99 protein-coding genes, 2 tRNA genes and 1 pseudogene (2 of these 102 running past the window's edge) are annotated in these 114,545 nt (G+C 65.5%); 58 read left to right on the forward strand and 44 right to left on the reverse strand.

The window, feature by feature from the left end:
* Nucleotides 1-966: the 5' portion of a sterol desaturase family protein gene (locus tag CSC74_RS04890; RefSeq protein ID WP_343037876.1), read on the reverse strand. The gene continues 315 nt to the left of window position 1, outside the view; the window shows 966 of its 1,281 coding nt (coding positions 1-966); the start codon lies at nucleotides 964-966; the stop codon falls past the left edge of the window.
* Between the two features lie 2 nt (nucleotides 967-968).
* Nucleotides 969-1,652, reverse strand: coding sequence for a lysoplasmalogenase (locus CSC74_RS04895; protein ID WP_162313264.1), 684 nt, complete (start codon nucleotides 1,650-1,652; stop codon nucleotides 969-971).
* A 324-nt stretch (nucleotides 1,653-1,976) separates the two neighbouring features.
* On the opposite strand from CSC74_RS04895, the gene CSC74_RS04900 reads away from it, so the two are divergent.
* The 4 genes from CSC74_RS04900 to arsH are packed head-to-tail and all read left to right on the forward strand — an operon-like array spanning nucleotide 1,977 to nucleotide 4,206.
* Nucleotides 1,977-2,297: an ArsR/SmtB family transcription factor gene (locus CSC74_RS04900; RefSeq protein ID WP_162313265.1), complete on the forward strand. Its 321-nt coding sequence runs from the start codon at nucleotides 1,977-1,979 to the stop codon at nucleotides 2,295-2,297.
* Nucleotides 2,298-2,325: 28 nt separating this feature from the next.
* On the forward strand, nucleotides 2,326-2,829 hold the full coding sequence (locus CSC74_RS04905) for an arsenate reductase ArsC (RefSeq protein WP_162313266.1): 504 nt from the start codon (nucleotides 2,326-2,328) through the stop codon (nucleotides 2,827-2,829).
* Nucleotides 2,826-3,479, forward strand: coding sequence for an aquaporin (locus CSC74_RS04910; protein ID WP_162313267.1), 654 nt, complete (start codon nucleotides 2,826-2,828; stop codon nucleotides 3,477-3,479). The genes CSC74_RS04905 and CSC74_RS04910 overlap by 4 nt, the downstream gene beginning before the upstream one ends.
* Nucleotides 3,480-3,513: 34 nt before the next feature.
* Entirely contained in the window at nucleotides 3,514-4,206 is a 693-nt protein-coding gene (arsH, locus tag CSC74_RS04915) for an arsenical resistance protein ArsH (protein ID WP_162313719.1), read from the forward strand.
* Nucleotides 4,207-4,465: 259 nt separating this feature from the next.
* Here the strand turns inward: arsH and CSC74_RS04920 are convergent, their stop codons facing one another.
* Nucleotides 4,466-5,821 carry an alpha/beta hydrolase family protein gene (locus CSC74_RS04920; protein WP_246192944.1) on the reverse strand — a complete coding sequence of 452 codons (1,356 nt, stop codon included), beginning with the start codon at nucleotides 5,819-5,821 and terminating at the stop codon, nucleotides 4,466-4,468.
* Nucleotides 5,822-5,938: 117 nt separating this feature from the next.
* On the opposite strand from CSC74_RS04920, the gene CSC74_RS04925 reads away from it, so the two are divergent.
* Nucleotides 5,939-6,424 (forward strand): MarR family winged helix-turn-helix transcriptional regulator, encoded by a 486-nt coding sequence (locus CSC74_RS04925; protein ID WP_162313268.1) that lies wholly within the window; start codon nucleotides 5,939-5,941, stop codon nucleotides 6,422-6,424.
* A 138-nt stretch (nucleotides 6,425-6,562) separates the two neighbouring features.
* Here the strand turns inward: CSC74_RS04925 and CSC74_RS04930 are convergent.
* The 6 genes from CSC74_RS04930 to murJ form a co-directional block, all read right to left on the reverse strand.
* A tRNA-Thr gene (locus CSC74_RS04930) sits at nucleotides 6,563-6,638 on the reverse strand.
* Between the two features lie 36 nt (nucleotides 6,639-6,674).
* Nucleotides 6,675-7,625 carry a 4-hydroxy-3-methylbut-2-enyl diphosphate reductase gene (gene ispH, locus CSC74_RS04935; RefSeq protein WP_162313269.1) on the reverse strand — a complete coding sequence of 317 codons (951 nt, stop codon included), beginning with the start codon at nucleotides 7,623-7,625 and terminating at the stop codon, nucleotides 6,675-6,677.
* Between the two features lie 69 nt (nucleotides 7,626-7,694).
* Nucleotides 7,695-8,207 carry a signal peptidase II gene (lspA, locus tag CSC74_RS04940; protein ID WP_162313270.1) on the reverse strand — a complete coding sequence of 171 codons (513 nt, stop codon included), beginning with the start codon at nucleotides 8,205-8,207 and terminating at the stop codon, nucleotides 7,695-7,697.
* A gap of 162 nt (nucleotides 8,208-8,369) precedes the next feature.
* The gene (ileS, locus tag CSC74_RS04945; RefSeq protein WP_162313271.1) at nucleotides 8,370-11,210 is read right to left on the reverse strand and encodes an isoleucine--tRNA ligase; all 2,841 of its coding nucleotides are present in this window, start codon (nucleotides 11,208-11,210) and stop codon (nucleotides 8,370-8,372) included.
* Nucleotides 11,207-12,154: a bifunctional riboflavin kinase/FAD synthetase gene (locus CSC74_RS04950; RefSeq protein WP_162313272.1), complete on the reverse strand. Its 948-nt coding sequence runs from the start codon at nucleotides 12,152-12,154 to the stop codon at nucleotides 11,207-11,209. Before CSC74_RS04950 ends, ileS begins: the two co-directional genes overlap by 4 nt.
* Nucleotides 12,155-12,184: 30 nt before the next feature.
* Nucleotides 12,185-13,816 carry a murein biosynthesis integral membrane protein MurJ gene (murJ, locus tag CSC74_RS04955; RefSeq protein WP_162313273.1) on the reverse strand — a complete coding sequence of 544 codons (1,632 nt, stop codon included), beginning with the start codon at nucleotides 13,814-13,816 and terminating at the stop codon, nucleotides 12,185-12,187.
* 113 nt (nucleotides 13,817-13,929) lie between these two features.
* Between murJ and rpsT the strand changes: the two genes are divergently transcribed.
* Nucleotides 13,930-14,199, forward strand: a complete 270-nt coding sequence (gene rpsT / locus CSC74_RS04960) for a 30S ribosomal protein S20 (protein WP_093281058.1) — start codon at nucleotides 13,930-13,932, stop codon at nucleotides 14,197-14,199.
* A gap of 166 nt (nucleotides 14,200-14,365) precedes the next feature.
* Here rpsT and cgtA read toward each other — a convergent pair whose 3' ends face one another.
* The 3 genes from cgtA to rplU all read right to left on the reverse strand — a co-directional run bounded on the left by cgtA (nucleotide 14,366) and on the right by rplU (nucleotide 16,288).
* Nucleotides 14,366-15,415: an Obg family GTPase CgtA gene (cgtA, locus tag CSC74_RS04965; protein WP_162313274.1), complete on the reverse strand. Its 1,050-nt coding sequence runs from the start codon at nucleotides 15,413-15,415 to the stop codon at nucleotides 14,366-14,368.
* Nucleotides 15,416-15,695: 280 nt separating this feature from the next.
* Complete coding sequence (gene rpmA / locus CSC74_RS04970; protein ID WP_093281069.1) at nucleotides 15,696-15,956, reverse strand: 50S ribosomal protein L27; 261 nt, start codon at nucleotides 15,954-15,956, stop codon at nucleotides 15,696-15,698.
* Between the two features lie 11 nt (nucleotides 15,957-15,967).
* Nucleotides 15,968-16,288, reverse strand: a complete 321-nt coding sequence (gene rplU / locus CSC74_RS04975) for a 50S ribosomal protein L21 (protein ID WP_162313275.1) — start codon at nucleotides 16,286-16,288, stop codon at nucleotides 15,968-15,970.
* Between the two features lie 349 nt (nucleotides 16,289-16,637).
* On the opposite strand from rplU, the gene uvrA reads away from it, so the two are divergent.
* Together uvrA and CSC74_RS04985 are read left to right on the forward strand one after the other, a co-directional pair.
* On the forward strand, nucleotides 16,638-19,625 hold the full coding sequence (gene uvrA / locus CSC74_RS04980) for an excinuclease ABC subunit UvrA (protein WP_162313276.1): 2,988 nt from the start codon (nucleotides 16,638-16,640) through the stop codon (nucleotides 19,623-19,625).
* A complete protein-coding gene (locus CSC74_RS04985; RefSeq protein WP_281349713.1) occupies nucleotides 19,622-20,041 on the forward strand; it encodes an acyl-CoA thioesterase in 420 nt (139 codons plus the stop codon). The genes uvrA and CSC74_RS04985 overlap by 4 nt, the downstream gene beginning before the upstream one ends.
* A gap of 21 nt (nucleotides 20,042-20,062) precedes the next feature.
* On the opposite strand, the gene CSC74_RS04990 is transcribed toward CSC74_RS04985, so the two are convergent.
* Entirely contained in the window at nucleotides 20,063-20,539 is a 477-nt protein-coding gene (locus CSC74_RS04990; protein ID WP_162313277.1) for a copper chaperone PCu(A)C, read from the reverse strand.
* Nucleotides 20,540-20,577: 38 nt separating this feature from the next.
* Between CSC74_RS04990 and CSC74_RS04995 the strand changes: the two genes are divergently transcribed.
* A complete protein-coding gene (locus CSC74_RS04995) occupies nucleotides 20,578-21,354 on the forward strand; it encodes an enoyl-CoA hydratase/isomerase family protein (RefSeq protein ID WP_162313278.1) in 777 nt (258 codons plus the stop codon).
* Between the two features lie 103 nt (nucleotides 21,355-21,457).
* Here CSC74_RS04995 and CSC74_RS05000 read toward each other — a convergent pair whose 3' ends face one another.
* From CSC74_RS05000 to CSC74_RS05010, 3 genes are all read right to left on the reverse strand, one after another.
* Complete coding sequence (locus tag CSC74_RS05000; protein ID WP_162313279.1) at nucleotides 21,458-22,303, reverse strand: sulfurtransferase; 846 nt, start codon at nucleotides 22,301-22,303, stop codon at nucleotides 21,458-21,460.
* Between the two features lie 10 nt (nucleotides 22,304-22,313).
* A complete protein-coding gene (locus tag CSC74_RS05005) occupies nucleotides 22,314-23,117 on the reverse strand; it encodes a CoA pyrophosphatase (RefSeq protein WP_162313280.1) in 804 nt (267 codons plus the stop codon).
* A gap of 293 nt (nucleotides 23,118-23,410) precedes the next feature.
* A complete protein-coding gene (locus tag CSC74_RS05010; RefSeq protein WP_162313281.1) occupies nucleotides 23,411-24,121 on the reverse strand; it encodes an FKBP-type peptidyl-prolyl cis-trans isomerase N-terminal domain-containing protein in 711 nt (236 codons plus the stop codon).
* A gap of 172 nt (nucleotides 24,122-24,293) precedes the next feature.
* On the opposite strand from CSC74_RS05010, the gene CSC74_RS05015 reads away from it, so the two are divergent.
* The 4 genes and pseudogenes from CSC74_RS05015 to CSC74_RS05030 all read left to right on the forward strand — a co-directional run.
* On the forward strand, nucleotides 24,294-25,076 hold the full coding sequence (locus CSC74_RS05015; protein WP_162313282.1) for an enoyl-CoA hydratase/isomerase family protein: 783 nt from the start codon (nucleotides 24,294-24,296) through the stop codon (nucleotides 25,074-25,076).
* Between the two features lie 21 nt (nucleotides 25,077-25,097).
* Nucleotides 25,098-25,445 carry a hypothetical protein gene (locus CSC74_RS05020; protein ID WP_162313722.1) on the forward strand — a complete coding sequence of 116 codons (348 nt, stop codon included), beginning with the start codon at nucleotides 25,098-25,100 and terminating at the stop codon, nucleotides 25,443-25,445.
* Entirely contained in the window at nucleotides 25,442-26,107 is a 666-nt protein-coding gene (nth, locus tag CSC74_RS05025) for an endonuclease III (protein ID WP_162313283.1), read from the forward strand. The genes CSC74_RS05020 and nth overlap by 4 nt, the downstream gene beginning before the upstream one ends.
* A 67-nt stretch (nucleotides 26,108-26,174) precedes the next feature.
* Nucleotides 26,175-26,288 (forward strand): annotated as a pseudogene (locus CSC74_RS05030) (endonuclease III); the annotation flags it as partial.
* Nucleotides 26,289-26,384: 96 nt separating this feature from the next.
* Here the strand turns inward: CSC74_RS05030 and arsC are convergent.
* On the reverse strand, nucleotides 26,385-26,825 hold the full coding sequence (arsC, locus tag CSC74_RS05035) for an arsenate reductase (glutaredoxin) (RefSeq protein WP_162313284.1): 441 nt from the start codon (nucleotides 26,823-26,825) through the stop codon (nucleotides 26,385-26,387).
* Nucleotides 26,826-27,008: 183 nt separating this feature from the next.
* Between arsC and CSC74_RS05040 the strand changes: the two genes are divergently transcribed.
* The 12 genes from CSC74_RS05040 to rnt all read left to right on the forward strand — a co-directional run bounded on the left by CSC74_RS05040 (nucleotide 27,009) and on the right by rnt (nucleotide 38,448).
* On the forward strand, nucleotides 27,009-28,160 hold the full coding sequence (locus CSC74_RS05040) for an OprO/OprP family phosphate-selective porin (RefSeq protein WP_162313285.1): 1,152 nt from the start codon (nucleotides 27,009-27,011) through the stop codon (nucleotides 28,158-28,160).
* A gap of 223 nt (nucleotides 28,161-28,383) precedes the next feature.
* Nucleotides 28,384-29,439 carry a phosphate ABC transporter substrate-binding protein PstS gene (gene pstS, locus CSC74_RS05045; RefSeq protein WP_425501415.1) on the forward strand — a complete coding sequence of 352 codons (1,056 nt, stop codon included), beginning with the start codon at nucleotides 28,384-28,386 and terminating at the stop codon, nucleotides 29,437-29,439.
* A gap of 360 nt (nucleotides 29,440-29,799) precedes the next feature.
* Nucleotides 29,800-30,894: a phosphate ABC transporter substrate-binding protein PstS gene (gene pstS / locus CSC74_RS05050; protein ID WP_162313287.1), complete on the forward strand. Its 1,095-nt coding sequence runs from the start codon at nucleotides 29,800-29,802 to the stop codon at nucleotides 30,892-30,894.
* 176 nt (nucleotides 30,895-31,070) lie between these two features.
* Complete coding sequence (gene pstC, locus CSC74_RS05055; protein WP_162313288.1) at nucleotides 31,071-32,039, forward strand: phosphate ABC transporter permease subunit PstC; 969 nt, start codon at nucleotides 31,071-31,073, stop codon at nucleotides 32,037-32,039.
* Nucleotides 32,039-32,908, forward strand: a complete 870-nt coding sequence (gene pstA / locus CSC74_RS05060) for a phosphate ABC transporter permease PstA (RefSeq protein WP_162313289.1) — start codon at nucleotides 32,039-32,041, stop codon at nucleotides 32,906-32,908. Before pstC ends, pstA begins: the two co-directional genes overlap by 1 nt.
* Nucleotides 32,901-33,758, forward strand: coding sequence for a phosphate ABC transporter ATP-binding protein PstB (gene pstB, locus CSC74_RS05065; RefSeq protein ID WP_170865773.1), 858 nt, complete (start codon nucleotides 32,901-32,903; stop codon nucleotides 33,756-33,758). The genes pstA and pstB overlap by 8 nt, the downstream gene beginning before the upstream one ends.
* A 186-nt stretch (nucleotides 33,759-33,944) precedes the next feature.
* A complete protein-coding gene (gene phoU, locus CSC74_RS05070; protein ID WP_162313290.1) occupies nucleotides 33,945-34,655 on the forward strand; it encodes a phosphate signaling complex protein PhoU in 711 nt (236 codons plus the stop codon).
* 125 nt (nucleotides 34,656-34,780) lie between these two features.
* Nucleotides 34,781-35,311: an RNA polymerase sigma factor gene (locus CSC74_RS05075; RefSeq protein WP_162313291.1), complete on the forward strand. Its 531-nt coding sequence runs from the start codon at nucleotides 34,781-34,783 to the stop codon at nucleotides 35,309-35,311.
* Between the two features lie 153 nt (nucleotides 35,312-35,464).
* A complete protein-coding gene (locus tag CSC74_RS05080; protein WP_162313292.1) occupies nucleotides 35,465-35,986 on the forward strand; it encodes an HvfA family oxazolone/thioamide-modified RiPP metallophore in 522 nt (173 codons plus the stop codon).
* An 18-nt stretch (nucleotides 35,987-36,004) separates the two neighbouring features.
* Complete coding sequence (locus CSC74_RS05085; protein WP_162313293.1) at nucleotides 36,005-36,856, forward strand: HvfB family MNIO-type RiPP peptide maturase; 852 nt, start codon at nucleotides 36,005-36,007, stop codon at nucleotides 36,854-36,856.
* On the forward strand, nucleotides 36,849-37,622 hold the full coding sequence (locus CSC74_RS05090; RefSeq protein ID WP_162313294.1) for an HvfC family RiPP maturation protein: 774 nt from the start codon (nucleotides 36,849-36,851) through the stop codon (nucleotides 37,620-37,622). Before CSC74_RS05085 ends, CSC74_RS05090 begins: the two co-directional genes overlap by 8 nt.
* Before the next feature lie 199 nt (nucleotides 37,623-37,821).
* Nucleotides 37,822-38,448, forward strand: a complete 627-nt coding sequence (rnt, locus tag CSC74_RS05095; protein ID WP_162313295.1) for a ribonuclease T — start codon at nucleotides 37,822-37,824, stop codon at nucleotides 38,446-38,448.
* 15 nt (nucleotides 38,449-38,463) lie between these two features.
* Here the strand turns inward: rnt and rhtA are convergent, their stop codons facing one another.
* The 4 genes from rhtA to rnr all read right to left on the reverse strand — a co-directional run bounded on the left by rhtA (nucleotide 38,464) and on the right by rnr (nucleotide 44,017).
* Nucleotides 38,464-39,345 carry a threonine/homoserine exporter RhtA gene (gene rhtA, locus CSC74_RS05100; RefSeq protein ID WP_211369548.1) on the reverse strand — a complete coding sequence of 294 codons (882 nt, stop codon included), beginning with the start codon at nucleotides 39,343-39,345 and terminating at the stop codon, nucleotides 38,464-38,466.
* Nucleotides 39,346-39,405: 60 nt separating this feature from the next.
* A complete protein-coding gene (locus CSC74_RS05105; protein WP_162313296.1) occupies nucleotides 39,406-40,587 on the reverse strand; it encodes a DmpA family aminopeptidase in 1,182 nt (393 codons plus the stop codon).
* 115 nt (nucleotides 40,588-40,702) lie between these two features.
* The gene (gene rlmB, locus CSC74_RS05110) at nucleotides 40,703-41,446 is read right to left on the reverse strand and encodes a 23S rRNA (guanosine(2251)-2'-O)-methyltransferase RlmB (RefSeq protein WP_162313297.1); all 744 of its coding nucleotides are present in this window, start codon (nucleotides 41,444-41,446) and stop codon (nucleotides 40,703-40,705) included.
* A gap of 108 nt (nucleotides 41,447-41,554) precedes the next feature.
* Nucleotides 41,555-44,017 carry a ribonuclease R gene (rnr, locus tag CSC74_RS05115; protein ID WP_162313298.1) on the reverse strand — a complete coding sequence of 821 codons (2,463 nt, stop codon included), beginning with the start codon at nucleotides 44,015-44,017 and terminating at the stop codon, nucleotides 41,555-41,557.
* Between the two features lie 96 nt (nucleotides 44,018-44,113).
* Here rnr and CSC74_RS05120 point away from each other — a divergent pair.
* From CSC74_RS05120 to CSC74_RS05135, 4 genes are all read left to right on the forward strand, one after another.
* Nucleotides 44,114-44,200 (forward strand) — tRNA-Leu (locus tag CSC74_RS05120).
* A 118-nt stretch (nucleotides 44,201-44,318) separates the two neighbouring features.
* Nucleotides 44,319-46,139 carry an SLC13 family permease gene (locus CSC74_RS05125; RefSeq protein WP_162313299.1) on the forward strand — a complete coding sequence of 607 codons (1,821 nt, stop codon included), beginning with the start codon at nucleotides 44,319-44,321 and terminating at the stop codon, nucleotides 46,137-46,139.
* A gap of 33 nt (nucleotides 46,140-46,172) precedes the next feature.
* Entirely contained in the window at nucleotides 46,173-48,416 is a 2,244-nt protein-coding gene (gene parC / locus CSC74_RS05130) for a DNA topoisomerase IV subunit A (protein WP_162313300.1), read from the forward strand.
* Between the two features lie 72 nt (nucleotides 48,417-48,488).
* Nucleotides 48,489-49,145 (forward strand): thiopurine S-methyltransferase, encoded by a 657-nt coding sequence (locus tag CSC74_RS05135; protein WP_211369549.1) that lies wholly within the window; start codon nucleotides 48,489-48,491, stop codon nucleotides 49,143-49,145.
* A gap of 28 nt (nucleotides 49,146-49,173) precedes the next feature.
* Here CSC74_RS05135 and bfr read toward each other — a convergent pair whose 3' ends face one another.
* The gene (gene bfr / locus CSC74_RS05140; protein WP_162313302.1) at nucleotides 49,174-49,659 is read right to left on the reverse strand and encodes a bacterioferritin; all 486 of its coding nucleotides are present in this window, start codon (nucleotides 49,657-49,659) and stop codon (nucleotides 49,174-49,176) included.
* 170 nt (nucleotides 49,660-49,829) lie between these two features.
* Here bfr and CSC74_RS05145 point away from each other — a divergent pair, with 170 nt between their 5' ends.
* The gene (locus CSC74_RS05145) at nucleotides 49,830-52,175 is read left to right on the forward strand and encodes a penicillin acylase family protein (RefSeq protein WP_162313303.1); all 2,346 of its coding nucleotides are present in this window, start codon (nucleotides 49,830-49,832) and stop codon (nucleotides 52,173-52,175) included.
* Nucleotides 52,176-52,341: 166 nt separating this feature from the next.
* Here CSC74_RS05145 and asnB read toward each other — a convergent pair whose 3' ends face one another.
* From asnB to map, 6 genes are all read right to left on the reverse strand, one after another.
* Nucleotides 52,342-54,030, reverse strand: a complete 1,689-nt coding sequence (gene asnB / locus CSC74_RS05150; protein WP_162313304.1) for an asparagine synthase B — start codon at nucleotides 54,028-54,030, stop codon at nucleotides 52,342-52,344.
* A 328-nt stretch (nucleotides 54,031-54,358) separates the two neighbouring features.
* Nucleotides 54,359-55,486, reverse strand: a complete 1,128-nt coding sequence (gene dapE, locus CSC74_RS05155; protein WP_162313725.1) for a succinyl-diaminopimelate desuccinylase — start codon at nucleotides 55,484-55,486, stop codon at nucleotides 54,359-54,361.
* Nucleotides 55,487-55,497: 11 nt separating this feature from the next.
* Nucleotides 55,498-55,857, reverse strand: a complete 360-nt coding sequence (locus CSC74_RS05160; protein ID WP_162313305.1) for an arsenate reductase — start codon at nucleotides 55,855-55,857, stop codon at nucleotides 55,498-55,500.
* Nucleotides 55,858-56,015: 158 nt separating this feature from the next.
* Nucleotides 56,016-56,867 (reverse strand): 2,3,4,5-tetrahydropyridine-2,6-dicarboxylate N-succinyltransferase, encoded by an 852-nt coding sequence (dapD, locus tag CSC74_RS05165; RefSeq protein ID WP_162313306.1) that lies wholly within the window; start codon nucleotides 56,865-56,867, stop codon nucleotides 56,016-56,018.
* Nucleotides 56,868-56,884: 17 nt separating this feature from the next.
* A complete protein-coding gene (glnD, locus tag CSC74_RS05170) occupies nucleotides 56,885-59,509 on the reverse strand; it encodes a [protein-PII] uridylyltransferase (RefSeq protein WP_425501416.1) in 2,625 nt (874 codons plus the stop codon).
* A gap of 10 nt (nucleotides 59,510-59,519) precedes the next feature.
* Nucleotides 59,520-60,314 (reverse strand): type I methionyl aminopeptidase, encoded by a 795-nt coding sequence (gene map, locus CSC74_RS05175; protein ID WP_162313307.1) that lies wholly within the window; start codon nucleotides 60,312-60,314, stop codon nucleotides 59,520-59,522.
* 465 nt (nucleotides 60,315-60,779) lie between these two features.
* Here map and rpsB point away from each other — a divergent pair, with 465 nt between their 5' ends.
* Nucleotides 60,780-61,655, forward strand: a complete 876-nt coding sequence (gene rpsB, locus CSC74_RS05180; RefSeq protein WP_162313308.1) for a 30S ribosomal protein S2 — start codon at nucleotides 60,780-60,782, stop codon at nucleotides 61,653-61,655.
* 129 nt (nucleotides 61,656-61,784) lie between these two features.
* On the forward strand, nucleotides 61,785-62,663 hold the full coding sequence (tsf, locus tag CSC74_RS05185; RefSeq protein ID WP_162313309.1) for a translation elongation factor Ts: 879 nt from the start codon (nucleotides 61,785-61,787) through the stop codon (nucleotides 62,661-62,663).
* A 242-nt stretch (nucleotides 62,664-62,905) separates the two neighbouring features.
* Here tsf and CSC74_RS05190 read toward each other — a convergent pair whose 3' ends face one another.
* From CSC74_RS05190 to CSC74_RS05205, 4 genes are all read right to left on the reverse strand, one after another.
* Complete coding sequence (locus tag CSC74_RS05190) at nucleotides 62,906-64,489, reverse strand: tetratricopeptide repeat-containing sulfotransferase family protein (protein WP_162313310.1); 1,584 nt, start codon at nucleotides 64,487-64,489, stop codon at nucleotides 62,906-62,908.
* A 42-nt stretch (nucleotides 64,490-64,531) separates the two neighbouring features.
* Nucleotides 64,532-66,103 carry a tetratricopeptide repeat-containing sulfotransferase family protein gene (locus tag CSC74_RS05195; protein ID WP_162313311.1) on the reverse strand — a complete coding sequence of 524 codons (1,572 nt, stop codon included), beginning with the start codon at nucleotides 66,101-66,103 and terminating at the stop codon, nucleotides 64,532-64,534.
* Nucleotides 66,104-66,230: 127 nt separating this feature from the next.
* Complete coding sequence (locus CSC74_RS05200; protein WP_162313312.1) at nucleotides 66,231-69,371, reverse strand: TonB-dependent receptor; 3,141 nt, start codon at nucleotides 69,369-69,371, stop codon at nucleotides 66,231-66,233.
* 334 nt (nucleotides 69,372-69,705) lie between these two features.
* Complete coding sequence (locus CSC74_RS05205) at nucleotides 69,706-70,401, reverse strand: AIM24 family protein (protein WP_162313313.1); 696 nt, start codon at nucleotides 70,399-70,401, stop codon at nucleotides 69,706-69,708.
* A gap of 81 nt (nucleotides 70,402-70,482) precedes the next feature.
* Between CSC74_RS05205 and CSC74_RS05210 the strand changes: the two genes are divergently transcribed.
* From CSC74_RS05210 to rnhB, 14 genes are all read left to right on the forward strand, one after another.
* Nucleotides 70,483-70,839: a cupin domain-containing protein gene (locus CSC74_RS05210; protein WP_162313314.1), complete on the forward strand. Its 357-nt coding sequence runs from the start codon at nucleotides 70,483-70,485 to the stop codon at nucleotides 70,837-70,839.
* Nucleotides 70,840-70,896: 57 nt separating this feature from the next.
* A complete protein-coding gene (pyrH, locus tag CSC74_RS05215) occupies nucleotides 70,897-71,622 on the forward strand; it encodes a UMP kinase (protein ID WP_162313315.1) in 726 nt (241 codons plus the stop codon).
* Nucleotides 71,623-71,809: 187 nt separating this feature from the next.
* Nucleotides 71,810-72,724 (forward strand): cation diffusion facilitator family transporter, encoded by a 915-nt coding sequence (locus tag CSC74_RS05220; protein ID WP_162313316.1) that lies wholly within the window; start codon nucleotides 71,810-71,812, stop codon nucleotides 72,722-72,724.
* Between the two features lie 156 nt (nucleotides 72,725-72,880).
* Entirely contained in the window at nucleotides 72,881-73,438 is a 558-nt protein-coding gene (gene frr / locus CSC74_RS05225) for a ribosome recycling factor (RefSeq protein ID WP_162313317.1), read from the forward strand.
* Between the two features lie 17 nt (nucleotides 73,439-73,455).
* Nucleotides 73,456-74,220, forward strand: a complete 765-nt coding sequence (gene uppS, locus CSC74_RS05230) for a polyprenyl diphosphate synthase (RefSeq protein WP_162313318.1) — start codon at nucleotides 73,456-73,458, stop codon at nucleotides 74,218-74,220.
* Nucleotides 74,217-75,056: a phosphatidate cytidylyltransferase gene (locus tag CSC74_RS05235; protein WP_162313319.1), complete on the forward strand. Its 840-nt coding sequence runs from the start codon at nucleotides 74,217-74,219 to the stop codon at nucleotides 75,054-75,056. Before uppS ends, CSC74_RS05235 begins: the two co-directional genes overlap by 4 nt.
* Before the next feature lies 1 nt (nucleotide 75,057).
* Nucleotides 75,058-76,260: a 1-deoxy-D-xylulose-5-phosphate reductoisomerase gene (dxr, locus tag CSC74_RS05240; RefSeq protein WP_162313320.1), complete on the forward strand. Its 1,203-nt coding sequence runs from the start codon at nucleotides 75,058-75,060 to the stop codon at nucleotides 76,258-76,260.
* Nucleotides 76,253-77,608, forward strand: coding sequence for an RIP metalloprotease RseP (gene rseP / locus CSC74_RS05245; RefSeq protein WP_162313321.1), 1,356 nt, complete (start codon nucleotides 76,253-76,255; stop codon nucleotides 77,606-77,608). The genes dxr and rseP overlap by 8 nt, the downstream gene beginning before the upstream one ends.
* A 149-nt stretch (nucleotides 77,609-77,757) precedes the next feature.
* Entirely contained in the window at nucleotides 77,758-80,202 is a 2,445-nt protein-coding gene (gene bamA / locus CSC74_RS05250; RefSeq protein ID WP_162313322.1) for an outer membrane protein assembly factor BamA, read from the forward strand.
* Nucleotides 80,203-80,296: 94 nt separating this feature from the next.
* Nucleotides 80,297-81,319, forward strand: a complete 1,023-nt coding sequence (lpxD, locus tag CSC74_RS05255; protein ID WP_162313323.1) for a UDP-3-O-(3-hydroxymyristoyl)glucosamine N-acyltransferase — start codon at nucleotides 80,297-80,299, stop codon at nucleotides 81,317-81,319.
* A complete protein-coding gene (gene fabZ, locus CSC74_RS05260; protein ID WP_162313324.1) occupies nucleotides 81,316-81,774 on the forward strand; it encodes a 3-hydroxyacyl-ACP dehydratase FabZ in 459 nt (152 codons plus the stop codon). The genes lpxD and fabZ overlap by 4 nt, the downstream gene beginning before the upstream one ends.
* Nucleotides 81,775-81,778: 4 nt before the next feature.
* A complete protein-coding gene (gene lpxA / locus CSC74_RS05265) occupies nucleotides 81,779-82,567 on the forward strand; it encodes an acyl-ACP--UDP-N-acetylglucosamine O-acyltransferase (protein ID WP_162313325.1) in 789 nt (262 codons plus the stop codon).
* A gap of 10 nt (nucleotides 82,568-82,577) precedes the next feature.
* Complete coding sequence (gene lpxB, locus CSC74_RS05270; protein ID WP_162313326.1) at nucleotides 82,578-83,810, forward strand: lipid-A-disaccharide synthase; 1,233 nt, start codon at nucleotides 82,578-82,580, stop codon at nucleotides 83,808-83,810.
* Nucleotides 83,807-84,439 (forward strand): ribonuclease HII, encoded by a 633-nt coding sequence (rnhB, locus tag CSC74_RS05275; RefSeq protein ID WP_162313327.1) that lies wholly within the window; start codon nucleotides 83,807-83,809, stop codon nucleotides 84,437-84,439. Before lpxB ends, rnhB begins: the two co-directional genes overlap by 4 nt.
* Here rnhB and CSC74_RS05280 read toward each other — a convergent pair.
* Nucleotides 84,436-84,927: a hypothetical protein gene (locus tag CSC74_RS05280; protein ID WP_162313328.1), complete on the reverse strand. Its 492-nt coding sequence runs from the start codon at nucleotides 84,925-84,927 to the stop codon at nucleotides 84,436-84,438. The two genes, rnhB and CSC74_RS05280, sit on opposite strands and share 4 nt — an antisense overlap.
* A gap of 52 nt (nucleotides 84,928-84,979) precedes the next feature.
* Complete coding sequence (locus CSC74_RS05285) at nucleotides 84,980-87,190, reverse strand: winged helix-turn-helix domain-containing protein (protein WP_162313329.1); 2,211 nt, start codon at nucleotides 87,188-87,190, stop codon at nucleotides 84,980-84,982.
* Between the two features lie 148 nt (nucleotides 87,191-87,338).
* Here CSC74_RS05285 and CSC74_RS05290 point away from each other — a divergent pair, with 148 nt between their 5' ends.
* From CSC74_RS05290 to CSC74_RS05310, 5 genes are all read left to right on the forward strand, one after another.
* Nucleotides 87,339-87,989, forward strand: a complete 651-nt coding sequence (locus tag CSC74_RS05290) for a YkvA family protein (RefSeq protein ID WP_162313330.1) — start codon at nucleotides 87,339-87,341, stop codon at nucleotides 87,987-87,989.
* 64 nt (nucleotides 87,990-88,053) lie between these two features.
* Complete coding sequence (locus CSC74_RS05295; protein WP_162313331.1) at nucleotides 88,054-88,410, forward strand: hypothetical protein; 357 nt, start codon at nucleotides 88,054-88,056, stop codon at nucleotides 88,408-88,410.
* 228 nt (nucleotides 88,411-88,638) lie between these two features.
* Nucleotides 88,639-89,037 carry a hypothetical protein gene (locus CSC74_RS05300; RefSeq protein ID WP_162313332.1) on the forward strand — a complete coding sequence of 133 codons (399 nt, stop codon included), beginning with the start codon at nucleotides 88,639-88,641 and terminating at the stop codon, nucleotides 89,035-89,037.
* 180 nt (nucleotides 89,038-89,217) lie between these two features.
* Nucleotides 89,218-92,775 (forward strand): DNA polymerase III subunit alpha, encoded by a 3,558-nt coding sequence (gene dnaE / locus CSC74_RS05305; protein WP_162313333.1) that lies wholly within the window; start codon nucleotides 89,218-89,220, stop codon nucleotides 92,773-92,775.
* A 250-nt stretch (nucleotides 92,776-93,025) separates the two neighbouring features.
* The gene (locus CSC74_RS05310) at nucleotides 93,026-93,985 is read left to right on the forward strand and encodes an acetyl-CoA carboxylase carboxyltransferase subunit alpha (RefSeq protein WP_162313334.1); all 960 of its coding nucleotides are present in this window, start codon (nucleotides 93,026-93,028) and stop codon (nucleotides 93,983-93,985) included.
* A gap of 100 nt (nucleotides 93,986-94,085) precedes the next feature.
* Here CSC74_RS05310 and CSC74_RS05315 read toward each other — a convergent pair whose 3' ends face one another.
* Entirely contained in the window at nucleotides 94,086-95,144 is a 1,059-nt protein-coding gene (locus tag CSC74_RS05315; RefSeq protein WP_162313335.1) for an NADH:flavin oxidoreductase/NADH oxidase, read from the reverse strand.
* Between the two features lie 107 nt (nucleotides 95,145-95,251).
* Between CSC74_RS05315 and tilS the strand changes: the two genes are divergently transcribed.
* From tilS to CSC74_RS05330, 3 genes are read left to right on the forward strand one after another with little or no spacing between them, the layout of a single operon-like run.
* A complete protein-coding gene (tilS, locus tag CSC74_RS05320; RefSeq protein ID WP_162313336.1) occupies nucleotides 95,252-96,562 on the forward strand; it encodes a tRNA lysidine(34) synthetase TilS in 1,311 nt (436 codons plus the stop codon).
* A gap of 45 nt (nucleotides 96,563-96,607) precedes the next feature.
* The gene (locus tag CSC74_RS05325; RefSeq protein WP_162313337.1) at nucleotides 96,608-96,880 is read left to right on the forward strand and encodes an exodeoxyribonuclease VII small subunit; all 273 of its coding nucleotides are present in this window, start codon (nucleotides 96,608-96,610) and stop codon (nucleotides 96,878-96,880) included.
* On the forward strand, nucleotides 96,870-97,748 hold the full coding sequence (locus tag CSC74_RS05330; protein WP_162313338.1) for a polyprenyl synthetase family protein: 879 nt from the start codon (nucleotides 96,870-96,872) through the stop codon (nucleotides 97,746-97,748). Before CSC74_RS05325 ends, CSC74_RS05330 begins: the two co-directional genes overlap by 11 nt.
* 143 nt (nucleotides 97,749-97,891) lie before the next feature.
* Here CSC74_RS05330 and CSC74_RS05335 read toward each other — a convergent pair whose 3' ends face one another.
* Nucleotides 97,892-98,275, reverse strand: a complete 384-nt coding sequence (locus CSC74_RS05335) for a DUF4870 domain-containing protein (RefSeq protein WP_162313339.1) — start codon at nucleotides 98,273-98,275, stop codon at nucleotides 97,892-97,894.
* Nucleotides 98,276-98,478: 203 nt separating this feature from the next.
* Complete coding sequence (gene pmbA / locus CSC74_RS05340) at nucleotides 98,479-99,840, reverse strand: metalloprotease PmbA (RefSeq protein ID WP_162313340.1); 1,362 nt, start codon at nucleotides 99,838-99,840, stop codon at nucleotides 98,479-98,481.
* A 35-nt stretch (nucleotides 99,841-99,875) separates the two neighbouring features.
* Here pmbA and yjgA point away from each other — a divergent pair, with 35 nt between their 5' ends.
* Nucleotides 99,876-100,418 (forward strand): ribosome biogenesis factor YjgA, encoded by a 543-nt coding sequence (gene yjgA / locus CSC74_RS05345; RefSeq protein ID WP_162313341.1) that lies wholly within the window; start codon nucleotides 99,876-99,878, stop codon nucleotides 100,416-100,418.
* Nucleotides 100,419-100,549: 131 nt separating this feature from the next.
* On the opposite strand, the gene tldD is transcribed toward yjgA, so the two are convergent.
* The 4 genes from tldD to CSC74_RS05365 form a co-directional block, all read right to left on the reverse strand.
* Nucleotides 100,550-101,995, reverse strand: coding sequence for a metalloprotease TldD (gene tldD / locus CSC74_RS05350; protein ID WP_162313342.1), 1,446 nt, complete (start codon nucleotides 101,993-101,995; stop codon nucleotides 100,550-100,552).
* 232 nt (nucleotides 101,996-102,227) lie between these two features.
* A complete protein-coding gene (locus CSC74_RS05355) occupies nucleotides 102,228-106,049 on the reverse strand; it encodes a YhdP family protein (protein WP_162313343.1) in 3,822 nt (1,273 codons plus the stop codon).
* Between the two features lie 48 nt (nucleotides 106,050-106,097).
* Nucleotides 106,098-107,582: a ribonuclease G gene (rng, locus tag CSC74_RS05360; RefSeq protein WP_162313344.1), complete on the reverse strand. Its 1,485-nt coding sequence runs from the start codon at nucleotides 107,580-107,582 to the stop codon at nucleotides 106,098-106,100.
* Entirely contained in the window at nucleotides 107,582-108,148 is a 567-nt protein-coding gene (locus CSC74_RS05365; RefSeq protein WP_162313345.1) for a Maf family protein, read from the reverse strand. The genes rng and CSC74_RS05365 overlap by 1 nt, the downstream gene beginning before the upstream one ends.
* 163 nt (nucleotides 108,149-108,311) lie before the next feature.
* Between CSC74_RS05365 and CSC74_RS05370 the strand changes: the two genes are divergently transcribed.
* The 3 genes from CSC74_RS05370 to CSC74_RS05380 all read left to right on the forward strand — a co-directional run bounded on the left by CSC74_RS05370 (nucleotide 108,312) and on the right by CSC74_RS05380 (nucleotide 112,980).
* On the forward strand, nucleotides 108,312-109,058 hold the full coding sequence (locus CSC74_RS05370) for an SIMPL domain-containing protein (RefSeq protein ID WP_162313346.1): 747 nt from the start codon (nucleotides 108,312-108,314) through the stop codon (nucleotides 109,056-109,058).
* A 326-nt stretch (nucleotides 109,059-109,384) separates the two neighbouring features.
* Nucleotides 109,385-112,105: a TonB-dependent receptor gene (locus CSC74_RS05375; RefSeq protein ID WP_246193011.1), complete on the forward strand. Its 2,721-nt coding sequence runs from the start codon at nucleotides 109,385-109,387 to the stop codon at nucleotides 112,103-112,105.
* Nucleotides 112,106-112,317: 212 nt separating this feature from the next.
* Nucleotides 112,318-112,980, forward strand: coding sequence for an energy transducer TonB (locus CSC74_RS05380; RefSeq protein ID WP_162313348.1), 663 nt, complete (start codon nucleotides 112,318-112,320; stop codon nucleotides 112,978-112,980).
* 42 nt (nucleotides 112,981-113,022) lie between these two features.
* Here the strand turns inward: CSC74_RS05380 and rlmH are convergent, their stop codons facing one another.
* The 3 genes in view from rlmH to nadD are tightly spaced (at most 45 nt apart) and all read right to left on the reverse strand, a layout consistent with a single transcriptional unit that may run on beyond the window.
* Nucleotides 113,023-113,493, reverse strand: a complete 471-nt coding sequence (gene rlmH, locus CSC74_RS05385; protein ID WP_162313349.1) for a 23S rRNA (pseudouridine(1915)-N(3))-methyltransferase RlmH — start codon at nucleotides 113,491-113,493, stop codon at nucleotides 113,023-113,025.
* 21 nt (nucleotides 113,494-113,514) lie between these two features.
* The gene (gene rsfS, locus CSC74_RS05390; protein ID WP_162313350.1) at nucleotides 113,515-113,931 is read right to left on the reverse strand and encodes a ribosome silencing factor; all 417 of its coding nucleotides are present in this window, start codon (nucleotides 113,929-113,931) and stop codon (nucleotides 113,515-113,517) included.
* Nucleotides 113,932-113,976: 45 nt separating this feature from the next.
* Nucleotides 113,977-114,545: the 3' portion of a nicotinate-nucleotide adenylyltransferase gene (nadD, locus tag CSC74_RS05395; RefSeq protein ID WP_162313351.1), read on the reverse strand. The gene runs 94 nt beyond the window's last position; the window shows 569 of its 663 coding nt (coding positions 95-663); the start codon falls outside the window, past its right edge; the stop codon is at nucleotides 113,977-113,979.

The raw sequence follows: 114,545 nt of genomic DNA on the forward strand, positions 1-114,545 counted from the left end.
CGTTTGCAGGAACTGCACTCCCAGCCCGAGCAGCAACGCGAACTGCACCAGGCAATACCAAGCCATCGGTCGCGACACCGGCGGATCGTATTCCTCGCGCTGCTGGTCGAATTCGGGCTTCGGGAATCGCTCGGCCACGTCCGCCGGCCGCCATCCCGGCCTTGCGACCCAGACCCGCAACTTGTCGCGCCAGCGCCGCGCATGCCACGCATCCTTGGCCACCGCCCAGTACACCTCGGCGTTGGCCCACAACGGATTCCAGCTGCGCAACGGCGCGCGCGTGCCGTAGACCGGCGGATCGTTGTCGTCTTCCTCGACGAAGCTGCCGAGCATCCGGTCCCAGAGGATGAAGATGCCGCCGTAGTTGCGGTCCAGGTAACGATCGTTGACCGCGTGGTGCGCGCGATGGTTGGACGGCGAGGCGAACACGCGGTCGAACCAGCCCAGCCTGCCGACCAGCTCGGTGTGGATCCAGTACTGGTACAGCAGGTCGATCACCGCGACCACCGCGAAGACTTCCACCGGATAGCCCAGCAGCGCCATCGGCAGGTAGAAGATCCAGCCCAGCAGCGCGCCGCTGCCGGTCTGGCGCAACGCGGTGCTCAGGTTGTAGCGCTCGCTCTGATGGTGGACCACGTGCGCGGCCCACAGCACGTTCACTTCGTGGCCCATGCGGTGCAGCCAGTAGTAGCAGAAGTCGTAGAGCACCAGCGCGCTGATCCAGACCCAGGCCTTGTCCATCGACAGCTCGAACAGCGCCACGCGCTGCACCACCCAGGCGTAGATGCCGATGGTCAGCACCTTGGCGAAAACTCCCACGATCTGCGACAGCACGCCCAGACCGATGCTGTTGATGGAGTCGTTGAGCCGGTACACGCGGCGCTTCATGATCCACGCCGCCAGCAGTTCCAACGCCATCAAAATGAAGAACCCGGGGATGGCGAACAGCATGATCCTGTCGGCCATGCTCAGTTTCCTCCTGCCTGCAGATCGACGGAGCGCGCGATATGCCACTGCGCGATGAAGTAAGTGGCCAGCACCCACAGCGAAGCCAGCGGAATGCCGCCGCCGAAGCGGTTCCATGCCAATAGCGAATCGCTGAGCACGAACAGCCCCCCGCCGATCGCCGCCAGGCGCGCGGAATCCGCCAGTCGCGGATCGCGACGCAACGACCAGCCACGCGCCGCGGCCAGCGCGCCCATCAGCATCAGCACGGCGACATAGGCCAGAACCGGCGCGTGCAGTTCCGCGGGCAGCCGCGGCAGCAGCCCGACAAGATTGGCGACGGCGATCGCGGCATAGACCACGCAGGCGATGAGTTTTTCGCGAGTGCCCGATCCGGGTGCGAAAGCGACCACATAGCAGAGATGCGCCAGCAGGAACGACGCCAGCCCGGACACGAACCAATCCCCCGGCAGCATCAGGAATACGTCGCCGGCCAGCGAGAACAGCAAGCCGACGCAGACCAGCAGGCGATAGCGCGTCGAAACCGGGTTCGACACGCCCATCGCCAAAGCGAGGATCAGCAAGGTGGCCAAGGGCTTGCACACGTAGTGCAGCCAGATCCACTGCCCATCGAGCAGCGCGCTGGCGATGGCGCCGACGGCGCTGACGGCAACCAGGCGGGTCAACAAGGTATTGCGAGGGGGCATGAGGATAGCGAATGTCCGGAACTCCATACCTTAGCGTATGCCCATGACATTTGCCTGCCGACAAGCCGGAATCTTCGTGGGAGCGGCTTTTCGATCGCCAATGCCCGGGAAGACGGGGATCCTGTTTCTTCGCCGGGCACCACAACCTCTTGGCGAATCATGGAATCCAGGTGCATCGCGATGTTGGGATACGGACTTCGCGACTGACGTCGCTCCTACATAGTTTTCCTATCGAAAAGGTCCGCGAACCTTTTCATGTGCTCGACTGACATTGAATTGTCATTTCCGATCCCTATAGTTCGATTATTCTGGAATAATAGAATAATGGACACCACCCAGACCGTACAAGCACTCCGTGCCCTCTCCCATGACGTGCGTCTCGCCGCCTATCGGGCCCTGATCCAGGCCGGGCCGGAGGGCATGCCCGTCGGCAGTTTGCGCGACCTCCTCGGCCTGCCCGCCGCCACCTTGACCGCGCATCTCAACCAGTTGCGCCAAGCCGGGCTGGTCACCGACCAGCGCGAAGGCCGGGTGATCCGCCTGCGTGCCGACTACGAGCGCATGAATGCGCTGATCGGCTTCCTGACCGAGAACTGCTGCGGCGGTCAGGCGTGCGCGCCTTCCGCGACGAAGGCGCCCTGTTGAACCCGACCACCCATTTCGAGAGCCCGCGATGACCGACAAGACTTACAACGTACTGTTCCTGTGCACCGGCAATTCCGCCCGCAGCATCATGGCCGAGGCGATCCTCAACGTCCTCGGCCAGGGGCGATTCCGGGCCTACAGCGCAGGCAGCCACCCCAGCGGCCAGGTGCAACCGATGGCGAAGGAACTCGCCGAAGCGATCGGCTACGACACCAGCCAGGTGCGCAGCAAGAATTGGGACGAGTTCTCCGTGGAAGGCGCGCCGGAAATGGACATGGTGATCACGGTCTGCGACAACGCGGCCGGCGAATCCTGCCCGGTGTGGCTGGGCCATCCCGCCCTCGCCCACTGGGGCGTCGCCGATCCGGTTTCGGCGATCGGCGACGAGGATGCGAAAAGACGCGCCTACACCGCCGCCTTCGCCACGCTCAGGCGCCGTATCGAATTGTTGCTGTCGTTGCCGCTGGACAAGCTCGACCACCTCGCCGCGCAGGGCAGGCTGCGCGAAATCGGCAAGGTAGGCGCCGAGTGACGCCTGCGCGGCAACTGCTGTCCGAATTCGTCGCCACCGCCCTGCTGCTGGCCATCGTCATCGGCTCGGGAATCATGGGCGAACGCCTGGCCGGTGCTAACGACGCCCTCACCCTGCTCGCCAACACCCTGGCGACCGTCGGCGGGCTCTACATCCTGATCGAAGTATTCGGCCCGGTCAGCGGCGCGCACATGAATCCCGCGGTCAGTGCGGTGATGGCCGCGCGCGGCGAACTGCCGTGGCGACAGCTGCCGGGCTACGTCGTCGTGCAACTGGCTGGCGCGGCCTGCGGAGCCTGGCTGGCGAATGCGATGTTCGACCTGTCCGTTCTGCAGCTCTCGGACAAGCCACGGCATGGCTTCGGCCAACTGCTGGGCGAGGTGGTCGCCACCGCGGGCCTGCTGCTGGTGATCCTGCGCGCGCCCTCGTCGCGGATCGCGGCGATGGTCGCCGCCTACATCGGCGCCGCGTACTGGTTCACTTCCTCCACTTCCTTCGCCAATCCGGCCGCGGCCTTCGGACGCATGTTCAGCGACAGCTTCGCCGGGATCGCGCCGGCCGACGTGCCTGGTTTCATCGGCGCAGAAAGCATCGGCGCGCTGCTCGGCGTCGGCCTCCATAAACTCCTGAGTCCTTCCTCCCGTGGCTGATTCCAACGTTCCTGATTCCAACCGGCTTCCCAACATCGTTGCCGAACTGTTCTCTATCCCGTCCGCAGATCGCTTCGAACCGACAGATCGTGCCAGCCATCCGCCGCGTTTCCTGCTGCTGTATGGCTCATTGCGCAAGCGTTCCTACAGCAAGCTGTTGGCGCAGGAAGCCGCGCGCCTGCTGCAGGCGATGGGTGCGGAAACCCGGTTGTTCGACCCGACCGGATTGCCGCTGCCCGATGCCGAACCGGATACGCATCCGAAGGTGCGTGAACTACGCGAACTCGCGCAGTGGGCCGAAGGCATGGTCTGGAGCTCGCCCGAACGCCACGGCGCTATGTCCGGGATCATGAAGGCGCAGATCGACTGGATTCCGTTGGCGCAAGGCTCGCTGCGGCCGACCCAGGGCAAGACCCTGGCGGTGATGCAGGTCAGCGGCGGTTCGCAATCGTTCAACGCGGTCAACCAACTGCGTGTGCTCGGCCGCTGGATGCGCATGATCACGATCCCGAACCAGTCGTCGGTGGCCAAGGCGTTCAACGAATTCGACGAAGCCGGCCGCATGAAGCCCTCCGCCTACTACGACCGCGTCGTGGACGTGATGGAGGAATTGATGAAGTTCACTCTGTTGACCCGCGACGTTTCACCGTACCTGGTGGATCGCTACAGCGAACGCAAGGAGAGCGCGGAAGCGTTGTCCAGGCGGGTGAACCTGCGCAGCATCTGACGTAGGGCGGGCCTTGGCCCACCATCACCGTCTTCCAGATCGCGACGGCTACGGAACGAAGCGCAGGGGGCTTGAGCCCCCCTACGGAACTGCGAAACAACCGCAACGGCAAGAGCACGCTCGCTTCGCTCACACCCCCTCTCCTGCCCTCCGGGCATCCTCTCCCACAAGGGGAGAGGGGAAATCAGAAGAAATGCAGGTCGGGTAGATATAAGACGAACCCCACTTCCCGGATTCTGTTTTTTCGGGTCGAAACAATTCAATCGGAGAGCTGCGCCGCGCCATAACTGCCTTCCAGGCTCCCGCGCAGGATGTAATCCCGCATCATCCGGAAATAGCCATCCGGGTTGCGGGTCGAGACGCGCTCCCCGTCATGCTTCGTTTCGTACTCATAGATCCCGTGGTCGGCCTGCGGGTAGACGGCGGTGGCGATGGGTCGGCCTGCGGACTTCAATCGGGACAGGCGTCGCAGCGTTTCAGCCGGAGGCGCATCCCGGTCCTGCCCTCCGAGGATCCAGAGTTGCGGAACGGACAGGTTCTGCAATACCGGCATCGGGTCGTATTGCATGGGCACGCCGGCGAGTAGCTCGGGCCCCTTCCGGCGGATTTCTTCGGCAGGCGTCGCCAGCAGATACCACGTGACGTTCCCACGCAGATGCTTGAACCATGCTTCTTCGGAATATTCCTGCTTGATACGCTCCAGCTCTTCGTACCCGGTCGTGAAATTACTGAGCAGGATGGCGGCGCTCGCGTCGGCGACCCGCATCGCTTTCGCCATTACATCCGGGCCGAATCCATTCCTTTCCATGTCGAACGCAATGGCTTCGCGATCTTCATCCAGCGGGGAAACCGCCAGTCCGAAACCGATGACGAGGAAGTCCACCGGTTCGATGCGCGCAGCCAGTGGCGCGACCCAGCCGCCCTGGCTGCCGGCCTGGTAACCCACCCGGCCCGTCTGTGCGCCCGCCAGGCGTTTGGCTTCGCGCATCGCCGCGATCGCATCATTGGCCAGCAACAGGTAATCCTGCGTGTACCGTCCTCCGGAAGTACCCGTGCCCCGCTTGTCGTAAGCGAACACGCCGATTCCCTCGCTGGCGAATTGCCGTTGCAGGGAATAGGACTCGAGCGCCGACGAGTGCTCGGCCCCATGGATCAGGACCACGAGGGGTATGCGCCCGCTACCGGGAGGAAGGGTCAGACGGCCCGAGAGGGTCACGCCTGCACCCGCGAACCGCGTATCGATTTGCTTCAGTTCGAGCTTCCTGCCGACGACGCCATCGAACGTCATCGCATGCGGAGAAGCGGCGCAGTCGGCGAACGAGGCATGCATGCCATCGGGGCGACCGGTCCAGCCCAGCGAACTGACCCAGGCTCCCTGCTTGTCCCTGGCAAGCTCGCCGGTGGTTCCGTCCTTTCTCCTCCAGCGGAGCTTCTCGCCTTCACCCGGACCGATATCGATATCGGTCCCATCCTCCAGCAGGTACGTCCCGACGACGCATCGATCCACGGCCTCGACGGCCGGCGATTGCGCTCGCCCGCCCAGCGGGAAAGAAGCGGCAATGACAAGCGCAGCCAGGACGACAAGCGCGCACATCTTCGTAGTTCCGAAGTTCATCATCTTTCTACCGCATTGCAAAGTATGTAAATGTTTACGTATATTCGATGCATAGTCAAATCACCCCATTCGGCATCAGCCGTAGCGCATCGAGTCCACGCCCGGATACCGCACCGCATGAATGATTTCATCGAACAACAAGGCCCCGCCTTCCTGGCGCACCTGCTGAGGAGATTGGCGGATGAACTGATCGCCGGTGCAGCAAACTGGTATCCAACGGCCGGAGTGACGGCGCCACCCAGGACGATCTCCACGCTGCTTGCCCTGCAGGACCATGGACCGCTGGGCGTGACCGAACTCGCGACGATGCTCAGGCAATCCCACCCGCTCGTGATCGTGTGGATCAAGGAACTGACCGCTCTCTCCTTCATTGCGTCGAAGGCGCACCCGGGCGACGGGCGCAAGACCTTGATCCGTTTGACCGCCAAGGGGAAAAAGGAAGTCGAAAAAGTGCGCAAGGCGCTCTTCGCGATGGAGCAAGCCTCGAAGCGCCTCATGGACGAAGGCGGCGCGGATGTATGGGCATCCCTGTGGCGAATGGAAAGAGCCTGCCGGAAAACTCCGTTCGCCGAGCGCTTGCGGCGAATGGAACCCGATCACTGACGTGATGCCTGGAAGCGCGGCCGGCCTATGCCCTGGCCCAAGCCAGCCTCGATTCTTCCCGCTCTCAGCGCACCGTGTTCTGCCCGGGCATCGCCAACAAAAAAGCCGCCCCGAAAGGGCGGCTTTTCCGCTTCAACCTGGTGCCGGAAATAGGAATCGAACCTACGACCTCATCATTACGAATGACGCGCTCTACCAACTGAGCTATTCCGGCATGGGACGCGAATTCTAGGCGTCGCCGGGAGTGGGGTCAATTGACCAGTTGCAAGCGCAGTTCCTTGGGCAGGGCGAAAACCATGCTTTCCGGCTCGCCTTCCAGCTCGGTCACGCCGGCCGCGCCCAGCTCGCCCAGGCGCGCGATCACGCCCTGGACCAGCACGTCGGGCGCGGACGCGCCTGCGGTCACCCCGATACGGGACTTGCCGGCGACCCATGACGGATCGATCTCGTCGGCGCCGTCGATCAGGTAGGCCTCGACCCCGTCGCGCTCGGCCAGCTCGCGCAGGCGGTTGGAATTGGAGCTGTTGGGCGACCCCACCACCAGCACCAGATCGCAGCGCTGGGCGAGTTCGCGCACCGCATCCTGGCGGTTCTGGGTGGCGTAGCAGATGTCGTCGTGGCGCGGACCCTGCATCGACGGGAACCGCGCCTGCAAGGCCTCGATGATGCCGCGGGTATCGTCGACCGACAGCGTGGTCTGGGTGGTGTAGGCCAGATTCTCGGGCTGCGACACCTGCAGCGTGGCCACGCCCTCGATGTCTTCCACCAGGTAGATCCGCCCTGCCCCGCATTCGGCATTCCACTGGCCCATGGTGCCTTCCACTTCCGGGTGTCCGGCATGGCCGATCAGGACCACGTCGCGACCGGCGCGGCAATGGCGCGCGACCTCGAAGTGCACCTTGGTCACCAGCGGACAGGTGGCATCGAAGATCTTCAGCCCGCGCGCGGTGGCTTCGGCGCGCACCGCCTGCGACACGCCATGCGCGCTGAAGATCACCGTGGCGTCGTCGGGCACCTCGTCGAGTTCTTCCACGAACACCGCGCCGCGAGCGCGCAGGTCCTCGACCACGAAACGGTTGTGCACGACTTCATGACGCACGTAGATCGGCGCGCCCAAGGTCTCGATGGCGCGCTTGACGATCTCGATGGCGCGGTCGACGCCGGCGCAGAAACCGCGGGGATTGGCGAGCAATACGTCCATGGGGCTAGTGTAGAGGAACGAGGAGTGAGGAACGAGTAGCGGCGGGCGCTTTCACTCGTTTCTCACTCCTCACTTCTCGTTCCTGGCTCCTCGCTCCTCGTTCCTGTTCATCAAGCCGAACAGGGCGATGCCGATGGCGCCGGCGACAATCGCCGAATCCGCCAGGTTGAACGACGGCCAGTAATGGTCCCGCCAGTGCCACTGGATGAAATCGATGACATGCCCGTGGATCAGGCGGTCGATCACGTTGCCCAGCGCGCCGCCGATCACCAGCGCATAAGGCGCCGCCTGGCGCCAGTCGCCGCGCGGCGTGCGCGACAGCCAGAAACCGAGCAGGCCGCAGATCGCCACCGCCAGGATCGTGAAGAACCAGATCTGCCAGCCGCCGGCGTCGCTCAGGAAGCTGAAGGCCGCGCCGGTGTTGTAGGTGCGGAACCAGTTCCAGAAACCGTCGATCACCGGGATCGCGGTGTATTCGGGCAAATCGCTCAGCACCCAGGCCTTGGACCACTGGTCGAGGGCGATGACGATGACCGAGAGGACCAGCCAGATGAGGGCATTGGGTTTAGGGTATTTCGACATTGATATGGAGCCTTGCATTGTTTCCTTCTCCCATCGGGAGAAGGTGCCCGAAGGGCGGATGAGGGAAGAAGAATGACGTAACTACCGGGGTTCAGTGCGACTGAAGATTTCTTCCCTCATCCGTCGCTGCGCGCCACCTTCTCCCGGTGGGAGAAGGAAAATCTAGAACCACTTCCTGTCTTCGCCAGCACCATCGATGTTGCTGATGCAACGCGCGCACAATTCAGGGTGCGCAGCGTCGGTCCCCACATCCGCGCGGTGATGCCAGCAACGCACGCACTTGAGCTTGGCGGTCGGTTGCGCCAATACGAATACCTCGTCCGCGTTGACCGGAGTCACGCTGACGTCGCCGCTGATGAACAGGAAACGCAATTCCTCGGCCAGCGGCTCCCACTTCGACACCAGTTCCGGACTGGCCGATACCGCGACTTCCGCATCCAGCGCCGCGCCGATCACGCCATTCGCTCGCATCGGCTCCAGTACTTTCGCCATCTGCTCGCGCAGCGCCAGCAGTTTGTCGAAATCCTCGGCGGACAGCGGCGCGTCGGCCGGCAGCGGGGCCAGGCCGTCGTACCAGGTGGCGAACAGCACGTTGTCCACGCGCTGGCCCGGCAGGAAGCCCCAGATCTCGTCGGCGGTGAAGCTGAGGATGGGCGCGATCCAGCGGGTGAACGCTTCGAGGATGCGGAACATCGCGCTCTGCGCGGAACGCCTGCCACGCGAATCCTCCTGCATCGTGTACAGGCGGTCCTTGGTCACGTCCAGGTACAGCGAGCCCAGGTCCACGCTGCAGAAATTGGACAGCGCCTGGACGATGTCGGCGAAGTCGTAGCGCGCGTAGGCATCGACGATCCGCGTTTGCAGCGCGTCGGCACGGTGCACGATCCAACGGTCCAGCGCGACCATGTCGTCGAGCGGACGCAGGTCGCGCGCGGGCTCGAAGCCGTCCAGGTTGCTGAGCAGGAACCGCGCCGTGTTGCGGATGCGGCGGTAGGCATCGCCGCTGCGCTTGAGGATCTCGTCGCTGACCGACATCTCGTTGCGATAGTCGGTCGAGGCCACCCACAGGCGCAGCACGTCGGCGCCCATCGCATCCATCACTTTCTGTGGGGCGACCACATTACCCAGCGACTTGGACATCTTGCGGCCGTTCTGGTCCACGGCGAAGCCATGGGTCAGCACCTGCTTGTACGGCGCCACGCCATCCATCGCCACGCCGGTGAGCAGCGAACTCTGGAACCAGCCGCGATGCTGGTCGGAACCTTCCAAGTACAGGTCCGCGGGCTTGTGCAGGCCTTCCGCATTACGCTGTGCGAGCACGCATTCGTGGGTGACACCGGAATCGAACCAGACGTCGAGGATGTCGGTGACCTTGTCGTAACGTGGAGCGTCGGCGCCGAGCAGTTCCGCCTTGTCCAGGGCGAACCACGCATCCACGCCGTCGCGTTCCACCAGCTCGGCCGCCTTGCGCATCAGCGCCGGCGTGTCGGGGTGCGGTTCGCCGGTTTCGATGTCGGTGAACAAGGCGATCGGTACGCCCCAGGTGCGCTGGCGGCTGATGCACCAGTCCGGCCGTCCTTCGACCATGCCGGCGATGCGCGCCTGGCCCCAGTCGGGAACCCAGGCCACGCCCTTGATCGCCTGCAGGGCGTCACGCTGCAGGTTGGCCTTGTCCATCGAGATGAACCACTGCGGCGTGGCGCGGAACACCACCGGCGTCTTGTGCCGCCAGCAGTGCGGATAGCTGTGCTCGAATTTCGCGTAGGTGAGCAACGCGCCGCTCTTCTGCAGCACGTCGACCAGCGCTTCGTTGGCTTTCCAGATGTGCAGGCCGGCCAGCGCCACCTCGCCCGCAGGCGGTGTGCTGGACAGGTACACGCCGCGGCCATCGACCGGATTGACCTGCGCGGCGGTGTAGCGATCGATCAAACCGTATTGCAGGCCCACCGCGAAGTCTTCCTGGCCGTGGCCGGGCGCGGTGTGCACGGCGCCGGTGCCGTCCTCGGACGACACGTGATCGCCCAGGACCACCGGGATGTCGCGTTCGCTGTAGAACGGATGCGCGAACAACAGACCTTCCAGCGCGCTGCCCTTGGCGCGCGCATGCACTACCAAGGTATCGACGCCATAACGCAGCAGAGCAGCTTCAGCGAGCGCTTCTGCCAGGATCAGCCAGCGCCGCTGGCCGTGACGATCCGGGCCTTCGACCAGCACGTAGTCCAGATCCGGTCCCAGCGAGATCGCCAGCGACGCCGGCAGCGTCCACGGCGTGGTGGTCCAGATCGGCAGCGCGAGCTCGACGTTTTCCGGCGGTGCGATGCCGAACGCCGCGGCCAATGCCTTCGCCTCGCGCGCGGCGTAGGCGACGTCGATCGCCGGCGACACCTTGTCCTGGTACTCGATCTCCGCTTCGGCCAGCGCGGAACCGCAATCGAAGCACCAGTACACCGGCTTGACCCCGCGCGCCAGGTGGCCGCGTTCGACGATCCTGGCCAGCGCGCGCAGCATGTCGGCTTCGTACTTGAAATCGAGGGTGCGGTACGGCTGCTTCCAGTCGCCGATCACGCCCAGGCGCTGGAAGTCGCTGCGTTGCACGTCGATCTGTTCCAGCGCGTATTCGCGGCACTTGGCGCGGAACGCGGCGGCGTCGAGCTTCTCGCCGACCTTGCCGAATTTCTTCTCCACCGCGATCTCGATCGGCAGCCCGTGGCAATCCCAACCCGGCACGTACGGCGAATCGAAACCGGACAGGTACTTCGACTTGACGATCACGTCCTTCAGGATCTTGTTGACCGCATGGCCGATGTGGATCGCGCCGTTGGCGTAAGGCGGGCCGTCGTGCAGCACGAACGAGGGGCGGCCCATGGCGTTGGCGCGCAGCTGCGCGTACAGGTCGTCGGCCTGCCAGCGCGCCAGTGTCTGCGGCTCGCGCTTGGGCAGGTCGCCGCGCATCGGGAATTCCGTGGCGGGCAGGTGCAGGGTGGCTTTGTAATCCTGGGTCACGCGGTGGCTCGCAGTCGTTGTTCGGAAAGAAGGCGGCGCGCGGTTTCGGCGTCGCGTTGCATCTGCTCGGTCAGTGACGGCAGATCGGGGAATTTCAGTTCATCGCGCAGCTTGGCGACGAATTCGACCTCGACGTGGCGCCCGTACAGGTCGCCGTCGAAATCGAACAGATGCGCTTCCAGCAAGGGCTCCACGCCATCGACCGTGGGCCGGGTGCCGAAACTGGACACCGACGCACGCGGACGTTCGCCCACCCCATGCACCCAGGTCGCATAGATGCCGGACAGCGCCGGGGTCTTCGGGAAACGCAGATTGGCGGTGGGGAAGCCGAGCGTGCGCCCGAGCTGCTTACCGCGCACCACCCTGCCGCCGATCGCATAGGCGCGGCCAAGCAGGTGCGCCGCATCGGTGAAATCGCCACCGCGCAATGCTTCGCGGATGCGGGTGCTGGAAACCCGTTCGCCCTGCAGTTGCACCGCTTCTATCTCCCCCGCCGAAAAGCCCAGCTCCGCGCCCATCCGCTGCAGCAGCGGCAGGTCGCCGCCACGGCGGTTGCCGAAGCGGAAATCGGGACCGATCCAGACTTCGCGCGAGCCCAGACGCCCGACCAGCATCCTGTGCACGAAATCCTCGGCGCTCATCGCCGCCAGGCGCGCATCGAAACGCAGCAGGCCGATGCCATCGGCACCCAGTTCGCGCAGGCCCTGGTATTTGCCGCGGGCCAGGGTCAGGCGCGGCGGCGGCATCTCGCGGGAGAAGAATTCCCGCGGCAGCGGCTCGAAGCTCAGGGCCACCGCCGGCAGCGACAAATCGCGGGCACGGGCGACCGCATGGCGCACCAGCGCCCGATGGCCCAGGTGCAGACCGTCGAAGGCGCCGATGCAGACCACGCTACCGTGCGGGAACAACGCCCCGCCATCGACGTCACGAAACAGCCTGCTCATCACCGTGAAGTATAGCCGGGCCGCCGCAACTCAATGTCCGCGCAGGTCGCGGGGACGGATGCCCTGCAGCCACAGCAGGCCCGCATAGGCCGCGCCGCCGCCGGCGACGACGACCGCCAACTTCGATACGCGCTCCCACCAGGGCCAGGACATCCAGCCGTCCCATGTCCACAGCAGTGCGCCCACCACCAGCACCATTCCCAGGCTGGCCACGCTGATCTGGCGCAGGAAACGCCGCCACCCTGGCTGGCGTTTGAACACGCCTGCGCGGCGCAGGTACCAGCCCAGTTGCAGCGCGTTGAGCCAGCCGGCCAGGGCGATGGCCAGGGCCAGCAATGCATGGGTCCCGGGAAGCTGCTTCAAGGCCGTCCAGGCGTCGCCGCCATTGGCCGCCAAAGCCGCTTGCCCGGCCTGCGTGCACCAGAGCACTGCCGCGATCAGCAACACCGTGAAAATCGCATTGGCCAGCACCGAAACCACCGCCGCCTTGACCGGCGTGCGCGTGTCCTGGCGCGCATAGAACGCCGGCGCCAGTACCTTGACCAGCAGGAACGCGGGCACCGCCGTCGACTGCGCCATCAGGCTCAGGGCGCTCATGCGCGAGTCGAATGCGGAAAAATTGCGGTAACCGAACAGCGACGCGATCAGGGGTTCCGCGCACAGGATCAGTCCCAGGCAGGCAGGCAATCCGATCAGCAGGCAAAGACGGAAACCCCAGTCGAGGCCTTTCGAGAAACCGTCCGGATCGCTGGCCGCGTGGCGGCTGGAGAGGTGCGGCAATATCACCGTACCGATCGCCACCCCGAACATGCCCAGCGGGAATTCCAGCAGCCGGTCGCTGTAGTAGAGCCAGGCCACGCTGCCGCTGAACAGCATCGACGCCGCCATGGTGTTGAACAGCAGGTTGAACTGCGCCACCGACGAACCGAACAGCGTCGGTACCATCAGCCGCATGATCTTGCGCACCCCCGGATGCCCTGTCGGCAGGCGCGGCCGTGGCAGCAAACCCATGCGGGCCAGCGTGGGAAGTTGGAACACCAGCTGCAGGATCCCCGCCGCGAACACGCCCCAGGCCAGCGCCACCACCGGCTCGAAACCCCAGCGCGGCATCTGTGGGGCCAGGCCCAGGGCCGCGGCGATCATCGCCACATTGAGCAACACCGGCGACAACGCGGGGATTGCGAAACGCTCATAGGTATTGAGGATTCCGCCGGCCAGCGAAGCCAGCGAAATGAACAGCACGTAGGGGAAAGTGATGCGCAGCATTTCCGTGGCCAGCCGAGACTGCTCGCTGCCCAGTTCGAAACCCGGCGCGAACACCCGCATCACCCACGGCGCCGCCAGTACGGCCACCCCGGTCAGGACCAGCAGGGCCGCGGTCAGCGTGCCGGTCACCCGGTCGATCAGGTCCTTGACCGCGGCACGGTCGCCATTGGCCTTGTACTCCGCCAGTACCGGGACGAAGGCCATCGAAAACGAGCCTTCCGCGGACAGGCGGCGCATGAAATTGGGGATGCGGAAGGCCACCACGAAGGCTTCCATGGCCGGGCTGGCGCCGAATACCGCCGCATAGACCTGGTCGCGGACCAGGCCGAAGACCCGGGACAGGAAGGTCATGGAGCTGAAAACGGCGGTGGAACGCAGCAGCCGGTTGCCGCTCATGACCGGGCTCCCGGCGGGTTGACGCAAGTCATTGAATCCCCCATAATTTCGCGTTCGTTTTCCCGCACTCCGTCCATTACCGCTCCACCCAACGATTTCCTAGGATACCCACCGTGGCAAATATCAAGTCCGCCAAGAAGCGCGCCAAGCAGGCCGTCGTGCGCAACATGCGCAACACCGGCCAGCGTTCGATGCTGCGCACCGCCGTCAAGAAAGTGCTCAAGGCGCTCGACGCCAACGATGCCGCAGGCGCCCAGGCTGCCTTCGCCGTGGCCCAGCCGATCCTGGACCGCTTCAGCTCGCGCGGCCTGATCCACAAGAACAAGGCCGCCCGTCACAAGAGCCGCCTGACCGCCCGCATCAAGGCCCTGCAAGCCGCCTGATCCGTCGCAGCTTCCGGTCGAAGTGCCGCGAATACCAGAAAACCCGGCTCCGGCCGGGTTTTTTGTTGCCCTTGTAGAGCCGAGCTTGCTCGGCTGCTTTCCAGCCCGCCGCGAAGGGCAGCCGAGCAAGCTCGGCTCTACGGCGGGAGCAGGGGCATCGCTGCCCTCAGCCGGCATTGCGCGCTTCCTGCTCGTCCTCTTTGAGCCGGTCGAAGAACGCCATCACGTCCTTCATGATCGGCCAGGTGCCTTCGCGCGATACCGCCGAGGTCACGTACCAGGGCTGGGTCCAGCCCAGCTCGGCGATCACCTCCGCGGCACGGGTCGCGGCTTCGTCCTCGAACATCAGGTCGGCCTTGTTCAACACCAACCAGCGCGGCTTCCGTAGCAGCTCGGGATCGTGTTTCTCCAGCTCGTGTTCGATCGCCCGCACCTGTTCGGCCGGCGAGATCTCCACCCCGCCCTCCATCGGCGCCATGTCCACCAGATGCAGCAGCAAGCGGGTGCGCTGCAGGTGGCGCAGGAACATCGCGCCCAGGCCCGCACCATCGGCCGCGCCCTGGATCAGGCCGGGGATGTCGGCGATCACGAAGCTGCGATGGGACTCGACGCTGACCACGCCCAGGTTCGGGTACAGTGTGGTGAACGGGTAATCGGCGACCTTGGGGGTCGCGGCCGAAACCGCACGGATGAAGGTGCTCTTGCCGGCATTGGGGAAGCCCAGCAGGCCCACGTCGGCCAGCAGCTTCAACTCCATCTTCAGGGTGCGCGCCTCGCCCTCGTCGCCCGGCGTGGCCCGGCGCGGCGAGCGCGTCACCGAACTCTTGAAATGCATGTTGCCGAGGCCGCCCTTGCCGCCCTTGGCCACCAGCAGGCGATCGCCGTGCGTGGTGAGATCGCCGATCACCTCGTCGGTGCCGACGTTGACGATGGCGGTGCCGACCGGTACGGAGATGATCAGATCGTCGCCGCCCTTGCCATAGCGCTGCTGGCCCATGCCGTTCTCGCCGCGCTGGGCCTTGAAGATGCGCTGGTGGCGGAAGTCCACCAGGGTGCTGATGTTCTCGTCGGCCTGGATCCAGACGCTGCCGCCATTGCCGCCGTCGCCGCCATCGGGACCGCCCAGCGGAATGAACTTCTCGCGACGGAAGCCTATGCAGCCGTCACCGCCATTGCCGGCTATGACATCGATTTCTGCTTCGTCTACGAGTTTCATAAGGATTGGTTCAGAGGTTGGATTTAGGAACAGCTGGATATCTTGGAGATCGTCATCCCAGCGAAAGCTGGAAGTGCTTCTCGACAGCGAAGCAGATCATCCATTTTGACTTTGCACTGGGTTTCAGGACACACGGTCAAAATCAAGATCAAGCTGGATCCCAGCTTCCGCTGGGATGACGATCTATTTTTTTACGCAGGGGCTCGATTATTCGCGATTACCAGGCAAGAAACGAAAAGCCCCGCACGCGGCGGGGCCATTCGCTCGCTATCGCGGCAGCTTACGCTTCCGCGACGACGCTTACGGTACGGCGCTTCTTGGCGCCCTTGACCGAGAACTCGACCTTGCCGTCGACCAGCGCGAACAGCGTGTGGTCGCGACCCAGGCCGACGCCGGGGCCCGGATGGAACTCGGTGCCGCGCTGGCGGACGATGATGTTGCCCGCGTCGATCGCCTGGCCGCCATAGATCTTGACGCCGAGCATCTTCGGGTTGGAGTCGCGGCCGTTGCGCGAGGAGCCTACGCCCTTTTTATGTGCCATGACCTATCTCCTTACTTGCTGTCACCACCGGCGATGCCGGTGATTTCGATTTCGGTGTAGTGCTGCCGGTGACCCATCTGCTTCTTGTGGTGCTTGCGGCGGCGGAACTTGATGATGCGCACCTTGTCGGCGCGACCATGGGACTTGACGGTGGCGGTGACGGTGGCGCCTTTCAGCGCGTCGCCGAGCTTGACGCCCTCGCCGTCGCCCAGCAACAGGATCTGGTCGAACTTGATCTCCTGGCCGGCTTCGGTTTCGAGCTTCTCGACGCGGATCGTCTCGCCCGTCATCACGCGGTATTGCTTACCGCCGGTGACTAGAACTGCGTACATGGGTGTTTCCTTCTGTAGTTATTTTATTGACCCTGCCGCCATCGAGGGCGGACAGAAGCGGAATTGTAAGCCTTTCAGCAGGTTAGGGTCAACATCAGGACCTCCCGGACCTGGCTGGGGTGGGAGCGGCGTCCCGCCGCTAGCTCTACGGTGGCCGGCCGAACCCCGACAGTCGCAAGCTCGCGGCGGGGACGCCGCTCCCATGGCCCTCCCTCGACCGCCTGTCCGGCTGGGCAAACCTGCCCCCGGCGCCCTCCGGTCCCGCCGACTGCTCCTTTCAATCCCGGCAATTGCCCCCAGATCATGGGATCGCTACGCTTCCCTGTTCGCTCCCCGGATCCCCCCACCGATGGCCATGGACTTCATCCGCATTCGCGGCGCGCGGACGCACAACCTGAAGAATATCGATCTCGACCTGCCGCGAGACAAGCTGATCGTGATCACCGGCCTGTCCGGCTCGGGCAAGTCGTCGCTGGCCTTCGACACCATCTATGCGGAAGGCCAGCGCCGCTACGTGGAATCGCTGTCGGCCTACGCGCGCCAGTTCCTCAGCGTGATGGAAAAGCCCGATGTCGACCATATCGAGGGCCTGTCGCCGGCGATCTCGATCGAGCAGAAATCGACCTCGCACAACCCCCGCTCCACCGTCGGCACCATCACCGAGATCTACGACTACCTGCGTCTGCTGTACGCCCGCGTGGGCCTGCCGCGCTGCCCCGACCATGGCTATCCGCTGGAGGCGCAGACGATCAGCCAGATGGTCGACCAGGTGCTGGCGCTGGGCAATTCCGATGAAAGCCGCGAACAGCGTTACATGATGCTGGCGCCGGTGATCCGCGAGCGCAAGGGCGAACACGCCCAGGTCTTCGACCAGTTGCGCGCGCAGGGTTACGTGCGCGTGCGCGTCGATGGCCAACTGCACGAAATCGACGCGGTGCCGGCCCTGGCCCTGCGCCAGAAGCACACCATCGAGGCGGTGATCGACCGTTTTAAGCCGCGCGAAGACATCAAGCAGCGCCTGGCGGAAAGTTTCGAGACCGCGCTGAAGCTGGGCGACGGCATGGCTTCGGTGCAATCGCTGGACGACGCCGAAACCCCGCCATTGCTGTTTTCGTCCAAATACAGCTGCCCGGTCTGCGATTACTCGTTGCCGGAACTGGAACCGCGCCTGTTCTCGTTCAACTCGCCGGTCGGCGCCTGCCCGAAATGCGATGGTCTGGGGGTGGCCCAGTTCTTCGATCCGGCGCGCGTGGTCGTCCATCCCGAGCTGTCGCTTTCGGCCGGCGCGGTGCGCGGCTGGGACCGTCGCAACGCCTACTACTTCCAGCTGATCGCCTCGCTGGCCAAGCATTACAAGTTCGACGTGGACGCACCCTGGCAGTCGTTGCCTGAAAACGTGCGCCAGGCCGTGCTGTACGGCAGCGGCGGCGAACTGATCACTTTCAACTACCTCACCGATTCGGGCGGGCGCAGCCAGCGCAAGCACAAGTTCGAAGGCATCGTGCCGAACCTGGAACGCCGCTACCGCGAAACCGAATCGGCCGCGGTGCGCGAGGAACTGGCCAAGTACATCAGCGAACAGCCCTGCCCCGAATGCGGCGGTGCGCGCTTGAACAGGTCCGCGCGCAATGTCTTCGTCGCCGACCGCCCCTTGCCGGAACTGGTGGTGCTGCCGATCGACGAAGCGCTCGCCTTCTTCCGCGGCCTCTCATTGCCGGGCTGGCGCGGCGAGATCGCGACCAAGATCGTCAAGGAAATCGGCGAGCGGCTCGGCTTCCTGGTCGATGTGGGACTCGATTACCTCACCCTCGAGCGCAAGGCCGACACGCTGTCCGGCGGCGAAGCGCAGCGCATCCGCCTGGCCTCGCAGATCGGCGCCGGCCTGGTCGGGGTGATGTACGTGCTGGACGAACCCAGCATCGGCCTGCACCAGCGCGACAACGAGCGCCTGCTCGGAACGCTGACCCGGTTGCGCGACCTGGGCAACACGGTGATCGTGGTCGAACACGACGAAGACGCGATCCGCGCCGCCGATTACATCCTCGACATCGGGCCGTATGCCGGCGTACATGGCGGCGAGATCGTGGCCGAAGGCCAGCTCGCCGACATCCTGAAGGCCCCGCGTTCGCTGACCGGGCAATTCCTGTCCGGCAAGCGCCGCATCGAGATCCCGACGCTGCGGCACAAGCCCAACCCGAAGATGACGATGCGCCTGCACGGCGCCACCGGCAACAACCTGAAGGACGTCGACCTCGAAATCGCATCCGGCCTGTTCACCTGCATCACCGGCGTCTCCGGTTCCGGCAAGTCGACCCTGATCAACGACACGCTTTACGCACTGGCTGCCAACGAGATCAACGGCGCCTCGCACAAGCCGGCGCCGTATCGCGAAGTGGAAGGCCTGGACCTGTTCGACAAGGTCGTGGACATCGACCAGTCGCCGATCGGGCGTACGCCGCGTTCCAATCCTGCGACTTATACCGGATTGTTCACGCCGCTGCGCGAACTGTTCGCGCAGATTCCCGAGTCGCGCGCGCGCGGCTATTCGCCGGGGCGCTTCAGCTTCAATGTGCGCGGCGGTCGTTGCGAGGCCTGCCAGGGCGACGGTCTGATCAAGGTGGAAATGCACTTCCTGCCCGACGTGTACGTGTCCTGCGATGTCTGCCACGGCAAGCGCTACAACCGCGAGACCCTGGAAATCAGATACAAGGGCTACAACATCAGCGAGATCCTGGAGATGACCGTCGAGGACGCGCTGCAGCTGTTCGAGCCGGTCCCCGCGCTGGCGCGAAAACTGGAAACCCTGGTCGACGTGGGCCTGAGCTACATCAAGCTGGGCCAGAGCGCGACCACGTTGTCCGGCGGCGAGGCGCAACGGGTGAAGTTGTCCAAGGAACTCTCGCGCCGCGATACCGGGCGCACGCTGTACATCCTCGACGAGCCGACCACCGGCCTGCACTTCCACGACATCGAGCACCTGCTCGCGGTGCTGCACAAGTTGCGTGACGACGGCAACACCATCGTGGTGATCGAACACAACCTGGACGTGATCAAGACCGCCGACTGGGTGGTGGACCTGGGCCCGGAAGGCGGCCATCGCGGCGGCCAGGTCCTGGCCACCGGCACGCCGGAACAGATCGCGGCCGATCCCGCTTCGTACACCGGTCACTTCCTGGCCAAACTGTTGCCGAAATCGAAGGCTGCCAAGGGGGAGAAACCTGCGGCGGTTGCAAAGCCTGCCGTGCTGCCGGAACGCAAATCGGTGCTGAAGCAGGCAGCCAAGGATGCGAAGGCCGCGGCGAAGAAAACCAGCGCAAAGAAAAAGGCGGTCAAGTGAGCGCGGCTCCGGATCCTCGTCGGCTCATCGCGCGCGTCACCCTCGGCGTGCGCTGGGGCGACATGGATGCGTTCAACCATGTGAACAACGCCGAGTACCTGAGGTACCTGGAAGAGGCCCGGGTGCAATGGATCGCGGGCATCGCCGGCGTTTCATTGACCGATCGCATCGCGCCGGTCCTTGTCGCCAGCAACGTCAACTACCGCAAGCCGATCGAATGGCCCAGCGAGATCGTCGTGGAGCTGTTCGTCGAGAAGCTCGGCAACAGCAGCCTTACCATGGGACACCGCATGCTCGCATCCGGGGATTCGACCGTGCTCTACAGCGACGGCAGCGTGGTCATGGTCTGGATAGACACGCAGACGGGCAAGAGCGTGGCTTTACCCGAAGCCGTGCGGGCTGCTTGCGCGATTTGACCGCCGCGATTCCCAGGCGACTCAGGGCGCAGCTTTCCTGACCACCAGCTCGGAAAGGATCTCGCGTCCGTCCTGCAGCTTGAAGATCACCACCACCTTGCTGCCCTCCTTCAGCGGCGCGTGCGGTCGCATCAGCATCAGGTGCATGCCGCCGGGCTTGAAGGTCGCATCGCCGTCGGGAACGATCCGCAATTGCTCGATGCCGCGCATCCGGTTGACCCCATCGACGATGCGGGTTTCATGCAGGGAAACCTCGCCGAAGGCCGGGCTGCTGGCCGACACGATCACCACCGGTGCGGGACACGGATTGGCGATGCGCCCGAAACCGGCCATCATCGGCATCGCCGCGGGCGGCAAGCGCACCCAGCCGTCCTTCATCGCGGGCGCGCATTCGCGGGCGCCTGCCTGCGATGCGGCCGCGGCGAACAGCAACGCCAGCGTCCACTTCGCCGGTTTCGATCGTGCCGGCCTTGATCCTGCAATCAGTCGTTTGCCCATGGGCATATGATATCCGGCGTATCCATCGGAGAAAGTGAATGAGCGCACTCGTCGAAATCCTCGAGCATGGTCCGATCCGCGAGATCAGGCTGGCCCGTCCGCCGGTCAATGCCCTCGACACCGACCTGTGTCGCGCGTTGATCGCCGCGCTGGATGCGGCCGTGGCCGAGGGCGCGCGTGGCGTGGTCCTATCCGGCAACGACAAGGTGTTCTCGGCCGGCCTCGATGTGCCGCACCTGATGTCGCACGGCGACAACCGCGATGCCCTGCAGGACAGCTGGGGCGCCTTCTTCGGAGCGACCCGGACCCTGGCGGAATTGCGCGTGCCGGTGGTGGCCGCCCTGACCGGCCACTCGCCTGCCGGCGGTTGCGTGCTGGCGCTGTGCTGCGACTACCGGATCATGGCCCGCAATCCGGATCCCGCGCGTCCGTTCGCCATCGGCCTCAACGAAACCCAGGTGGGACTGGTGGCCCCGGAAGGCATCCAGCAGTTGATGCGCCGGGTGGTCGGCATCTATCGCGCCGAGCGGCTGCTGGTCGCGGGCGAAATGGTTCCTGCGGAGCGCGCACTGGAAATAGGCCTGGTGGATGAACTGGTCGCGCCGCAAGAAGTGGTTCCGCGCGCCATCGGCTGGTTGCAACAACTGCTGAAACTGCCCTCCCATCCGATGCTGCAGACCCGCGCCATCGCCCGCGCCGACCTGGTCGCAGCGCTGCATGCCGACAACATCCGCATGGATCGGTTCATCGAGGGCTGGTATTCGCCGGATACGCAGGCCGCGCTGCAGGCCTTGGTGGCGAGATTGAAGAAATAGCGAACGCCTTTCTCGGCCGCCTTGCCTTGTTTTGTGGATCCGAGCTTGCTCGGATGCTTTTCACATTGAAGCTAGAGCATCCGAGCAAGCTCGGACCTACAAGTCAACGGGCGACGGGTCGCGACGGATCGCTGATCCATCCGCTCCACGAGCCCGCATACACCCGGGCGCCCTGCAGGCCAGCGCGTTCGAGTGCCAGCAGCAAATGGCAGGCGGTGACGCCCGAGCCGCACATCACCACGACGTCGCCGGGATCGCGTCCCGACAACAGCGGCATGATTTCGGCACGCAATTGCTGCGGCGGCTTGAAACGGCCCGCCTCCAGGTTGTCGGCGACCGGGCGATTGACCGCGCCCGGCACATGACCGGCCACCGGATCGATAGGCTCGGCTTCGCCACGGAAACGTTCGCCGGCGCGCGCATCCAGCAGCCAGCCTGTGGCTTCGCCCAGCCGTGATTGCACTTCGTCGGCGGTAACGATGCGCGAAGCATCGAAGTTCGCCGGATAGGCTGGCTCGGCGGCGGGCGAGCTTGTCGATGCAGTCTCCGGCAGCCCCTTCGCACGCCATGCAGCCAGGCCGCCATCGAGCACCGCCACACGATCGTGGCCGAGCAACTTCAGCATCCACCACAAGCGTGCAGCCGCCATGCTGCCATCGCCCGCGTCGTAAACGACTAGCTGGTGATGCGGCGCGATGCCCCACTCTCCCAGCTTGCGGGCGAACGCGGCGGCCTCCGGCAAGGGATGGCGTCCTTCCCCGGCACGGGTCGGGTCGGACAGGTCGCGATTGAGGTCGGCGTGGACGGCGCCAGGAAGATGCGATTCCTCGTAGCCGCCGCGGCCGGCCAGTGGATCCATCAACGCGAAGCGCGCGTCGACGATGCGCAACTCCTCACTGCCCAACGCACCGGCAAGTTCGTCAACGCCGACCAGCGTGTTCCATTTCATGCAAGCCCCTTCATGCAATTCCCGCCAAGCGTTCGCGCAGGTTGAACAGGATCGCCGCGGTCGCGCCCCAGATGCGCTGGCCGGGCCAGTCGTATTCCAGTACCGCGCGCCTGCGGCCACGGTAATCCACTTCGACCCGGCGCAGGTTTCCGGGCGCCATCAGGAAGTCGAGCGGCACCTCGAACACATCGGCGACCTCGTCCGGATTCGCAACGGCGACGTAATCCGGATCGATCACCGCGACCACCGGCATGACCCGGAAACCGCTGATGGTGGTGAAGGGATCCAGGAACCCCAACGGCGAGATCTGCGACGCGGCAAGGGCGACTTCCTCGTTGCTCTCGCGGATCGCCGCGGCAACGGGACTGATGTCGCTGGGCTCGATGCGCCCGCCCGGAAAACTGACCTGTCCGCCGTGATGGCGCAGGCCGTCGGTGCGACGGGTCAGCAGGACCTGCGTGCCCTGCTTGCGCGGCACCAGGCCGGCCAGCACCGCCGACTCGACCGGCGGCCCGGGGGGCAGCAGATCGGCGAGTTCCTCATGGTTCCAGCCTGCCTGCGTCGGCAGGTTCGCCAGCGGATGCAGGACCTGGCGCAAGGCCTGGCGCTCGGGCAGCAGCAGTTCGAAACCCGCACGCGCCTGTTCGCGACCCGGCAGGGTCGACTCCATCAGGCGCAGGCGTTCGTCATCGTTCATTTGCGGCCAGCGGGCAATCTCGGCGGTCGTCCGCAGACAACCTTCGCAGAGCCCGTCGTCACCCAGGGTACAAACACCTATGCACGGGCTGAGCACGGCGCGGTAAGCGGAATTCATCAATCAGACACCAATCGGGCCTGGCGCGCAACGGCGCCGTCACCCGGAACAATCGAACGAACAAGCAATAAAAAATTACGCCGGCTTGGGAGCCGGCGTAATCGAACTTCATGACCAGCTGCGTATTTCACGCGCCACTGACGGGATGGCGGCACGGGATCAGGCAACAGCAAAGGCACTGGATCCCCGCCTGCGCGGGGATGACGCAATGATAGAGCTGAAGTCGCTGGATCCCCGCCTGCGCGGGGATGACACAACGGCAAAGCCATGCGCTGCGCGCATGGGCCGTTGTGTCACTTGACGCTGACCAGCTTGACTTCGAAGACCACGGCCTGGTTCGGGCCGATCGGCGACTTGGGGGTATTGCCGTAGGCCTTGTCGGCCGGTATCACCACTTCCCAGCGTGCGCCGGCGGGCATCGCCACCAGTGCGTCGCGCAGACCGGCAAGCGGGATCTCGCTGACCTTGATCTCCATGGGCGCCGGCGGTGCGGTCTGGCCCTGCTGCGGGCTGAAGGTGTCGACGAAGGTGCGGCCGTCGGTCAGCGCCCCCTTGTACTGCAGGGTGACGTTGCTGGCCTGGTTCGGCTTGGCGCCATTGCCCGCCTCGATCTCGCGGTACTGGACGCCACCCGGCAGGGTCTTCACGCCCGGCTTGCCCTTGTTCTGGGCCAGGAATGCGTCGCTCTTGGTCTTGTTCTCGGCCGAGGCCTTTTCGAACTCGGCCTTGGCCTTTTCCATCTGCCGCTTCTGCATGGCTTCGACGGCGGTGCGCAGCTGGGCGACCGGAACGGTCGGCTCCTTCTTCGCATAGCCTTCCTGCACGGCCTTGACCACCGTGTTGATGTCGACCGCTTCGCCGCTATCGACCAGGTTGCGGCCGAGGTCGTAACCGAGCGCGTAGCTCAGATCGTTCTTGTTCGGCGCCGGCGTGGTTTGCGCGAAGGCGGAGCCGGCTACCAGGGTCATGGCCGCGAGGGTGGCGGCGAGCAAACGCAACTTCATTATTTACGATCTCCGGGAATGGAATGGGGCGGTCGAACCGCCCCAGCAGTACGCGTTAGGATAGCCGCCGAGGGGCTTAACCGCCAGTGACGACCGGGGCTCTGACCGGGCCGCGGGCCTTAAGTTCCGCCCCGTTCCCACTCCCATGCCCCATTCCCAGCGCAGCCAGATCATGACCGATTCGCCCATCACTCTCCACGACCACGCCGGCATCCGCCGCATCACCGTCAATCGTCCCGACAAACTCAACGCCCTGAACGCTGCGACCCTGGATGCGCTGTTCGTGGCCTTCGAAGCAGCGGCGGAAGACCCCGCGGCAAGGGTGCTGGTACTGACCGGAGCCGGTCCCAAGGCTTTCGTAGCCGGGGCCGACATCGCCGAGATGGCCGGCCTGCGCCCCACCCAGGGCCGCGATTTTTCCCTGCGCGGGCAACGCCTCATGCGCAGGATCGAAACCATGCCCAAGCCGGTCATCGCAATGGTGAACGGATTCGCACTGGGCGGCGGCCTGGAACTGGCCATGGCCTGCCACCTGCGCATCGCCGCGGACTCGGCCAGGCTGGGCCAGCCGGAAATCAATCTGGGCCTGATCCCCGGCTTCGGCGGCACCCAGCGCCTGCTGCGCCTGGCCGGACGCGCCGCGACCCTGGAACTGTGCCTGCTGGGCGCACCGATCGATGCCGCGCGCGCGCTGCAACTGGGCATCGTCAATCGCGTGGTCGCGGCCGCCGAACTGGAAGCCGAGACCCTGAAAGTGGCCGAACAACTCGCCCAGGCCGCGCCGCTGGCCCTGCGCGGCACCCTGGATGCGGTCAACGTGGGCGGCGAATGCGCCATCGGCGAGGGCCTGCAGTACGAGACCGCGCAATTCGGCCTGATGTTCTCCACCGACGACATGCGCGAAGGCACGCGCGCCTTCCTGGAACGTCGCAAGCCCGTGTTCAACGGAAGTTGAGTGGGCATGCAAGCGAGCGACATGGAAGCCGGAGCGCATGACTGCGGGCACGGAAGCCGATTACTGGGTTTGCTGCAAAACGACGATGTCGATGCCGCGATCGAGGCCGGCCTCATGCACTACGTTCCCTGCACCGCCTGCGGCCTCGAAGTGGCCACGAAATTGATCGATGCGCAGCAGACCCTGTCCAGGGCATGGTCCGCACGCGATCGCTACCTGGCGCGCAATGCGCGCCTTGCCCGGCGCGTCGCCGAGCGCGAGGCGAAGCGGGCGCCCGTCGTTGCGGAAAGGAAAAGTCCATTGCCGCCTGCGGCAGCGGCGATCCTGGCCCGCGCCAAGGCCAGGGCCGCGGAGCGCGGCAGGCAATGAATGCAACATCGAAACGCAGCAAGACGCTGAAACCCGACGAAATCCGCGAGCTGTTCTCGCGGCTTGCGGAACTCAATCCCAAGCCCACCACCGAGCTTGCCTACAACACGCCGTTCGAGTTGCTGGTGGCGGTGATCCTGTCGGCGCAGGCCACCGACGTCGGCGTCAACAAGGCCACGCGCCGTCTTTATCCGGTGGCCAACACCCCTGCCGCGATCCTCGCGCTGGGCGAAGAGGGCCTCAAGCCCTACATCGCCACCATCGGCCTGTTCAACGCCAAGGCGAAGAACGTGATCGCCACCTGCCGCATCCTCGTCGAAAAATACGCCGGCGAAGTCCCACGCGACCGCACTGCGCTCGAAGCGCTGCCCGGGGTCGGCCGCAAGACCGCGAATGTGGTCATGAACACCGCCTTCGGCGAACCGACCATCGCCGTCGACACGCACATCTTCCGCGTCGCCAACCGCACCGGGCTGGCGCCGGGCAAGGACGTACGCGCGGTGGAGGACAAGCTGATGAAGGTGGTGCCGGACGAGTTCAAGCAGGACGCGCATCACTGGCTGATCCTGCACGGCCGCTATGTGTGCAAGGCGCGCAAGCCGGACTGTCCGCATTGCGTGATCCGCGACCTGTGCCGGTACAAGGACAAGACAGTCGCCTGACTCGGCGGGATCCTCCGCCGCCGGCGCGGCTTCGTTACCGCGGCGCCCGCCTGCTATCGCGGGCCGGCTGATCCTGCACGGCCGCTATGTGTGCAAGGCGCGCAAGCCGGACTGTCCGCATTGCGTGATCCGCGACCTGTGCCGATACAGGGACAAGACGCCGGAGCCAGGCAATCACTGACGGATGCAGAGCGATGTAGGAGCGACGCAAGTCGCGAAGTCCTCACGGTTTGAGGTTACGGACTTCGCGACTTGCGTCGCTCCTACAACTCATCCCTTATGGCAGCAACCGGTTGCCATCCGCGTCCACGACCTGTTCGCCGTCTTCCTTGGCGAAGGCGCCGCGCTGCGGCAGCGGCAACAGGTCCAGCACCCGCTCGGATGGACGGCACAGGGCCACGCCCAGGGGCGAAACCACGATCGGCCGGTTGATCAGCAAGGGATGCGAGACCATCGCATCGAGCAATGCGTCCTCGTCCAGCGCCGGATCGTCCAATCCAAGTTCGCGATAGCAAGCCTCCTTCTCGCGCAGCAGTTCGCGCGCTCCGATACCCATGCGTCCGAGCAACGACTGCAATTGCGCACGACTCGGCGGCGACTTCAGGTATTCGACGACGTGCGGCTCGATACCGGCGTTGCGGATCAGCGCGAGCGTGTTGCGCGAAGTGCCGCACGCGGGGTTGTGGTAGACGACGATATCGAGGGCGGGGTTGTCCATGGCTGCTCCAGTGGAGGTTGCGGGGCCGGCATGATGCCGGAAAGCGCCGAAACCGACACACCGTGGCCGTGGGCGGATCAAAAAAGTGTCATCGCGACGAAATAAGACAGCTTTGTCACAATAACGCAAAGTTCACGCACTAGCCTGCGCGGCGTCACCTCACTCACGCCCAATGGCCAATCCATGAAAATCCAACGCCACACCCTCACTCTCGCCTTGCTGGCGGCTATCGCCGCGCCGGCTGCCCATGCCGAAGTCGCCATCGATGTCATCGGCGGCTCGGAAATCAGCTTCGAAGGCCTGGTCCAGGCCGATGGCAACTGGTTCGACAACGACCTGGCCGACCTCAACGGCGTCGGCGCCAACGGCAAGGACAGCGAATACGAACTGCGCCGCGCCGAACTCGTGCTGAAAGGCAAGGGCCCGGGCAACGTCGAATGGGTCGTGGGCTACGACGCCAAGGCCGACAAGTTCCTCGACACCAACCTCAAGTACAAGATCGGCGGCGACAGCAACCACTACCTGCAGCTGGGCCAGTTCAAGCAGCCCAACAGCCTGGAAGAACTGTCCAGCACCAAGAACAACGATTTCATCTCCAAGGCCGCGGTCACCAATACCTACGCCGTCGCCCGCCGCCTGGGCGTGGGCTACAGCTACGGCACCAGCGACTGGAGCCTGACCGCCAGCTACTTCGGCCGCGAACTGACCCGCAACCTGGCCCACGGCCCCGGCTTCGGCCTGCGCGGCACCTGGGCGCCGATCAACGAGAAGGGCAACGTGCTGCATTTCGGCCTGGCCTATGTCGACTACGACACGCCGGACGACACCTTCCGCGTACGCTCCCGCCCCAATGCCGACCTGGCCACGGTGCGGCTGGTGGACAGCGGCAATCTGACCGATGCCGACCGTGTCGCCACCACCAGCCTGGAGGGTCTGTGGATCCACGGCCCGTTCAAGCTGCAGGGCGAGTACTACACCAGCGACGTGCAGCGTTACCGCGCCGGTTCCGACGACTACACCTCCACCGGCGCCTACCTCAGCGGCCTGTGGAACCTGACCGGCGAAACCTGGGGCTACAAGGGCGGCACACCCAGCACTTCGGGTCCGAACGAACCGGCCACCGGCATGTGGCAACTGGGCCTGCGCTACGACACCATGGACCTGGACGACGGTTCGGTGCAGGGCGGGCAGATGGACATCATCACCGCCGGCGTGAACTACTACTGGCGCTCGAACTACAAGGTGGCCCTGAACTACGTCAAGGTCAGCAGCGACCGCGCCGATGTCAGCGACGATCCGTCGATCCTGGAAGCGCGCCTGCAGTTCTTCTGGTAATCCGCGGAACTTGCTCCTCCTTCTGTTTCATTTCAAGCGCGGCTCCGGCCGCGCTTTTTTTTTGCTTCCTGATCCAGGACTGTGGAAGCGGCGTGAGCCGCGAAAGGCTTTCGCGGCTCACGCCGCTCCCACATGGTTCTCCCGCCCCCCGCTTGCGTCATCTTCCTGTCATCCGATCGTCGCGGAGGTGTCACGCAATGGTTATGCAATAGCAGCGAGCGGGATGACCCGCATCGTCCACTTCCCAGGAGCCCACCCAGTGTTCAACTCCCTCAAATCGCGCGTCGCGGTGCTGGCCATCGCGGCCGCATTCTCGGCCAATGCAATGGCCGCCGACGTCACCGGCGCCGGCGCCTCGTTCGTGTACCCGGCCATGTCCAAGTGGTCGGCCGATTACGCCAAGGCCAACAGCAAGCAGGTCAACTACCAGTCGATCGGTTCCGGCGGCGGCATCGCCCAGATCAAGGCCGGCACGGTCGATTTCGGCTCCTCCGACGCGCCGTTGAAGCCCGAGGAACTGGCCAAGTCCGGCCTGGCCCAGTTTCCCTCGGTGATCGGCGGCATCGTGCCCGTGGTCAACCTGCCGGGCGTCGCCGCCGGCGCGATGAAGCTGGACGGCGAGACCCTGGCCAACATCTTCCTCGGCAAGGTCAAGAAGTGGAACGACCCGGCCATCGTCGCCCTCAACGGCGGCCTGAAGTTGCCCGACGCCAAGATCACCATCGTGCACCGCTCGGATGGCTCCGGCACCACCTTCAACTTCGTCAACTACCTGTCCAAGGTCAGCGGCGACTGGAAGAGCCAGGTCGGCGAAGGCACCACGGTCAAGTGGCCGGTGGGCATCGGCGGCAAGGGCAACGAAGGCGTGGCCGCCTACGTCAAGCAGATCAAGGGCGGCATCGGCTATGTCGAACTGTCCTATGCGCTGCAGAACAAGATGGCCTATTCGCGGCTGAAGAACGCCGACGGCAACTTCATCGTCCCCAGCGACGACAGCTTCGCGGCCGCCGCCGCCAGCGCCAACTGGGGCGCGACCAAGGACTTCTACCTGGTCAACACCAATGCTCCGGGCGCCGATTCCTGGCCGATCATCGCCACCAACTTCATCCTGATGTACAAGCAGCCGAAGAACGCCGCCGGAGCCAAGGGCGCCAAGGAATTCTTCCGCTGGGTCTATGCCAACGGCGACGCCCAGGCCACCGCGCTGGGTTACGTGCCCCTGCCGGACGCGCTGGTCCAGCAGATCGAGACCTACTGGTCGCAGAACATGGCGTACTGAACGGACGGGCTCTCTCTCCCCCTGGTCGTTCACGGGCGCGGACCGCGAGGTCCGCGCTTTTTTGTTTGGAGGCTGGGGCGGGAAGCGAGGAACGAGAAACATAGGAACGAGGAACGAGAGAGAACGGAATGAAAACTTGCCGTGCTTCGGCACTGAGCCACCGACCCCTTGCCGTTCCTCATTCCTCACTCCTCACTCCTCACTCCTCACTCCTCACTCTTCACTCCTCACTCCTCGTTCCTCACTTCTCGTTCCTCGCTCCTCGCTTCCCGCCCCCTGTCATACGCATGTAACAAAAACATCATTTCATGGCGTCACCCGCTGGCGCTGAGCCGGCACCTTCGTCAACGGAGTTTCATGATGAACCTGAAGCCGACTCGCCTTGCCCTGCTCGCCCTGTCCGTCACCGTGGCCCTGGCCGCCTGCAAGCCCGCGGACAACCCGGCCCCGGCCACCGGTGCGCCCGACCCGGCCGCGACCACCGCCCCGGCCGCAGCCAACCCCAACGCCGCCGAGATCTCCGGCGCCGGCGCTTCCTTCATCTATCCGCTGGTGTCCAAGTGGTCGGCCGACTACAACGCCGCCACCGGCGCCAAGGTCAACTACCAGTCGATCGGCTCCGGCGGCGGCATCGCCCAGATCAAGGCGGGCACGGTGGACTTCGGTTCCACCGACAAGCCGCTGTCCACGGAAGAACTCGCCCAGGCCGGTCTTGGCCAGTTCCCGTCGGCGATCGGCGGCGTGGTCCCGGTGATCAACGTGGAAGGCCTGCAGCCGGGCCAGCTGAAACTGACCGGCGCGCTGCTGGCCGACATCTTCCTGGGCAAGATCACGATGTGGAACGACGCGGCCATCGCTGCGGCGAACCCGGGCGTTGCCCTGCCCGCGGTGAAGATCAGCCTGGTGCATCGCTCGGATGGTTCCGGCACGACCTTCAACTTCTCCAACTACCTGTCCAAGGTCAGCCCGGAGTGGAAGAGCAAGGTCGGCGAAGGCACCTCGGTGCAATGGCCGGGCGGCGTCGGCGGCAAGGGCAACGAAGGCGTGGCCTCGTACGTGAAGCAGATCAAGGGCGGCATCGGCTACGTGGAACTGGCCTACGCGCTGCAGAACCAGATGCCGTACGCTTCGCTGCAGAACGCGGCCGGGAATTTCGTGCAGCCGAATTCGGAAAGCTTCGCCGCCGCCGCGGCCAGCGCCGACTGGGCCAACGCCAAGGACTTCAACCTGGTCATCACCAACGCGCCCGGCGCCAACGCATGGCCGATCACCGCCACCAACTTCATGCTGATGCACAAGCAGCCGAAGGACGCCAAGCGCAGCGCCGAGACCCTGGCGTTCTTCAAGTGGGCCTTCGAGAACGGCCAGTCCCAGGCCAACGAACTGCACTACGTGCCGCTTCCGCCGGAACTGGTGACGCAGATCGAAGCGTATTGGGGCAGCGAGTTCAAGTGACGGATTGGCCCGCGCATAGCGCGGCCTTGCCAATCCGTCATCCCCGCGCAGGCGGGGATCGCTCTTGACCTTGCCCTTCACGTTGATGCCGCACGCAACATCAACGGCAAGAGCGATTCCCGCCTACGCGGGAACGACGATTCACGGTTCGCTCGAATGACGACCTTCAGGACATCATGAACGCCATTGCCGCCCCATTGAATGCTCCGTCCACACGCGATTCGCGCGACGCACGCAACGATCGCCTGTTCCGCTGGCTGCTGACCGCGACCGTGGCCTTCGTGCTGGTGGCGCTGGCCACCGCCGCGCTGTCCATGCTGTGGGGCGGACGCGAAGTCCTGCAGGCGCAGGGATTGAGCTTCTTCTATTCCAGCGAATGGAACCCGGTCGAGAACAAGTACGGCGCGCTCGCGCCGATCTACGGCACCATCGTCACCGCGGTGATCGCGATGCTGATCGCGGTACCGGTCAGCTTCGGCATCGCCTTCTTCCTGACCGAGGTGGCGCCGCGCTGGTTGCGCGGGCCGGTCGGCACGGCGATCGAGTTGTTGGCGGGCATTCCCTCCATCATCTACGGCATGTGGGGCCTGTTCGTTCTGGTGCCGGTGATGACCGAATACGGCACGCCCTGGCTCAACGACCATATCGGCACGATTCCCTACATCGGCGTGTTCTTCCGCGGCCCGCCGCTGGGCATCGGCATGCTGACCGCCGGCTTCGTGCTGGCGATCATGGTCATACCGTTCATCAGCTCGGTGATGCGCGAAGTCTTCCTCACCGTGCCGCAACGCCTGAAGGAATCGGCCTATGCGCTGGGCTCGACCAAATGGGAAGTCAGCTGGGACATCGTCCTGCCCTACACGCGCAGCGCGGTGATCGGCGGCATCTTCCTGGGCCTGGGGCGCGCGCTCGGTGAAACCATGGCGGTGGCCTTCGTCATCGGCAACACGGTCAGCCTGTCGGCTTCGCTGCTGGAACCCGGCACCACCATCGCCGCGCTGATCGCCAACGACTTCGGCGAAGCGACGGAAACCTATCGCTCCGCATTGCTGCTGCTGGGCTTCGTACTGTTCATCGTGACTTTCGTGGTGCTGGCCATCGCCCGCTACATGCTGATGCAGCTTTCGCGCAAGGAGGGCAACTGATGAGCGCGCACTCGGCAGCCACCGGCCTCTATCGCCGCCGCGGCATCATCAACGTCGTCGCTCTGGCGCTTTCCTGCGCCACCGCGGTGTTCGGCCTGTTCTTCCTCGCCTGGATCCTTTGGACGCTGGTCGCCAAGGGCATCGCCGGGATCGACGTCAACCTGTTCACCCGCATGACGCCGCCGCCGATGCAGGAAGGCGGCCTGGCCAATGCCTTCTTCGGCAGCGCGATCATGTGCGGCCTGGCCATCGCCATCGGCACGCCGCTGGGCGTGCTGGCCGGCACCTGGCTGGCCGAGTACGGCAACGCGCGCAAGGCCGGCACGGTGGTGCGCTTCGTCAACGACATCCTGCTGTCGGCGCCATCGATCGTGCTGGGCCTGTTCGTGTACACGCTCTTCATCATGCAGTTCGGCGGCGGATTCTCCGCGCTGGCCGGTGCGCTGGCGCTGGCTTTCATCGTGCTGCCGGTGGTGGTGCGCACCACCGACGAAATGCTGCGCCTGGTACCGGCGCAGATGCGCGAGGCGGCCCTGTCGCTGGGCGTGCCGCAATGGAAGGTGATCGTGCAGGTGCTGTACCGCAGCGCGTCGGCCGGCATCGTCACCGGCATCCTGCTGGCGCTGGCCCGGATCAGCGGCGAGACCGCGCCGCTGCTGTTCACCGCCTTCGGCAGCCAATACTGGAACGCCGATATCACCCAGCCGATGGCCAGCGTGCCGGTGGTGATGAACCAGTTCGCCGGCAGTCCCTACGAATCCTGGCAGACCCTGGCCTGGGCCGGTGCGCTGGTCCTGACCGTGTTCGTGCTCCTCATCAGCCTGACTGCGCGCGGCGTGCTGCTGCGGAACAAGATCTCCAATGACTAACCTTTCCTCGGACCCGGCCATGAACGACGTTCAACGCAACGACTCCACCCAGCGGATCACGACCGTGACCACCGAGCGCGGCGCGATCCCGCCGTCGCCGGTCAAGCTGGAGGCGCAGGGACTGGATTTCTACTACGACAAATTCCATGCGCTGAAGGGCATCAACCTGGAGATCCCCGAGAAGCGCGTGACCGCGCTGATCGGACCATCGGGCTGCGGCAAGTCGACGCTGCTGCGCATCTTCAACCGCATCTATGCGCTGTACCCGAAGATGACGGCCAAGGGCGAGGTGATCCTGGATGGCGAGAACATCCTGTCGCCGAAATACCCGATGAACCGGCTGCGCAGCAAGGTCGGCATGGTGTTCCAGAAGCCGGTGCCGTTCCCGATGACCATCTACGAAAACGTCGCCTATGCGATCCGCCACCACGAGAAGATCAGCAAGGCCGACATGAACGACCGCGTCGAGCAGGCGCTGAACCAGGCGGCGCTGTGGGGCGAAGTGAAGGACAAGCTGGGCCAGAGCGCGCTGGGCCTGTCCGGCGGCCAGCAGCAACGCCTGTGCATCGCCCGCGCGGTGGCATTGAAGCCCGACGTGCTGCTGCTGGACGAACCGACTTCGGCGCTGGATCCGATCTCCACCAGCCGCATCGAACAACTGGTCGAGGAGCTGAAGAAGGACTACACCATCGCCATCGTCACCCACAACATGCAACAGGCCGCGCGCGTCTCCGACTACACCGCCTTCATGTACCTGGGCGACCTGATCGAACACGACCTGACCTCGAGCATCTTCTCCAGCCCGAAGAAGCAGCAGACCGAGGATTACATTACTGGGCGGTTTGGATAAGAAGCGAGGAACGAGGGTTGAGAAACGAGGAACGAGAGTCGGGAATCTGCAAACCAAGCACTCCCCGCTCCCCGCTCCCCGCTCCTCACTCCTCACTCCTCACTCCTCACTCCTCGTTCCTCACTCCTCGTTCCTCGTTCCTCGTTCCTCGTCTCTCACTCCTCACCCCTCACTCCCGGCCTCCCTATGAACAACCAACCCCACGAACACATCGTCAAGAGCTACGACGAAGAACAGCGTCGCCTGGTCGGAGAGATCATGCGTATGGGCGGCATTGCGGTCGCCCAGCTCGAGGCCGCGCTGGACGTGGTCGAACGTCGCGACGACCGCGCCGCGCAGCGGATCATCGCCAACGATGTCGAGATCGACAAACTGGAGGCCAGCATCAGCCATGACGTGATGCAGTTGGCCCTGCGTGGACCGATGGCCCGCGACCTGCGCGAGATCCTCGCCGGTCTGCGCATTCCCGCCGACATCGAACGCATCGGCGACTACGCCGCCAACGTGGCCAAGCGCTCGATCGCGTTGAATGTCTCCCCGCCGGTGCCCCACACCGCCAGCCTGCGCGCCCTGGGCAAGCTGGCCGCGCGCCAGGTCGAAGACGTGCTGCAGGCCTACAGCGACGGCGACGCGGACCGTGCGCTGAGGGTGCGCGCGCGCGATGCGGAACTGGACGCGCAATACACCGCATTGTTCCGCGAACTGCTGACCTACATGATGGAGGACGCGCGCAGCATCACCCCGTGCACGCACCTGCTGTTCATGGCCAAGAACCTGGAACGCATCGGCGACCACGCCACGAACATCGCCGAGAACATCTGGTTCCTGGTCCATGGCGACCAGCCGCTGCCGCCGCGCGACAAGCGCGACGGGACCAATACCGCTGGCGCGGTCTGACCCCTACTTTCCGATGAATCGGAAGTAACCGGCTTCCGGGAGCGCGAACCCATCCGCCCCGGCACTGGCTCTTTGGTACTGTCACGCATGGCGCAACGGCGGCATGTTCGAAGTCCGGAGAACAGATGGGCGCAATGCCAGCCAGCAACGAAGACCTGATCGCCGCGCGTGGCGGCGATGCTGCTGCGCTGCAACGCGTACTCTCGCAGTCGCGGCAGAACCTGCGCCGCTACGCCGAATACCATTGCAACATCAACGATGCCGAAGACGCCGTGCAGGAGAGCCTTATCCTGGTTTCGCGGCGCCTGCGCGACCTGCGCGTACTGGAGGCCTACACCTCCTGGCTGTTCCGCATCGTCAAGCGCGAATGCAACCGTCTGAAACGGGGGTTACGCATGCTGACCGGCGATGCCGTCACCGAAGACATCATGCCCATCTGCAGTTTCGAACCCGTCGAACTGCGCCATGACGTCGCTGCTGCCCTGGTCTCCCTGCCTGCCCACTACCGCGAAATCATCCTCCTGCGGGACATGGAGGGCTACTCGATAGCGGAATTGGCGCAACAGCTGGGCCTCAACCGCGAAGCAGCCAAATCCCGCCTGCACCGGGCACGCCTGCTGGCCCGCGAATACCTGGATCCGGAACGACCGGATTGAAACCGCTGCATCCAGCTTCGTGCTGCCTGCGTATTCATGGCCAACCAGGGCAAATACTGCGCTGCCGCAGTGCACACAAGCCTCTACCCGGACCCCGTTACACTTGAACCACAACCCGCGGACCCCCGTCCGCACCACCACTGGAGCACGACCATGAGCAAGCCCAACCACAAACCCGTTTCACTCGCCCTGTGCACCGCCCTGGTCGGCGGCCTGGCCCTGTCCGGCTCGGCCTTCGCCATGCAACCGATGGCCCAGGGTTACCTGGTGTCCGCGACCGCGGGCGCCGGCCAAGAGAAGGCCGCGACCGATGCCGACAAGAAGGCCGAAGGCAGCTGCGGCGCCGACAAGAAGGCCGCGGAAGGAAAATGCGGAGAAGGCAAGTGCGGCATGGACAAGGTCGACACCGACAAGGACGGCAAGGCCTCGCGCGCCGAGTTCGATGCCGCCCATCCGGACGAGCCCGCCAAGTTCGACACCATCGACACCAACAAGGACGGCTTCATCGATGCGGCCGAGGCCAAGGCCCAACACGAAGGCAAATGCGGCGAAGGCAAGTGCGGTGCCGACAAGGCCAAGGGCGAAGGCAGCTGCGGCGCCGACAAGAAGTCCGACGCCAAGGCCGAACATGCCGAAGGCAAGTGCGGTGAAGGCAAGTGCGGCGGCAGCATCTGATCCGTTCCTGCTGATCGCATGAGCTCCACCCTGCCCGATGCCAGTGCGGGAATAGGCCTGCGACGCGCCCTGCTGGGCGCGTCGCAGTCCGCGCCCCAGGGCGCATTCGATTTCCTAGAATGCGCGCCGGACAATTGGATCGGCGTGGGCGGGAAATACGGCGAGGCGCTGGCCGAACTCGCTTCGCGCCATCCCATCACTTGCCACGGACTGTCGCTGTCGCTGGGTGGCGTGGCGCCGCTGGACGAGACCTTCCTGGTGCGCGTGCGCCGCTTCCTCGATCGGCACAAGGTCGCCCTGTACAGCGAACACCTGAGCTACTGCACCGACGACGGCCACCTCTACGACCTGATGCCGATCCCCTTCACCGAGGAAGCCGTGCGCCACGTCGCCGCGCGCATCCGCCGCGTGCAGGATCTGCTCGGGCGCCGCATCGCGGTGGAGAACGTGTCCTACTACGCCGCCCCCTACCAGGCGATGGACGAAGTGGATTTCGTCAACGCGGTCCTGGCCGAAGCCGACTGCGACCTGCTGCTCGACGTCAACAACATCTACGTCAACGCCATCAACCATGGTTACGGCGCCGGCGATTTTCTCGCGCGCATGCCGACGGCACGCATCGCCTCGTACCACATCGCCGGCCACTACGATGAAGCAGACGACCTGAAGGTGGATACCCACGGCGCCGCGGTCAAGGAAGAGGTCTGGTCGCTGCTGGAAGCCGCGTACCGCATGCACGGCGTGCATCCGACGCTGCTGGAACGCGACTTCAATTTCCCGGCGATGCCGGTGCTGCTGGCGGAAGTGGAACGCATCCGCGTATTGCAGCGCGCCGCGGGCGTTGCCGGACAGCGCGCCGCCCATGCCTGAGACCTTGCGCGAACAGCAGTTCCAGATGGCCGCGCACTTGCGCGATCCCGGCGTCAATCCGCCGCCACCGGGTATCGAGGATCGCCGCCTGGCGATCTATCGCGAACTGTTCTTCAACAATATCGAGGGCCTGCTGGCCGGCAATTTCCCGGTCATCCGCAAGACCCTGGGCGAGCAGTGCTGGCGCAAGCTGGTGCGCGGGTTCTACGCGCATCACCGCAGCCATACCCCATTGTTCGCCGAGATCGGTCGCGAGTTCATCCGCTTCCTGCAGGAGCGCGCGCAAGCCGGGACCGACGATCCCCCTTGGCTGGCGGAGATGGCGCATTACGAATGGGTCGAGCTGGGCCTGCAGATCAACGACGATGAAGTCCCCGCGCATCAGGCTGATGGCGTTCTGCTGGCCGGCATTCCAGTGCTCTCGCCCACCGCCTGGGCCCTGGCCTACACCTGGCCGGTGCCGCATATCGGTCCCGATTACCAGCCCACGACTCCACCTGAAGCGCCGACCCTGGTCCTGGTGCGGCGCGACCGGCAATACGAAATCCGTTTCGCCGAAATCTCGCCGCTGGTGTATCGGTTGATCGAGATCCTGCGCGGCGGCGAATTGAGCGGACGCCAGGCGCTGGAGCAACTGGCGCGGGAAGCCGGCGTCGCCGACCCCGGGTCGGGTCCGGGGCAGGCTCTGCCCGCCTTCATCGAACAAGGCGCAGCCATGCTCCAGCGCATGCACGAGGAAGGCACGATCCTGGGCACCGCCTTGTAGGAGCGGGCCTTGCCCGCGATGCTCTTGGCTTTGTCCCCCAAGGGGACTTCCTTTGGTGCGTAGATCCGAGCTTGCTCGGATGCTTTTCGCGAAGATCAAGAGCATCCGAGCAAGCTCGGATCTACAAGACAAGGGCGAAAGCATCGCGGGCAAGGCCCGCTCCTACAGGCGGGGTTGCGGGCTCTGCTAGGCTTGAGCGATGACGAACGCCGACGAACCCTTGCCGCCCAGCCCCATGGCCCGCCGCTTCCGCGGCTACCTGCCCGTGGTCGTGGATGTGGAAACCGGCGGTTTCGACTGGAACCGGCATGCGCTGCTGGAAATCGCGGTGGTGCCGATCGACCTCGACGCGGACGGCGCCTTCGTCATGGGCGAAACCGCCAGCGCGCACCTGGTCCCCGCGCCCGGCACCGACATCGACCCGAAGTCGCTGGAAATCACCGGCATCGTCCTCGACCACCCGTTCCGCTTGGCCAAACCGGAGAAGGAAGCGCTGGAGCATGTCTTCGCGCCGGTACGCGCGGCGATGAAGAAGCACGGCTGCCAGCGCGCGATCCTGGTCGGCCACAACGCGCACTTCGACCTGAACTTCCTCAACGCCGCGGTCGCGCGTTCGGGGCACAAGCGCAATCCCTTCCACCCTTTCAGCGTGTTCGACACGGTGACCATGGCCGGCATGGCCTACGGCCAGACCGTGCTCGCCCGCGCGGTGCAGGCCGCGGGCATGGAATGGAACGCCGACGACGCGCATTCGGCGGTCTACGACACCGAGCAGACCGCGCGCCTGTTCTGCAAGATCGCCAACGCCTGGCCCAGGCCCGCCTGAGCCTACGCCGACCGATCAGTCCGGCAGGGGTACCGGACCCGGAGCCCGCGCGCCGAGGGTGGCGCCGGCCGAAGCCACCACGACCGCTGCGATCGCCAGCCATTGCAGCACGCCCAGTTGCTCGTGCAGGAAGACGAATCCGCAGAGCGCACCGATGGCCGGCTCCAGGCTCATCAACATGCCGAAGCTGCGCACCGGCAGCCGGGTCAAGGCAAACATCTCCAGGCTGTACGGCAACGCCATCGACAGCACCGCCACCGCAAGACCCACCGGCAGCAGCGCCGGTGCGAGCAGGGCCATGCCGGATGCGATGACGCCCCAAGGTACCGCCACTATCGCCGCGATCGCCGCGCCCAGCGCAACCGCCTGCGCGCCATGGTCGGCACCGGCCTTTTGTCCGAACACGATGTACAGCGCCCAGCACACCCCCGCGCCGAGCGCGTAGGCCACGCCCAGTGGATCCAGCGACGTCTCCTGCGACGACCATGGCACCAGCAGCAGCAATCCGCCTACCGCCAGCACCACCCAACCCACATCGCGCAAACGGCGCGACGCGAGCAATGCGAGTCCCAACGGACCGGTGAATTCGAGGGCGATGGCGATGCCCAGTGGCACGGTCTGCAAGGCGAGGTAGAACAGCGAATTCATCACCCCCAGCGAGACGCCGTAGCCCAGCAGCATCTTCCAGGGCAAGGTGCGCCACGGCATCCGCCACGGACGCAGCACCAGCCATAGCAACAGCGTTCCGAAACCCAGTCGCAGGGAAGTCGCGCCCATCGCGCCGACAGCCGGGAACAGGCTCTTGGCCAGGCTGGCGCCGAGCTGTATCGAGAACATCGCGATGAGCAACAACGATACCGGCAGCAGCAACGAAGCGGCGGGACGTGGGAAGGTCATGATCCTGGCTCGGTGATCGGGAGAGTGCGCGGTGATTCACGGCAGGGAGCCGGGCCGGGCTCAGGGCGAGTGGATTCCGTGTTCGACAAGGATCCTGCGCACGCGATCCAGCGGTATCGCCTCGGCAGTCGTTCCATTTCCGGTGACGGTGGTCGCCATGAACAACGAGTTGTAGACCGCCTCCTCCACTGCATCGACACTGGCCTGGAACACCGCGCTCATCTCCGCGTTGGCCAGTTCGGTGGTGGTCAGTCGCGGCGCGTCGAAGGCGCGGCGTACCGAATCGGCGGTAGAGAACGCCAGCGCATAATCGCCGCTTCCATTCGATGCGGAGCTGCCGGTGCGGCCCAACCCCATCATCGCCCGCGAGGCCACGCGCTTGAGATTGCGGTCGCTGAGCGGCGCATCGGTGGCGATGACGATGATCACCGAACCGTCGCCGCGGTCGTCGGCCATGCCTTTGGTATTCGCATCGTGTTGGGCGACTGCGTTCTGGAACGAATAGCGGCCGAGTTCGCGACCCACCGGCGCGCCCATCACCTGCAGCACGCCGCCGAAATTGGTCTGCACCAGCACGCCCACGGTCCAGCCGCCGAGCGAGGCCGGCAGCACGCGCGAAGAGGTGCCGATGCCGCCTTTCCAGCCGAATGCGATGGTCCCGGTGCCGGCGCCGACGCTTCCCTCTTCGACCGGTCCGGTGGTCGCGCCTTCCAGCGCTTTCCGGACCGCATCGGCGGTGATGGGTCGGGCGCGGATGTCGTTGAGGTCGCCATCATTGGTCTCGCCCACGACCGGGTTGATCGAACGCACCTCTTGCATGTCCGGCTGTTCCAGCATCCAGGCGGCCATCGCATCGGCCGCCTTCCACACGCACAGTGTGCAGGTCAGCAGGATCGGGGTTTCCAGTTCGCCCAGCTCGTCGACCTGGCTGCCGCCGGCGAACTTGCCGTAGCCGTTGCCGACATGCAGCGCCGCCGGCACCCGTGAGCGATAGGCGTTGCCGGCATGCGGCAGGACCGCGGTCACCCCGGTGCGCACCTTGTCGCCTTCGCGCAGGGTGACCTGGCCGACACGCACGCCGGCGACATCGGTGATGGCGTTGAATTTGCCGGGAGAGAAGATGCCGGGCGCGACGCCCAGGTCGCGTGCGCGGACGCGTTCCTGCCCGTGCGCCGCGAGCGGCAGGATCGCCATGCAAGCCAGCGCGATGCCACGAAACAAGACCGTTGACGGACTGACCATGTGATCTCCCCGGAGACCTTCCGGATTGTGGGAGGGGCTTCAGCCCCGACGCTTCTCGGCCTCCTCGCAGTCGGGACTGAAGTCCCTCCCACAGGAAGCAATCCTCCTCGCCTTCCTATCTGCGCTGGCGCACGGCCTCGAACAGGGTCACGCCCGCAGCGACCGACACGTTGAGGCTTTCGATGTCGCCCGGCATAGGGATCTTCACCAATCCATCGCAATGTTCGCGGGTCAGCCGGCGCATGCCGTCGCCCTCGCCGCCCAGGACCAGGGCCACGTTGCCGCGCAGGTCGATGTCGTAGAGCGAGGCCTCGGCTTCGCCGGCCAGGCCGTAGATCCAGACACCGAGTTGCTGCAGGTCGCGCAGGCAGCGGGCCAGGTTGGTGACCGGGAATACCGGCAGCCGATCCGCCGCGCCGGCGGAGGTCTTGCGCACGGTGGCATTGACCGGCGCCGACTTGTCCTTCGGGATCACCACCGCGGTCGCGCCGGCCGCGGCCGCGCTGCGCAGGCAGGCGCCGAGGTTGTGCGGGTCCTGCACGCCATCGAGGACCAGCACCAGCGCCTTGCCTTCGGCGGCTTCGATCAATCCGGCGAGCTCGCCCTCATCCCAGGTCTTGGCCGCCGCGTAGCGCGCGACCGCGCCCTGGTGGCGCACCGATCCGCCAACGCCATCCAGCGCCTGCTGGGTGACCCGGCGCACCTCGATGCCCTTGCGCCGCGCGTTCTCTTCGATCTCGGTGATGCGCGCATTCTTGCTGCCGGCCTCCAGCAGGATTTCGCGCACGTTGTCGGCATCGTTCTCGATGGCCGAAGCCACCGCGTTGATGCCGGCGATCCATTGGTTCTGTTTGCTCATGGGGAAATCTACAAAGGGGATGCGGAATCGTAGGAGCGGGCCTTGCCCGCGATGCTCTTCGACCAGATCGCGGAAGAGCATCGCGGGCAAGGCCCGCTCCTACGGGGGTCAATATTTTTCTTTCTTGCGTTTGGCCGGTTGCCCGCGCGGCGGCAATCCCTGCACCTGCTTTTCCTCGGCCAGCTTGAAGTCGATCTTGCGCTCTTCCAGGCTGGCCTTGAGCACCACGATGCGTACCGGGTCGCCCAGCCGGAAGCTCATGCCGCGGCGTTCGCCGGCCAGGGTCTTGCGGATCGGGTCGAAGTGGTAATAGTCGTGCGGCAGCTGGGTCACGTGGATCAGACCGTTGACCTTGGAGTCGTTCAATTCAACGAACAGGCCGAAGCTGGTCACCCCGCTGATCACGCCGTCGAACTGGCCGCCCACGTGCTGCTCCATCCACGCGGCGCGGTAACGCTCGTCCACTTCGCGCTCGGCCTCGTCGGCGCGGCGCGCGCGTTCGGAACATTGCAGCGAGAGCGCCGCCATCTGATGGGCTGAGTACAGGTATTTCTCCGGCTTGCCCTTGGTCAACGCGTACTTGATCGCGCGATGCACCAGCAGGTCGGGATAGCGCCGGATCGGCGAGGTGAAATGCGCATACGCGGCCAGCGCCAGGCCGAAGTGGCCGGCGTTGTCCGGCGTGTACACCGCCAGGCTCTGGCTGCGCAGCACCACCGATTCCAGCAGGGCCACGTCGGGGCGCTCGCGGATCTTGTGCAGCAACTGGGTGAAGTCGCGCGGCTGGACCTTGCTCCACGGCGGCATCGACAGCTTGAACTCCTTGAGGAATTCCAGCAGGTCCGCGTACTTGGATTCCGGCGGCCGGTCGTGCACGCGGTACGGCGCGGGCACGTGCGCGGCCAGCAGGTACTTCGCCGCTTCCACGTTGGCCGCGATCATGCATTCCTCGATCAGCTTGTGCGCGTCGTTACGCTGCAGCATGCCGGCCTGGGTGACTTCGCCGCGGTTGTCCAGTTCGAAACGCACTTCCGAGGTCTCGAACTCGATCGCGCCGCGCTTCTCGCGCGCCTTGTCCAGCAGCTTGTACAACTCGTACAGGCGTTCGACCTGCGGCAATTGCGCGCCGATCGCGGCGCGCGCGTCGACGTCGTTCTCGCCGACTGCATTCCACACCTGGTCGTAGGTCAGGCGCGCGTGCGAGCGCATCACCGCTTCGTAGAACTTCGACTGGGTGACTTCGCCCTCGCTGTTCACCTGCATGTCGCAGACGAAGCACATGCGGTCCACTTTCGGGTTCAGCGAGCAGATGCCGTTGGACAGCGTTTCCGGCAGCATCGGCACCACGAAGCCGGGGAAATACACCGAAGTGGCGCGCTTCTGCGCCTCGTCGTCCAACGGCGTGCCCGGGCGCACGTAATGCGACACGTCGGCGATGGCCACCACCAGTCGATAGCCGCTGCGGTTCTTCATGCGCAGGCCCTGGCGATTGCTTTCGCAGTACACCGCGTCGTCGAAATCCTTGGCGTCGGCGCCGTCGATGGTCACCAGCGGCAGGTCGCGCAGGTCCACGCGGCCGGCGATCATCTTCTCGTCGACCACCAGCGGCACCGCGGCGGCTTCGTCCAGCACTTCCTGCGGGAATTCGTGCGGGATCTCGTGGCCGTGGATCGCCGCTTCCACCACCAGCGACGGGGTCAGCTTGTCGCCCAGCACCGCGACGATCTTGCCGATAGGGGGACGTCGCGCATCCGGGGCCTGGGTCAGTTCGACCACCACCAGTTGCCCGTCGCGCGCCTCGCCGCGGCCTTCCTGCGGGATCTGCACGTTGCGCTGCACGCGCTTGTCGTCCGGCACCAGATAGCTGATGCCGCCCTCCAGCGTATATCGGCCGATCAGGCGGCTGAGCCGGCGTTCCAGCACCTCGACGATGCTGCCTTCGCGGCGCCCGCTGCGATCCACTCCGGTGACGCAGGCCATGACCCGGTCGCCGTGCATGGCCTTGCGCATTTCGTAGGGCGGCAGGAACAGGTCGTCGCCGCTGCCGTCTTCTGGGCGCAGGAAGCCGAATCCGTTGGGGTTGGCGATGACCACACCGGGGATCAGGTCCATCTGCTTGGCCGGGGCGAAACCGCCGCGGCGGTTCTGCAGCAACTGGCCGTCGCGGACCATCGCGCCCAGGCGCTTGCCCAGGGCGTCGAAACGGTCGGGCGCGGTCAGTTCGAGCCTGGCGGCCAGATCTTCGGCGGTCTGCGGGCCATCGGCGGCGCTGAGCACGCCCAGGATGGCTTCGCGGCTGGCGATGGGATCGGCATAGCGCTCGGCCTCGCGCGCGGCGTGCGGATCACGGAAATTGCCGCGCTGGGGCGGCGCCGGCTGGCGCGATACCGGAGGTCGGGTGTTGCCACGTGGCCCCTTGTACGCTGCGGGGGACTTGCCCGCCGGCAGGTCCGGCATCCACGGCGGCAGCTTCGATTTCTTCGTCCCGGCCGCTTTTTTCGCGCCGCCAGCAGGCTTGCCCGGCTTGCCGGATGCGGGTTTCGACCCGCCTTTCGTTGGCTTCTTCGTCATCCGGCCATGGTACACCCCGGCTGAATCCCGGCCCTGACCTTGCGCTGATGCGTTGACATCCTCCCGCGCAATCCGGAGAATGCGCGCCCTGCACCTGCCCAGGTGGCGGAATTGGTAGACGCACTAGCTTCAGGTGCTAGCGGGGGCAACTTCGTGGAGGTTCGAGTCCTCTTCTGGGCACCAGCTTGAAAAGCAAAACCCTCGCGCAAGCGGGGGTTTTTGCTTTTGGGACTTAGCGAATTCACGTCGGCCAGCCCGCGTGCGCTAGCTTGTATGCCTTCGAAGGAGACCCCTGGCACCGATGGAGCCGCAACAGATCATCTTCCTGGTCATCCTGGCCGCGACCCTGGCGCTGTTCATCAGCGAAAAGCTGCGCGTCGACGTGGTGGCCATGCTGGCGCTGCTGGCGCTGACCCTGACCGGCATCCTGGGCCCGAAGGACGCGTTGTCCGGCTTCTCCAGCGAACCGGCGATCATCGTGGCCGCGGTATTCGTGCTGTCGGCCGGCCTGTCGGCCACCGGCATCACCGACCGGATCGGCGCCGGCATCGCCCGCGCGGCCGGCGGCAGCGAGTGGCGCACGATCGCGGTGGTGATGCCGGCGACCGCGGCGCTGGCCGCGTTCTCGCATCATCTGATGGTCACGGCGATGATGTTGCCGATCCTGGTGCGCCTGGCCCGCGAGCAGAAGCTCGCGACCTCGCGGCTGCTGATGCCGATGTCGCTGGCGGCATCGCTGGGCACCACGCTGACCCTGATCAGCGCGCCGGCTTTCCTGCTGGCCAACGACCTGCTGAAGCGTTCCGGCCAACCGGGCCTGGATATCTTCACCATCACCCCCATCGGCATGGTCCTGGTCCTGCTGGGCACCGTCTACATGCTGCTGGGGCGGTGGCTGGTTCCCAAGCGCAGCGGCGAATCCAGGCAGTCGGACTACCTCCGGCTGGACAGCTACTACACCGAACTGGTGATCGAGAAGGAATCGTCCTGGATCGGCAGGACCCGCGGCGATTTCGAAAAGAAATTCAACAAGCGCCTGCAGGTGGTGGACTGGCTGCGCCTCGGCGTGCGCCGGCAGCAGCAGCAAAGCGCCAACATGCTGCGGGCCGGGGACGTGCTGCTGGTCCGGGCCTCGCCTGACGAGATCGCTTCGATCAAGGACGAGCCGGGACTGGGCCTGCATGCCGTCGCCAAGTATGGCGAGCGGCCGGTTGCGGAACACCCGGTGGAACTGCTTGGCGAGGAGCAACTGGTGCAGGCGGTCGTCGCGCCGCATTCCGAGTTCGCCGGCCGCAGCGTCGCCGACATCGATTTCCCGGGCAATCTCGGGGTCGCGGTGGTCGGCCTGTGGCGCAAGGAAAGCTGGCTGCACGGCGAGATGTCGGAAATGCTGCTGCAGGAAGGCGACCTGCTGGTGCTCTGGGGCCGCGAACAGAATTTCGAACGGCTCGTCAGCCACCACGGCTTCCTGTTGCTGATGCCCTTCGCCGGGCAGAACAAGGTCCGCCGCCGCGCGCCGCTGGCGCTGCTGATCATGGCCGCATCGATCGCCGCCGCGGCAATGGAAATACTGTCCCCGCAGATCGCATTCCTCTGCGGCGCGGTGGCCATGGTCCTGACCCGTTGCGTGGGCGTGGAACAGGCTTACCGCGAGATCGACGTGCGCATCTTCGTGATGATCGCCGGGGTGATCCCGCTGGGCATCGCCATGGAACGCACCGGCACCGCGTCCCTGTTCGCCGATTTCCTGCTCGCGCATACCTCGCACTGGTCGCCGCTGACCCTGCTGCTGGTGATGTTCGGCGCCGCCGCGCTATTGACCCAGGTCCTGTCCGATGCGGCGACCACGGTACTGCTTTGCCCGATCGCGCTGGCGCTGGCGGAAGGACTGGGCCTGCCCCCGGTTCCGTTCGTGGTCTGCACCGCGATGGGGGCGGTGGCCTCGTTCCTGACTCCCATCGGCCATCACGGCAATCTGCTGATCCTCAATCCCGGCCAGTACACCTTCGGCGATTTCCTGCGCGTGGGCGTGCCCTTGACCGCACTGATCGCCCTGGCCAGCGCGTGGATGGCGCGATGGATGTGGCTGGGCGGCCCCCTGCTACCCACGGTCGGCGGTTAAAATCGACGCCAGACCGCATAACCGAAGTCCGCAATGACCGAAACCATCCGCCCCACCTTCCACGGCTTCGAACAGATCCCGCTGCGCGAGTACGCCGAACGCGCCTACCTGGACTATTCCATGTACGTGGTCCTGGATCGCGCCCTGCCCTTCATCGGCGACGGGCTGAAGCCGGTGCAGCGCCGCATCATCTTCGCGATGAGCGAACTCGGCCTCAACGCCGGGGCCAAGCCGAAGAAATCCGCGCGCACCGTCGGCGACGTGATCGGCAAGTACCACCCGCACGGCGACAGCGCCTGCTACGAAGCGCTGGTGCTGATGGCCCAGCCGTTCTCGTACCGCTACCCGCTGATCGAGGGCCAGGGCAACTTCGGCTCGCCCGACGATCCCAAGTCGTTCGCGGCGATGCGCTACACCGAATCCAAGCTCACTCCCATCGCCGAAGTGCTGCTCGGCGAACTCGGCCAGGGCACGGTGGATTGGACCCCGAACTTCGACGGCACCCTGCAGGAACCGACCTGGATGCCGGCGCGGCTGCCGCACCTGCTGTTGAACGGCACAACCGGGATCGCGGTCGGCATGGCCACCGATGTGCCGCCGCACAACCTCAACGAAATCGTCAGCGCCTGCGTGCGCCTGCTGGACGATCCGGAAGCCACGGTTGCCGACCTGTGCGAGCACGTGCGCGGCCCCGACTATCCGACCACCGCGGAAATCATCACCCCGCTGGCCGACCTGCGCGCCATGTACGAAACCGGCCACGGCAGCGTGCGCGCCCGCGCCACCTTCCTGAAGGAAGGCCAGAACATCGTCATCAACGCGCTGCCCTACCAGGTGTCGCCGTCCAAGGTGATCGAGCAGATCGCCGCGCAGATGCGGGCCAAGAAACTGCCGTGGCTGGAAGACATCCGCGACGAATCCGACCACCTCAACCCGGTCCGCGTGGTCCTGATCACGCGCTCGAACCGGGTCGATGCCGAACAGTTGATGGGCCACCTGTTCGCCACCACCGACCTGGAAAAGAGTTACCGGGTCAACCTCAACATCATCGGCCTGGATGGACGCCCGCAGGTCAAGAACCTGAAGACGATCCTGGGCGAGTGGCTGGCGTTCCGCGCCGAGACGGTGACCAAGCGCCTCAACCACCGCCTGGAGAAGGTCGAACGCCGCCTGCACCTGCTGGAAGGCTTGCTGGTCGCGTTCCTCAACCTGGACGAAGTGATCCACATCATCCGCACAGAGGACGAACCGCGCGCGGCCTTGATCGCCCGTTTCGCGCTGAGCGAGGACCAGGCGGATTACATCCTCGACACCAAGCTGAAGCAGCTGGCGCGGCTGGAGGAAATGAAGATCCGCGGCGAGCAGGACGAACTTGATGCCGAGCGCGACCGCCTGATGTCCACCCTGGCCTCGAAGGCCAAGCTGAAGAAGCTGATCAAGGACGAATTGCTGGCCGACGCGAAGAAATTCGGCGATGCGCGGCGTTCGCCGCTGATCGCGCGCGAAGCGGCGCAGGCGCTGGACGAGACCGAACTGGTCGCCAGCGAGCCGATGACCGTGGTGCTGTCGGAGAAAGGCTGGATCCGCGCGGCCAAGGGCCACGACGTCGATGCGGCGTCGATGTCGTACCGCGACGGCGACGGCCTGCTGGCGGCGGTGCGCGGGCGCAGCACGCAGCAGGTGGCGTTCCTGGATTCGGAAGGCCGCAGCTATTCCACCGCGACCCACACCCTGCCCTCGGCGCGCGGCAACGGCGAGCCGCTGACCGGCCGCTTCTCGCCCGCGTCGGGTGCGTCGTTCGTGGCCCTGGCCAGCGGCGACAACGACACGCGCTTCGTGCTGGCTTCCTCGCACGGTTACGGTTTCGTCACCCGCTTCGAGAACCTGACCGGGCGCCAGAAGGCCGGCAAGGTGATGTTGAACCTGTCCACCGGCGCGAAGGTGCTGCAACCGGCGCTCACCGCCAACCCGCAGACCGATCGCATCGTCGCCGTGACCAGCGCCGGGCATCTGCTCGCGTTCGCGCTGGCCGACCTGCCGGAACTCGACAAGGGCAAGGGCAACAAGATCATCGAGATCCCGAAGGCGAAGCTGGGCACCGAACGCGTGGTCGCGATTGCGGCCGTGCCCCCCGGCAGCACGCTGCTGGTGAAGAGCGGGCAGCGGACGATGTCGCTGTCGTTCAAGGACCTGGACGAGTACGTGGGCGCGCGCGCCTCGCGCGGTGGATTGTTGCCGCGGGGTTGGCAGAAGGTCGACGGCCTGGCGGTGGAATGAGCCCCGTAGGCGGGCTCAGGTAGCCGGAGAGCGATTCCTGGCTCCCGGCACCCGAACGCAGAGGATCGAATGATGGATGCAGAATTCTGGATGCAACGCTGGCAGGAAGGGCAGATCGGTTTCCACCGCACCGAGGTCATGCCATTGCTGGAAACCCACTGGGCCGCATTGCAACTGCCGCCAGGCAGTCGCGTGCTCGTGCCGCTGGCCGGCAAGAGCCTGGACATGCACTGGCTGGCAGCGCGGGGACATCGCGTACTCGGCGTCGAACTGTCGCCGCTTGCGGTGCAGCAGTTCTTCGCCGAATCGGGCCTGCAGCCAGTGCGGCACCGCAGCCGCTACGGCGAGCATTTCGTCGCCGGCCCCGTCGAGGTGATCCTGGGCGACGCTTTTGGCCTGGATGCGGAGTTGCTGGGCGACATCGCGGCCATCTACGATCGCGCCGCGCTGATAGCCCTGCCGCCCGCGTTACGCCGTCGTTATCTGGACACGGTCTATGCCGCGTTGCCGGGCGGATGCGAAGGCTTGCTGATCACGCTGGAATATCCGCAGCGGGAGAAGGCAGGGCCACCCTTCTCCGTGGACGCGGAAGAAGTCGCACGCCTCTTCGACCTGCCCTGGCACGCGGCCTTGCTTGAACAGCGCGACATTCTCGGCCAGGAACCGCGCTTCCAGGCCGAGGGCGTGACTGCCCTAGCCACTGCGGTGTATCGACTGCAGAACTCGTGAGAGTCCAGCGCGGGAGGCGCTGCGGGCGTCAACTTGCGGGCTTGCCCTCGCCAAGCTTGGTCAACAGGTAGTTCTCGATGCCCAGGCGCTGGATCAGGCCGAGCTGCTGCTCCAGCCAGTGCGCATGGTCTTCCTCGGTGTCCTTGAGCTGGACCAGCAGCATCGCCCGACTGACGAAATCGCCATGCTGTTCGCACAGGGCGATGCCCTCAGCCAGCCTGGCCCGCACTTCGTATTCAAGATCCAGATCCTTGCGCAGCATCTCCTCGACGGTCACCCCGGGCACGAACGGCGTCGGCGACATGTCCGGGTCGCCTTCCAGGAACAGGATGCGGCGCAGCAACGCGTCGGCGTGGTCGGTTTCTTCCTGCATCTCGTGGTGGATGCGCTCGTAGAGCACGTGCAGGCCCTGGTCTTCGTAGCGGCGCGAGTGGATGAAATACTGGTCGCGCGCGGAAAGCTCGCCGCGCAGCAGTTGCTTGAGGTAGTCGACGACTTCGGGATGGCCTTTCATAGCGGGCGCTCGGCTTGGGACGGCGATCAGTCTGCCGGATCCCGCCGGCGGGCGATTCAATCGGAATCAATCGCATCCGCGGTCCGGCCCGCCTGGGCGGCATTGGCGGCGACGCCGTGGAATAATCCGAGTCACGACCATCCCAACACTCTCGCCTGGACGGGGCACTCATGCTCAAGTGGATCAAGCGCCTGGCGCTGCTGTTGCTCGTCCTGATCGTCGCGGCATTGGCTACCGGCTGGTGGCTGATGCGCGGCAGCCTGCCGGCACTCGATGGCGAACTGGCGCTGGCCGGACTCTCGGCTCCAGTGACGATCCAGCGCGATGCGCTCGGCGTGGTCACCATCGACGCGGCCAGCGAAACCGACATGGCCCGCGCGCTGGGTTATGTGCACGCGCAGGAACGCTATTTCGAGATGGACCTGATGCGCCGCAGCTCGGCCGGGGAGCTGGCGGAATTGTTCGGCCCGATCGCACTGGACCTGGACAAGGAACACCGCGCGCACCGCATGCGCGCGCGGGTGATGGCCAACCTGGATGCCTTCGCCGGCGACAAAGTCGCGCAACTGCAGGCCTACACCGACGGCGTGAATGCGGGACTGGATGACCTCAAGGTCCGGCCGTGGCCGTATCTGCTGCTGCGCCAGCAACCGCGACGCTGGGAACTGGCGGATTCGGCATTGACCGGTTATGCGATGTACTTCGACCTGCAGGATTCGCAGAACACGCGCGAGCTGGCGCTGTGGAAGATCAAGCCGCACGTGCCGCCTGCCCTGTTCGCGCTGCTGACCCGCGACGGCACCGAGTGGGATGCGCCGCTGTTCGGCGAGGCGCGCGGCAACGCGGTGCTTCCCGGGGCGGAGGAAGTCGACCTGGCCAAGCTGCCTATGCCGGCGAAGCAGGATCTCGCCCCGCTCTCGGAGAAAGGTTTTCCCGGCAGCAACAACTGGGCGGTTTCCGGCGCATTGACCGCGGACGGTCGCGCCATCGTCGCCGACGACATGCACCTGGGGCTGCGCGCGCCGAACATCTGGTTCCGCGCGCGCTTGCGCTATCCCGATGCGCGCGCGCCGGGCGGCAAGGTGGATATTTCCGGGTTCACCCTGCCCGGCATGCCGGCGGTGATCGTCGGCAGCAATGGCCATATCGCCTGGGGGTTCACCAATAGTTATGGCGACTGGGCCGATTGGGCTGGAACTCCCGCATGCCGTGGCGCCATCGCTGGTTGCATCGGATGGAAGGAATTCCATGAGCCCATCAAGGTCGCCGGCGACAAGCCGTTCGACCTGGTCGTCCGTGAAACTTCATGGGGACCGGTCCTGCATGAGATCAAAGGACAGGCGCTCGCCTTGCGCTGGACTCCGCAGCTGCCCGGATCCTTGCGCGTCTCCTTCGCCGATCTTGCGATCGCCGGGGACATCACGGACGCGTTCGCCGTCGCCGACGAATCCGGCATCCCCGCACAGAATTTCATGGTCGCCGATTCGTCGGGCAGGATCGCCTGGCGCATCATCGGCGGCTTCCCGCGGCGCGATCCGGGCTGCGACTCCATCGAACCCACGGCAACCGATGCGTGTCCGCCGTGGACGACCGATGCGACGGCTTCGCCGAGGCTGGTGGACCCACCTTCGCACCGCCTGTGGACCGCCAACAACCGCACCCTGGATGGCGAAAACCTGAAACTGGCGGGGGACGGCGGCTACGCGCTGGGCGCGCGCGCAAGACAGATCCGCGACGATCTTTTCTCCAGGGATCGCTTCACCGAGAAGGAACTGCTGGCGATCCAGCTGGACGACCGCGCGGTGTTCCTGCAGCGCTGGTGGGCGCTGTTGCAGACGGAAAGCAAGCACGACAAGACGCCCGCGCTCGCCGCCCTGGCCAAGGCCGCCGGCCACTGGGAAGGACGCGCCAGCGTAGATTCGGTCAGCTACCGCATCGTCCGCGCCTGGCGCCTGGCGGTGAACATGCGCGTCGCCGATGGCCTGACCGCGCCGGCGCAGGCCGCACTGGGCAAGGACTTCGTCATGCCCGACCTGCCGCAACTGGAAGGCGTGGTCTGGCCGCTGCTCGGCGAGCGTCCCGCGAACCTGTTGCCGCGCCGCTTCGCCAGCTGGGAGGCCTTGCTGGAAGACGCCGCCGCACAGGTCCGCGACGATCTTTCCGGGCATGGTCCGTTGGAGCAACGCACCTGGGGCGAGCGCAACACGGCGAAAATCTGCCATCCGCTCGCCGGCGCCCTGCCCGCGATGCTCAAGTCTTCCCTGTGCATGCCGGCCGACCCACTGGCGGGGGGTGGCGATATGCCGCGCGTGCAGGCGCCTTCGTTCGGCGCGAGCGAACGCATGGTGGTTTCGCCCGGCCACGAAGCCGACGGCATCATCCACATGCCCGGCGGACAGAGCGGAAATCCGCTGTCGCCGTTCTGGGGAGCGGGCCATGAGGATTGGGTGCGGGGACGGCCGACGCCGTTTCTGCCTGGGAAGACCGAGTACAAGCTGACGTTGAAGCCGCATTGACCGCTCCACCCTCTCCCATTCCGGGAGAGGGACAGCACGCGCAAGCGTGCAGGGAGAGGGTTCGGCTTCTACGTAGCGCCCATTACCCGGCGCTGAGAAGCAAGAGCCGAACCTTCTCCCGCGGCTGCGGCGCACCCTCTCCCGAAATGGGAGAGGGAAGAGATCCTCACAATGCCGCGTTATGCACTCCCGCAATCGCCCTGCCCGACGGATCCGCTGCACCGGCGAAGCTCGCATCCCATGCGATCGCGGCAGGCGAGGAACAGGCGATGGACTTTCCGCCGGGCACGGTCTCAGCCGCGGCCGGGGTCGGAAAGAATTGCTCGAACAGGCTGCGGTAGTAGTACGCCTCCTTGGTCAGCGGCGGATTGACCGGGAAGCGCTTGTCCGCCGCGGCCAGTTCGCGATCGCTGACCCGGGACTCGGCATGGTCCTTGAGTCCGTCGATCCAGCCATAGCCGACGCCATCGCTGAACTGCTCCTTCTGCCGCCACAGGATCGATTCGGGCAGGTAACCCTCGAATGCCGCTCGCAGGACGCCCTTCTCCATCCGCGCCCGCCCGCTGCTGGTCTTGTCGATCATCTTGTACTTGGCATCCATCCTCATCGCCACGTCCATGAACTCGCGATCCAGGAACGGCACCCGCGGCTCCACGCCCCAGGCCATCATCGACTTGTTGGCGCGCAGGCAATCGTAGTTGTAGAGCGCGTCCAGCTTGCGCACCAGCTCCTCGTGGAACTCGCGCGCGTTCGGCGCCTTGTGGAAGTAGAGATAGCCGCCGAAGATCTCGTCGGAGCCCTCGCCCGACAGCACCATCTTCACTCCCATCGCCTTGATCCGGCGCGCCAGCAGGTACATCGGCGTGGACGCGCGGATGGTGGTGACGTCGTAGGTCTCGATGTGGCGGATCACTTCCGGCAACGCGTCCAGGCCTTCCTCGAAGGTGTATTCGAATCCATGGTGCACGGTGCCCAACGCCTCGGCCGCAATTTCGGCGGCGGCCAGGTCGGGCGAGCCCTTCAAACCGATGGCGAAGGAATGCAGGCGCGGCCACCAGGCCTCGGCCTTGTCGTCCTCCTCAATGCGGTGGCGGGCATAACGCGCGGCCACCGCCGTCACCAGCGAGGAATCCAGCCCTCCCGACAGCAACACCCCGTAGGGCACATCGGTCATCAACTGCCTGTGCACCGCGCGCTCGAACGCCTCGCGCAGCTCTTGCGTATCGACTTCCACGCCCGCCACCGCGTCGTAGTCGCGCCACGGCCGCTGGTAATACTTCACCAGTTCGCCACTGGCGCTGTCGTAATAGTGTCCTGGCGGAAACTGGGCGACGTCGGCACAGGTATCCACCAGCGATTTCATTTCCGAAGCCACGCATAGACGGCCTTCGCGATCATGACCCCAGTACAGCGGGCATACACCCATCGGGTCGCGCGCGATCAAGGCACGGCCCGCGGCCTTGTCCCACAGCGCGAAGGCGAAGATGCCGTTGAGCCGGTTGAGGAACGAGGCCGGCGAGTCCTCGCGGTACAGCGCGTTGATCACCTCGCAATCGGATCCGGTCAGAAATTCGTACGGCTGGGCCAGTTCCTTCTTCAGCTCGCGATGGTTGTAGATCTCGCCGTTGACGGCCAGCGCCAGCCCGCCATCGGCCGAACGCAGCGGCTGCGAACCGCCTGCCGGATCGACGATGGCCAGGCGTTCGTGCACGAGGATCGCGCCCTCATCGATGTACACGCCGCTCCAGTCGGGGCCGCGATGGCGCTGCCGTTGCGAAAGCTCCAGCGCCTGGCGACGCAGGCCCTGCAGGTCGTCGCCCGATTGCAGGCCGAAAATGCCGAAAATGGAACACATGGGTAACTCCGTGGGTCGAGGTTTGAGGGGTGAGGTTCGAAAATAGGAAACAAAAAAACCCGCATCTCGCGATGCGGGTTTTCTGGTGATTCGGCTTGTCCTGATTCGCCTAGTCGCAGACCCGCATCGGTCGCGCACGATTATTCGTCCGCGCATTGTTGCGGCGGTTCGAATTGGCGTTGGCGAGGGCGGCTTGGCACGGCATGGGAGGGAAACTAACCGGTTCGAGGGGTGGCTGGCAAGCCCTCCTCGCCCCGTAGGAGCGGGCCTTGCCCGCGAGGCTCTTCATCAGGACCACGGGCAAAGGCATCGCGGGCAAGGCCCGCTCCTACGACAGCAGACGCTCCAGCAGCCTGCGATACAGACTTGGCAATGCCTCCAGGTCGGCCACGGACACGTTTTCATCCACCTTGTGGATGCTCGCGTTCACCGGACCCACCTCGATGCATTGCGCGCCCAGCGGCGCGATGAAACGCGCGTCGGAAGTGCCGCCCGCGGTGCTTTCCTCGGGCGCCATGCCGGCGAATCCGCCCAGCACTTCCCGCGCAACGGCGCGCAGGCGGCCTTCGGGGGTGTAGAACGGTTCGCCGCCGCGATGCCAGTGCAGATCGTATTCCAGGCCGTGCCGATCCAGCACGGCGCCGATCTCGTTCTCCAGTTGCGCCGCATTCCAGTGCGGGTTGTAGCGCAGGTTGAACAGCACCTTCGCCTCACCGGGAATCACGTTGTTCGCACCGGTGCCGGCGTTGAAGTTGGAAACCTGCAGGCTGGTCGGCGGGAAGGTTTCGTAGCCTTCGTCCCAGCGCCGCGCCACCAGCTCGGCCAGCGCCGGCAAGGCCTGGTGGATCGGATTGCGCGCCTTGTCCGGATAGGCCACATGCCCCTGCACGCCTTTCAGTGTCAGGGTCGCCGACAAGGTGCCGCGACGGCCGACGCGCAGCAGGTCGCCGAGCTTGTGCGTGGACGAGGGTTCGCCAGTGATGCACCAGTCGATGGCCTGGCCGCGCTCGCGGAAGGTATCGGCGACCCGGCGCACGCCATCGATGGCATCGCCCTCCTCGTCTGAAGTGAGCAACAGGGCCACGGTGCCGGGATGCTGCGGATGGGCGGCGACGAACTGCTCCAGTGCGATCACGAATGCCGCGACACTGCCTTTCATGTCCGCCGCGCCGCGCCCGAAGAGGACGCCCTCGCGGACCGTCGGCTCGAAGGGATCGCTGTTCCAGGCCTCGGCCGGGCCGGAGGGCACCACGTCGGTGTGGCCGAGCAGGACCAGCACCGGCGAGCCGCTCCCATGCACGGCCCACAGGTTGTCCACTTCGCCGAAACGCAGGTGCTCGCAGTCGAAGCCTGCGCGCTGCAGTCGTTCGGCGATCAGCGGCTGGCAACCCGCGTCGTCCGGCGTGACCGAGCGGCGGCGGATCAACTCGCTGGCCAGATCGAGGATATCGCTCATGAAGGCGTCGCTCATTTCCCGATCCCGAAACGCGCCTTGAAGCCGTTGTCGCTGAAGCCCTGGGTCATGACTCCATCATCCGTCACCACGACCGGACGACGGATCAATTGCGGATATTCCCTCAGCAGCAGCTTCCACTCCGCTTCGGATCCCGGCGACTTGCGGTTCTCCGGCAACTGCCGCCAGGTGGTGGAGGATTTGTTGATCAACGTGTCCCAGCCGCCGGCCTGCTTCGCCCATTCCACCAGGGCTTCAGGCGAACGCTTTTCGTCGCGATAGTCGACGAAGGAATACTCCACGCCGAAGCGGTCCAGCCACTTGCTGGCTTTCTTGCAGGTGTCGCAGTTCTTGAGGCCGTAGAGGGTGGTCATGCGTTCCCCGCGAAAAATGGATCGTCGTCCCCGCGAAGGCGGGAGGCGCTGTTCAACAGCCGAATGGCTGGTCATCCAGCGACTTTAGCTTTGCACTCTTGCAACAGACAAGACGGAAGTCACCGGGTCCCCGCCTTCGCGGGGACGACGAATAAAAATCAATCCGCCAAGCCGCGCAGCAACTCATTGATCGAAGTCTTCGACCGCGTCTTCTCGTCCACCTGCTTGACGATCACCGCGCAGTACAGCGAATGCGATCCGTCCTCCGCAGGCAGCGAACCCGACACCACCACGCTGCCCGGCGGCACGTAGCCGTAGGAGACGTCCTTCGTCGCGCGGTTGTAGATGCGCGTGGACTGGCCCAGGAACACGCCCATGCCGATCACGCTGTGATGGCCGACGACCACGCCTTCCACCACTTCCGAGCGCGCACCGACGAAGCAGTGGTCCTCGATGATGGTCGGCGAGGCCTGCAGGGGTTCCAGCACCCCGCCGATGCCGACGCCACCGGACAGATGGCAATGCCTGCCGATCTGCGCGCAGGAACCGACCGTGGCCCAGGTGTCGACCATGGTGCCCTCGCCCACGTGCGCGCCGATGTTGACGAAACTGGGCATCAGCACTACGTCCTTGCCGAAATAGGTGCCGCGCCGGGCGACCGCGCCCGGAACCACGCGCACGCCGGCGGCGCGGAAACGCGCCTCGTCGAAACCGGCGAAACGCGACTCCACCTTGTCCCAGAACGGGGCCGGATCGGCGCCGATCAGCGCCATGTCGTTGACCCGGAAATAAAGCAATACCGCCTTCTTCAGCCATTCGTTGACCTTCCACCGGCCATCGCCGGAGGGCTCGGCGACACGGAAATCGCCGGCTTCCAGGCCGCTGATCGCCTGCTCCACCGCGGGCTTCACCGCGGTCTCGATCTCGGCCGCGGCCAGATCGGCCCGACGCTCGAATGCGTTTTCGATCAGGATCTTGAGGGCTTCGGTATCAGCGATCTGGCTGGTCATCTAATTGTCGTTTCCATTCAAGGGGTGTTTTCGAAGCTGGCGCGCAGTGCCTCGCGCAATGCCTGCTGGGTCTGTTCGCTGAGCGGTTGGCCATCCGCATCGGTGATCTGGAAAAGGTCCTCGGCGCGCTCGCCGAAGGTGGCGATGCGCGCATCGTGCACGTTCAATCCCTGTGCGCGCAGCACCTGGGCGACATCGGACAACAGGCCCGGACGGTCGGGCGCCACCAGGCTCAGCAAGGTGCGACGCCCGTCCGGCGTGCCACCGAACTCGATCCGGGGCGCGAAGCGGAAATGCTTCAGTTGCCGCGGCATGGCCCGGCGCGACGTGCGCACATTCTCCAAGGGACCATCCAGCGCGTTGCCGAGCACGGCTTCGACTTCCACCGGATCGGAACTTGCGTAGCTGTCGGCAGGCAGCACTTCGAAGGTATCGAAGATGGTGCCGCCGGGGCCATCCAGCACGCGCGCCTGGTGGATGCCGAAGCCCATGCGGTCCAGGGTGGCCAGGATCGCGGCGAACAGGCCGCTGCGATCCGGCGAATGCACGAACACTTCCAGTGCGTCCCCATCATCGGCGATGCGGCGCACGCGGACGCGGGTTTCCCCGGGCCGCACGTTGCGCAACGCGCTGGCCTGCCAGGCGATCTGCTCCGGGCGGAAACGCAGGAAGCCTTCCTCGGGCATGATCGCGAACAGCGCATCGGCGGTGGCCGCGTCGAAACCCTGCACCGCCATCAACGCACGCGCGGACTCGCGCGCTTCCTGCATGCGCGCATCGGCCGCGACCGGCTGCTCCAGGCCTTCGCGCAGGACCCGGCGCGTGGCGAAATACAGGTCGGCGAGCAGACGGTCCTTCCACGCATTCCACAGTTTCGGACTGGTGCCGGCGATGTCCGCGCAGGTCAGCAGGTACAGGTAATCCAGGCGTTCGCGGTCGCCGATCAGGGTGGCGAAGCGGTGGATGACCTCCGCATCGGAAATATCCTGCTTCTGCGAGGTCACCGACATGCGCAGGTGTTGCTCGACCAGCCAGGCCACCAGTTCGGTGTCGCCTTCGCTGAGCCGGTGCGCGGCGCAGAATTCGCGGGCGTCGACCGCGCCCAGTTCGGAATGGTCGCCACCGCGTCCCTTGGCGATATCGTGGAACAGGCCGGCGAGCAGCAACAATTCCGGCTTGCGCAGGCGCGGCCACACTTCGTGGGCGATGGAGAAACGCTCATCGGCGCGACCCGAGGAAAACGCCGCGATGTTGCGCAACACCATCAGCGTGTGCTGGTCGACGGTGTAGACATGGAACAGGTCGAACTGCATGCGCCCGGACACGCGCGCGAACGCGGGGATCCACTGCCCCAGCACGCCGAGCCGGGCCATCCGGGTCAGTGTTTCCACCGCGCGAGGCATCTTCAGCAACGCCATGAAGGCATCGCGCTGGGCCGGCGTGGCGATTTCGAACGAAGACAGGCGGGTCAGCGATTCGGCCAGCGCGCGCGCGGTGCGCGAATGCAGGCCGCGCACTTCCGGATGCTCCGCCCATCTCGCGAACAAGGCGAACACCGCGGAGACATCGGCCTGCGGCCAGGCCGGGTCGCGCGCGGCCAGATAGCCGCGGCGCAACGCGAAGGCCTCATCCAGCGGCTCGGGCAGGGCCTCGCCGTCGAACTGTTCCTCGAAGCGCTGCAGCAGGCGATCGCTGACCCGGCGCACGATCGCGGCGCTGCGGTAGAAGCCCTGCATCATCTTCTCGACGCCGAGGGTTTCCTCGTCGTCGGCGAAACCCAGGCGCGCTGCCAGGGTCTTCTGGTGATCGAAGCGCAGGCGCTCTTCCGGACGCCCCGCGACCAGATGCAGGCCGTACCGCAGCCGCCCCAACGAACGGCGCTCGCGCGCCAGGGCGGCGGCTTCGTCCGGACCGACATGGCCCAGGCCGACCAGCGGCTCCAGCTCGCGCACGCCGAAAGTGCGCAACGCCATCCAGCCCAGCGTATGCAGGTCGCGCAGGCCGCCGGGACCCTCCTTGATGTTCGGCTCCAGGTTTTCCGAGGTATCGCCGAAGCGCGCATGGCGCATGCGCAGCTCCTCGCGCTTGGCGACGAAGAAATCGCGTGGCGGCCAGACCTGGGACGGGGAAATCGCGGCGGCCAGGGTTGCCTGCGCGGCCTCGTCGGCGCACAGCGGACGCCACTCGATCAGCGCGGTAAGCACGGTCTGGTCGGCGGCTGCTTCGGTGCACTGGCTGGCAGAGCGCACCGCGTGGCTGACCGGCAGGCCGGCATCCCAGACCATGGCGAAGAACCGGGACAGCGCCGGGTGCTGCGCCTGCTGGGCGTCGGCATCGGCCAGCACCAGCAGGTCGATGTCCGATTGCGGGAACAGTTCGCCGCGCCCGTAGCCTCCGATCGCGAACAGCGCCAGCGGCGCATCGGCGGGAACGCAGTGGATCCAGGCTTCCTTCAACAGCTGGTCGGCCCCGCGCGCGCGCAGGGCGACCAGACGATCGACTTCATCGCCCTGGTCGAAACGCTTCGCCAGTTTTGCGTCGGCTGCGTTGAGCGTCGCGCGCGCCTCGGCCGACCACACGGCATCGCTCCCGCACCCGGGCGACTGCGTCGTTGTCCCATCCGCAGCGGCCGTGATGCTCACAATGTGGCGCTCACAGGTCGTTGTCGTCGCCCGGCACCCGGGTCAGGATCTCCACGCCATCGTCGGTCACCGCCACGGTGTGTTCCCACTGCGCGGAGAGCTTGCGGTCCTTGGTGACCACGGTCCAGCCATCGGGCAGCAGGCGGGTGTAGCGGGTGCCTTCGTTGATCATCGGCTCGATGGTGAAGGTCATGCCCGGCTTCAGCACCACGCCATCGCCCGGGCGCCCGTAATGCAGCACCTGCGGCTCGTCGTGGTAGATCTTGCCGATACCGTGCCCGCAGTACTCGCGGACCACGCTGAAGCGCTGCGACTCGGCGTATTCCTGGATCGCGTGGCCGACATCGCCCAGGGTCGCGCCCGGCTTGACCGTGCGGATGCCGCGGAACATGGCCTCGCGGGTGGCTTCCACCAGGCGCCTGGCCATGACCGAGGGCGTGCCCACGTAGTACATGCGGCTGGTATCGCCGTGCCAGCCGTCCTTGATCACGGTGACGTCGATGTTGACCGTGTCGCCGTCCTTCAGGACCTTGCCCTCGCTGGGTATGCCGTGGCAGATGACGTTGTTGACCGAGGTGCAGACCGTGAACGGGAACGGGATGCGACCGTGGCCGCCGCCATAGCCGACATTGGCCGGAATGGCGTGCTGCACATTGACGATGTGGTCGTGGCAGACCCGGTCCAGCTCGGCCGTGGTCACCCCCGGCTTCACGTGCGGAGCGACGACTTGCAGCACCTCGGCGGCCAGGCGGCCGGCGACGCGCATCTGCTGGAGTTCTTCGGGGGTCTTGAGATTGATGGCCATGGCGGGATTATCGTCGATTTGCACCTGTTCCAGAACCTGCAAAGCGGCTCGACACAGGCATTCGCTCCTCTTCCAGCGCACAGTACGGACCCGGGGCCACAACCTCCGCACACACTCGAGACCATTCCCAGGCCGACCGAAAGCCCGGCCAAGCGCCCCTGCCCGGTTTGGCGGACATGAGGATTTGCGGCGGAACCGCCCCGCCGCTATAATTCCGCGGCTTTGTCGGGCCCAGCCTGCAAGGCCGTCCACGCCGGACGACACCGGCGAATACACACCTGCTGCCACGACCCGTGCCGGGGTGCCCTGCGATTGCTTTGGATAATTCCAATGGAATCAATGGGTTCGGTCACGGAAGCAGCAGGGAGGCCCAACCCCGGAACCATCGCCCAGACTGCCCATGGCAGCCGGGCAACCGCCTTTACCCAAAAGCTGGCGGCCGGTTCCCCATCAGGAGTCATCGCAATGCCCCAAGTCACCATGCGCCAGATGCTGGAAGCCGGCGTCCATTTCGGCCACCAGACCCGCTACTGGAACCCCAAGATGGCGCCGTACATCTTCGGCGCCCGCGGCAAGATCCACATCATCAACCTCGAGAAGACCGTCCCGTTGTTCACCGACGCGATGAACTTCATCTCGAGCATCGCCCAAAAGCGCGGCATCATCCTGTTCCTCGGCACCAAGCGCAGCGCGCGCGAGCCGATGAAGGAAGAAGCCATCCGCAGCGGCCAGCCGTACATGACCCAGCGCTGGCTGGGCGGCACCCTGACCAACTTCGCCACGGTGAAGAAGTCGGTGGCGCGCCTGAAGGAACTGGAAGCCGGCGAAACCGACGGCAGCTTCGACAAGCTGGTCAAGCACGAAGTCCTGGGCCTGCGCCGCGAGCGCGAGAAGCTGTTCGCTTCGCTGGGCGGCATCAAGGACATGAATCGCCTGCCCGACGCGCTGTTCGTCATCGACATCGGCCATGAAGATATCGCCATCAAGGAAGCCAAGAAGCTCGGCATCCCGGTGATCGCGGTGGTCGACAGCAACTACGACCCGGCCCTGGTCGACTACCCGATCCCGGGCAACGACGACGCCATCCGCGCCGTGCAGCTGTACGCACGCGCCGCCGCCGACGCTGTGCTGGAAGGCAAGGCCGCCGCTCCGAATTCCGCCGCCGTGCGTGAGGAAGAGTTCGTCGAGGGCGACGGCAAGGCTCCGCGTGGTCGCGCTCCGGCCAAGAAGGCCGCCCCGGCCAAACCGGCGGCCAAGGCTGACGGTGCCGGCGAAGGCCTGGCCCGCGCCGAAGCCGAAGTGGCCGAGAACGAAGCGGTCGAAAAGAAAGCCGCCGAGTAATCACGGCGCAAAGCAGCCGCGCCAAAGTGCGCGGCCGCTTCCAGAAACAGCCGCATGGCGTCTTTCGCCATGCCGCGTCCCGATGGTGGGCCAAGGCCCGCCCTACACCGAATGAATCGAGGTAATTCCGTGGAAATCACCGCTTCCCTGGTCAAGGAACTGCGCGAGCGCACCGGCGCCGGCATGATGGAGTGCAAGAAGGCGCTCACCGAAAACAGCGGCGACATCGACGTCTCCGCCGAGTGGCTGCGCAAGCAGGGCCTGGCCAAGGCCGACAAGAAGGCCGGCCGCGTGGCCGCCGAAGGCCGCATCGCCATGGCCCAGTCCGGGCACAAGGCCGTGCTGGTCGAAATCAACTCCGAGACCGACTTCGTCGCCAAGGACAACAACTTCCTCGCTTTCACCGAATCCGTCGCCCAGGCCGCGCTGGCTTCCGGCGCCGCCGATGCGGAAGCGCTGAAGAACGCCAAGCTGGCTTCCGGCGAAACCGTCGAGGAAACCCGCGCCGCCGTGATCGCCAAGGTCGGCGAGAACCTGCAGGTGCGCCGCCTGGCCAGCATCGACAGCGCCAACAACGTGGCCGCTTACGTCCACGGTGGCCGCATCGGCGTGCTGATCGAGGTCAAGGGCGGCGATGCCGAACTGGCGCGCGGCCTGGCCATGCACGTGGCGGCGATGAACCCGCCGTACGTCAAGGCGTCCGATGTCCCGGCCGAGTTCGTGGCCAAGGAAAAGGAAATCGAGCTGGCCAAGATGACCGACAAGGACAAGGCCAAGCCGGCCGACATCCTGGAGAAGATCATCGGCGGCAAGATCGCCAAGATCGTCAACGAAGTCACCCTGTACGGTCAGCCGTACGTGCTGGACACCAACCAGAACGTCGAAGCCGTGCTGAAGGCCGCCGGCGCCGAAGTGGTCGGCTTCCAGCGCCTGGCCGTGGGCGAAGGCATCGAGAAGGTGGTGGAAGACTACGCCGCCGAAGTGATGAAGCAGGCCGGCCTGGCCTGATTCCGCCGCAACATCGGCAAGCAAAAAAGCCCGCAAGCGATTGCGGGCTTTTTTTTCGCGGATTCCCGGGAACGGCAACCTCGATCCTGGGGAGGAAGCAGTCATCGCCTGGCGGTGGCGGAAGGCTTTTTGCAGGAACGCCCGGGGGACGCGGGTTTCCAGGTTTTCCGCGATCTGGTCGAAGAGCCCGCGCCCATGGGCGCTCCTACGGGTGATTCGTCCAACCGCTGGGTGAGGCTGGATCAGGATGCTCCCAACCGACCCATCAATGGCTTCAAATACGGCGCATAGGCGCGCCACTTGGGAGTTCCTTCCACGCGTATCCCTCCCCGCACCTGCACCGCGCTGGCGGTGACGATGCCGCGCTGGCTGGATTGCAGGTCGAGCATGGCGGGTTCGAAATCGAATCCGCAGAATGCGGCCACACGCCTGAGCTGCGTTTCGGGGTCGGCGGTCAGCTGCGCATAGTCGACATCGAGTATCCGGCCCGGGTATCGCGCATGCCAATGCTTCATCAGGCGCTGGTATTCGAGGAAATAGTCCGCGAGTTCCTGCAGGTCGTAGCTGTAGGGGTTGGCGGTCGAGAACAATTCGCGCAAATTCGAGAAGCAGGTCTCCATCGGGTCCCGCACCATGTGCAGGATCTTCGCGCCCGGCAATGCCCGGCAGATGAAACCGATGTTGAGGAAATTGGAAGGCAGCTTGTCGGTGAAGAATCGCCCGCTGCCCAAGCGCCAGGCGATTCCATCGAGGTAGCGTTTCCCGACCGCCGGAAAATCCGCTCGCGTGGCGCGCTCGACTATGACAGGATCGATCACGCCCGGGCAGTGATGGTCGGTGGCATGGCGCATCGCGCTGGTGAAGTCGTAAAGTTCGCCGAGCCCATGCACGTCGTGGTGCCCGTCGAGCAATTGTTCCAGCAAGGTGGTGCCGGAGCGATGCATGCCGACGATAAACACAGGCACGGTTTCTTTCGTTCCGCCAACCGGCGCCGCATTGTCGGCAGCGCTCTCCCCGTCGCGCAGTGCGGCGAACAAACGCGACGTCGCGCCGGTGTCGTAACGAAGCGTGGAGCGCTTGCTGGCGCAGCCCTTGCGCAACGCGAGCCATGCTTCCGGGTATTGCCCCAGATCGTCCAGCTCCTTGTGCAGCGCGAAGCCCAGCAATGCCGGCTCCTCCGCCGAGCGCATCGGAGCCTCCAAACGCGAAACGATGCGCTGCACATGGTTGGATCCGGGCGTCTGCTTGCGTACCTGCGCCAGCAACCAGTAGCCCTGCGCCAGCTCGGGCGCGCGCTTCAGCGCATGCACTGCGTCCTGCTCCGCTTCGGCGAAGCGCCCCAGGTAGATCAGCACCTGCGCGCGCGACAACAGGGTCGCCGGATAGTCCGGGTCAGCGCGCCTGGCCTCATCCAGGAATTCGATCGCCCTGCCCGGCAGGTTGACGTAACTCAGCTGCGCGGCGAATGCGAGCAACAGGGGTACGGGAATGCGCGACAACGGCAGCATGCGCTCGATGCATTCCAGCAGCGCGGGTATTTCGTTGAAGGTGCGCAGGCGCGCGATGAGTTCCTTGATTACCGGTTCCGACTTCGGAGCCGCCGCATGCGCACGCAGGGCATATGCATGCGCCTCGACGTAATGTCCCGACAGCGAATGCATGTAGGACAACTGCAACAGCAGGTTGGCATCGTCCGGGTCGAGCGTCAGCGCGGCCCCATAACAGTCGATGGCCCGAGCGAATTCGCCGGTGGTCGCATGCTTTTCCGCGGTTGCAATGAGCTGCGCGAGGCGCTGCTTCTGCGCCGGGTCCGTCTTCGGCCCCATCACCGACTCCTCATGCCCACGGCCCCATGCCCGCGAATGCGCTCATGCCGCCCCCTCCAGCAAGCGCCTGAGAGGTTCCAGTTGCCGCGAATAGCGCTTCCATGCGCCGATTCCCCGCGCATGGATGGGCTGCCTGACCTGCGAGCTGCTCGCCGTGGACACGGGCGCCCGGTTGGCGGTGATGTCCAGCATGCCGGGCGCTGCCTCCAGCCCGCAGAACGCCAACGCCTTGCGCAAGGTTTCCTCGCCGTCGACGACGATATCCTCATAGCGCACGACATGAACCGACTCCGGCGCGATGCGTTGCCAATAAGCCAGCAGGTCTTCGAAAGCCGCATGGTGCGCAGCCAGTTCTTCCAACCCATAACTGTAGGGATAGGCGCCGCCCTCGAACATTTCCTTCAGGTTGGAAAAGCATGCGTCCATGGGATCGCGGCGCAGGCAAAGGATCCTGGCCTGCGGCAGCGCGCGCAGGATCAATCCTATGTTGAAGAAATTCTGCGGATTCTTGTCGATGAAGAACCCGTCGCCGCAGGCGAAGGGCGATACGCGCTGCAGGTACAGCGCCCCCGCCTTGCGCGGATCCATCGCGCGCAACTTGTCCCAGCTGGTTTCCGCCAGGGAACCGGGGAAGAAGTGATCCGAGGCCTCGCTGATCGCCGCGTCGAAATCATTGCGCTCGCCGAGCGACATCACCCGCGGATGGTTGCCCAGTATCCGGTCCAGCAGCGTCGTGCCCGTGCGCGGCATGCCCACGATGAAGATCGGGACGGGCTGTCCCTCCGGTTCGCCGCGGCCGGCATCGATCGATTCGCCGTGGAATGCCTTCAGTCGCGCAAGCTGTCCCGCCTCGTGGGCGACGTCATGCCCGAGCCTTCCGCGCATGATTCCGGCGCCCCGCATCAATGCATCCCAGGCCGCCTCCGTGTCGCCCGCCGTTTCCAGCTCCTTGAACAAGGCGAAACACAGGCGCGCCTGTTCCGATGAGCCCACCGGATACTGGTCTGCGGCCGCGCGGATGCGTGGAATCCTCGCACCCGGAGTGGCGGAAGGCTGATGGTAGGCCAGCGACCAGTGCGCATCGGCGTAGTGCGGCGACAGGCGCAATGCGTATTCGTAGTGCTCGGTGGCCTCATCGAGTCTTCCCAGCGACCGCAGCACATTGGCGCGGGTATGGCTCAACAGATGATTGGGGCGTACGCGCGCGCCCACGCGACCCAGGAATTCCAGTGCGTGTTCATGCTCGCCTACCAGCCACAGATGCTGCGCGAACACGGCCGACTGCTTCAGCACTTCCGGATCCGAAGTATCCAGCGCCCCGATCAGGCGCGCCACCTCGGCATTCTCGGCAAACGCCAGCAACCGCAAACTGATGAAACCGGCATCGCGGCCGAGGCCTGCCGTGGTGGCGATCCGGCTGGCATCGAGCGCATGCGTGCGCGACGCGACATACCGGTCCGACATCTGCGCGAAGCGGGAAAGCCGGAGCTGCGGCGTGACCTGCATGGGCTCGATGGCGAGCATGGCCTCGTACTCGGCCTTGGCCGCCGGCACGTCGCCCGCCGCTTCGTGGCGGCGCGCGGCGTTCCAGTGGATCGACAGCTCTTCTTTCATGCATTTCTTCTGCGGCAGTGAGGCAAGCATATCCGCTGGACCGCCGTCCGGCGACAGGCGCGCATCAAAAAAACGGCCGCCCGAAGGCGGCCGACAAGAGAGCGATGGACTTGATGCAGGTCGTCGGTCAGAAGTCGTACTGGACCATGAAGCGGAAGCTGCGCGGCGCCTGGTAGGCGCGTGGCAACAGGTAGGTGTTCAACGGGTTGCCCGTTGCCGAATCCTCGGCCACATCGCTAACGGCGATCACCTTCTGCGAGTTGAAGACGTTGAATACATCCATCTTGAACTGCAGGCCGGGTGCGAACGAAGGGCGGTAAGCCACATTCAAGTCGAATGTCGTCGTCGTTGGCAGACGACCCGCGGTACCACGGGGTACCGCCGATACCGTCGTGTCATTCGAGGCACCATCGGGCGAGTTGCTGCAACGCATGAAGCCGGAACCATAAGGGTGCGGCGCATAGTTGCTCTCACCGAAGACCCCGTCACCGTCCGGATCCGTTCCAGCCGGCTCGGGGAGAAGTGGATTCTGGTCCAGTACGCCCAGGCAATTGATCGGCCGGCCGGTCTGTACGAGCAGATTACCGCCCACGGACCATTCCTCGCTCACATCGTAGTTACCGAACACCTTCAATGCGTGGCGACGATCATTGGGCAGGTAACCTTCCGTGTCGACCGTAAGCTCGCGATAGTCGAAGTCCTGGGTGGTGTTGGTATCGCCCTGGCCGATATCCGACTTCACCCCGCCTTCGGTATTGCCCTTGTTGTAACCCAGCGTGTACGAAGCCTGGAAGAAGAACTTGTCCCAGCTGCCATCGAGGAACAGTTCCAGTGCCTTGTACGAGCGCTTGGCCTGCGGGCTCAGGCGATCGCCGTCCACGGTGTATGTCGTGTAGATGCCATCGCCGTTGAGGTCGGTGACGATCACCGCGTCCTCGCCCGGGTTGAACAAACGGCAATAGGGGAAGCCCGGATTCGGTACCGTATAGTCCAGCCCGTCCGCATCGGCCAGGTCGGTGATGGCGGTGTAATCGCAGTTGTCGTCGATGGCCGCCTTCAGCTTGCGGTAGATGGCGCGCGCACCAAAATTCAGGTGGTCGGTCCACGCACTCTGGAAGCCCAGGATGAACTCATCCTGGTACATTGGATCCAGGTTCTTGCTGGCGATGGTCAACGGATCGTGTGCGTTGCCATCCTCACCGTTGATCAGGTTCAGCGGATTCAGCGGGCCGATCAAGATGGGCGCACCGGTGACCGGATCAACCCCGGAGAAATGATTGTTATTGCTGCGCTGGTAGATCGATGCGCTGGAACCACGTACGGCCACGCTGGGAGTCAGCGGCAACGCGTAGCGGCCTGCATTGCCGTAGATCTTCAGCGTGGAGTCGCCGTTGACGTCCCATGAAAAGCCCAGGCGCGGGCCGAACTGATTTGAGATCTTGACGAAGGCCTTGCCGGTTGCGTCCAGGTTCTCGAACGTATCCCAGCGTGCGCCGAGGTAGGCCAGGAAATTCTCGGTGATGCTCCAGCTGTCCTCGATGTAGTAGGCCTGTTGCTTGACCTCGAGCGTGGTACCACGCGCTGTCGTCTGGCGACGGACCACGTCGACCTCATCGCCAGTATCCGGCTTTCCATCCGGACCGTTCTGGGTGGAATAGCGCCAGAGCCAGCCACCGGCGTTGGCCTCGCCTGCCACCGATTCGTAGTTATCGATGTCCACGCCGAAACGCAGCTGGTGCGGTCCCAGGATCCACTCGGCGTCGATGCGGTACTGGTCGCGGGTGTCCTCGTTGTTGCTTGCCTGCAGCAAGGCACCATCGGTCAGGTTGCAGTAGCTGCCGTATGTTCCGGTGATGTCCTGGCGATAGCCGGGACGCAGGTCCAGGATCACCGGGCAACCGCCCAACGCGGTGGTGCCGTTGATGTCGGTGGTGAACGCGGTGGTGATGTCGCCGTTGTAGCTCACCTTGGAACCATCCGGGTTCTCAAGGTGCTGCTGACGCTTGAATACGCCATGGCCGTACAACGCGGTCAGGGTGAAGGTGTCGGTCAGGTAGCCGGTGTACTTGAGCACGTAATTGTCGCCACCCTGGGTATCGAACAGGGTGCCGGCATAGGCCGTCCGATCCACCTCGCCCGGCGTATTCGCGTACACCTTGGTCTCGGTCTCCTGCTTGTCCGAGAAGGCGGTGAGTTCAAGCTTGTTGCTGTCGTTGATGTTCCAGTCGAATTTGGTCAGCCAGGTGGGATTCTTGAGTGAACCGCTGCGGTTGGTGAAGGCATTCCTGTCACCCCATGTGTCCGTATCGGTCTGTCCATACGACAGCAGCGCGTAGCCGAACAGGCGATCCTGCACCAGCGCGCCACCGGCCCATACGCTGCCGATCAGCTCGTCTCGCGTGTCCTTGCTGTTGTCCTCTGCCACCGTGCCGAAATCGCTCGCCTCCAGGGGATTGGAATACTTGACGTTCTCGACATCTGAACGCAGGGCTTTCGGTGCCCAGAACACATTGGCGCCCGCCTTGAACTCATTGGTGCCGCGCTTGGTGATCTGGTTGACCACGCCGCCCAGCGAACGACCGAATTCCGCGCCATAACCACCGGTCTTGATCTGCTGTTCGGCGATGCCCTCGAACGGAACCTTGGAGAAATTGAGGCTGCGGAACGAATTGGTTACGTTGAAACCATTGATGTAGTACTGGTTCTCGGCGACGGACGAACCACCGAACGAAGCCAGATTGCCGAAGGCGTTGTCGCCGCGCACGGTGCCGGGCGCCAGCAGCGCCACCGAAGTCGTGTCGCGCGGCACCGGGATCTTGGCCAACTGGGCCGAAGTCAGGATGGTGGTGGATTCGACCGAGGAAACGTCGATGGGATTGACCAGGGTCGAAGCCACCACCGTCACCGTACCCAGGTTGGTGGCGCCATCGCCGCCGCTACTGGCCGCGGTGAAATTCACCGAGGTGCCGGTACCGACATTGACCGAGACCTCGCGTGCCGACGTGGTTCCGTCCGTGCGTTTGAGGGTCACGCGATAGGTGCCCGGCGAAAGCGCCGAGACGCGGTAGGCGCCGTCGGCACCGACCGAAATCGTGCGGCTGAAGCCGGTTGCGGGATTCTCGACCAGCACCGTTTCGCCAGCGGAAGCCTGGCCGAAAACCGCACCGGAGGTATTGGACTGCGCGTGGACATATGAGTTGAAGCAGAACCCGAGCGCCACGGTAAGGGCGCTGCGCCGAAGCGCTCGATTGAAAGTGCGTTTGGACACTGTGTGACTCCCCGCTGTAGGTTGACCTCACATGAGCGGCCGGACCGGCCCGCCCTCCATAAAGCATGACTTTAGTCATACGACTCAGGTCGCCCGTCTTAATAGCAGGTTAATCAAATGTTGGAATTAGGTTATGTCACTTGAACGCAATTATGTGACTTTCATCACATTTCAACAGGGAACTTTTCTGACTTTTACGTTCATATATGCCGACATTGGTGGACCAGCGGAAACGTAATGCGCAGTTCACTTCGCCGGCCCGGTCAGGCTCTCGAAGGCTGGGAATTCAAGGTTGAATGCGGCAGCCGCAATTCGATCGCGTGGCCGATGACGGCTATTCCCTGGCCTGGAACACCACTTCCTCATAAGGCTGGACCACCACCCAACCTTCGCCCGCGAACCTGAGCTGGATGCTTTCGCCCGAACCTCTACCCAGCAGCGTGCCCAGGGAAATGTCGGTGACGATTTCCGGCGTCAGGCCGCCCGACCAGGCCACGGTGGCATTCGGATCGGTGAATACCGGGCCGGTCTGCGCATCGACCGGCAAGGTCAAAGGTTCGTAATGCGAGGTGATGGCGACGATGCCGCTACCGCTCAGGCGCACGTTGAACAGACCGCCGGAAAGCATGCCGGCGACCTTGCGCATCATCGTGATCCTGCTCTCGATGCCCGATTCGACTGCCAGCACATCGTTGCCGTTGACGAAGATCGCCTCGCCGGCCAGGCGCAGCAGGGTGATCTTCTTGCCGGAGTCCGCCAGGTACACGCGGCCCTCGCCTTCCACCTTCATCAGCTGCATGCCCTCGCCGCTGACCATCTTCTTCAGCAGATTGCCCAGGCCCTGTTCCATGATTCCCTGGCGGGTGAACTTGACGCCGCCCTTGCGCGCGACCATGGACCCGGCCTTGGCCCAGACCATGCCGTTGAGGCGCACTTCCAGCATGTGCGGGCTTTCCAGTTCGAAGGCATCGCCGCTTACGTCCTTTTCCCTGGACGAGGCCAGGAATTCCTGCAGGGTACGCACGCTCATGTCCGCTCCTTGGTGTCGGTAATGGAAGCGACGGAATCGCCGCGGTCGCCATAATAGGCTTCCCTGCCACGGAGCACCGGCATGCCGCGCATCGTCCGCATTCCGCACGACATGGGAGGCAGCACGCCCGAAGCAGTGGCCAGCGAGCGCCTGGTCTCAGGCACGCCGATGCAGGCGGTCGCCAATGCCTATTCCGATGCCGGCAACGCGTTCCATTGCGGTGTCTGGGAAGGCGGCGTCGGCGCATGGCGCGTGTCCTGCGGCGAACACGAGTTCTGCCACCTGCTGTCGGGCCGGCTGCGCCTGCGGGGCGACGACGGTAGCGAAACCGAACTCGCGGCCGGGGACAGTTTCGTCGTACCCGCCGGCTTCGAAGGCGTATGGGAAGTACTGGAGCCCGCACGCAAGCTCTATGCGGTCTACGAGTCTCCCGCCTGACGACGACCACGACGCTCGGCTAGAATGAGCCTGTTTACCCCCACGCCAGAGACGCCCATGACCGCTCCCCTCGCCTATCGCCGCATCCTGCTCAAGCTGTCCGGCGAGGCGCTGATGGGGGCCGAAGACTACGGTATCGACCCGATCGTGATCGGGCGCATCGCCCGCGAGATCATCGAAGCGCGCGATGCAGGTGCCGAAGTAGGGTTGGTGATCGGTGGCGGCAACATCTTCCGCGGCGCCGGCCTGGCCGCCAGCGGCATGGACCGGGTCACCGGCGACCAGATGGGCATGCTGGCCACGGTGATCAACGCGCTGGCCATGCAGGACGCGCTGGAGAAACTGGGCGCCAAGGTCCGCGTGATGAGCGCCCTGAAGATCAACGACGTGTGCGAGGACTACATCCGGCGGCGCGCCGTGCGCCACCTGGAGAAAGGCCGCATCGCGATCTTCGCGGCCGGCACCGGCAATCCGTTCTTCACCACCGACTCGGGCGCCGCATTGCGCGCGATCGAGATCGGCGCCGACCTGCTGCTGAAGGCGACCAAGGTCGATGGCGTCTACGACCGCGATCCGGGCAAGTTCCCGGACGCCAAGCGCTTCGAGCAATTGACCTACGACGAGGTCCTCAACCGCGACCTGCAGGTCATGGACACCGCCGCCTTCGCCCTGTGCCGCGACAGCGACGTGCCGCTGCGCATCTACGACCTGTCGGTGCCGGGCAACCTGATGCGGATCCTGCAGGGCGAGAATATCGGCACGCTGGTGAAGGGGCGTAGCTGAGGGGTGAATTCGCGCCTGCGGCGCTGTGAAGGGTGAGGTCGGCCGCTATGCGGCCTGCGAATGAAACAAGCGCTCCACTTGGCCATTGGCAGGTGGCGAAGCCGCCGACTTCCCAGCGAGCGTAGCGAGCGACTTCCCCGCCTTCATGTAATTGTGTCCGCCCGGACGCATTGGCCACGCTATCCCCATGGCCCATTCCCACGCCCCCGACCTTCCCCAAGGCTCCGCCACGCGCGCGTTCGGCTGGGCCATCGTCATCAACCTTGCCTACACCGCGCTGGAAGCGGGTTACGGTTTCCACGCCAACTCGCTGGCCTTGCTGTCCGATGCGCTGCACAACCTGGGCGACGTGCTCGGCCTGGGCCTGGCATGGGGCGCCGCGAAACTGGCGCAGCGTCCACCCACGAACAGCCACACCTATGGCTGGCGACGCGCCACGCTGCTGTCGCCGCTGGCCAATTCGATCCTGCTGATGGTGTTCGCCGGCGCACTGGGCTGGGAGGCGATCCGCCGCTTCAGCGCGCCGCCGTCGATTCCGGCAGCGACGGTGATGGTGGTGGCGGGCATCGGCATCCTCGTCAACCTGGGCGCAGCGTGGCTGTTGCGCGACGGACATGGGCACGACCTGAACAAGCGCGGCGCGTTCCTGCATCTGATAGCCGATGCGGCGGTCTCGCTGGCGGCGGTGCTTGCGGGCGCCGGCATGTTGGCGTTCGGCTGGGAGTGGCTGGACCCGGCCATTGCCTTGCTGGTCGGCGTGGTGATCGCGGTCGGCACTTTCGGCCTGCTGCGCGACAGCTTCAACGCGGCCATGGATGCGGTGCCCGGCAACATCGACCAGGCCGAAGTGAAGGCTTTCCTGTCGGCGCAACCCGGGGTCAAGGCGATCCATCACCTGCATATCTGGCCGCTGGGCGCCAACGAGATCGCCCTGACCGCGCACCTGGTGCGCCCGGAAGACCACGACCACGACGCCTTCATCGATGCCACCACGCATGAACTGGACCATCGTTTCGGCATCAACCACGCGACCCTGCAGATCGAACGCGGCATGGCCTGCGGGCACGACCTGCACGATGCCGCGCCGCATCATTCGCATTGACCCCTGCGGGAGCGGCGTCCCGCCGCGAGCTCTTGAGCTTGTCGCATCGGTCTAAAGGCATCGCGGGCAAGGCCCGCTCCTACAGCCCCTTTCCGGGGATACCTTGCCGGCCTCCCGTATAATCGGCGGCTGGCCGAATTCTTCCGGAAGACCGCAATGCTCAACGAAATCAAGAAAGACGCGCAGGCGCGCATGGCCAAAAGCATAGAAGCGCTGCGCCACGACCTGACCAAGCTGCGCACCGGCCGCGCCACCACCGCGCTGGTGGACCACCTGAAAGTCAATTACTACGGTTCGGACATGCCCCTGACCCAGGTCGCCAGCGTGACCGTGACCGATGCGCGCTCGCTGACCATCAGCCCGTGGGAAAAACAGATGGTTTCGGCGGTGGAAAAGGCGATCCTGGCCTCCGACCTGGGCCTGACCCCGAACACCGCCGGCACCGTGATCCGGATCAATATCCCCGCCCTGACCGAAGAGCGCCGCCGCGAGCTGTCCAAGCACGTCCATGGCGAAGGCGAGAACGCCAAGATCGCGGTGCGCAACATCCGCCGCGACGCCAACCAGCAGGTCAAGGACCTGCTGAAGGAAAAGGAAATCACCGAGGACGAGGAACGCCAGACCCAGGACGAGATCCAGAAGCTCACCGACAAGGCGATCAAGGATGTCGACGACGTGGTCAAGGCCAAGGAACAGGAACTGATGTCCGTCTGACGCAGTCGCATAGCCCCATGACTGCCACTGCACCCACACCAGCCGCTGTCCCGCGCCATCTCGCCGTGATCATGGACGGCAACGGACGCTGGGCCGAACGCCGCCGCCGGCCACGCATCATCGGCCACCGCGCCGGCGCGCGCGCGGTCAACGTGTGCATCGATTTCTGCCTCGAACGCGGTATCCGGGCGCTGACCCTGTTCGCCTTTTCCAGCGAGAACTGGGGACGTCCGCAGGAGGAAGTGGGCGCGTTGATGAAGCTGTTCCTCAACGCGCTGGACCGCGAAGTCGAGGAACTGGACCGCCGCGGCGTGCGTGTGCGCTTCATCGGCGAACGCGAGCGCTTTTCCGCAGGCATCCGCGAACGCATGCGCGCCGCCGAAACCCAGACCCTGGCCAATACCCGCCTGGACCTGGTGATCGCGGCCAGTTATGGCGGCCGCCAGGACATCACCGATGCCGCGCGCGCGCTGGCTGCCGATGTCGCCGCCGGCAAGCTGCGCGCGGAGGACATCGACGAAGCCGCGGTCGCTTCGCGCATGGCGCTGGCCGACCTGCCGCCGCCCGATCTTTTCATCCGCACCGGCGGCGACCATCGCATCAGCAATTTCCTGCTGTGGCAGTTGGCCTATACCGAATTGTGGTTCACCGAACTGCTATGGCCGGAACTGGATGCCGCCACGCTGCAGCAGGCGATGGACGATTTCGCCGGGCGCGAACGCCGTTTCGGCCTGACCAGCGCCCAAGTGGCCGACGCCCTCCCGGAGAAAACCCACGCATGACCAGGACCCGAATCATCGCCGCGCTGGCGATGGCGCCCATCGCCATTGCCGCGATCCTGCTGCTGCCCACGCCCTGGCTGATCGCCCTGGTGGCATTGCTGTTCCTGATGGGGATGTGGGAATGGTTCAAGCTGGTCGAGATCGACGACACCCTGTCGCGGACCATCCTGCTGGTCGCCAACCTGCTGTTGATGGTGCTGCTGGTATGGGCGTCGGCCGGCTCGCTGGTGTTGTTCCAGATCGTGACCCTGGTGGGCGTGGTGTGGTGGCTGCTGGCGCTGCTGTGGCTGCGCTTCTTCGACTTCGCTTCCGACCATGAAACCTATGCGCGCGGCTTCAAGCTTGCGGCCGGCACCCTGGCCATCATTCCGGCCTGGTGCGCGCTGGGACTGATCCATGCCGGCCAGCCGGACGGCCACCGCTGGCTGCTTACCGCGCTCACCATCGTCTGGGCCGCCGACAGCGGCGCGTATTTCGCCGGGCGGCATTTCGGCGGCAGGCTGTTCGGAAGCCGCAGGCTGGCGCCGCGCATCAGTCCCAATAAGACCCTCGAAGGCCTGCTGGGTGGATTGCTGGCAGGCGTCGCGGTCGGACTGCTGTTCGCCTGGTTCACCGACCTGACCCTGGTCCATGTGCCTGCCTTCATCATCGTGGCCTTGGCCACCGTGTTGTTTTCGGTGGTCGGCGACCTGTTCGAGAGCCTGCTCAAGCGCCATGTCGGCGCCAAGGACTCCGGCAACATGATCCCGGGCCACGGCGGCATCCTCGATCGCCTGGACGGGGTGCTGGCGGCGTTGCCGGTCTTCGCCCTGGGCAAGGAACTGTTCGGTTTCTGACATGGGCGAAGCACGCAACGTCGCGATATTCGGAGCCACCGGTTCGATCGGCGCCTCGGCGCTGGACGTAATTGCGCGCCACCCGGATCGCTTGCGCGCCAGCGTGCTGGCTGCCGGCAGCCAGGTCGATGCCCTGGTCGCACTGTGCGTGGCGCACCGACCGACGCATGCGGTGATCGCCGATGAATCGCGTTACGCCGCGTTGCGCGACGGTCTGCGTGATGCCGGCCTTTCCACCCGGGCGCACGCGGGAGGCGCCGCACTCGATGCCCTGGCGGCGTCGGACGCCTGCGACACCGTGATCGCGGCGATAGTGGGAGCGGCGGGGCTGGGCTCCACACTGGCGGCGGCGCACGCGGGCAAGCGCCTGTTGCTGGCCAACAAGGAGTCGCTGGTCCTGGCCGGCGAATTGCTGATGGCCGCGGCCAATGGCGCAAATGCCGAGATCATCCCGATCGACAGCGAACACAACGCCATCTTCCAGTGCCTGCGTTCACGCGACACTCAGGGCGATGTGCGGCGCATCGTGCTTACCGCTTCTGGCGGGCCATTCCGTGGAAGGAGCCGCGATTCGCTTGCCCCGGTCACCCCGGAGCAAGCCATCGCCCACCCAAAATGGTCGATGGGGCCGAAGATCTCGGTCGACTCGGCCACGCTGATGAACAAGGGCCTGGAGCTGATCGAGGCCCACCACCTGTTCGACATTCCCGGGCACAAGCTCGCCGTGCTGGTGCATCCGCAGAGCCTGGTGCATTCGCTGGTGGAATTCGTCGACGGCTCGACCCTGGCCCAACTCGGTTTGCCGGACATGCGCACTTCCCTGGCGGTCGGCCTGGGATGGCCGCAACGGATCGAATCGGGAGTCGCGGGACTGGACCTGCTGGCCCATGGCCGGCTCGATTTCGAAGCGCCCGATAGCGACGCCTTCCCCTGCCTGCGACTGGCCTGGCAGGCGCTCGAGGCCGGCGCCGCCGCACCAGCCGTGTTGAATGCCGCGAACGAAGTCGCGGTTTCAGCCTTTCTTCAGGGCCGGATAGGTTTCCTAGCCATTCCCGCGCTGGTCGAGGACACTCTCACCGCGCTGTCCGCCGCCCCGGCCGAATCGCTGGAAGCGTTGCTGGCGGCGGATGCGCAGGCGCGCCGCTTCGCCGAAAGCAAGCTCACCGAACACGCAGTCACAGGCCACGCCCACCCGCATGAGTGACATCGTTGGCTCAATCTGGTGGATGATCGTCGCCCTCGGAGTGCTGGTGACGTTCCATGAATTCGGCCACTACTGGGTGGCCCGGCGCTGTGGGGTGAAAGTGCTGCGCTTCTCGGTGGGCTTCGGCAAGCCCCTGTGGTCGCGTTTCGATCGCCATGGCACCGAGTTCGCCATCGCCGCGATCCCGCTGGGCGGCTACGTGAAGATGCTGGACGAGGCCGAAGGCGACGTGCCGGCCTCACAGCTGAAAGAGGCGTTCAACCGCAAGCCGGTGCTGCAGCGCATCGCGATAGTGGCGGCGGGCCCGATCGCCAATCTGGTGCTGTGCGTGGCCTTGCTCTGGGCCATGTTCGTGATCGGACGACCCGACTATTCCGCGACCCTCGGCCAGGTCCAGGGCATCGCGGCCAAGGCCGGCTTCGTGGCGGGCGACAGGATCCAGGAGATCGAAGGCCAGCCGGTGCGCACTTTCGGCGACGCCATCCAGGCCATGACCACGGCGGCGATGGACGGCCGCGACCTGCAGGTGGCGGTGGTCGACAGCCACGGGCTGAAACACGTGCGCACCCTGCCACTGTCCACGCTTGCCAGCGGTTTCGACCAGGAGAACGTGTCCGGACTCGCTGGCTTCGCCTGGCGGCACCAACTGGCGCCGGCGGTGGTGGAAGCCACCGCTCCCGGGATGCCCGCATCCGGGCTGCTGTTGCCGGGCGACCGGATCGCCGCGATCGATGGCGCCCAGGTGCGCGGCTTCGGGGATATCACGCCCCTGGTGCAGAAAATCGGCGAGCGTGGCGGCGCCGGCAAGCTCCAGGTCGAACGCGACGGCAAGCTGCTGACGCTGGAAGTCGCGCCCGCCCGGTACCGCGACCCCGCTTCCGGTCGACAATACTGGTCGCTGGGGATCGCGCCTCCCTCGCAACCGGCCGCCTACGACTCGATGCAGCGGCTGGGTCCGCTGGCGGCGATCCCCGCCGCCTTCCGCGAAACCGGCAAGATGACCTCCGATTCGCTGGGCATGATCCGGCGCATGTTCACCGGACATGCCTCGGTAAAGGGCATCTCCGGTCCGCTGACCATCGCCCAGGTGGCCAACAACACCGCGAAAATGGGCGTGGCCTGGTTCCTGTTCTTCCTGGCCCTGCTTTCGTTGAGCCTGGCCATCATCAACCTGCTGCCGATCCCGGTCTTGGACGGCGGGCACCTGCTGTATTACCTTATAGAGTTGGTCAAGGGCAGTCCGTTGAGCGAACGCGCCATGGCCACCGGGCAATACGTGGGCCTGGCCATGCTGGCCAGCCTGATGGGTCTGGCGTTCTACAACGACATTTTCCGTCTGGTGACCTGATGGCCCTGCTTTCCCGGTTTTCCCTGGCCTGCCTTGACCCGGCCCGCTTTTCCCAGGCGCGCTTTTCCGAAGTTCTCCCGCCGGCCGTATTCCGGCACTCCCCTGCACCTGAGCAGGCAACACCCGCACTTACCTTATCGGATGTGATGATGACGCGACTCCCCTCCCGCCGCCTGCTCGCCCTCGCCCTGGCTTCGGCCATCGCATTGCCGGCATGGGCGCAGACGACGGAATCCGGCCTGCCGGCCATCGCCAGTACGGACGCCTTCACCGCCACCGATATCCGCATCGACGGCCTGCAGCGCATCTCCGCCGGCACGGTCCTGACCTACCTGCCGATCGAACGCGGCGACACGGTCGACTCAAGCAAGACCGGCGAAGCCATCCGCGCGCTGTACAAGACAGGCTTCTTCGAGGACGTCAGGCTCGACCGCCAGGGCAGCATCCTGGTCATCACGCTCACCGAACGCCCCGCGATCAACAAGCTCACCCTGTCCGGCAACAAGGACATCAAGACCGAGGACCTGATGAAGGGCCTGCAGGACATCGGCCTGGCCGAGGGCGAGACCTTCGACCGCCTTGCCCTGGACCGCGTCACCCAGGAGCTGACCCGCCAGTACAACAACCGCGGCAAGTACAACGTCGAAATCAACCCGGTGGTCTCGCAACTGGACCGCAACCGCGTCGATGTGACCATCAACGTCAAGGAAGGCAAGGCCGCCAAGATCCGCCACGTCAACCTGGTCGGCACCGAGAAGTTCGAGAACGAGGACATACTGGACAACTGGGAATCGAAGGAAAGCAACTGGCTGTCGTGGTATCGCCGCGACGACCAGTATTCCAAGGAAAAACTGTCCGGCGACATCGAGAAGTTGAATTCGTACTACCTGGATCGCGGCTACGTCGACTTCAGCCTGGATTCGACCCAGGTCGCGATCAGCCCCGACAAGCAGGACATGTTCATCAGCGCCGGCGTCACCGAGGGCGAGCAGTACAAGGTCTCCGACGTCAAGGTCACCGGCGACACCATCCTGCCGGTCGAGGAAATCGAGAAGCGGGTGCTGGTCAGGAAGGACCAGGTGTTCTCGCGCGCGCTGCTGGAATACACCTCCGATGCCATCACCTCCACCCTGGGCAACATCGGCTACGCCTTTTCCCAGGTGAATCCGATCCCGACCGTCGATCGCGAGAACCGCACCGTCGCCATCAACCTGCAGGTGGTGCCGGGCCCGCGCGTCAACGTCCGCCGCATCGTGTTCAAGGGCAATACGCGCACCGCCGACGAGGTCCTGCGCCGCGAGATGCGCCAGTTCGAAGGCAGCTGGTATTCGCAGGCCGCGATCGACCGCTCCAAGATCCGCCTGCAACGCCTGGGCTACTTCGAGACCGTCGATGTCGAGACGCCCCCCGTGCCCGGCAGCAACGACCAGGTCGATGTGGTCTACAACGTCAAGGAAACCACTTCGGGCAGCTTCGTCTTCGGCCTGGGTTATTCGCAGCTGTCCGGCATCACCACCTCGATCCAGCTGTCGCAGAACAACTTCCTCGGCAGCGGCAACCGGGTCTCGGTGGAAGCGCAGCGCAGCGACTACCTGCAGCGTTATTCATTCTCGTACGTGAACCCGTTCTTCACCGACGAAGGCCTGTCGCTGGGCTACAACCTGTGGTGGCGCGAGTTCGACTACTCCAGCTTCAACACCGCCCAGTACTCCACCACCAGCGCCGCCGCCCAGGGCGTGCTCGGCTTGCCGATCACCGAGAACGACACCGTCTCGCTGCTGTTCGGCGTCGATACCAACGAGATCCTGACCTTCGCCGGCTCTACTCCCGCGTCGATCATCGATTACATCAATGCGGTGGGAAATCGCACCTTCCACGCCTGGCGTACCGAGCTCGGCTGGGCGCGCGACACCCGCAACGATTACTTCATGCCCACCGCCGGCACCTACCAGCGGATCTCGACCGAAATCACCCTGCCCGGCTCGACGGTCGAGTATTACAAGCTCAACTACGAGTTCTCCAAGTACTGGCCGCTCAGTCCGTCGCTGGTGCTGAACACGCGTGCGGAACTCGGCTATGGCGACAGCTACGGCAGCGACACCACGCGCCGGTTCTGCGCGGTGCAGCCCAGCCAGCCGCAAACCAAGGCCGTCGCCGAACCGTGCGCGCCGGGCTCGGTCGAAACCAATGTCGTCACCGCCACCGGCCTGCCGTTCTTCGAGAACTTCTACGCCGGCGGCGTGCGTTCGGTGCGCGGCTTCCGCGACAACACCCTGGGGCCGCGATCGGAGGTGATCGGCGGCTACAGGGGCCAGCCCCTGGGCGGCGCGCTGAAGACCACGGGTTCGCTGGAAATGTATTTCCCGAAGCTGTTCGACTCCAAGGCGGCGCGCATCTCGGCCTTCGTCGACTTCGGCAACGTGTACGCGGGCACCAGCGACTTCGACGCTGCCGAGCTCAGGGCCTCCACGGGCGTTTCACTGCTGTGGCGCGCGCCGGTGGGCCCGATCTCGATCAGCTACGCTTTCCCGCTGCGCAAGGAAGACGACGACGAGATCGAGCGCCTGCAGTTCACCTTCGGCGGCGCGTTCTGACGCGCCTGCCTACGCGCGGTTCCCCGCAAAGGCCCGGACACGTCCGGGCCTTTGCTTTCCACCCGACCCGGTCCCGACGTTAAACTGCAAGCTTATGGAAGCCTTCCAGGCCACTGCCGACGAACTCGCCCAGCGCTTCGCCCTTTCCGTCCGCGGCGACGGTTCGGCGAAGGTCCATGGCGTGGCAACGCTGGCCAATGCCGGGAATGGGCAGCTCGCCTTTCTCGCCAACCCGCGCTACCGCAGCCAGTTGGCCGCCAGCCAGGCATCGATCGTCGTGCTGCGCGAGGAAGATGCCGCCGCCGCCCCGCATACCGCATTGATCGCACGCGATCCCTACACCACGTTCGCGAAGATAGCCGCGCTGTTCGAATCGCAACCTGCGCGCGAGGCGGGCATCCACCCCAACGCCGCGATCGACCCGCGCGCCAACATCGCGGCAAGCGCCCACATCGGTCCCTTCGTGGTGGTCGGCGCCAACAGCCGCATCGGCGAAGGCTGCGTGATCGGCCCGGGCTGCGTGATCGGCGAGGATTGCGAAGTGGGTGCGGGCAGCGAACTCGGCGCGCGCGTCACCCTGGTGACCCGGGTCCGCCTGGGACAGCGCGTGCGCATCCACCCGGGCGCGGTGCTCGGCGCGGACGGCTTCGGCCTGGCCATGGACGCAGGACGCTGGATCAAGGTGCCGCAACTGGGTGGCGTGGTGGTCGGCGACGATTGCGAGATCGGCGCCAACACCACCATCGACCGCGGCGCCCTTGGCGACACCGTGCTGGAGGAGGACGTGCGCCTCGACAACCAGATCCAGATCGGCCACAACGTGCACATCGGCGCGCACACGGCGATGGCCGGCTGCAGCGCCGCGGCCGGCAGCGCGAAGATCGGGCGTTATTGCCTGATAGGCGGCGCGGCCGGGGTGCTCGGGCACCTGGAGATCTGCGACAAGGTCACGATCACCGCGATGTCGCTGGTCACCCATTCGATCCGCGAGCCCGGCGAGTATTCCTCGGGTACGCCGCTGACCGACAACCGCACCTGGCGCAAGAACGCCGCCAGGTTCAAGCAACTGGATTCATTGGCGCGGCGCCTGCCCGGCGTGCGCAAGGAGGAAGAATGAACGAGGCCGTGCAACTCCCCATCGACGTGACCCGCATCCAGCAGGTGCTGCCGCACCGGTATCCGTTCCTGCTGGTCGACCGGGTGGTCGAATTCGAGGCGCACAAGCGCATCGTCGCGCACAAGAACGTGACCATCAACGAGCCGTGCTTCCAGGGCCATTTCCCCGGCCACCCGGTGATGCCGGGCGTGCTGGTGATCGAGGCTCTCGCCCAGGCTGGCGGCATACTGACCCAGCTGTCGCGCGGCACGGTCGCCGACAACAAGCTGTTCTATCTGGTCAAGATCGACAACGCGCGCTTCTCGCGCATGGTCGTGCCGGGCGACGTGCTGGAACTGCACGTGGAGATCAAGCGCATCATCCGCACCATGACCTTCTATACCTGCGTGGCCCGTGTCGCCGGCGAGCTCGTCGCTTCCGCCGACGTGCTCTGCGCGGAAACCGAGAAGGAATAAGCGCATGAGCGGAGCGCCCGGGATACACCCCAGCGCCTGGATAGATCCGGCCGCGCGGCTGGGCGCCAATGTGCGGGTCGGGCCGTTCACCAGCATCGGTGCGGACGTGGAAATCGGCGAAGGCACGGTGATCGGCGCGCACTGCAGCATCACCGGTCCGACCCGGATCGGTCGCGACAACCACATCGTCGGCCATGCCGCGATCGGCGGCGATCCGCAGGACAAGAAATTCAAGGGCGAGCGCACCGAACTGGTGATCGGCGACCGCAACATCATCCGCGAGTTCGTCACCCTCAACCGGGGCACCGCCGCTGGCACTGGCCTCACCCGCATCGGCGACGACAACTGGCTGCTGGCCTACACCCATGTGGCGCACGATTGCGTGATCGGCGACAACTGCGTGTTCTCCAACAATTCCACACTGGCCGGACATGTCGAAATCGGCGACTGGGTGATCATGAGCGGCTTCGCCGGCGTGCACCAGTTCTGCCGCATCGGCGCGCATGCCTTCCTGGGCATGGGCGTGCTGGTCAGCGGCGACGTTCCGCCCTACACCATGGTCGCCGCCGAGTCCCAGGGCCGGCCACGCGGCATCAACAGCGAAGGCCTGAAGCGGCGCGGCTTCGATGCCGGACGCATCAGTGCGATCAAGCGCGCGTACCGCACTCTGTACGTCGCCGGATTGCCGCTGGCCGAGGCCCGGCAGCAATTGGCCGAGCAGGCCCGCGAAAGCGATGACGTGCGCGCCCTGCTCGATTTCATAGAAAGCGGCGAACGGCCCCTGCTGCGATGAGCATGCCGCGATGAGCAGAGAGAAGCAGGACGGCGCGCAGTCCCCGACCCTGTCCGATCTGGTCGCCTCTCCCGCAGCCTTGCGTGCCGCAACCACGCGCCCGAGGCGGATCGCCCTGGTCGCCGGCGAGTCCTCGGGCGATGCGCTCGGCGCAGGCCTCGTCAACGAATTGCGCAAGCGGTTTCCCGATGCCGGGTTCGCGGGCATCGGTGGCGATGCGATGCGGCTGGCGGGCTGCGATACCTGGTTCGACTCCGGTGAGCTTGCGGTGATGGGTTTGTCGGAAGTGCTGCGTCACCTTCCCCGCCTGTTGAAACTGCGCCGCGCACTGCGCGAGCGCGTCCTGGCGTGGCAGCCGGACGTATTCATCGGCATCGACGCGCCCGATTTCAACCTGGGCGTGGAGCGCTGGTTGAAGCAGCGCGATGTGCGCACCGTGCATTACGTCAGCCCTTCGGTATGGGCCTGGCGCGAGAAGCGCGCGCAGAAGATCGGCGCCAGCGCCGACATGGTCCTGTGCCTGTTCCCGATGGAGCCGCCGATCTATGCGCGGCATGGCATCGATGCGCGTTTCGTCGGCCACCCGATGGCGGATGAAATGCCGATGGAACCCGACCAGGCCGCGGCGCGGGAGGCATTGGGATTGCACGCCTACACCCCGGTGCTGGCGGTACTGCCAGGCAGCCGGCTGGGGGAGATCGAACGCCTTGCGCAGACTTTCCTGGAAGCCGCGCGCAGCGTGGCCGCGACCGTCCCCTATCTGCAGATCGTGGTTCCCGCCGCGAACGCGGATTGCCGCAGCGCGCTGGAACCGCTGGTCGCCCGACTTTCCGACCTGTCGCCGCCGCCGAAACTGATCGACGGGCAGGCGCGCGAAGCCATGGTCGCGGCGGACGTGGTGCTGCTGGCCTCGGGCACGGCTACGCTGGAGGCGATGCTGGCCAAGCGGCCGATGGTGGTGGGTTACAAGGTCGCGCCGTGGACCTATCGCATCGTCAAGGCCTTCGGCATGTTGAAGGTGGAGCGTTATGCCCTGCCCAACGTGCTGGCCGGCGCCGACCTGGCGCCGGAACTGATGCAGGACGAATGCACGCCATCGAACCTGTCGGCGGCGGTGACCAACCTGTTCCAGCACCCGGAAATCGTCGGCGCGCTGCAGCCGCAGTATCGTGAGCTGCACGAAGCCCTGCGCCAGGATGCGTCGGCACGCGCGGCCGACGCCATCGCCAGGCTGGTGCGATGAACGTCGCCACCCCTCTTCTGGTGGCCGGGGTCGATGAGGCCGGACGCGGACCGCTGGCCGGACCGGTTTCGGTCGCGGCGGTGATCCTGGATCCGTCGCGGCCCATCGCCGGACTGGACGACTCGAAGAAACTCAGCGAAAAAAAGCGCGAGATGCTGTATCCGCTGATCGTCGAACGCGCGCTGGCCTGGCGTATCGAATTCGTCGATGCCGCCGAAATCGATGCATTGAACATCCTGCAGGCCACACTGACCGGCATGCGTCGTGCACTGCATGCGCTGTCGCCCGCGGCGCAGCTCGCGCGCATCGACGGCAACCGCCTGCCGCGCGACCTGCCCTGCCCGGCGCAAGCGATCATCGGCGGCGATGCGCTCGAACCGGCGATCATGGCCGCCTCGATCCTGGCCAAGGTCGCGCGCGACCGCGCGATGCACGCGCTGCACCTCGAGTACCCGCAATACGGTTTCGACCGGCACAAGGGCTATCCCAGCGCGGCGCATCTCGCCGCGCTCTCGGCGCATGGCCCCTGCCCGCAGCACCGGCGCAGTTTCGCGCCAGTGCTGCATGCCTGCAACGCGCGCGGATACCCCCCCCGCGAACGCGCCCCAGCCCTCATCTCCACTGGCTAGCCGAAAGGACGCGGCCCCGTCGGACGGATGATCACGCCACCGGCGAATGCAACCCCCGGCGTGCCCTTTTCGCCTTCCACGCGCACCTCGTAGTCGTACAGTCCCGGGGTCGCGTCGCGACGTATGGTCGCCTCGGCTATCTGTTGCGGCAAAGACGAGAAAGTACGTTCGCGGATATCGCCGTCGTATTCCGCCCTTGTCGGGCTCTCGGTCGAAGGCGCATCGGCAACCGTATGACCCGATCCGTGATCCACCGGAAAGCCTTCGGGGAAGACCAGCTTGAACGCACGCTGTTCGTTGGACGCGGTGTGCCAGACCACCCGGTCCCCCGCATACAGGATCACCATGGCCGCATCGACCAGCGGCGAACCATCCTCCTTGTAGGAAACCTTTATCAGGGAAGCACGCGGCGGATGCACGCCATCGGACAGATCATCCGCGCCACCCCCGACTTCCGCCTTGCTCTCATTGCCATCATCGATCGCCATGTGTTGCACTCCCGGTTAGTGCGCCATCCATGGAGCGGAGGGTCCAGCTTGCTCAACGCACGGATTTCTCTCCCGTCCGTGCGTGGAAACGCTTCAGGAATGGATTGGTCCTGATCATGCTTTCCGATATCCCCCCCTCGCGCGCCCATGCTTCGCGCTTCATCACATCTTCCTTGCTGCCGATGAGGGTCATGGTCTGTGCGTTGTACCAACCCACTTCGCCGCGCTCGGTTCCCAGCGCCTCGGACCTGGCGACCAGTTCGCGGGCTTTTCCGGCGTCGCCGAGATTGACCCGGTACCAGCCCAAGGCAGCCAGCGCGCGCGCATCGTCGGGTTTTATCTTCAGATATTGCTCCGCCATGCTCGCGGCGCGCAGGAAAGGTTCCCGCGAACGGCCCGCATCGGCCGGATCCGCCAGCAGCGCTTCCGCCAGGTAGCCCCATATCTGGAAATCGCCTGCGTCGATCTCCAGCGCACGACGGAACAGGGTCGCCGCCGCCGCGTAGTCGCCTTCCTGGTATTTGAGCGCGCCGTAGTTGCTCAGCACCGCATCCGTCGGCCTGATGCCGATGGAATGCTCGAAGGCCTTCGTGGCTTCCGGGTTGTTGCCCGCATTGACGTAAAGCCCGCCCAGGCTGCTCCACAACTCCGCATCGCCGGGACGCAGGTCCACTGCCTTGCGATAGGACTCTATGGCTTCGGGAAGGTGATTGTTGCTGTACTGCCAATAGCCGATCGCGGAAAGGACGGAAGCGTCATCGGGCCGGAATTCGCGCGCAAGTTCGAAATATTTCCGCGCATTGTCCTGTTGGCCCTTTCCCGCATAGGCCTTGGCCATGCCCAGGTACGCGCTCGGCTTCAACGCGGGATCGGCTTCTGCCTTGGCGTAATACCCCAATGCCTGGTCGAATTTCCCTCGCGCCTGCTGCAACTCGCCCAGGGCGAGATCGACTTCGCCCAACCCCGGGTCCATTTTCACCGCCCGCAGGCAGGCATCGCGGGCACGCTGATAAGCATTGGCGTCGCGAAGGGACTCGAACCGGAACAGTTCGGAACGGCAGATGCCGGCCTGGGCCAGGGCGAATCCACTGTCGGCGGCCAGCGCCTGCTTGAACAAGCCGATGGCATGTTCGAAATCCCCGTCCACCGCGGATAACCGCAACTGTTGCAGGCCCATCAGATAGGCATCGAAAGCGGCGACGTTCCGGGTCGGCGCCAGACGCTTGGCCAACGCTTCCTTCCGGCCCGGGATGGCCCCCAGCAACGATCGGACGACCTCGTCCGCGATCTCGGTCTGGGTCGCGAACACTCCGGATATTTCATGGTCGTAGGTCTTGCTCCAGAGGGTGTAGCCGGTGGTGGTGTCGGACAGCCGCGCATTGATCCTCAACTTCGTTCCTTCGCGACGCACGCTGGCATCGAGCACCGTGGCGACGCCGAGGCGCTCGCCCAATGCCTTCACATCGGTCTCGCGGGTGGCCGCTACGGCCGGGGACATTTCCGCGGCCACGGTGAGCCCTTGCACACCGGCGAGGGCATCGTGCATTTCCAGCGCCAGGCCTTCGGCGAAGTAATCGTCGTCGCGATTGCCGCCGAGGTTCTCGAACGGCATCACCGCGATCGATGCATCGGCGCGCGGGTTCGAACGGGAAGAACGTCCGTCCCATAACGAAACGACCGCGATCACCAACACCAGCACCGCCGCGGGTACCCACCAGCGATGCACATGCTCATGCGCGCGATGCAGCTCCTGGTCGGCGACGGCATGGTCGTGTTCGCCGAGCGGCGCAACGGTCGCCGGTGCCGTGGCCTGCGCAATCGCAGACCTAGCGTCGGCCGGGACCGCGATGGCCGGCGGCATCGGTCCGCCATCATCGGTCGCCTCGATCGATGCCTTCACGATCGCCGGCCCTTCCGGTTCGAGCTCCCCGATGAACCGGTACCCCAGCGCATGCTGGGTCTGGATGTAGCGCGGCTGCTGCACGTCGTCTTCCAGCACGCTGCGCAATTGCGCGATGGCCCGGGTCAGCACGCCCGGAGTGACGTGGCGGTGGCCCCAGACCTCGTCCAGCAGCTCGTCGCGGCCCAGCAACTCGCCCGGATGCCGCAGCAGCGCGATCAGCACGGCGAAAGCCTTGGGCTCCAGCGCCTGCGCCTGCCCGTCGCGGCTCAGGGTGTGCGCAGGCACATCGACCTCGATCCGGTCGAAGCGGTAGTGCTCGCCCCCGCTGGACGTGGATCCGGCGGCCCCGCCTGGTTTCATCGCCACTTCCTCACGATCGCCTCACAAGTTCGGCAAAAGCCGACAGAAGGATCGCGCTCCCCTCATGACTCATCCGACCGGGTCGGTGGACTCTGGGACCGCGCCGCAACTGCCGCGCAAACCCCTTGACCCCTGTGGAGACAGAACCATGAACGCGATGCAGAACATCCAGTATCCCTTGCCCTCAATCCTGTACCTGACGCCTTCCTCCCGCGTGCCCGGCCGTCGCAAGAGCATCGGCCAGTTCCGCCTCAACAGCCTCGACCTGGACCGCTTCAACCGCCTGCTGGGCCGTCTGGGCAGGCTGGCCCCACTGATCGCCGACCAGGTGGTCACCGCGGCCCGCGAGCTCAACCAGGGCAACCGTCAGGCGGAACCTCCCTGCATCGTCCAACGCGTCCGGATCGCCGAAACGGTCGCCGAAATGGTCGCCGACGCGGCCTGGATGGCCGCCAGCGCCAGCAACACCGCCGTACCTGCCCGACTGGTGGCCGGATACCTGCAGGAACCGGAAAGCCTGATCCCCGACTGGTTGCCGCAGGTCGGTCGCCTGGACGACGCCATCGTCGTCGAAACCGCCTGGCCGCGCCTGGCCGACGAAGTCGATGGCTACCTCGACTTCCGCCGCCTGCGCCGGATCGAAGCCGACCTGCGCGGTTGCGCGGAGAACGACTTCCGCTTCGACCGCAAGGACTGGCAGGAGCAGCGCCGGGTCGAAGCCGCCTTGAAGGCTCATCGGTGCGCCGTGCGCGAAACCAGCTACCTGCCCGCTCCGTGCGCGATGTTCCGCATCCACTGATCCGGCGCGCCCACGATAGAACCCGACGCCATCCCCGTACGCATGACCAATGCCGGAGAAACTCATGACCCGTACCGCCTACAACCTGAATCCGATCCCGATCCCGATCCCGCTTCCGTTCCCCTCCCTGATGTTGCTGTCCGTGATGCTTGCAGCCGCCCTTGTCGCTTCACCGCGCCTGCACGCCGCCGAAGCCGGAGACCCGGCAACCCGGCGCAGCGCGACTTTCGATTGCGACAAGCGCTTCATCAGCCAGCGCCAGGCCGGCTGGCTGCTCGGCACCGACAACTTCGGCCAGACCTATGACCGGCGTACGGCGCTCCATGCCGAGGTCGCACGCGCCTGTGCGGCCGGTGTCGCGACAGTTCGCATCGAAGGCAGGAAAGCGACACTTGCCGTCGCCCGGCTGTCTGGCCGCTGAGCCGCCGGGATCGCTTTGTCCAGGCAGCCTCCAGGCATGCAGAACTTGCCCTGTCGGCCATTGGTCACAACGACTCCCAGCAGATGCACGTTGCCATCGTGCAGGCCCACGATGGCAACGCACCCCTAGTGAGGGATCACGTTTTCTTGCCGATATTCCGTGAGGTGTCCCATGTACCGTTTTTCCCCCGACCCGTCGTCCCCCGAACAGTCCACCACTGCCTCCGTCATGACTGCGGCATCCGCCAGCGACGAACGCCGGCAATTACTCGCGTCGCTGTTGTCCGACCATGAATGGAAATGCGATCCGCCCACCCGTACGCGGCTCGAAGCCCTGCAGCAGTGCCTGCCACCGGCTGTGATCCCGGCGACCCGCGGCAATTCCGTGTATCCGGCCGAAACCGAATGGACGCTGCTGGCCAACGAGATCGAACGCTACCTCGACTTCCGCCGCCTGCGCCATCTGGAAGCGCAACTGCACCACTGCCCCGATGCAGATTTCCACTTCGACCGCAACGACTGGGAAGTGGCGCATGCAGCCGAAGCCGCCCTGGCCGCGCATCTGCGTCACGTCCATGAGGAAAGTTACGTGCCCGAACAGCCGGACCTGTACCTGCACGTGCATTGACCCGTTTCCGCGAACTTCCCCTCCAGGCCGCCCGATGGGCGGCCTTTCTTTGGTTCTGTGGGAGGGGCGTAAGCCCCGATGACTTTACATTGCAAATCATCGGGGCTTACGCCCCTCCCACAACCACAATGGCTGTCAAGCCTTGTCCGGCCCTACCCCCCGGGCTACCCTGACCTTCGCATGACCTCCCGCTTCATCCACCTCCATCTGCATACCGAATTCTCGCTGGCGGATTCGACCATCCGCGTGCCCGAGAAACCGGACGAAGCCCGCCCGGACAAGGCCAAGCGGCCCAATCTGCTGAGCCGCGCGGTGGAAATGCGGCTGCCGGCGCTGGCGGTGACCGACCGCAACAACCTGTTCGCCCTGGTCAAGTTCTACAAGGCGGCGGAATCGGTCGGGATCAAGCCGATCGCCGGCGCCGACCTTGCCATCATCGATGGCAAGGAAACGCCTTCCCAGCTGACCCTGCTGTGCCGCGACCACACCGGTTACCTGTCGCTGTCGCGCCTGCTGACACGCGCCTGGCTGGAAGGCCACCACAACGACGGCGTCGCGATCAGTTCCGAATGGCTGCATGAGGATTGCGAAGGCCTGTTCGCCATCGCCGGCCGTGGCAGCCAGGTAGGCCGGCTGGCCGCCGCCGGCCGGCATGAACAGGCCGAACTCTACCTGGCCGACCTGCAGCGCAGCTTCGGCGAAAACCTGCACCTGGAAATCACCCGCACCCAGCGCGAGGGCGAAGAAGCGTTCAACGCCTTCGCCCTGCACGCGGCGGCGGTGCGCGGGTTGCCGGTGATCGCCAGCAACGACGTGCGCTTCCTCGACCGCGAAGGCTACGACGCGCATGAAGCGCGCGTGTGCATTTCCACCGGCCGCGTGCTGGACGACCCCAAGCGTCCGCGCGAATACAGCGCCGATCAATACCTGAAGTCGCCGGACGAAATGGCCGCGTTGTTCGCCGACGTGCCCGATGCGATCGACAACACCTGGGCGCTGGCGCAGCGCTGCAACATCGAGATGCGGCTGGGCACCTACTTCCTGCCCGCCTATCCGGTACCGGACGACGAGACGCTGGACAGCTGGATCCGCAGCCAGTCGCACGCCGGCCTGGAGGCGCGCCTGCAGAAGAATCCGCTGGCGCCCGGCCATACCCGCGAGGACTACGTAGCGCGACTGGATTTCGAGCTGGACACCATCTGCAAGATGGGTTTCCCCGGCTACTTCCTGATCGTGGCCGACTTCATCCAGTGGGGAAAGAACCATGGCATCCCGATCGGCCCGGGCCGCGGCTCCGGTGCCGGCTCGCTGGTGGCGTGGGCGTTGCTGATCACCGACCTGGACCCGCTGCCGTACGGCCTGCTGTTCGAACGATTCCTCAACCCGGAACGCGTGTCGATGCCCGACTTCGACATCGACTTCTGCATGGACCGCCGCGACGAGGTGATCGATTACGTCGCGCAAAAATACGGCCGCGACCGGGTCAGCCAGATCATCACCTACGGCACCATGGCGGCCAAGGCCGTGGTCCGCGATGCCGGTCGCGTGCTCGGTTTTCCGTACGGTCTGGTGGACGGCGTGGCCAAGCTGATCCCGCTGACCCTGGGCGTGACCCTGAAAGACGCGATGGGCGAAGGCAAGAGCGAGATGGTGTCGCAGGAGCTGATCGACCGCTATCGCGACGAAGACGACGTGCGCGACCTGATCGACCTGGCGCGCGAACTCGAGGACCTGACCCGCAACGCCGGCAAGCACGCCGGCGGCGTGGTGATCGCACCCACGCCGCTGTCGGACTTCTGCCCGCTGTTCGCCGAACACGACGAAGGCGCCCGCGGCAGGAATCCGGTGACCCAGTTCGACAAGGACGACGTGGAAGCCGTCGGCCTGGTGAAGTTCGACTTCCTCGGCCTGCGCACGCTGACCATCATCGACTGGGCGGTGAAGGCGATCAACCAGCGTCACGCACGCGCCGGACTGCCGCCAGTGGACATCACCGCGATCCCGCTGGACGATGCCAGCGTCTATCGCGACATCTTCGCCAACGGCAATACCGGCTCGGTGTTCCAGTTCGAATCCTCGGGCATGCGCCGTGCCCTGAAGGAAGCCAAGCCCGACCGGTTCGAGGACCTGATCGCCCTCAATGCGCTCTATCGCCCCGGCCCGATGGACATGATTCCCTCGTTCGTCGAGCGCAAGCACGGACGCGAGGAATTCGAGTACCCCGACCCGCGCACCAGGGTCATGCTCGAGGAGACCTACGGCATCATGGTCTACCAGGAGCAGGTCATGCAGATGGCGCAGATCGTCGGCGGCTACTCGCTGGGCGGCGCCGACCTGCTGCGCCGCGCGATGGGCAAGAAGGTGCCGGCCGAAATGGCCAAGCACCGCGAGATCTTCCGCGAGGGCGCCGGCAAGGATGGCGTGGGCCAGCGCAAGGCCGACGAGATCTTCGACCTGATGGAGAAGTTCGCCGGCTACGGCTTCAACAAGTCGCACGCCGCCGCCTACTCGCTGGTCGCCTACCAGACCGCATGGCTGAAGAAGCACTACCCGGCCGAATTCATGGCCGCCACGCTGTCCTCGGACATGGACAAGACCGACAAGGTGGTCGCCTTCCTCGATGAATGCCGCACGTTGAAGCTGGAAGTATTGCCGCCGGAAGTCAATGCGTCGGAATACATGTTCGTGGCCACCGATGCGCGCACCGTGCGCTACGGACTGGGTGCGATCAAGGGCGTGGGCCGCGGCGCCTGCGAGGCGATCGCCAGCGAACGCGCGCAGGGCGGTCCGTTCGGCACCCTGCTGGATTTCTGCAGGCGCGTGGATTCGTCCAAGCTCAATCGCCGCGCGCTGGAAGCGTTGGTCAACGCCGGCGCGCTGGACGCGCTGGGCAGCAATCGCGCCTCGCTGATGCTGCAACTGCCGGAAGTGGTCAAGGCCACCGACCAGTTGACCAAGGAGCGCGAGGCCGGCCAGGTTTCCCTGTTCGGCGGTGGCGATGCCGCACCCGCGCTGGAAGTGGTGCTGAGCGAAGTGGACGAATGGCCGCTGTCGCAGAAGCTGGCGGGCGAACGCGAAACCCTCGGGCACTATCTCAGCGGCCATCCGCTCGATCCCTGGCGCGACGACCTGCGCGGCCTGGTCGGCACCGACCTGGGCGAACTCGACAAGTTGTGGAGTTCGGCGCCGCAGGCGGAGAAGAAAGGCTGGCGTCCGGAAGTGAGCGTGGTGATCGCCGGCCAGGTGGTGGCGCTGCGGAAAAAAGGCGACAGCCAGATCTTCGTGCAACTGGAGGACGGGCGCGGGCGCATCGAATGCAGCGTGTTCTCCGAGGCCTACACGCAACTGGCGCCCTTGCTGACCCGCGACCGCATCCTGATCGTCCAGGGCGGACTGCGCGAGGACGAATTCAGCGGTGGCTACAGCCTGCGCGTACGCCATTGCTGGGACTACGCGCAACTCTGCAGCAGCCACGCCCAGCGCCTTTCCCTGCGCCTGGACCTGCGCGTGCCCGGCCTATGGGACCGCATCGACGCATTGCTGGCCAGGCACCGCCCCGGGGGCACGCCGTTGCGCCTGGACCTGCTGCTGAAATCCGGCGACCGCGGCGTAGCCGGGGTGCTGGACTTGAACGGACCCAAGTCGGTCCGGGTGGACACCGAACTGCTGGATGCGTTGCGCGCGCAGCCCGGCGTGAGGACGGTGAAGGTGGCGATTTCGAGGCCCTGGGCGAATTAGCTTTTCCTTCCCCCACCAGGGAAGGTGGCGCGTAGCGACGGATGAGGGAAGGAGGGTTCCGGTTCACGGATGGTCCGTCGCAGGTTGATTCCCCTCCCTCATCCGCCCCCCCCGACTAGAGCATTCGGGGGCAGGCTCTTCGGACACCTTCTCCCGGAGGGAGAAGGAAACCCCACAGCCCTACCCACCCGTACGGGCTCCCCACCCCGCTTCGGCTAAACTCCCCTCCTTTCCGGCCAGCGGCCCGTAAATGAACCCGAATTACCTCGATTTCGAACAACCCATCGCCGACCTGGAAGCCAGAATCCAGGATCTGCGCAGCGCCAGCACCGGGCCGGCGGTCAACATAGACGCCGAGGTGCATGCGTTGCAGGACAAGCTGCGGGTGCGCACCGCGCAGATCTTCCGCGACCTGACGCCGTGGCAGGTATCGCAACTGGCGCGGCATCCGGCCCGTCCCTACACCCTGGATTACATCCGCGTGTTCTGCGACGAGTTCCAGGAACTGGCCGGCGACCGCGCCTATGCCGACGATGCCGCCATCGTCGGCGGCCTGGGCCGCATCGACGGCCGCAGCGTGGTCATCATCGGTCACCAGAAAGGCCGCGACACCAAGAGCAAGATCGCACGCAATTTCGGCATGCCGCGCCCTGAGGGCTACCGCAAGGCGCTGCGCCTGATGAAGCTGGCGGAGCGCTTCAAGCTACCGCTGCTGACCTTCATCGACACCCCCGGCGCCTACCCCGGCGTCGGCGCGGAGGAGCGCGGCCAGTCCGAGGCCATCGCCCGCAACCTGCTGGAAATGGCCGAACTCAAGGTGCCGATCATCTGCACGGTGATCGGCGAAGGCGGCTCCGGCGGCGCGCTGGCGATCGGCGTCGGCGACCGCACCTTGATGCTGGAATACGGCACCTATTCGGTGATCTCGCCGGAAGGTTGCGCCTCGATCCTGTGGAAGTCCGCCGACAAGGCCAAGGATGCCGCCGAACAACTCGGCATCACCGCCAAGCGCCTGCTTTCGCTGGGCCTGGTCGACAAGGTGGTGCGCGAACCCATCGGCGGCGCGCACCGCAACCCGCGGCAGATGGCCACGCGCCTGAAGGCGGTGCTGCTCAATGAACTGGATGCGCTGGAACAGCTGCCGATGGATCAGCTGTTGAAGCAGCGTTACCAGCGTTTGCGCGGCTACGGCGCGTACGAAGCCGCGTAGCAAACGAGCGGCTCATCGTAGGAGCGACGTGAGTCGCGAAACCTTGGCACTTCGGTCCGGCGGGTTTCGCGACTCACGTCGCTCCTACGTTTTTTTTCGATCACCACGCGCGCCCGTATTGCAGCGGCGCCTCGATCTCCACGCCCAGCACCTTCGCCGCGCGTCGCGGGAAATACGGATCGCGTAATTCCTCGCGGGCCAGCAGCACCACATCGGCCTGACCGCTGGCGATGATGTCTTCGGCCTGCTGCGGTTCGGTGATCAGGCCGACCGCGCCGGTGGCGATACCCGCTTCCTTGCGGATCCGCGACGCAAAATCCACCTGGTAACCCGGCGTAACGGGGATCTTCGCGCCCGGCACGAGTCCTCCGCTGGAAACATCGACCAGATCGACGCCCAGTTCGGCCAGCCCGTGCGACAACTCCACGCTCCGTTCGATATCCCAGCCACCCTCGGCCCAGTCGGTGGCGGAGATGCGCAGCCATAGCGGATACCGCTCCGGCCAGACCTCGCGCAGCGCGACCAGCACTTCGCGCACCAGGCGGATGCGATTCCCGAAACCGCCGCCCCATCGGTCCTCGCGCAGGTTCGACAACGGCGACAGGAACTGGTGCAGCAGGTAGCCATGCGCCGCATGCAGTTCGATCAATTCGAAGCCGGCGTCAAGCGCGCGCACTGCGGCGGCGCGGAAATCGGCGATCACCTTGGCAATGCCGGCTTCGTCCAAGGCCCGCGGGAACGGATAGTCCGCACTGAACGCCAGGGCCGATGGCGCAACCGGTTCCCAGCCCCCGTCGGCGGGCACCACTGCCTTGCCGCCTTTCCACGGCTCGGCCGTGCTGGCCTTGCGTCCGGCGTGGGCAAGTTGCATCCCGGGCACCGAACCTTGCGATCGCACGAACGCCGCTATCCGCGACCAGGCCTGCGCTTGCTGGTCGTTCCATATGCCTGCATCCGCGGGCGAGATCCGGCCTTCCGCGGAAACCGCCGCTGCTTCCGTGATCACCACCGATGCTCCCCCTGTCGCGCGGCTACCGAGGTGCGCCAGGTGCCAGTCGCCGGGCGCGCCATCGGGCAGCGAGTACTGGCACATGGGCGAAACCACGATGCGGTTGCGCAGCTTCAGGGACCGCTGTTGCAACGATTCGAACAACGCCATGGATGAGACCCTCGGGAACGGGCATGCAATGTACCCGCGCGCGCATCGCCAGTCGCGGCCAGGAATGGACCGCTGCATGCCATGGGCGCAACCGCTAGCATGCGCACATGACGTCCACCGATCCGACCGCAGCGCTCGAGCAAGCATTCACCCGACCCGGGCCCGGACCGCTGCTGGTGGGCTTCAGCGGCGGGCTGGATTCCACGGTGCTGCTGCATGCGCTGTCGCAGGATCCTGCGATCCGCATGCACGGATTGCGTGCGATGCATGTTCACCATGGCCTGCAGGCCCTTGCCGACGATTGGGCGGCGCATTGCGCGCGATTCTGCGCATCGATCGGCGTGCCGTTATCCATCGTCAGGGTGAACGTGGCGCGCGACAGCGGCGACGGACTGGAGGCGGCTGCGCGCAAGGCGCGTTACGGCGCCTTCGAAACCGCGCTGGCCGCCAGCGAAGTGCTGGTCACCGCCCACCACCGCGACGACCAGGCCGAAACCTTCCTGCTGCGCGCGTTGCGTGGATCCGGGCCGGATGGCCTGGCGGCGATGCGACCGTGGCGGAAATTCGCCGCGGGCCGGCATTGGCGTCCATTGCTGGAAACTCCGCGCGATGACCTGCTCGCCTATGCGCAACAACGCGACCTGCCGTGGCTGGACGACCCCAGCAACGAAGACACCCGCCATGCCCGCAATTTCCTACGCCAGCGCATCCTGCCGCTGTTGCGCGAACGCTGGCCGCAAGCCGATGCCGCCTTCGCCCGCAGCGCGGTGCTGAATGCCGATGCGGTCGAATTGCTGGACCAGGAAGATGCGCTGGCCCTGGCGATGGTGCGCAGCGTCGATCCGCAGGCGCTGTCGGCAAGCGCATTGCTGGAACACGCCGCGCCACGCCGCGCACGCGTGCTGCGGCGCTGGATCGAAGCGCTTGGATTCCCGCCGCTGCCCGGCGCAGGCATCGTGCAGATCGAATCGGACCTGCTGCAGGCGCGCGCGGATGCGCGTGCGCGGTTCGTGTGGCGCGATGCGGTGATCGAACGCTGGCGCGATCTCCTCCACGCGCAGCGTCTGCGCGAACCACTGCCGCCAGGATGGAGCACGGAGTGGGACGGAAGCGAACCACTGTCGCTACCGGGCGGAGACAGCCTTGAACTGGAAGGCGCGGGCGCGTTTGCCTCTCCTTGCCGGGTTTCCGCACGTCGCGGTGGCGAACGCATCCTCCTGTCCGGCCGCACGCATTCGCATGCGCTCAAGAACGTGCTGCAGGAGCTCGGCGTGCCGCCCTGGGAGCGCGAAGCGCTGCCCCTGGTCCACGACCGCGCCGGCACGCTGGTGGCGGTCGCGGACTTCGCCTATTCGGCCGATTTCGACGTCTGGCTGCGCGAACAAGGTGCGCGCCTGCGTTGGCGGCGCAGCCCCTGAACCGCGCACGTTGACCAATCCTGCCGGCGTCCGCAAACTGCCCGCATGGTCAAGAAAACCGCTCCCGATACTGCTGCCGAAGCCTCGCCCGTCGCCCATTTCGAGCAATCGCTGGACGAGCTGGAATCGCTGGTCGAGAAGATGGAACACGGCGAGATGAGCCTTGAGGAATCGCTGGCCGCCTACGAGCGCGGCGTGGGCCTGTACCGCCGCTGCCAGGCCGCGCTGGAACAGGCCGAACTGCGCGTGCGCCTGCTCAGCGATCCGGAACAACCCGGGACCGCCGAACCCTTCGCACCGATGCCCGATGGAAACTGAAGCGCCCTTCGTACGCTGGGCACAACGCGTCGAAACGGCCCTGGGCCAGGCCCTGCCTTCGGCCTCGCTGTCCCCGCAACGCCTGCACGCCGCCATGCGCCATGCCGCACTGGGCGGCGGCAAGCGCATCCGCCCGCTGCTGGTGTACGCCACTGGCAGCATCTTCGGCACCGAGGAACGCTGGCTGGACGCACCCGCCGCCGCGGTCGAACTGATCCACGCCTATTCGCTGGTGCATGACGACCTGCCGGCCATGGACGACGACGCGATGCGTCGCGGCCGCCCGACCGTGCACGTGGCCTTCGACGAAGCCACTGCGATCCTCGCTGGCGACGCCTTGCAATCGCTGGCTTTCGAGATCCTCGCCGAAGCCCCGGTCGCCTCCGAGCTGCGCGTGGCCTGGCTGCGCGCCCTGAGCACCGCGGCTGGCGCCGCGGGCATGTGCGGCGGCCAGGCGCTGGACGTCGAAGCCACCGGCCAGATGCAGACCCTGGCCGACCTGGAATGCATGCACCGGCTGAAGACCGGCGCCCTGATCCGCACCTCGGTGCGCATGGGCGCGCTGGGCGGCAGTGTCGATGAAGGCACGCTCAGGCTGTTGGACACCTTCGCCGATGCGCTGGGACTGGCCTTCCAGGTGCGTGACGACATCCTGGATGTGGAGTCGAGTTCGGAGCAGCTCGGCAAGACCGCCGGCAAGGATGCCGCTCAGGCCAAGTGCACCTATCCCGCATTGCTGGGCATGGACGGGGCCAAGGCCAAGCTCAAGGAACTGGACCTGGTCATGCACGACGCACTGGCGCCGTTCCGCAAACATGCGACCGCGCTGTGGGCGCTGGGCAAGCTGGCCATCCACCGCACCTCGTAACGTAGGAGCGCCCCTTGGGCGCGATGCTTTCCGGCCTGATCGCGGAAAGCATCGCGCCCAAGGGGCGCTCCTACGACAACGGACCGCAAACGACGAAGGCCCGGGCAAGCCGGGCCTTCGTACGTGCAACATTCCGGACCGGGTTACTTGATCAGGCGCAGCGCGAACGGGTAGCGGTACGACTCGCCCTTGTTGGAGGCCACGCCACCGAGGATGCAGAACACGATGTTGGTGATGCCGACCAGCGCCGGCAGGAAGAACAGCAGCCCGAGGGTGACCGTCATCAGGATGATGGCGATGACCAGTGCGATCACGATGGTGATCTGGAAGTTGAGGGATTCCTTCGATTGGTCGGTCAGCCAGGACTTCTCCGGCTTGTCCTTGTTGATCAGCCACATGATCAGCGGAACGACGAAACCGGCGACGATCCCGGACAGGTGCGTGATCAGCGCGATGGTCCGGTCTTCCTGCGGTGCGTCGCCCGATGGCGGCGGCGGCGGTGCGGTCACATTGTCGAACTCACTCATTGCGTTATCCCCTTGCTGAAGTGTGCTTGTGGGTGGCGATCGGCAGACTGGCCGGGGTGACACTACCGCCGTACGCCGCCCGATGTCCAGAAAAACGTCAGTCCCCGCCTGCGACGGTCATCCTGCCCACGCGCCGCGAACCACCCAACGCACCCACCATGGCAAACGCGTCGCAACGCGCCCGGGTGGCGAACCGCGGGGTTTTAGTCCCCGCCCGCGACAGTCATCCGCCCCACCAGGATCGACCCGCAGGCGATGTGGGAACGCCGGTCCACGTCGGTCCCGACCGCCTCGATGCCGGAGAATACGTCCTTCAGGTTGCCGGCGATGGTGATGCCGTCCACGGGATAGGCGATTGCGCCGTTCTCCACCCAGAATCCTGCCGCGCCGCGCGAATAGTCGCCGGTCACCGGGTTCACGCCCTGGCCCATCAGTTCGGTCACCAACAGGCCGCGCGGCAGGCCGCGCACCAGTTCGTCGAAACCGCCGGCATTGGCCGCGACCTTGAGGTTGTGCACGCCACCGGCATTGGCCGTGGTCCGCAGACCCAGCTTGCGCGCCGAATAACTGCCGAGTACGTAACGCTGCAGCACGCCATCGCTGACCAGCGGCGCCTCGCGCGTGGCCACGCCTTCGGCATCGAACGCCGCGGAGCGCAGGCCGCCGCGGAGCAAGGGATGCTCTTCGATCGAGAACCATTCGGGAAAGATCCGCTTGCCCGCATGGTCGAGCAGGAAACTCGCGCGCCGGTATAACGCGCCCCCGGAAACCGCGCCCAACAGGTGGCCGACCAGCGAACGCGCGACTTCCGCCGCGAACAGCACCGGATACTCGCCGGTGGCCAGCGAACGCGGCGCCAGCCGCGCCAGGGTGCGTTCCGCCGCCTGCCGGCCGATGGCCGCTGGCGCCTCCAGGTCGTCGCGGGCCAGCGCGCTGCTGTACCAGCCGTCGCGCTGCATGTCTTCGCCCTGTCCGGCGATCAGCGCGCAACCCAGCGAATGCTGGGTGCTCCGGTCGCGGCCGATGAAGCCATGCGAATTGGCGTACACGGAAATGCTTTCGCCGCTGCCCACCGAGGCGCCATCGGAGTTGGCGATGCGTGGATCGGACTCGCGACCCGCCGCTTCGCAGGCCAGGGCCAGGTCGACCGCATGATCCGCATCCAGCGCCCACGGATGCCAGGCGTCGAGATCGGGGAAATCGGTCGCCATCAACCCGGCATCGGCCAGGCCGGCGGCTTCATCGTGTTCGGTGTAACGCGCGATCGCGCACGCCTGTTCCACCGTGGCCTGCAGGCTTTCCTCGCGCAGGTCGGCGGTGCTGGCGCTGCCCTTGCGCTGGCCGAAGTACACGGTGACGCCGATGCCGCGGTCGCGGGTGGATTCCACGGTTTCCACCGCGCCCATGCGCACATTGACATTGAGGCCGCGGTCCTCGCTGCAGCTGACCTCGGCCTGGTCGGCGCCGAGCGCGCGGGCGCGCTCCAGCAATCGCCCGGAAAGGTCGGCCAGCGCCTCCAGGCGGAGCAGGCTGTCGTCGGTGGAAAAATCGGCGATCGCGTTCAATGGCTTATCCTGTAGCGAAGTTTCGGAGAATGAACATGCGTGGCATCGACCCGGAAACCGGCGAATTCCTCGGCCCCAGCCGCAGCGAGCAGCGGCGCGAAGCGCTGGACATCCGCAGCCTGGGCGAGAAGCTGGTCGCGCTGGCGCCGGCGCACCTGGCCAAGCTGCCTATTCCAGAGGACCTGCTGGAACACATCTACGACACCCAGCGGATTACTTCGCACATCGCGCACAAGCGGCAGCTGCAGTTCCTGGCCAAGCAGATGCGCCGGGAAAGCGACGAGACCCTGGACGCGATCCGCGACGCGATGGAAGTGGGCGGCGACGCCGCTCGCCGCGAGACCGCGATCCTGCACAAGGTGGAAACCTGGCGCACGCGACTGCTGGAAGACGGCGACGAGGCGCTTGCCGACCTGCTGTCCGGGTTCCCGTCGGCCGATCGCCAACACTTGCGCCAACTGGTCCGTAACGCGGGCGAAGAACGCAGGAAGAACAAGCCGCCGCATGCGTTCCGCGAGCTGTTCCGCGAACTTCGCGAACTGCTGGCGCAGCCGGAAGATGAAGAGGACGAAGGCTGAGATCGTCATCTGGAAGAAGATCGTCGTCCCAGCGAACGCTGGGATCCAACTTGATTTGGCTCTTCCCAGTACCAGCAAAAGCAACAGCAAAATGGATCCCGGCGTTCGCCGGGATGACGACCCGTAACGCATCACGCCCTGGTTCCACCCACGGTGATCCCGTCGATCAGCAACGACGGCTGGCCCACGCCCACCGGCACGCTCTGCCCGTCCTTGCCGCAGATGCCGACGCCGGCATCCAGGGCCAGGTCGTGGCCGATCATCTTCACCTTCTGCATGGTTTCCGGACCGTTGCCGATCAGGGTCGCGCCCTTGACCGGCGCGGTGATCCTGCCGTCCTCGATCAGGTAGGCCTCGGTCGCCGAGAACACGTACTTGCCGCTGGTGATGTCGACCTGGCCGCCGCCGAAGTTGACCGCGTACAGGCCTTTTTTCACCGAACGGATCATTTCCTGCGGGTCGTGCTGGCCGGCCAGCATGTAGGTGTTGGTCATGCGCGGCATCGGCAGGTGGGCGAAGGATTCGCGGCGGCCGTTGCCGGTGGGCGCCACGCCCATCAGCCGCGCATTGAGCGTGTCCTGCATGTAGCCGACCAGCACGCCGTCCTCGATCAGGGTCGTGCAATTGGTCTGCGTGCCTTCGTCGTCGATGTTGAGCGAACCGCGACGGCCTTCCAGCGTGCCATCGTCGACGATGGTCACGCCCGGCGCGGCCACGCGCTGGCCCATGCGTCCGGCATACGTGGAGGTGCCCTTCCGGTTGAAGTCGCCCTCCAGGCCATGGCCCACCGCCTCGTGCAGCAGCACGCCCGGCCAGCCGGAACCCAGCACCACCGGCATCGTCCCGGCAGGCGCATCGACCGCCTCCAGGTTGACCAGCGCCTGGCGCAGCGCTTCGCGCGCGAATTGTTCCGGCTTGCCGCCGTCGAAAAGCTCCGCGTACGAATAGCGTCCGCCGAATCCCGTGTAGCCCGATTCGCGACGGCCGTTCTGTTCCACGATCACCTGGATGTTCATGCGCACGAGCGGCCGTATGTCGGCGGCCAGCACGCCGTCGCTGCGCGCGACCAGCACCGTGTCCACGCCACCGGAGAGGCTGACCGTCACCTGTTGCACGCGCGGATCGGCCGCGCGCAGCAGCTTGTCGACGATGCGCAGCGACTCGACCTTGGTGTCGTTGTCCAGCGCATCGATCGGGTCGTCGCTGGAATACAGCGCACGGCCGCCGCCGCGCACCAGCGCCTGTGGTGCGTGCGAGTTGCCGTCGCGTGCGATCGCACGCGCGGAACCGGCCGCGCTCAACAGCGCCTGCGGGTTGATGTCGTCGGAATAGGCGAAGCCGGTCTTCTCGCCCGAGATCGCGCGCACGCCCACGCCCTGGTCGATGGAGTGCGCACCGTCCTTGACGATGCCGTCCTCCACCGTCCAGCTCTCGCGCCGCGAATGCTGGAAATAGAGATCGCCGAAATCGATGCCGGGCCCGAGCAGGGTGCCGAAGGCGCGATGCAGGCCTTGCTGGTCGAGCCCGGCGGGAAGGAGGAGGCGGGTTTCGGCGAGGGCGAGGGAGGAATTCGTCATGGGTATTGAGTTTGGGGCCAGTAGAGGGAAAGGCAAGTACGCATTTCTCCTCTCCCCTTGTGGGAGAGGGTGGCCCGAAGAGCCTGCCCCCGAATGATTCAGTCGGGGGACCGGGAGAGGGGTCGGCTTTTCACGAAGGAATAAAGACAGCAGCAACCGCACGCTTCGCTACGCTCGCGCTCCCTCTCCTGCCTACGGGCATCCTCTCCCACAAGGGGAGAGGAGAAAAGCATCAAAGCCCGCCTGCACGGCCTGCCACGCCAGCGGCCTCGATCCGCGACTGCTCACGGCTGATGACCTCCACCTTCGGATCCTTCCACGGACCGGTGACCCGATAGGTCTTGGAGCCGAGTTCGCCCAGCGGTTTCCTCAGCACCGCATTGGCCGCTGCGCCGATCGCCGCACCGAGCGGGCCTGCCGTTACCGCACCGACCACGGCCAGCACGTTGCCGGACTTGGGCAATACTTCGATGGTCTGGTCGAAGCGCTGCGCGCGCAGGTCGGTGTTGCCGCGGATCTTGATCTGCGCGGCGGGACCGTCGATCACCATGTCCTCGCTGCGGGCCACGCCGGCGCCGAAACGCACGTTGCCATCGATATGGTTGAAGGCGAAACCCTTGGAGAAGAAGTCGCGGAAATCCAGCATCATCCGCCGCGGCAACTGGGTAAGGCTGAGCAGGCCGAGCACGCGGCCCGCACCGGGTTCGACCTCCAGCAATTGTCCGTCGCGCGCCGCGATATGCAGGTTGCCTTCCATCCTCGACAACGCGAAGGCGGCGGGACTGCCGGACCAGCCGGCATTGAACTTCACCGTGCCCTTGCCGCCGCCCACCCTGCCCTTGAAACCCAGGCTGTCCATCAGGCTGCCCAGGTCCTGGCTGTCGATGTCGGCGCTCAATTGCGTACGCGCGCCCGCGCCGCGCCCCAGCCAGTCGCCTTGCACATCGATCTTCTGCCCGGGCGAACGCAGCGCCAGCTGCTGTATGCGCATGCCCGCCGCCACCTGCTGCGTGCGCAATTGCGCGCTGCCCAGGCTGGCGTCGCCGAAGCGAAGATCGTCGATGTCCAGTTTCAACGGCGGTATGGCCGCGGGATTGAAGGCATCGGTCGAAGCGTCGTTCGCTACTGCCGCACCTGCAGGACCGGGGGATGCGTCGCGCCAGTAAAGCCGCGCGAGCCTGCCCGCGATCACCGCGCCACCCGCATCGGGTACCAGCAGCGCACCGGAAAGCGCCTGGCCTTCCATCTTCACCGCCAGCGCATTGCCCGCAGGCGCCACCTGCAGGCGCGTGTCGGGGAACGCCGAGCCCAGCAACAGTAGGCGCTCGGCGTTGACGTCGATGCGCCGCAACGGCAGCTTGTCGCCACCACCGCTGCCGCTCTTGGCCAGGGCGATCCATTCGATCGCGTCCAGGCTCGAAGTATGCCCGGTGGCGACCAGTCCGGAAGCGGGCGGCGCTTCATTCACCACGTTGCTGCCCAGCACCACGCGCACGCCGGTCTGCTTCTCATCGCCGCGCGCGCGCAGGGCCAGCAGCTTGCCGAAGGCGACGTCGATGTTCCCGCTGCCCATCGGCATCGCGGTCTGCACGGTGGTCGACAATGGCTGGGAGGTGGGCTTGTCCAGCGGTGCGGGCAACCTGAGCCTGGTTCCGACCAGGTCCGAATGCAGCTTCAACTGGCTGGGCGCATCGGCGGCGCCACCCTTGGGCAGGGTCACGCCCACGGTCCATTGCGAACGCCCTTCGATATAAGGCTTGAGCCAGGCCATTTCGGGGGCACGGTCCAGCAATTCGGTGGCGGTCAGGTTGGCCGCAAGCTCCGCTTCGAAGGCCTTTTGCTTGTCGCGCACGCCGCTGCCCGCGCGCAGCGAAAGCACGCCCGGCTGGCCCTTCTGGCTGACCGCGAGTTTTTCCGCAGCGAAGCCATCGCCGTCGAAATCCGCCTTGCCGCGCACGTCGTCGAAAGCGAGGTTCCAGCGCTTGTCTGCCAGCTTGGTGCCGGACAGCTCTACCGTACCTTTGGTCTTCCGGGCAGCCGCATGCTGCGCATGCAACGGCAGCAACATGTCGTAGGTGGCATGTGCGGGGCCGCTGGCAGTGAGGTTGGTCAGGGTGTCGCCGTATTTTTTCTGCAAGGGCGACTGCCGCAGCATCGCCAGCATCTGCGCGGCATCGGATTCGCCGCGCGCGCTGACCGAGAGTTCGGCCTTGCCGAAATCCGGGATGGCCGCCTTGAAGGCCTCCACGCGGACACCCGCCAGCGCGCCCTGCCCTTCGATGGAGAAGCCGTTGCCGATGAAGGCGATCTGCGCATCGACGTGGTCCATCGCCGGCCAGTCGGGCTGGAACTTGAACTGGCCGCCGTCGATGCGCGCGGTCGCCTCGAAGCGCCCGTCGTTGTGGACGAAGGGCCAGTGGTCCAGGTCTCCGGAAACGAGCGCGTGGCCGTCGTGCACCTTGCCTCCGACCAGTGCGCGGTTCAACCAGTCCACCGTGGCCTTGGACATCTTGTCGTGGATCCAGAAGCCCTTGGCCACCGGCACGGGTGCTTCGGCGATGTCGGCAGCGATATCGATCCATGGCCGGGTGCCGTCGCCCTGGAACCACAGTCCCCCGCGCGCATCGGCACCGAAATCCTTGCCGCGCACGCGTATTCCGGAAGTCCCGACGCGCCAGCCCGCGCCCTCGCGCCACGCCGCCAGCGAACCGTCCAAGGTCACGTCATGGGCCACGCCGAAGCCGCTGGGCCAGTCGAAGCGGAGCCTACTGGCCGGATCCAGCTTCAACGCCAGGCCTTCGCTATCGCCGGTGAATTCGCCCGCCAGGCCGTCGATCCCCGGCGAATGATCGATCGCCAGGAAACTGATGCCCTCCAGCCTGCCGGTGGCATGCATGCCACCGGCGCCGTCACCGGCCAGCGACAACCTCGACAGGCGTGCATTGGGTTTGGCCCGCGACAACCATTGGCGCAATCCCGGGTCGACCCGATCACTGAGACCGAGCAGGGTCAGCAACGGTGCGGCATCTATCCGATCCGCCAGCAATGCATATTCACGCCCACCGGCCAGCACCAGGCCATCCAGCTTTTGCGGCGACTGCTGATCGCCCACCAGCAGCCGCGGCGCATCGAAACGCCAGCCCTTGCCGGTCAGGCGCCAGCGCACCAAACCTTCGACACGTTCGAAACGCGCGCGCGGAATGGCGCCGCCATCGGTCATCGGGACGCCGCCAAGCTGCACCTGTTGCAGCTTCAATTCCGACGTCGCCAGCACCACCCGATGCTTGCGCAGCTCGGCCCAGCCCTGCACCCGGCCCTTGCCCGATTCGGCCGTCACTCCGGCATAGCGCAGCAGCGGAGCCCATGCGGCGATATCCGCGACCTGGGTATCCATATAAGCACGGCCATCGCCGCTGCCACGGTCGAAGTCGAAAGCGGCCTGCACTGGAATGCCATCCGCGCGCGCCCAGGCCCGCGTGCCGGCACGGACCCGATCGCCATCGACGCGCAGGCGCAAATCGATCCTGGGCAGGCTCACGTTCCAGCCTAGCGAAGGCGCCTGCACCGACAGCTTGCCGCCGATGACCTGCAACTCGCCGAGGCCTTCGAGATTCTTCAGCGGATCGCCGCCACCCGCCTGTCCCGGCAGGCCGAGTACCGACCACATGCCGTCGTCAGCGCGCCGCAGGGTCAGCGACAAGCCACGCAAGCGCAGTTCGGTGAACGAGCGTCCGGGCAGCAACCCGGCATACATCGATACCAGGACTTCGGCTTCGCCGATGCGCACCGCGTCGGCGCCTTCGCCCAGGCGCAAACCGTCCAGCCGCAGCAACGGGCCGCGCCGTGTCCATTGCGTCTCGACATGATCGAAAGCCACCGGCCGTCCCGCCCGCGCGCTCAGCCATGTAGCGATTTTCTCGGGGTGCCGCTCCGCCAACGGCAGCACCTGGCTGGCCACGCCCAGCACCAGCGCCATGCACACCAGCACGCCAGCCACGACGTACCACGCGCCACGGCGCGCAAGACGCAAACGGCGGCGCAACGGAGTGGGCATCAGCAAACCACCACCAGCACGGTCATCCGCAACGATGCGGCATCGCGTTCAGAGCAGCACCACATCGAACTGCTCCTGCAGGTATTGCCCGTCGGCCTGGAAGCGGATCGACTTGCCCAGGAATTCCTCCAGCTCGGCCACCGCCGGCGACTCCTCGTCGGTGATGCGCGCGACGACCTTGGGCGAAGCGATCACCAGCAGGCGCGCGGCATCGAACTGGCGCACCGCGCGGGTGATCTCGCGGAAGATCTCGTAGGTCACCGTTTCCGCGGTCTTGACCGTGCCGCGCCCGCCGCATTCGTGGCAGGGTTCGGAAAGCTGGCGTTCCAGGCTTTCGATCGTGCGCTTGCGGGTCATCTCGACCAGACCCAGCGGCGAGAATTCGTACACCGTGGTCTTCGCATGGTCCCGCGACAACGCCTTCTCCAGCGTGCGCAGCACCTGGCGGCGGTGTTCCGGATCGTCCATGTCGATGAAGTCGATGATGATGATCCCGCCCAGGTTGCGCAGGCGCAGCTGCCGCGCCACCGACTGCGCGGCTTCCAGGTTGGTGCGGTAGACGGTTTCCTCCAGGTTGCGCTGGCCGAGGAAAGAACCGGTGTTGACGTCGATGGTGGTCATCGCCTCGGTCTGGTCGATGACCAGGTAGCCGCCGGATTTCAACGGCACGTTCTTTTCCAGCGCGCGCCCGATTTCATCTTCCACGCCATACAGGTCGAAGATCGGGCGCTCGCCCGCGTAATGTTCGATGCGTTCGGCCAGTACCGGCATGTACTTCGCGGCGAAGGCCTGCAGGCGATCGCAGGTCTCGCGCGAGTCGACCTTCACCTTCTCCACGTCGCGGCGCATCAGGTCGCGGACCGCGCGCAGCGGCAAGGTCAGGTCTTCGTAGATGCAGGCGCCCAGCGCGGCTTCGCGGCTGCGCTGCTCGACCAGTGCCCACACCCGCGCCAGGTAGGCGATGTCCTCGGCCAGCGCTTCGGCTGGCTGGCCTTCGGCATTGGTGCGCACGATGTAGCCGTGGCCGCCATGGGTCGCGGCGAGTTCGCCCACCAGCGTCTTCAGGCGCAGGCGCTCGGCTTCGTCCTCGATCCGCGCGGATACGCCGATCACCTTCGACTGCGGCAGCAGCACCATGTAGCGCGAGGGAATGCTGATCTGCGTGGTCAGGCGCGCGCCTTTGCTGCCGATCGGGTCCTTGACTACCTGGACCACGATGTCCTGGCCATCGCGCAGCAGTTCCACAATCGGCGTGGAAGTCGGCAGCAGCGGCACTTCCACCTCGTCGCTATTGGTCGCCGGCGCGGCGCGGACCACGTCGTTGGCATGCAGGAAGGCCGCGCGGTCCAGGCCCACGTCGACGAAGGCGGCCTGCATGCCCGGCATCACCCGCTGCACCTTGCCCTTGTAGATGTTGCCGACCACGCCCCGGCGCCAGCCGCGCTCGATGTGCAGTTCCTGCAACATGCCGTTTTCGACCACGGCCACCCGGGTCTCGCGTGGGGTGACGTTGACCAGGATTTCCTCGGACATCACTGCACCCCGAACGTTTTCAACAGCTGCGATGTCTCGTGCAGGGGCAAGCCCATGACCCCGGAATAACTGCCGGAAAGGTGGCGCACGAAGCGTTCCGCCGCACCCTGGATGCCATAGGCCCCGGCCTTGCCCTCGGCCTGGCCGGTGGCGAGGTAGGCGGCGATCTCATCCTCACCGAGTTCCGCGAATGTCACTTCCGAGACCGAGACCGCCTGCGCCTCGCGTCCCGCGCTGACCAGCGAAACCGCGGTCACCGCATGGTGGGTGCGCCCGGACAGGCGCCTGAGCATGGCCGCGGCATCGGCGGCATCGCGCGGTTTGCCGAACACCTCGTCGTCCAGGATGACTTCGGTATCGGCCCCGAGGACGATGGCGCCAGGCACGGCCATGACCGTCAACAGCCCGGCGCCGGCCTTTTCCCGGGCCACCCGGCGCACGTATTCCTCGGCCGGCTCGCCGGGCTGGCGCTGCTCGGGGATGTCCAGGTCGAGCACACCGAAATCCACCCCCAGGCGGGCCAGCAGCTCTGCCCGACGGGGCGATTTGGATGCGAGATAAAGCACACGTGAAGGATACCCTGCGCATGCTGACTGAATGGCCGCTCGACCCGGCCCGGTATCCCGAACCCCGATGCAGCTCACAACGCGTTCATGCTAGTCCCAACAACCTGACCCGCGCTTTTGCGGCCAAGTCCCACCAACGCCCTTCGCATTCAAGGAGAACTCCATGCGTAACCGCCTGTCCCGTATATCCCGCCCGCTGATGCTTGCCCTGTCCCTTGCCCTTGGAACCACCGCCATGACCGCACACGCCCAGAACGCCGCTGCCTACGCGGTCCCCACCGACGGCACCCTGCTCTCGGTTTCGGCCAATGCGGAATCCTCGCGGGTCCCGGACGTGGCGACGATCTCCGCTGGCGTGGTCACCCAGGCGGTGGACGGCAATGCGGCCATGCGCCAGAACGCCGAGCAGATGGCCAAGGTAATGGAAGCCATCAAGGCCGCCGGGATCGCCGAGAAGGACATCCAGACCAGTGGCATCAACCTCAGTCCGCAATACCGCTACGTCGAGAACGAGGCGCCGAAGATCACCGGCTTCCAGGCCAGCAACACGGTCAATCTGAAAGTCCGCGACATCGCCAAGCTGGGCGAGGTGCTGGATGCGCTGGCCGCGCAAGGCAGCAACCAGATCAACGGCCCGAGTTTCGAGATCGACCAGCCCGAACCGGTCTACGACGAAGCCCGCCTTGCGGCCTTGAAGAAAGCCCGGGCCCGCGCCGAAACCTACGCCAAGTCGCTGGGCCTGCGGGTGCGCCGCATCGTCAGCATCTCGGAAGGCAACAGCGGCGGTTTCCGGCCGATGCCGGTGATGGCGATGGCCAAGTCCATGGATCGCGCGGAGTCCACTTCGGTGTCGCCGGGCGAAACCACCCTGTCGGTCAACCTGGACGTGGTGTTCGAACTGGGGAAATAACTTCCCCGAATCCGGATTGCGCAAAAAAAGCGGAGCGAAAGCTCCGCTTTTTTTTTGCGCAAGCTCTTGTGCGCCAGATCATGGATTCATCGGCCGCATGGGACGGAATAACCCTGCCTGCTCAGCAACCTGAATCATGAATTCACGCTTTCTGCACCTTGAAGATGAGTTAAATCTGCCCGCTTCTTAGTTCCTTTGATGCATTTTTTCTTTTGCTGCATTTGTTCCCACTTCACTGAGAGAGAGAGAACATGAACATGACCAGGAAAAAGATATTCCCCCGCCGCGGACTGAGCGTCGCCGTATCACTGATCCTTCTTCCGACGATGATCCCATTGGCTGCGCACGCCCAGGAAACGGCCGCGTCGGAAGACACGACGAACCTGGACAAGATCGTGGTCACGGGCTCTAACATCCCCCGTACCGATACCGAAACCGCATCGCCGGTACAGGTAATTTCCCGCCAGGAAATCGACAGGACCGGCAAGACCACGGTCGCCGAATACCTGCAAACCCTGACCTCCGACGGCGCCGGCTCGATACCCAAGAGCTTCGGCAATGGCTTCGCAGGCGGTGGCGCGGGCGTCTCGCTTCGCGGCCTCGGCGCTGGCTCCACCCTGGTATTGTTGAATGGTCGCCGCCTTGCTCCGTTCGGTCTGGCCGACGATGGCCAGAAAGTATTCAGCGATCTGAGCACGATCCCACTGGAAGCCGTCGAGCGTATTGACGTGCTCAAGGACGGCGCCTCGGCCATTTATGGTTCTGACGCCATTGCCGGGGTGATCAACATCATCCTGCGCAAGGATTTCACTGGCGTAGTCGTGAAGGGATCCTACGGAACCTCCGGCGACAGCGACGGCAACCAGCGCAAAGGCTCGATTACCGCAGGCTTCGGTGACCTGGCCGAAGACGGTTTCAACTTCTTCTTCAGCCTGGAAGGCTCCAAGACCGATGCCATCGGGGTCGACGATCGCCGCAACCGCAAGTGGATCGGCACCGGCGATACCCGTCCGTGGGGATACGCCATCGGCACCAACCTGCCGGGCAGGATCACCGGTGGCGGCACCGGCGCAGGCGGTGGCCCGACCGGCGCCATCGAGAATCCGAACACCGGGCTTTTCGAATCGCTTCCCGGTTGCGCAGCACTCTCCGACGTGACACCGCAGGACCCGGCGGGCGGCTGCCTCTGGGATGTGGCGCAGTTCCGCGACCTGTCGCCAAAGGAGGAATACATCAACTTCTTCTCTCGCGGCACCTTCGCGTTCAACGACAACGCGGAGTTGTACACCGAGTTCGGCTACTCGAAGAAGAAAACCGAATTCAACAACACGCCATCGGGCGTTTCCGGCGCATGGGGTTATCCGGGTGGACCGGTGAATGCGAGTGACCCTGGTCCTGGCGCCGCCGTGCTCGGGCCGGACCATCCGGACAACCCGTATCAAGGGACCGCCAACAGACTGCGCTATACCGCTTTCGACGTGGGTCCGCGCGTCACCAACAACGAGAGCCAGCTCGTGCGGTTCCTGGTCGGGGTCAAGGGAACCGCAGGCGCCTGGGACTACGACGTCGGCCTGCTGCATTCGCAGACCAGCCTGAACAATGATCGCAGAGGCTTCCTGCAATACAGCCATGTCCTGACCGCGCTGAGCGATCCGAACAGCCCGGTGGGTTACTGGCGCATCGGTGAGAATGCAGGTCTGAATACCCAGGCCCTGTACGACTACATTTCGCCGACGATCAGTGCCCACGGCGACACCAAACTTGATGTCTTCGACGCCAAAGCTTCGCGTTCGCTGATGGACCTGGCCGGCGGCTCGATGGGTTTGGCGGTCGGCCTCGAATGGCGCAAGCAATCGGTTTCGCTGACGCCGCAGACCTTCACGGACTTCGGCGACATCATCGGCCTCGGTTATTCCTCCTACGCAGGTACCGAGGAAGTCGGTAGCGCTTATGCGGAATTGGTCGCGCCGGTGCTGGAGTCGCTGGAATTCAATGCTGCCGTGCGCATCGACAGCTACAAGGATGGCGAGACTTCGACCACGCCGAAGTTCGGCGTCAAATGGAGCCCGGCGGATTGGATCGCATTGCGCGGCACCTACGCGGAAGGCTTCCGCGCGCCCAACCCGGCGGAATCGGGAACCGGTGGCCTGGCCGCTTTCAGTACCGCCGTCGATCCTGTCCGTTGCGCCGCCCCGGGCCACGAACCCCAGGATTGCGACGCCGGCCCCATCGCACTCATCACTTCGCCCAATCCCGATCTGGATCCGGAGAAATCCAAGAGCTACACCGTCGGCCTGGTGCTGGATCCCACGTCAACCACGTCGCTCACGCTCGACGCATTCAGGATCAAGCGCACCGATGAAATCTTCGGCGGCAGCTCGGACGCAGCGATCGAAGCAGGTGGCGCCAACGTCATTCGCGGCAGCAACGACATCCCGGGAACGCCGAACAGCGGATCGATCCTCGCGGTGCTTGTCGGCTACGAGAACGCCAGCTCCACGACTGTGGAGGGCTTCGATTTCGATCTGCGCCAGCGCTTCGACATGGGCAATGCCGGCAAACTCTCGCTGGATATGCAATGGACCCGCATCAGCTCCTTCGAGCGCGAGGATGTGGATGGCACCAAGCACGAGTTCGCCGGAACCCATGGTAACTGCGACGTCACCAATTGCATCGGAACGCCCAAGAACCGCGCCAATTTCGGCGCGACCTGGGACATCGGGGCTTTCAGCCTGAGCAGCGTCGTGAACTGGCGCGACAGCATCAAGAACGTCACCGAAGAGGCCGACACCGAGTGTGCCAACCATTTCGCGGACGGAACCGATGCGCCAACCGGTTGCGAATTGAAGTCCTTCTACACCATCGACCTGTCCGGGCGCTGGAAGCCGACCGACTCCTGGGAAATATTCGGCTCGATCGCGAATGTGACCGACCGGATTGCGCCTCTGGATCCTCTGACCTACGGCGCCATCAACTACAACCCGCTGGACTTCAGCGGCGCCATCGGCCGTTACTACACCCTCGGCGCGAAATACACTTTCAACTGATTCCAGCAGAACACCCTCTCCAAGTGTCGTCTTTCGGCCCCGGCAACCATTGCCGGGGCCAATTTTTTTCCCTCTACCCGGGCCCGTGCTCCGGGGCCGTGCAGCCACTTGCATGTTCGGAAAACCAGGCGCAATGTCCCAGGCAGGACGCCTGACCCCATGGGCCGCGTCCAGGCGTTGTTCCTCTCGCATACCCGATATGGAGGTGGATCATGGTTCGTACTTTGCCGCTGGATACCGAAACCCGTCCCGAGCTGTCGCGCATCCTGGCCATTGCGGCCGTGATGCTGGTGCACGTCCTGGCGTTCCTGTTATTGCTGGTGCCGCTGGCCAACAGCCCGCTGCAGATCGATGCGCCGAAACCGGATCGCTGGAAGGTTCCCCTTGTAATACCCACGACGCCGACTCCGCCGGAGATCGCCCCCGTGGTGCCGCGGCAACCCGTCGTTACCCCTGCCGATCCGCATCCAGCCACTCGCAACCCGCAGACCAGCAATCCAGCGGTCGTCGACCAGGGAACCTTGCCTGCCACCTCGAATACCGCGGTCACCAGCGAATCCACTGGCAACATCGGACCGGTCGACACGACACCGATGCAGATGGGCTCGCAACTGGAAACCATCACGGCGACGGCGCCACGTTATCCGCGCGATGAGGCAAGAGCCGGCGTGCAGGGCCGGGTCATGCTCAGGATCCTGGTCGGGATCGATGGCCGTCCGGTGGAGGTCAGCATCGACAGGAGCAGCGGCAATCGTTCGCTGGATCGGACCGCGCGCGACCACGTCTTGAAGACCTGGGTCTTCAAGCCTGCCATGCGCGACGGACATCCGGTGCAGGCCTACGGCCTGGTGCCGATCGACTTCACCATGCAATGAGCACGACATGACCGCCCTTCCTGCTTCGGGAAGGGCGGCCGATCAGGCGCGGTGGTAGGGGTGGTTGGCCAGCATCGCCGCGGCGCGGTAGATCTGCTCGGCCACCAACAGGCGGGCCAGCATGTGCGGCAGGGTCAACGGGCCCAGCGACCAGGTTTCACCCGCAGCGGCCAGCACCTCGGGCGCATGTCCTTCCGGTCCACCTATGAGAAACGCTAGATCGCGGCCCTGTCCGCGCCAATGTTCCAGGCGCTGTGCGAGCTGCTCGGACGAATAGGGCTTGCCGGTGACTTCCAGGGCGATGACATGCGCGTTCTTCGGCAACGCCGAGAGCACGCGCTTGCCCTCGTCCTCGATCGCGCGTTGCGCATCGCGCCCCTTGCCGCGCAGGCCGGGCTCGATCTCGACCAGTTCCAACGGCAGCCAATGCGACAGACGCTTCTGGTATTCGGCGAATCCCTGGGCGACCCAGGCGGGCGCGCGTTCACCGGTGGCGATGAGCCGGGCTTTCATGTCCGTGGGGACATGCGCGAATCAGAGCCGCTCTTCATCCGGTGTTTCGGGTTCTTCCGGCGGCTGGTCGCCAACCGTCCACAGGCGTTCCAACGCATAGAACTCGCGCACGCGCGGCAGCATCACGTGCACGATCACGTCGCCCAGGTCGACCAGCACCCATTCGGCCTCGCGCTCGCCTTCCACGCCCAGCGGCATCACGCCCAGCTTCTTGGCGAACCGCACCACTTCATCGGCGCTGGATTTGACGTGGCGTGTCGAGGTGCCGGAAGCGATCACCATGTAATCGGCGACGCTGGACTTGCCGCGCACGTCGATCTCGACGACATCCTTGGCCTTCAATTCGGCCAGTGCGTCATGCACGTTGGCGAGCAGGGCCGGCACTGACGGAGGCGGAGTGGGCAGACGGGTCTTGATGACTTGCGCTTGGCTGGACAATGGTTTGCAGGCTCCTGGGAATGCCGCGAATTATAGCGGACTGGTTTATAGCGGACTGAACCCGCTGGCCGGCCGCGGATACAGCCCCTGGCCGAGGATGAACCCGGCCACGGCCGCCGGCACCAGGTCCAGCCAGGCCTGACCGTTGGCGATGCGGCGGCGCACTTCGCTGGCCGATTCAGGCTGGAGCGGCTGATCGAGCAGGAACAACCACCCGGCTGGCGTGCTTTCGAGGACTTCGGGCGACCGGGTCCAGCGCCCCTCGACCATGGCCGCCAGCTCCCGCGGCAATGGGCCATCGAGCGGGTTGCCGGAACGCGGCGCCACCACGAAGTGGGTGAAATCGAACAACGCCCTCCATTCGCGCCAGCTCGGCAGGCCGATGAAGCTGTCGGCGCCGATCAGCAGGGCGATGGGGGCGTCGGGCCCCAATGCGGCCCGCAACTCGCGCAAGGTCTCGATGCTGTAGGAACGGCCCTCGCGGTCCAGTTCACGGCGATCTACGACCAATCCGGGTTCGTCGGCGATCGCCAGCTCCAGCATCCGCGCCCGCTGGCCAGCATCGGCGCCGGGAGGCGCGCGATGCGGCGGGTCGGCCGCAGGCATCAGGCGCA

Source organism: Pseudoxanthomonas yeongjuensis (assembly GCF_010093345.1).
In the GTDB taxonomy this organism is placed as follows: Bacteria; Pseudomonadota; Gammaproteobacteria; order Xanthomonadales; family Xanthomonadaceae; genus Pseudoxanthomonas_A; species Pseudoxanthomonas_A yeongjuensis.

What these genes read in the sequence shown, in the direction of transcription:
- CSC74_RS05190 (WP_162313310.1), bottom strand. Translation starts at nt 64,489, where the DNA reads ATGGGGCCGAAGACGGACCCGGCGCAGAAGCAGCGCCTCGCGCAGCTC.
- CSC74_RS05280 (WP_162313328.1), bottom strand. Translation starts at nt 84,927, where the DNA reads ATGGCGATCGATGATGGCAATGAGAGCAAGGCGGAAGTCGGGGGTGGC.
- lspA (WP_162313270.1), bottom strand. Translation starts at nt 8,207, where the DNA reads ATGTCGAAATACCCTAAACCCAATGCCCTCATCTGGCTGGTCCTCTCG.
- rpsB (WP_162313308.1), top strand. Translation starts at nt 60,780, where the DNA reads ATGCCCCAAGTCACCATGCGCCAGATGCTGGAAGCCGGCGTCCATTTC.
- pstS (WP_162313287.1), top strand. Translation starts at nt 29,800, where the DNA reads ATGAACCTGAAGCCGACTCGCCTTGCCCTGCTCGCCCTGTCCGTCACC.
- dapE (WP_162313725.1), bottom strand. Translation starts at nt 55,486, where the DNA reads ATGAGCGATATCCTCGATCTGGCCAGCGAGTTGATCCGCCGCCGCTCG.
- pyrH (WP_162313315.1), top strand. Translation starts at nt 70,897, where the DNA reads ATGACCGCTCCCCTCGCCTATCGCCGCATCCTGCTCAAGCTGTCCGGC.
- fabZ (WP_162313324.1), top strand. Translation starts at nt 81,316, where the DNA reads ATGAACGAGGCCGTGCAACTCCCCATCGACGTGACCCGCATCCAGCAG.
- CSC74_RS05160 (WP_162313305.1), bottom strand. Translation starts at nt 55,857, where the DNA reads ATGACCACCCTCTACGGCCTCAAGAACTGCGACACCTGCAAGAAAGCC.
- CSC74_RS05090 (WP_162313294.1), top strand. Translation starts at nt 36,849, where the DNA reads ATGCCTGAGACCTTGCGCGAACAGCAGTTCCAGATGGCCGCGCACTTG.
- frr (WP_162313317.1), top strand. Translation starts at nt 72,881, where the DNA reads ATGCTCAACGAAATCAAGAAAGACGCGCAGGCGCGCATGGCCAAAAGC.
- CSC74_RS05375 (WP_246193011.1), top strand. Translation starts at nt 109,385, where the DNA reads ATGATCCCATTGGCTGCGCACGCCCAGGAAACGGCCGCGTCGGAAGAC.
- CSC74_RS04895 (WP_162313264.1), bottom strand. Translation starts at nt 1,652, where the DNA reads ATGCCCCCTCGCAATACCTTGTTGACCCGCCTGGTTGCCGTCAGCGCC.
- CSC74_RS05125 (WP_162313299.1), top strand. Translation starts at nt 44,319, where the DNA reads ATGGAGCCGCAACAGATCATCTTCCTGGTCATCCTGGCCGCGACCCTG.
- CSC74_RS05295 (WP_162313331.1), top strand. Translation starts at nt 88,054, where the DNA reads ATGACCCGTACCGCCTACAACCTGAATCCGATCCCGATCCCGATCCCG.
- CSC74_RS05015 (WP_162313282.1), top strand. Translation starts at nt 24,294, where the DNA reads ATGACCGATTCGCCCATCACTCTCCACGACCACGCCGGCATCCGCCGC.
- rlmB (WP_162313297.1), bottom strand. Translation starts at nt 41,446, where the DNA reads ATGAGCAAACAGAACCAATGGATCGCCGGCATCAACGCGGTGGCTTCG.
- CSC74_RS05315 (WP_162313335.1), bottom strand. Translation starts at nt 95,144, where the DNA reads ATGGCGTTGTTCGAATCGTTGCAACAGCGGTCCCTGAAGCTGCGCAAC.
- dnaE (WP_162313333.1), top strand. Translation starts at nt 89,218, where the DNA reads ATGACCTCCCGCTTCATCCACCTCCATCTGCATACCGAATTCTCGCTG.
- rnr (WP_162313298.1), bottom strand. Translation starts at nt 44,017, where the DNA reads ATGACGAAGAAGCCAACGAAAGGCGGGTCGAAACCCGCATCCGGCAAG.
- CSC74_RS04950 (WP_162313272.1), bottom strand. Translation starts at nt 12,154, where the DNA reads ATGAGCAGGCTGTTTCGTGACGTCGATGGCGGGGCGTTGTTCCCGCAC.
- CSC74_RS05300 (WP_162313332.1), top strand. Translation starts at nt 88,639, where the DNA reads ATGACTGCGGCATCCGCCAGCGACGAACGCCGGCAATTACTCGCGTCG.
- CSC74_RS05380 (WP_162313348.1), top strand. Translation starts at nt 112,318, where the DNA reads ATGGTTCGTACTTTGCCGCTGGATACCGAAACCCGTCCCGAGCTGTCG.
- lpxA (WP_162313325.1), top strand. Translation starts at nt 81,779, where the DNA reads ATGAGCGGAGCGCCCGGGATACACCCCAGCGCCTGGATAGATCCGGCC.
- ispH (WP_162313269.1), bottom strand. Translation starts at nt 7,625, where the DNA reads ATGGACGTATTGCTCGCCAATCCCCGCGGTTTCTGCGCCGGCGTCGAC.
- uvrA (WP_162313276.1), top strand. Translation starts at nt 16,638, where the DNA reads ATGGCCATGGACTTCATCCGCATTCGCGGCGCGCGGACGCACAACCTG.
- lpxB (WP_162313326.1), top strand. Translation starts at nt 82,578, where the DNA reads ATGAGCAGAGAGAAGCAGGACGGCGCGCAGTCCCCGACCCTGTCCGAT.
- CSC74_RS05355 (WP_162313343.1), bottom strand. Translation starts at nt 106,049, where the DNA reads ATGCCCACTCCGTTGCGCCGCCGTTTGCGTCTTGCGCGCCGTGGCGCG.
- rhtA (WP_211369548.1), bottom strand. Translation starts at nt 39,345, where the DNA reads ATGACCTTCCCACGTCCCGCCGCTTCGTTGCTGCTGCCGGTATCGTTG.
- CSC74_RS05085 (WP_162313293.1), top strand. Translation starts at nt 36,005, where the DNA reads ATGAGCTCCACCCTGCCCGATGCCAGTGCGGGAATAGGCCTGCGACGC.
- CSC74_RS05285 (WP_162313329.1), bottom strand. Translation starts at nt 87,190, where the DNA reads ATGAAACCAGGCGGGGCCGCCGGATCCACGTCCAGCGGGGGCGAGCAC.
- parC (WP_162313300.1), top strand. Translation starts at nt 46,173, where the DNA reads ATGACCGAAACCATCCGCCCCACCTTCCACGGCTTCGAACAGATCCCG.
- CSC74_RS05195 (WP_162313311.1), bottom strand. Translation starts at nt 66,103, where the DNA reads ATGAAAGAAGAGCTGTCGATCCACTGGAACGCCGCGCGCCGCCACGAA.
- arsC (WP_162313284.1), bottom strand. Translation starts at nt 26,825, where the DNA reads ATGGACAACCCCGCCCTCGATATCGTCGTCTACCACAACCCCGCGTGC.
- CSC74_RS05010 (WP_162313281.1), bottom strand. Translation starts at nt 24,121, where the DNA reads ATGAAGTTGCGTTTGCTCGCCGCCACCCTCGCGGCCATGACCCTGGTA.
- CSC74_RS05005 (WP_162313280.1), bottom strand. Translation starts at nt 23,117, where the DNA reads ATGAATTCCGCTTACCGCGCCGTGCTCAGCCCGTGCATAGGTGTTTGT.
- phoU (WP_162313290.1), top strand. Translation starts at nt 33,945, where the DNA reads ATGAACAACCAACCCCACGAACACATCGTCAAGAGCTACGACGAAGAA.
- CSC74_RS05310 (WP_162313334.1), top strand. Translation starts at nt 93,026, where the DNA reads ATGAACCCGAATTACCTCGATTTCGAACAACCCATCGCCGACCTGGAA.
- CSC74_RS05235 (WP_162313319.1), top strand. Translation starts at nt 74,217, where the DNA reads ATGACCAGGACCCGAATCATCGCCGCGCTGGCGATGGCGCCCATCGCC.
- cgtA (WP_162313274.1), bottom strand. Translation starts at nt 15,415, where the DNA reads ATGAAACTCGTAGACGAAGCAGAAATCGATGTCATAGCCGGCAATGGC.
- dxr (WP_162313320.1), top strand. Translation starts at nt 75,058, where the DNA reads ATGGGCGAAGCACGCAACGTCGCGATATTCGGAGCCACCGGTTCGATC.
- uppS (WP_162313318.1), top strand. Translation starts at nt 73,456, where the DNA reads ATGACTGCCACTGCACCCACACCAGCCGCTGTCCCGCGCCATCTCGCC.
- CSC74_RS05220 (WP_162313316.1), top strand. Translation starts at nt 71,810, where the DNA reads ATGGCCCATTCCCACGCCCCCGACCTTCCCCAAGGCTCCGCCACGCGC.
- CSC74_RS05000 (WP_162313279.1), bottom strand. Translation starts at nt 22,303, where the DNA reads ATGAAATGGAACACGCTGGTCGGCGTTGACGAACTTGCCGGTGCGTTG.
- rpmA (WP_093281069.1), bottom strand. Translation starts at nt 15,956, where the DNA reads ATGGCACATAAAAAGGGCGTAGGCTCCTCGCGCAACGGCCGCGACTCC.
- rseP (WP_162313321.1), top strand. Translation starts at nt 76,253, where the DNA reads ATGAGTGACATCGTTGGCTCAATCTGGTGGATGATCGTCGCCCTCGGA.
- CSC74_RS05075 (WP_162313291.1), top strand. Translation starts at nt 34,781, where the DNA reads ATGGGCGCAATGCCAGCCAGCAACGAAGACCTGATCGCCGCGCGTGGC.
- bamA (WP_162313322.1), top strand. Translation starts at nt 77,758, where the DNA reads ATGACGCGACTCCCCTCCCGCCGCCTGCTCGCCCTCGCCCTGGCTTCG.
- yjgA (WP_162313341.1), top strand. Translation starts at nt 99,876, where the DNA reads ATGCGTGGCATCGACCCGGAAACCGGCGAATTCCTCGGCCCCAGCCGC.
- CSC74_RS04995 (WP_162313278.1), top strand. Translation starts at nt 20,578, where the DNA reads ATGAGCGCACTCGTCGAAATCCTCGAGCATGGTCCGATCCGCGAGATC.
- CSC74_RS05335 (WP_162313339.1), bottom strand. Translation starts at nt 98,275, where the DNA reads ATGAGTGAGTTCGACAATGTGACCGCACCGCCGCCGCCGCCATCGGGC.
- pstC (WP_162313288.1), top strand. Translation starts at nt 31,071, where the DNA reads ATGAACGCCATTGCCGCCCCATTGAATGCTCCGTCCACACGCGATTCG.
- CSC74_RS04990 (WP_162313277.1), bottom strand. Translation starts at nt 20,539, where the DNA reads ATGGGCAAACGACTGATTGCAGGATCAAGGCCGGCACGATCGAAACCG.
- pstA (WP_162313289.1), top strand. Translation starts at nt 32,039, where the DNA reads ATGAGCGCGCACTCGGCAGCCACCGGCCTCTATCGCCGCCGCGGCATC.
- asnB (WP_162313304.1), bottom strand. Translation starts at nt 54,030, where the DNA reads ATGTGTTCCATTTTCGGCATTTTCGGCCTGCAATCGGGCGACGACCTG.
- CSC74_RS05325 (WP_162313337.1), top strand. Translation starts at nt 96,608, where the DNA reads ATGGTCAAGAAAACCGCTCCCGATACTGCTGCCGAAGCCTCGCCCGTC.
- CSC74_RS04920 (WP_246192944.1), bottom strand. Translation starts at nt 5,821, where the DNA reads ATGAACTTCGGAACTACGAAGATGTGCGCGCTTGTCGTCCTGGCTGCG.
- pstB (WP_170865773.1), top strand. Translation starts at nt 32,901, where the DNA reads ATGACTAACCTTTCCTCGGACCCGGCCATGAACGACGTTCAACGCAAC.
- CSC74_RS05135 (WP_211369549.1), top strand. Translation starts at nt 48,489, where the DNA reads ATGGATGCAGAATTCTGGATGCAACGCTGGCAGGAAGGGCAGATCGGT.
- murJ (WP_162313273.1), bottom strand. Translation starts at nt 13,816, where the DNA reads ATGAGCGGCAACCGGCTGCTGCGTTCCACCGCCGTTTTCAGCTCCATG.
- CSC74_RS05020 (WP_162313722.1), top strand. Translation starts at nt 25,098, where the DNA reads ATGGAAGCCGGAGCGCATGACTGCGGGCACGGAAGCCGATTACTGGGT.
- CSC74_RS05370 (WP_162313346.1), top strand. Translation starts at nt 108,312, where the DNA reads ATGCGTAACCGCCTGTCCCGTATATCCCGCCCGCTGATGCTTGCCCTG.
- CSC74_RS05205 (WP_162313313.1), bottom strand. Translation starts at nt 70,401, where the DNA reads ATGAGCGTGCGTACCCTGCAGGAATTCCTGGCCTCGTCCAGGGAAAAG.
- rlmH (WP_162313349.1), bottom strand. Translation starts at nt 113,493, where the DNA reads ATGAAAGCCCGGCTCATCGCCACCGGTGAACGCGCGCCCGCCTGGGTC.
- CSC74_RS04905 (WP_162313266.1), top strand. Translation starts at nt 2,326, where the DNA reads ATGACCGACAAGACTTACAACGTACTGTTCCTGTGCACCGGCAATTCC.
- CSC74_RS05330 (WP_162313338.1), top strand. Translation starts at nt 96,870, where the DNA reads ATGGAAACTGAAGCGCCCTTCGTACGCTGGGCACAACGCGTCGAAACG.
- CSC74_RS04925 (WP_162313268.1), top strand. Translation starts at nt 5,939, where the DNA reads ATGAATGATTTCATCGAACAACAAGGCCCCGCCTTCCTGGCGCACCTG.
- CSC74_RS05040 (WP_162313285.1), top strand. Translation starts at nt 27,009, where the DNA reads ATGAAAATCCAACGCCACACCCTCACTCTCGCCTTGCTGGCGGCTATC.
- pstS (WP_425501415.1), top strand. Translation starts at nt 28,384, where the DNA reads ATGACCCGCATCGTCCACTTCCCAGGAGCCCACCCAGTGTTCAACTCC.
- rnhB (WP_162313327.1), top strand. Translation starts at nt 83,807, where the DNA reads ATGAACGTCGCCACCCCTCTTCTGGTGGCCGGGGTCGATGAGGCCGGA.
- map (WP_162313307.1), bottom strand. Translation starts at nt 60,314, where the DNA reads ATGGCCATCAATCTCAAGACCCCCGAAGAACTCCAGCAGATGCGCGTC.
- nth (WP_162313283.1), top strand. Translation starts at nt 25,442, where the DNA reads ATGAATGCAACATCGAAACGCAGCAAGACGCTGAAACCCGACGAAATC.
- CSC74_RS05105 (WP_162313296.1), bottom strand. Translation starts at nt 40,587, where the DNA reads ATGGTCAGTCCGTCAACGGTCTTGTTTCGTGGCATCGCGCTGGCTTGC.
- CSC74_RS05145 (WP_162313303.1), top strand. Translation starts at nt 49,830, where the DNA reads ATGCTCAAGTGGATCAAGCGCCTGGCGCTGCTGTTGCTCGTCCTGATC.
- tldD (WP_162313342.1), bottom strand. Translation starts at nt 101,995, where the DNA reads ATGACGAATTCCTCCCTCGCCCTCGCCGAAACCCGCCTCCTCCTTCCC.
- bfr (WP_162313302.1), bottom strand. Translation starts at nt 49,659, where the DNA reads ATGAAAGGCCATCCCGAAGTCGTCGACTACCTCAAGCAACTGCTGCGC.
- rng (WP_162313344.1), bottom strand. Translation starts at nt 107,582, where the DNA reads ATGTCCGAGGAAATCCTGGTCAACGTCACCCCACGCGAGACCCGGGTG.
- tilS (WP_162313336.1), top strand. Translation starts at nt 95,252, where the DNA reads ATGACGTCCACCGATCCGACCGCAGCGCTCGAGCAAGCATTCACCCGA.
- CSC74_RS05210 (WP_162313314.1), top strand. Translation starts at nt 70,483, where the DNA reads ATGCCGCGCATCGTCCGCATTCCGCACGACATGGGAGGCAGCACGCCC.
- CSC74_RS05290 (WP_162313330.1), top strand. Translation starts at nt 87,339, where the DNA reads ATGAACGCGATGCAGAACATCCAGTATCCCTTGCCCTCAATCCTGTAC.
- lpxD (WP_162313323.1), top strand. Translation starts at nt 80,297, where the DNA reads ATGGAAGCCTTCCAGGCCACTGCCGACGAACTCGCCCAGCGCTTCGCC.
- CSC74_RS05080 (WP_162313292.1), top strand. Translation starts at nt 35,465, where the DNA reads ATGAGCAAGCCCAACCACAAACCCGTTTCACTCGCCCTGTGCACCGCC.
- dapD (WP_162313306.1), bottom strand. Translation starts at nt 56,867, where the DNA reads ATGACCAGCCAGATCGCTGATACCGAAGCCCTCAAGATCCTGATCGAA.
- CSC74_RS04900 (WP_162313265.1), top strand. Translation starts at nt 1,977, where the DNA reads ATGGACACCACCCAGACCGTACAAGCACTCCGTGCCCTCTCCCATGAC.
- rnt (WP_162313295.1), top strand. Translation starts at nt 37,822, where the DNA reads ATGACGAACGCCGACGAACCCTTGCCGCCCAGCCCCATGGCCCGCCGC.
- rplU (WP_162313275.1), bottom strand. Translation starts at nt 16,288, where the DNA reads ATGTACGCAGTTCTAGTCACCGGCGGTAAGCAATACCGCGTGATGACG.